The sequence below is a fragment of the Xanthomonas sp. F10 genome (assembly GCF_014206815.1).
In the GTDB taxonomy this organism is placed as follows: domain Bacteria; phylum Pseudomonadota; class Gammaproteobacteria; order Xanthomonadales; family Xanthomonadaceae; genus Xanthomonas_A; species Xanthomonas_A indica.
The window spans coordinates 399,831-493,847 of sequence record NZ_JACHNP010000003.1 but is presented as its reverse complement, the minus strand read 5'-3'; the positions used below and the strand labels follow the sequence as shown (position 1 = coordinate 493,847).

Annotated in this window: 74 protein-coding genes and 2 pseudogenes; 36 read left to right on the top strand and 40 right to left on the bottom strand. The window is 70.3% G+C overall.

Annotated elements, in window-relative coordinates; genetic code table 11:
- The first annotated feature begins 575 nt into the window (after window positions 1-575).
- The gene (locus FHR56_RS18925) at window positions 576-1,754 is read left to right on the top strand and encodes a benzoate/H(+) symporter BenE family transporter (protein WP_160948442.1); all 1,179 of its coding nucleotides are present in this window, start codon (window positions 576-578) and stop codon (window positions 1,752-1,754) included.
- A 21-nt stretch (window positions 1,755-1,775) separates the two neighbouring features.
- Here FHR56_RS18925 and bphP read toward each other — a convergent pair whose 3' ends face one another.
- The 5 genes from bphP to FHR56_RS18900 all read right to left on the bottom strand — a co-directional run bounded on the left by bphP (window position 1,776) and on the right by FHR56_RS18900 (window position 8,983).
- The gene (gene bphP / locus FHR56_RS18920) at window positions 1,776-3,680 is read right to left on the bottom strand and encodes a bacteriophytochrome BphP (RefSeq protein WP_160948441.1); all 1,905 of its coding nucleotides are present in this window, start codon (window positions 3,678-3,680) and stop codon (window positions 1,776-1,778) included.
- Entirely contained in the window at window positions 3,677-4,276 is a 600-nt protein-coding gene (locus FHR56_RS18915; protein WP_160948440.1) for a biliverdin-producing heme oxygenase, read from the bottom strand. The genes bphP and FHR56_RS18915 overlap by 4 nt, the downstream gene beginning before the upstream one ends.
- Window positions 4,277-4,410: 134 nt before the next feature.
- Window positions 4,411-5,661 (bottom strand): TCR/Tet family MFS transporter, encoded by a 1,251-nt coding sequence (locus FHR56_RS18910; RefSeq protein ID WP_160948439.1) that lies wholly within the window; start codon window positions 5,659-5,661, stop codon window positions 4,411-4,413.
- 385 nt (window positions 5,662-6,046) lie between these two features.
- The gene (locus tag FHR56_RS18905) at window positions 6,047-8,323 is read right to left on the bottom strand and encodes a lytic murein transglycosylase (RefSeq protein ID WP_237473373.1); all 2,277 of its coding nucleotides are present in this window, start codon (window positions 8,321-8,323) and stop codon (window positions 6,047-6,049) included.
- A gap of 267 nt (window positions 8,324-8,590) precedes the next feature.
- Window positions 8,591-8,983 (bottom strand): YchJ family metal-binding protein, encoded by a 393-nt coding sequence (locus tag FHR56_RS18900; RefSeq protein WP_160948438.1) that lies wholly within the window; start codon window positions 8,981-8,983, stop codon window positions 8,591-8,593.
- A 96-nt stretch (window positions 8,984-9,079) separates the two neighbouring features.
- On the opposite strand from FHR56_RS18900, the pseudogene FHR56_RS18895 reads away from it, so the two are divergent.
- Window positions 9,080-9,853: pseudogene (locus tag FHR56_RS18895) on the top strand (TSUP family transporter).
- A 102-nt stretch (window positions 9,854-9,955) separates the two neighbouring features.
- Here FHR56_RS18895 and FHR56_RS18890 read toward each other — a convergent pair.
- The 6 genes from FHR56_RS18890 to FHR56_RS18865 form a co-directional block, all read right to left on the bottom strand.
- A complete protein-coding gene (locus tag FHR56_RS18890) occupies window positions 9,956-13,783 on the bottom strand; it encodes an SbcC/MukB-like Walker B domain-containing protein (RefSeq protein ID WP_160948437.1) in 3,828 nt (1,275 codons plus the stop codon).
- Window positions 13,784-13,878: 95 nt separating this feature from the next.
- A complete protein-coding gene (locus FHR56_RS18885; protein WP_160948436.1) occupies window positions 13,879-14,568 on the bottom strand; it encodes a DUF4194 domain-containing protein in 690 nt (229 codons plus the stop codon).
- Window positions 14,555-16,024, bottom strand: coding sequence for a DUF3375 domain-containing protein (locus tag FHR56_RS18880; protein ID WP_160948435.1), 1,470 nt, complete (start codon window positions 16,022-16,024; stop codon window positions 14,555-14,557). Before FHR56_RS18880 ends, FHR56_RS18885 begins: the two co-directional genes overlap by 14 nt.
- A 32-nt stretch (window positions 16,025-16,056) precedes the next feature.
- Entirely contained in the window at window positions 16,057-16,656 is a 600-nt protein-coding gene (gene folE / locus FHR56_RS18875; RefSeq protein WP_160948434.1) for a GTP cyclohydrolase I FolE, read from the bottom strand.
- A gap of 167 nt (window positions 16,657-16,823) precedes the next feature.
- Window positions 16,824-18,173, bottom strand: a complete 1,350-nt coding sequence (locus tag FHR56_RS18870) for an MFS transporter (RefSeq protein ID WP_160948433.1) — start codon at window positions 18,171-18,173, stop codon at window positions 16,824-16,826.
- A gap of 96 nt (window positions 18,174-18,269) precedes the next feature.
- Window positions 18,270-18,815: a YdeI/OmpD-associated family protein gene (locus FHR56_RS18865; protein WP_160948432.1), complete on the bottom strand. Its 546-nt coding sequence runs from the start codon at window positions 18,813-18,815 to the stop codon at window positions 18,270-18,272.
- Window positions 18,816-19,148: 333 nt separating this feature from the next.
- Between FHR56_RS18865 and FHR56_RS18860 the strand changes: the two genes are divergently transcribed.
- The 4 genes from FHR56_RS18860 (at window position 19,149) to FHR56_RS18845 (ending at window position 25,514) form a co-directional block, all read left to right on the top strand.
- Window positions 19,149-21,257: a methyl-accepting chemotaxis protein gene (locus tag FHR56_RS18860; protein WP_160948431.1), complete on the top strand. Its 2,109-nt coding sequence runs from the start codon at window positions 19,149-19,151 to the stop codon at window positions 21,255-21,257.
- Between the two features lie 244 nt (window positions 21,258-21,501).
- A complete protein-coding gene (locus FHR56_RS18855) occupies window positions 21,502-22,407 on the top strand; it encodes a type II toxin-antitoxin system RelE/ParE family toxin (RefSeq protein WP_184502806.1) in 906 nt (301 codons plus the stop codon).
- A gap of 790 nt (window positions 22,408-23,197) precedes the next feature.
- Window positions 23,198-23,653, top strand: coding sequence for a hypothetical protein (locus FHR56_RS18850; protein WP_160948480.1), 456 nt, complete (start codon window positions 23,198-23,200; stop codon window positions 23,651-23,653).
- Between the two features lie 598 nt (window positions 23,654-24,251).
- Window positions 24,252-25,514: a lipase family protein gene (locus tag FHR56_RS18845; RefSeq protein WP_160948481.1), complete on the top strand. Its 1,263-nt coding sequence runs from the start codon at window positions 24,252-24,254 to the stop codon at window positions 25,512-25,514.
- 302 nt (window positions 25,515-25,816) lie between these two features.
- Here FHR56_RS18845 and FHR56_RS18840 read toward each other — a convergent pair whose 3' ends face one another.
- Window positions 25,817-26,464 carry a DUF2306 domain-containing protein gene (locus FHR56_RS18840; protein ID WP_160948489.1) on the bottom strand — a complete coding sequence of 216 codons (648 nt, stop codon included), beginning with the start codon at window positions 26,462-26,464 and terminating at the stop codon, window positions 25,817-25,819.
- Window positions 26,465-26,789: 325 nt separating this feature from the next.
- Here FHR56_RS18840 and FHR56_RS18835 point away from each other — a divergent pair, with 325 nt between their 5' ends.
- Window positions 26,790-27,614: a restriction endonuclease gene (locus FHR56_RS18835; RefSeq protein WP_160948482.1), complete on the top strand. Its 825-nt coding sequence runs from the start codon at window positions 26,790-26,792 to the stop codon at window positions 27,612-27,614.
- A gap of 184 nt (window positions 27,615-27,798) precedes the next feature.
- Window positions 27,799-28,833: a ParA family protein gene (locus FHR56_RS18830; protein WP_160948483.1), complete on the top strand. Its 1,035-nt coding sequence runs from the start codon at window positions 27,799-27,801 to the stop codon at window positions 28,831-28,833.
- A gap of 469 nt (window positions 28,834-29,302) precedes the next feature.
- Here the strand turns inward: FHR56_RS18830 and FHR56_RS18820 are convergent, their stop codons facing one another.
- Complete coding sequence (locus tag FHR56_RS18820; RefSeq protein ID WP_202407098.1) at window positions 29,303-29,863, bottom strand: hypothetical protein; 561 nt, start codon at window positions 29,861-29,863, stop codon at window positions 29,303-29,305.
- A gap of 303 nt (window positions 29,864-30,166) precedes the next feature.
- Window positions 30,167-30,448: pseudogene (locus FHR56_RS18810) on the bottom strand (HigA family addiction module antitoxin); the annotation flags it as partial.
- A gap of 259 nt (window positions 30,449-30,707) precedes the next feature.
- Here FHR56_RS18810 and FHR56_RS18805 point away from each other — a divergent pair.
- Window positions 30,708-31,040, top strand: a complete 333-nt coding sequence (locus FHR56_RS18805; RefSeq protein WP_160948485.1) for a hypothetical protein — start codon at window positions 30,708-30,710, stop codon at window positions 31,038-31,040.
- A gap of 223 nt (window positions 31,041-31,263) precedes the next feature.
- On the opposite strand, the gene FHR56_RS18800 is transcribed toward FHR56_RS18805, so the two are convergent.
- Window positions 31,264-31,830, bottom strand: a complete 567-nt coding sequence (locus tag FHR56_RS18800; RefSeq protein ID WP_184502805.1) for a TetR/AcrR family transcriptional regulator — start codon at window positions 31,828-31,830, stop codon at window positions 31,264-31,266.
- A gap of 87 nt (window positions 31,831-31,917) precedes the next feature.
- On the opposite strand from FHR56_RS18800, the gene FHR56_RS18795 reads away from it, so the two are divergent.
- Window positions 31,918-32,661 (top strand): SDR family oxidoreductase, encoded by a 744-nt coding sequence (locus FHR56_RS18795; RefSeq protein ID WP_160948487.1) that lies wholly within the window; start codon window positions 31,918-31,920, stop codon window positions 32,659-32,661.
- A gap of 192 nt (window positions 32,662-32,853) precedes the next feature.
- Here the strand turns inward: FHR56_RS18795 and recD are convergent, their stop codons facing one another.
- The 4 genes from recD to FHR56_RS18775 all read right to left on the bottom strand — a co-directional run bounded on the left by recD (window position 32,854) and on the right by FHR56_RS18775 (window position 47,803).
- Window positions 32,854-34,857, bottom strand: a complete 2,004-nt coding sequence (gene recD, locus FHR56_RS18790; RefSeq protein WP_160948488.1) for an exodeoxyribonuclease V subunit alpha — start codon at window positions 34,855-34,857, stop codon at window positions 32,854-32,856.
- A gap of 121 nt (window positions 34,858-34,978) precedes the next feature.
- Entirely contained in the window at window positions 34,979-38,830 is a 3,852-nt protein-coding gene (recB, locus tag FHR56_RS18785; protein ID WP_160948492.1) for an exodeoxyribonuclease V subunit beta, read from the bottom strand.
- The gene (gene recC, locus FHR56_RS18780; protein ID WP_160948491.1) at window positions 38,827-42,237 is read right to left on the bottom strand and encodes an exodeoxyribonuclease V subunit gamma; all 3,411 of its coding nucleotides are present in this window, start codon (window positions 42,235-42,237) and stop codon (window positions 38,827-38,829) included. Before recC ends, recB begins: the two co-directional genes overlap by 4 nt.
- Window positions 42,238-42,793: 556 nt before the next feature.
- Window positions 42,794-47,803, bottom strand: coding sequence for a putative Ig domain-containing protein (locus FHR56_RS18775; protein ID WP_221441959.1), 5,010 nt, complete (start codon window positions 47,801-47,803; stop codon window positions 42,794-42,796).
- Between the two features lie 294 nt (window positions 47,804-48,097).
- Between FHR56_RS18775 and FHR56_RS18770 the strand changes: the two genes are divergently transcribed.
- The 4 genes from FHR56_RS18770 (at window position 48,098) to FHR56_RS18755 (ending at window position 50,425) form a co-directional block, all read left to right on the top strand.
- Entirely contained in the window at window positions 48,098-48,643 is a 546-nt protein-coding gene (locus FHR56_RS18770) for a tail fiber protein (protein WP_019797430.1), read from the top strand.
- Window positions 48,644-48,711: 68 nt separating this feature from the next.
- Window positions 48,712-49,239, top strand: coding sequence for a tail fiber protein (locus FHR56_RS18765; protein ID WP_184502804.1), 528 nt, complete (start codon window positions 48,712-48,714; stop codon window positions 49,237-49,239).
- Window positions 49,240-49,298: 59 nt separating this feature from the next.
- Window positions 49,299-49,835 carry a tail fiber protein gene (locus FHR56_RS18760; RefSeq protein ID WP_019797428.1) on the top strand — a complete coding sequence of 179 codons (537 nt, stop codon included), beginning with the start codon at window positions 49,299-49,301 and terminating at the stop codon, window positions 49,833-49,835.
- Window positions 49,836-49,843: 8 nt separating this feature from the next.
- Window positions 49,844-50,425 (top strand): GNAT family N-acetyltransferase, encoded by a 582-nt coding sequence (locus FHR56_RS18755; protein WP_184502803.1) that lies wholly within the window; start codon window positions 49,844-49,846, stop codon window positions 50,423-50,425.
- On the opposite strand, the gene FHR56_RS18750 is transcribed toward FHR56_RS18755, so the two are convergent.
- Window positions 50,407-50,694, bottom strand: coding sequence for a hypothetical protein (locus tag FHR56_RS18750; protein WP_019797426.1), 288 nt, complete (start codon window positions 50,692-50,694; stop codon window positions 50,407-50,409). The two genes, FHR56_RS18755 and FHR56_RS18750, sit on opposite strands and share 19 nt — an antisense overlap.
- A 285-nt stretch (window positions 50,695-50,979) precedes the next feature.
- On the opposite strand from FHR56_RS18750, the gene FHR56_RS18745 reads away from it, so the two are divergent.
- The 7 genes from FHR56_RS18745 (at window position 50,980) to FHR56_RS18715 (ending at window position 55,576) form a co-directional block, all read left to right on the top strand.
- Window positions 50,980-51,771, top strand: a complete 792-nt coding sequence (locus tag FHR56_RS18745; RefSeq protein WP_184502802.1) for an ATP-binding cassette domain-containing protein — start codon at window positions 50,980-50,982, stop codon at window positions 51,769-51,771.
- Window positions 51,771-52,520, top strand: a complete 750-nt coding sequence (locus FHR56_RS18740; protein ID WP_010341089.1) for an MlaE family lipid ABC transporter permease subunit — start codon at window positions 51,771-51,773, stop codon at window positions 52,518-52,520. Before FHR56_RS18745 ends, FHR56_RS18740 begins: the two co-directional genes overlap by 1 nt.
- A 103-nt stretch (window positions 52,521-52,623) precedes the next feature.
- Window positions 52,624-53,163 (top strand): outer membrane lipid asymmetry maintenance protein MlaD, encoded by a 540-nt coding sequence (mlaD, locus tag FHR56_RS18735; RefSeq protein ID WP_019796169.1) that lies wholly within the window; start codon window positions 52,624-52,626, stop codon window positions 53,161-53,163.
- Entirely contained in the window at window positions 53,160-53,828 is a 669-nt protein-coding gene (locus FHR56_RS18730) for an ABC transporter substrate-binding protein (RefSeq protein WP_184502801.1), read from the top strand. The genes mlaD and FHR56_RS18730 overlap by 4 nt, the downstream gene beginning before the upstream one ends.
- Window positions 53,818-54,132 carry an STAS domain-containing protein gene (locus FHR56_RS18725; protein ID WP_184502800.1) on the top strand — a complete coding sequence of 105 codons (315 nt, stop codon included), beginning with the start codon at window positions 53,818-53,820 and terminating at the stop codon, window positions 54,130-54,132. The genes FHR56_RS18730 and FHR56_RS18725 overlap by 11 nt, the downstream gene beginning before the upstream one ends.
- Before the next feature lie 3 nt (window positions 54,133-54,135).
- Entirely contained in the window at window positions 54,136-55,197 is a 1,062-nt protein-coding gene (locus FHR56_RS18720; protein ID WP_184502799.1) for a VacJ family lipoprotein, read from the top strand.
- A gap of 169 nt (window positions 55,198-55,366) precedes the next feature.
- Window positions 55,367-55,576 carry a hypothetical protein gene (locus tag FHR56_RS18715; protein ID WP_184502798.1) on the top strand — a complete coding sequence of 70 codons (210 nt, stop codon included), beginning with the start codon at window positions 55,367-55,369 and terminating at the stop codon, window positions 55,574-55,576.
- Between the two features lie 745 nt (window positions 55,577-56,321).
- On the opposite strand, the gene FHR56_RS18710 is transcribed toward FHR56_RS18715, so the two are convergent.
- Together FHR56_RS18710 and rmuC are read right to left on the bottom strand one after the other, a co-directional pair.
- Complete coding sequence (locus FHR56_RS18710) at window positions 56,322-56,864, bottom strand: glutathione peroxidase (protein WP_184502797.1); 543 nt, start codon at window positions 56,862-56,864, stop codon at window positions 56,322-56,324.
- A gap of 520 nt (window positions 56,865-57,384) precedes the next feature.
- Complete coding sequence (rmuC, locus tag FHR56_RS18705) at window positions 57,385-58,974, bottom strand: DNA recombination protein RmuC (protein WP_184502796.1); 1,590 nt, start codon at window positions 58,972-58,974, stop codon at window positions 57,385-57,387.
- 381 nt (window positions 58,975-59,355) lie between these two features.
- Between rmuC and FHR56_RS18700 the strand changes: the two genes are divergently transcribed.
- From FHR56_RS18700 to FHR56_RS18675, 6 genes are all read left to right on the top strand, one after another.
- Entirely contained in the window at window positions 59,356-59,682 is a 327-nt protein-coding gene (locus FHR56_RS18700) for a hypothetical protein (protein WP_184502795.1), read from the top strand.
- Between the two features lie 126 nt (window positions 59,683-59,808).
- Complete coding sequence (locus FHR56_RS18695; RefSeq protein ID WP_184502794.1) at window positions 59,809-60,537, top strand: MgtC/SapB family protein; 729 nt, start codon at window positions 59,809-59,811, stop codon at window positions 60,535-60,537.
- 38 nt (window positions 60,538-60,575) lie between these two features.
- On the top strand, window positions 60,576-61,646 hold the full coding sequence (locus FHR56_RS18690; RefSeq protein ID WP_184502793.1) for a sensor histidine kinase: 1,071 nt from the start codon (window positions 60,576-60,578) through the stop codon (window positions 61,644-61,646).
- The gene (locus tag FHR56_RS18685) at window positions 61,643-62,263 is read left to right on the top strand and encodes a response regulator (protein ID WP_184502792.1); all 621 of its coding nucleotides are present in this window, start codon (window positions 61,643-61,645) and stop codon (window positions 62,261-62,263) included. Before FHR56_RS18690 ends, FHR56_RS18685 begins: the two co-directional genes overlap by 4 nt.
- 258 nt (window positions 62,264-62,521) lie before the next feature.
- On the top strand, window positions 62,522-63,967 hold the full coding sequence (locus FHR56_RS18680) for an amino acid permease (protein WP_184502791.1): 1,446 nt from the start codon (window positions 62,522-62,524) through the stop codon (window positions 63,965-63,967).
- Window positions 63,964-64,692, top strand: coding sequence for a DUF6882 domain-containing protein (locus FHR56_RS18675; protein ID WP_184502790.1), 729 nt, complete (start codon window positions 63,964-63,966; stop codon window positions 64,690-64,692). Before FHR56_RS18680 ends, FHR56_RS18675 begins: the two co-directional genes overlap by 4 nt.
- 45 nt (window positions 64,693-64,737) lie before the next feature.
- Here the strand turns inward: FHR56_RS18675 and FHR56_RS18670 are convergent, their stop codons facing one another.
- The 5 genes from FHR56_RS18670 to FHR56_RS18650 form a co-directional block, all read right to left on the bottom strand.
- A complete protein-coding gene (locus FHR56_RS18670) occupies window positions 64,738-65,139 on the bottom strand; it encodes a DUF2628 domain-containing protein (RefSeq protein WP_184502789.1) in 402 nt (133 codons plus the stop codon).
- Window positions 65,140-66,122: 983 nt separating this feature from the next.
- Window positions 66,123-67,280, bottom strand: coding sequence for a glycerate kinase (locus tag FHR56_RS18665; protein WP_184502788.1), 1,158 nt, complete (start codon window positions 67,278-67,280; stop codon window positions 66,123-66,125).
- A gap of 122 nt (window positions 67,281-67,402) precedes the next feature.
- The gene (locus FHR56_RS18660; protein ID WP_184502787.1) at window positions 67,403-67,705 is read right to left on the bottom strand and encodes an antibiotic biosynthesis monooxygenase family protein; all 303 of its coding nucleotides are present in this window, start codon (window positions 67,703-67,705) and stop codon (window positions 67,403-67,405) included.
- Between the two features lie 59 nt (window positions 67,706-67,764).
- Complete coding sequence (locus FHR56_RS18655) at window positions 67,765-68,448, bottom strand: YafY family protein (RefSeq protein ID WP_184502786.1); 684 nt, start codon at window positions 68,446-68,448, stop codon at window positions 67,765-67,767.
- A gap of 10 nt (window positions 68,449-68,458) precedes the next feature.
- A complete protein-coding gene (locus FHR56_RS18650) occupies window positions 68,459-69,640 on the bottom strand; it encodes a class I SAM-dependent rRNA methyltransferase (protein ID WP_184502785.1) in 1,182 nt (393 codons plus the stop codon).
- Between the two features lie 258 nt (window positions 69,641-69,898).
- Here FHR56_RS18650 and FHR56_RS18645 point away from each other — a divergent pair, with 258 nt between their 5' ends.
- The 5 genes from FHR56_RS18645 (at window position 69,899) to FHR56_RS18625 (ending at window position 75,105) form a co-directional block, all read left to right on the top strand.
- Complete coding sequence (locus FHR56_RS18645) at window positions 69,899-70,852, top strand: TerC family protein (protein ID WP_184502784.1); 954 nt, start codon at window positions 69,899-69,901, stop codon at window positions 70,850-70,852.
- 102 nt (window positions 70,853-70,954) lie between these two features.
- Window positions 70,955-71,737: a rhomboid family intramembrane serine protease gene (locus tag FHR56_RS18640; protein WP_184502783.1), complete on the top strand. Its 783-nt coding sequence runs from the start codon at window positions 70,955-70,957 to the stop codon at window positions 71,735-71,737.
- Window positions 71,738-71,936: 199 nt separating this feature from the next.
- The gene (locus FHR56_RS18635; protein ID WP_184502782.1) at window positions 71,937-72,761 is read left to right on the top strand and encodes a phosphatase PAP2 family protein; all 825 of its coding nucleotides are present in this window, start codon (window positions 71,937-71,939) and stop codon (window positions 72,759-72,761) included.
- Window positions 72,762-72,868: 107 nt separating this feature from the next.
- The gene (locus tag FHR56_RS18630) at window positions 72,869-73,882 is read left to right on the top strand and encodes a TIGR00266 family protein (protein WP_184502781.1); all 1,014 of its coding nucleotides are present in this window, start codon (window positions 72,869-72,871) and stop codon (window positions 73,880-73,882) included.
- Between the two features lie 194 nt (window positions 73,883-74,076).
- Window positions 74,077-75,105, top strand: a complete 1,029-nt coding sequence (locus tag FHR56_RS18625) for a patatin-like phospholipase family protein (protein WP_184502780.1) — start codon at window positions 74,077-74,079, stop codon at window positions 75,103-75,105.
- Between the two features lie 102 nt (window positions 75,106-75,207).
- Here the strand turns inward: FHR56_RS18625 and FHR56_RS18620 are convergent, their stop codons facing one another.
- Both FHR56_RS18620 and FHR56_RS18615 read right to left on the bottom strand, forming a co-directional pair.
- Entirely contained in the window at window positions 75,208-77,403 is a 2,196-nt protein-coding gene (locus FHR56_RS18620; RefSeq protein WP_184502779.1) for a TonB-dependent siderophore receptor, read from the bottom strand.
- 220 nt (window positions 77,404-77,623) lie between these two features.
- Entirely contained in the window at window positions 77,624-78,103 is a 480-nt protein-coding gene (locus FHR56_RS18615; protein ID WP_184502778.1) for an Lrp/AsnC family transcriptional regulator, read from the bottom strand.
- Window positions 78,104-78,229: 126 nt separating this feature from the next.
- On the opposite strand from FHR56_RS18615, the gene phhA reads away from it, so the two are divergent.
- Window positions 78,230-79,120 (top strand): phenylalanine 4-monooxygenase, encoded by an 891-nt coding sequence (gene phhA / locus FHR56_RS18610; protein ID WP_184502777.1) that lies wholly within the window; start codon window positions 78,230-78,232, stop codon window positions 79,118-79,120.
- A gap of 195 nt (window positions 79,121-79,315) precedes the next feature.
- Here phhA and FHR56_RS18605 read toward each other — a convergent pair whose 3' ends face one another.
- From FHR56_RS18605 to FHR56_RS18560, 10 genes are all read right to left on the bottom strand, one after another.
- Window positions 79,316-80,389: a cupin domain-containing protein gene (locus FHR56_RS18605; protein ID WP_184502776.1), complete on the bottom strand. Its 1,074-nt coding sequence runs from the start codon at window positions 80,387-80,389 to the stop codon at window positions 79,316-79,318.
- 155 nt (window positions 80,390-80,544) lie between these two features.
- Window positions 80,545-81,201 carry an RpiB/LacA/LacB family sugar-phosphate isomerase gene (locus FHR56_RS18600; RefSeq protein WP_184502775.1) on the bottom strand — a complete coding sequence of 219 codons (657 nt, stop codon included), beginning with the start codon at window positions 81,199-81,201 and terminating at the stop codon, window positions 80,545-80,547.
- Window positions 81,202-81,338: 137 nt separating this feature from the next.
- Window positions 81,339-82,094 carry a 2-dehydro-3-deoxy-D-gluconate 5-dehydrogenase KduD gene (gene kduD / locus FHR56_RS18595; RefSeq protein WP_184502774.1) on the bottom strand — a complete coding sequence of 252 codons (756 nt, stop codon included), beginning with the start codon at window positions 82,092-82,094 and terminating at the stop codon, window positions 81,339-81,341.
- A gap of 58 nt (window positions 82,095-82,152) precedes the next feature.
- Window positions 82,153-83,007: a 5-dehydro-4-deoxy-D-glucuronate isomerase gene (gene kduI / locus FHR56_RS18590; RefSeq protein ID WP_184502773.1), complete on the bottom strand. Its 855-nt coding sequence runs from the start codon at window positions 83,005-83,007 to the stop codon at window positions 82,153-82,155.
- A gap of 159 nt (window positions 83,008-83,166) precedes the next feature.
- Window positions 83,167-83,556: a glyoxalase superfamily protein gene (locus FHR56_RS18585; RefSeq protein ID WP_184502772.1), complete on the bottom strand. Its 390-nt coding sequence runs from the start codon at window positions 83,554-83,556 to the stop codon at window positions 83,167-83,169.
- 124 nt (window positions 83,557-83,680) lie between these two features.
- A complete protein-coding gene (locus tag FHR56_RS18580; RefSeq protein WP_010343057.1) occupies window positions 83,681-84,739 on the bottom strand; it encodes a LacI family DNA-binding transcriptional regulator in 1,059 nt (352 codons plus the stop codon).
- Window positions 84,740-84,919: 180 nt separating this feature from the next.
- Window positions 84,920-86,203 carry a TRAP transporter large permease gene (locus FHR56_RS18575; protein WP_184502771.1) on the bottom strand — a complete coding sequence of 428 codons (1,284 nt, stop codon included), beginning with the start codon at window positions 86,201-86,203 and terminating at the stop codon, window positions 84,920-84,922.
- A gap of 2 nt (window positions 86,204-86,205) precedes the next feature.
- Window positions 86,206-86,724 (bottom strand): TRAP transporter small permease, encoded by a 519-nt coding sequence (locus tag FHR56_RS18570; RefSeq protein ID WP_184502770.1) that lies wholly within the window; start codon window positions 86,722-86,724, stop codon window positions 86,206-86,208.
- 10 nt (window positions 86,725-86,734) lie between these two features.
- Window positions 86,735-87,730 carry a TRAP transporter substrate-binding protein gene (locus FHR56_RS18565; protein WP_184502769.1) on the bottom strand — a complete coding sequence of 332 codons (996 nt, stop codon included), beginning with the start codon at window positions 87,728-87,730 and terminating at the stop codon, window positions 86,735-86,737.
- 36 nt (window positions 87,731-87,766) lie between these two features.
- A complete protein-coding gene (locus tag FHR56_RS18560) occupies window positions 87,767-88,591 on the bottom strand; it encodes a 2-keto-4-pentenoate hydratase (RefSeq protein WP_184502768.1) in 825 nt (274 codons plus the stop codon).
- A 417-nt stretch (window positions 88,592-89,008) separates the two neighbouring features.
- Between FHR56_RS18560 and FHR56_RS18555 the strand changes: the two genes are divergently transcribed.
- The 3 genes from FHR56_RS18555 to FHR56_RS18545 all read left to right on the top strand — a co-directional run bounded on the left by FHR56_RS18555 (window position 89,009) and on the right by FHR56_RS18545 (window position 92,379).
- Window positions 89,009-90,022, top strand: a complete 1,014-nt coding sequence (locus tag FHR56_RS18555) for an alpha/beta hydrolase (RefSeq protein ID WP_184502820.1) — start codon at window positions 89,009-89,011, stop codon at window positions 90,020-90,022.
- A 115-nt stretch (window positions 90,023-90,137) separates the two neighbouring features.
- The gene (locus FHR56_RS18550) at window positions 90,138-91,784 is read left to right on the top strand and encodes a carboxylesterase family protein (protein ID WP_184502767.1); all 1,647 of its coding nucleotides are present in this window, start codon (window positions 90,138-90,140) and stop codon (window positions 91,782-91,784) included.
- Window positions 91,785-91,908: 124 nt separating this feature from the next.
- Window positions 91,909-92,379, top strand: coding sequence for an MEKHLA domain-containing protein (locus FHR56_RS18545; protein WP_184502766.1), 471 nt, complete (start codon window positions 91,909-91,911; stop codon window positions 92,377-92,379).
- Between the two features lie 328 nt (window positions 92,380-92,707).
- Here the strand turns inward: FHR56_RS18545 and FHR56_RS18540 are convergent, their stop codons facing one another.
- Window positions 92,708-93,883 (bottom strand): GGDEF domain-containing protein, encoded by a 1,176-nt coding sequence (locus FHR56_RS18540; RefSeq protein WP_184502765.1) that lies wholly within the window; start codon window positions 93,881-93,883, stop codon window positions 92,708-92,710.
- Between the last annotated feature and the right edge of the window lie 134 nt (window positions 93,884-94,017).

Sequence of the window (94,017 nt, the reverse complement as noted above, 5' to 3'; positions counted from 1 at the left end):
CCTGCAGGCGTCCTCACAAGTTACCTGCGCACACTGTCAAAGAACTTCGGGGCCGGCCTCAGCGCCTTTCCCTCTTTTCGCCCCGACGTTTCCGTCCGAGTGAGCCGCCCATTATAGCGGACTTTTTGTTTCCGTCAACACCTCATTTCGAGGTGGTTGACGCTGGTTCGCCTTCAAACCCGAGGGCTTTTCGTCGAACCGAGCCGCCCATCATAGCGGCTTTTTTCTTGCCGTCAACACCTTTTTGATCAGGTGGTTGACGCCGCTTCTTCGTCCAAACCCGAAGGCTTTTCCTCGAAGCGAGCCGGCCATATTAGCCGAATTTTTCACGCTGTCAACACCCGATGTTCGCTAGGTGTTTCCGGCCCCGCCTGCCTCTGTCGCGCCGAAGCTCGGCAGTTGCGTAGCGGGCCGCGCAGTTTAATGGCACGAAAAAAAACGTCAACCGTTTTTTTGCGGTCGCCTTGCAGCACCGTCGCTGCCCCGCGCTCTTCTCTCTATACGTGCGGACGCGGCGCGGCCGACCGCCGGCATTTGGCCGAGAATGCAGCCTGCGCTCCACGACGGGATTCCGCATGACTTCTGCTGCACGCTCACTCTGGCGCGACGCTTCGCTGCCCGCGCTGATCGCCGGCTTCGTCACCGTGCTGGTCGGCTTCACCAGTTCGGCGGCCATCGTGTTCCAGGCCGCGCGCAGCGTCGGCGCCTCGCAGGCGCAGATCGCCTCGTGGATGTGGGCGCTGGGGCTGGGCATGGGCCTGACCTGCATCGGGCTGTCGCTGCGCTACCGGATGCCGGTGGTCACCGCCTGGTCCACGCCCGGTGCCGCCCTGCTGATCGGCAGCGGCGGCGGGCTGCCGCTGTCCGATGCGATCGGCGCCTTCGTGGTGGTGGCGGTGTTGTCCACGCTCGCCGGTATCTCCGGGCTGTTCGAACGTCTGCTGCGGCGCATCCCGTTGTCGCTGGCCTCGGCGATGCTGGCCGGGGTGCTGCTGCGCTTCGGCCTGGACGTGTTCGTGGCGATGCAGCACCAACTCGGCATGGCGCTGGCGATGTTCGCCACCTACTTGCTCGGGCGCCGTGCCTTCCCACGCTATGCGGTGATCGCCACGCTGCTGGTCGGCATCGCAGTGGCCGCAGGCAACGGCGCGCTGCATCTGGAGGCGGCGCAACTGCGCCTGGCGCAGCCGGTGCTGGTGTGGCCGACCCTGTCGTGGCAGGCGCTGTTCGGGATCGCGCTGCCGCTGTTCGTGGTGACGATGACCTCGCAGAACCTGCCAGGCGTGGCGGCGATCCGCGCCTCCGGCTATGCGGTGCCCATCTCCCCGACCATCGGCTGGATCGGCGTGGTCAACACGGTGCTGGCGCCGTTCGGCGCCTACGGGTTGAACCTGGCCGCGATCACGGCGGCGATCTGCATGGGCCGCGAGGCGCAGGAAGATCCGCAGCGGCGCTACATGGCCGCGGTGTTCGCCGGGGTCTTCTATCTGCTGATCGGCGTGTTCGGCGCCACCGTGGCGGCACTATTCGCCGCCTTTCCCAAGGAACTGGTGATGGCGATCGCCGGCATCGCGCTGTTCGGCACCATCGGCAACAGCCTGGCCTCGGCGTTGCGCGAGGAACACGAGCGCGAGCCGGCGCTGATCGCGTTCCTGGTCACCGCCTCGGGCCTGTCGCTGTTCGGCATCGGCGCGGCGCTGTGGGGCCTGCTGGCCGGCGCGGCGACGCTGGCGCTGTGGCGGCGCACGCGCTGAGCGTGCGCCGCGGACGATGGCTCAGCGCGGATCGCGCAGCTGCAGCAACCAGTGGCTGGACACGCCGGAGTGATCGGGCAGCGGTTCGAAGTCGAATTGGCGGTGCACGGCCGTGGTCCCGTCCACGCGCAGCGGCAGGGTGACGTAGGCCGCGCGCCCTTGCCGCAGCAGGGTGTCGATGCGCTGGGTCTCGGCCAGCACGGCATCGCTGGCGTACAGGCGCTCGAGGTCGCAGCCGATCAGCTCGGCGACCTCGCGCTCGTACAGCGCGGCGAAGGCCTCGTTGACGAAGGCCAGGCGGCTGCGCCGCGCGCCTTCGCCGCGCTCGACGATCGCCACCGGCTCGCGCAACCGCGACAGCGAAGCCTCCAGCAGCGCGAAGTCCTGCTGGAAGCGCTTGCGCTCCATCAACTCGATCAGCACCCGCAGGCTGCGCGCCGACTCCAGGCTGATCGGCGACCAGGGCTGCGCGCGGCCGCGCACGGTCTCCTGCCACAGCTCGAAGCTCTTGCGCGGGGACAGCCGCGAACCGGCGATGTCCTGCAGCTTGGCCAACTGCGGATTGCCCGCCCAGTTGACCGTGCGTATCTGTTCGCGGCGGGTCCACAGCAAGGCGCTGCGGGCCTGCGGCATCAGCGGCACGAAGATGAAGCCGGCCGCCAGCGGGGCCAGATCGGCCAGCGCCGGAAAGGTCTGGCCGATCTGGTCCGAGTGCAGCGCGCCGACCGCGTCGTGACGCAGCGCTTCGTGATGGGTGGACTCGATCTGTTCGCGGATCCGCGCCAGATCCGCGGTCGCCGGCAGCATGCCGTGGCGGGTGACATGATCGCCGTGGAACACCGCCACGCCGTCGGCATCGACCACGTCGAGCAGGTCCGAGGCCATTTCGTCGAGCATGGACGCGGTCAGCATGTCGGCGTCGTTGAAGTTGGTGATCAACTTCTCGCGCACGGTCAGCAGCACCGACTCGGTGCGCGCACGCGCCACCGCGGTGATCGCGCCGATGCGCCCGGCCAGTGCGCGGCTCACCGCATCGGCGACATCGCGCATCTCGTGGTTGCAGAAGTACGGGCGGTAGTGGTGGCAGGCGATCAGCCCCCACAGCGCGTCGTTGACCACGATCGAGGCCACCAGGGTGGCGGTGACGCCCATGTTGGCCAGGTACTCCAGGTGCACCGGCGACACGCTGCGCAGGCTGACGTCGCTCAGGTCCACCGGCGCGCGCAGGCGCGGATGCAGCGTGGGATGGATCGGCGACGGCACATAGCCGACGTTGGCGATCTGGCGCACGCGGTTGCGCAGGTACAGCGCGCGGGCCTGCGCCGGAATGTCGGTGGCCGGATAGTGCAGGCCGAGATACGGCTCCAGTTCCGCCGCGCGCGCCTCGGCGACCACGTCGCCGTTCCAGTCGTCGTCGAAGCGGTAGATCATCACCCGGTCGTAGCCGATCAGGCTGCGCAGGCTCTTGGCGGCGCGCTGGCAGGCGTCCTCGATGCTCTGGTCGGTCTCCAGCCGGCGCAGCACCGGCAGCGCTTCGCGCAGGGTGGCGTCGGCCAGCGGCGCGTCGCGCGGCTCCAGTTCCAGCAGCCACTGCTCCGGATACAGATGCCAGGCACCGACCCAGCGCTGCGCCGCGGCGGCGCCCTTGATGCCGACGTCGACATAGGCCAGATCGCTGCGCTCGGCGGCGTCGGGCAGCAACCGCGTGCGCGGATCCTCCAGCGTCAGCAGGGCGCTGTAGGGCTGTCCGAGCAGGTCGTCCAGCGGCCGGCCGAACAGGTCGGCGGCGCTGGCGCTGGCCTGGACGATGCGGCCATCCCGCGGCTCGATCACCAGCAGCACGCCGTGCGGCTGCACCGAGCCGGGGATGTGGATCGGTTCGCGTGCGCATGCGTCCATGTCCAGGGGCACGACGATGTCGCTCATGCGGCGATCTCCAGGGCGAAATGGGTATGGAAGTGCGCGAACATGGCGCGGGCGCCATCGACCGCGGCCTGCTGCAGGGGCACGGTCGGCAAGGCCCGCTCCAGGCGTTGCTGGAAGTGCCGCCAGGCGGCCGGATCGGCATGGCCGAGTTCGAAATAGGACAGCGCCGGCGCGGCCGCGGGCAGGGTCTGCCGCAGTTGCCGGGCGATCACCCGCCCGCCCAGGCGCGAGCCCTCGACCACGTACAGCATGCCCCAGCGCTGGGCCTCGACCGACACCGGCGGCACCGGTTGCAGCGGGGGCGGCGACGCCTGCAGGGCGTGCAGGTCCTGCGCCAGCAGCGGCGCGCGCGGCTGGTACTGCCACTGCGCATCGCCGCAGTCGCGCAGCCAGGCCGCCTCCTGGCGCTCCCAGCCGGCCAGGGCCGCGTGATGGCGGCGCAGCACGTGCGCATAGGCGGACAGCGAGAGGGTGGCACCCAGCAAGGCGCGCATCGCCGGCAGGTCTTCGACGGCCTGGTGCTGCTGCGCGGTGGCGTCGCGCAGCAGGCGCGAGGCGGTCAACGGCAGGGCGGTTCCGTCGGGAGGGGACATCATGCAGGCGACTGGTACAGCAGCCGGCCGGCCGCGACGAAAGAGAGGGCACAGCGTAACAATCGCGGCCGCGTGGTGCCAGGCGAGGCCGCGCGGGCCACGCCGCCCGTGCGCACGCAAACTGAGCCGTTCATGCCTCAGCCGCCGGCCACCGTGGCGGCCGGCACCCGCGCGCGGCGCCAGGCCACGATCCAGCCGCTGCCCAGCAGCAGCGCCGCCAGCAGCCAGGGCACCCCGGGGAAATGCAGCAGCGCGCGCGGGCCGATGAAGGCGGCGAACACCCACGCGTAGAGCAGCGGCCCGATCACCCCGGCCAGGCTGACCAGGCTCATCAGCGCGCCCTGGATGCGGCCCTGCGCATCGGCGCCGACGTGGCGGGTGACGATCGCCTGCGCCGCCGGCCCGGCCACCGCCCACAGTGCGCTGATCGGCACGCCGAGCAGGAACAGCGCGCCGCTGCCGGCCACGCTGTAGATGGCGAAACCGATCACGCCGCAGCCCAGGCCGAACAGCAGCGCGCCGCGCTCGCCGAAGCGGCGCACCACCCGCGCCACCAGTACGGCATTGACCACGATGCTGCACACGCCGACCAGCGCCAGCACCCAGCTGACCTGTTTCGGCCCCCAGCCGAAGCGATAATCGGCGAACAGCACGAAGATGCTCGGGTAGACGTAGTGCGCCAGGTTGGCCAGGAAGATCACCGCGGCCAGCGCGAATACCTGCGGATAGCGACGCAGCAGGCGCAGCGCGCCGAACGGATTGGCATGCGCCCAGTCCACGCGTGCGGTGCGCCGTTCCGGCGCCAGCGATTCGGGCAGCACCCACAGGCCGTAGAGGAAGTTGAGCAGGGCCAGCCCGGCGGCGAACCAGAACGGCGCGCGCAGATGCAGGCTGCCGAGCCAGCCGCCCAGCAGCGGGCCGACCACGAAGCCCACGCCGAACGCCGCGCCGATGATGCCGTAGGCCTGGGCGCGCTTGTCGGCGGGGGTGATGTCGGCGATGTAGGCGTTGGCCGAGGTGAAGCTGGCCGAGAACACGCCGGAGACCATGCGCGCCAGCAGCAGCACCGGCAGGCTCTGCGCCAGCGCCATCACCATGAAGTCCACGCCCAGCCCCAGGCAAGAGGCCAGGATCACCGGGCGACGGCCGTAGCGGTCGGACAGGGCGCCCTGCAGCGGCGAACTGACGAACTGCAGCGCGGCGAACAGGAAGCCGAACCAGCCGACCCACCGGGCCGCGGCGGCGAAATCGCCGCCGGTGAAGTCGCGCACCAGCGTGGGCAGCACCGGGATGATGACGCCGAAGGACAGCACGTCGATCAGCAGGGTGACGAAGATGAAGGCGACCGCGGCACGGCGTGAGCGGATGGCGGGAGTCGGAGCGTGCACAGCAGGCCTCCTGGCGGACGCGGCAGTGTAATCGGCGCCGCTGCGGGTGCGGGAGGCCGAGTGGAGAGCGCCGCCTGCCTGCCACCTCGCGGGGGCTTGGCTGGGTGCGGTCGGCGCGATTTCCAGTCGCGAGCGGCGGAGGTCGTCGCGTCGGGACTGAAGTCCCTCCCACAACAGCGTCGCGGCTGGGCGGATTGGCCCGGAACTGAGGCCCTCTACCCCGAGCGACTCCCCTCTCCCGCCGGGAGAGGGGTCGGGGGTGAGGGTCCGGCGCAGCAGCGGCGCGACGCTTGCTAGCGAGGCGCGCCGGCGCCGCGATCACGGCGGGGCCGTCACCAATGCCGACCGCCCGGCCGCGGCAGGCGGTGCCGCCGTCCGGCCGGGGTCACAACGCCACGACGGAAATCGTCTGCTGCAGCACGTGCTGGGCGCCCGGCGCCAGATCGATCACCTCGGGCCCGGCGTTGGCCGCTTCCAGGCACACGAACTGGCGCCAGTGCGGGCCGACGTCGGCCATCTTCTGCGCGCCGGCCTCGCCCGGGTTCCAGGCCACCAGGGTGCGGCTGCCGGTGGTGGCGATCTCGATGCGGCGCTGCAGGCCCGGGTCCAGCAGGGTGTAGCGGCCGCCGGCGCCGGTGTAGATGCGGTCGCTGCGGCCGGGATCGCGTGGGTCCTGCAGGCTCCAGTCGCCGTCCTGGCGATGCGGCGTGGCGTAGTTCTCGAACTTGTCGAGGTAGTCCAGGCCGTCCAGGCCCTGCACCCGCACCTGGGTGGCGTCGGCGACGCGGAAGTAGTTGTGCAGCGCCTGGGTGAAGCGGGCGGGCGCGGTGCCGACGTTGTCGGTGACCAGGCGCTGCTCCAGGGTGGCGCCGATGCGCAGCTGCATGTGCAGGCGCAGCGGCAGGTCGTCGAAGTCGGGCGGCGCCAGGGTCAGGACCAGGCTGCCGTCAGCCTCGCGCCGCGCGTCCTGCAACTGCCACGGCACGGTGCGCACGAAGCCGTGCGCGGGCACGGCATCGCTCTGGCCCTGGCGGCCGAAGTACGGCCAGCACACCGGGGTGCCGCCGCGGATCGGGGTCGGCGTGGGTTGCGCGCTCGGCGACAGCCACAGCGCGTCGGTGCCGCCCTTGGGCACGAACGACAGCACCTGGCCGCCGAACAGGCTGATCGCGGCGGTGGACTGCGGGGTCTCCACCAGCAGCGAGGGGTAGCCGTGGAAGTCGCCTGTGCTCAGGCCGGGGACGTCGGACATGGGGTGGATGCTCCGTGGCGCGGGGGATTGGGCGAAGGCCGGGTAGGCGGCCGGCAGCCGGAATGCGGTGGGCGGCGTGCCGCCGAACGGCGTCGGTGTCGGTGGAGGTGCCGGTGCGGGTTCCGGTGACGCCGCCGGCGCAGGCGGCGTTGGCGCGGCCGGTGGCGGCACGGGGGCCGCGGGCGCGCCGCCGGCCTCGCGGCGCAGCGCGTCGAGGATGCGTTGCCCGGCACGGCCGTCCGCCGGCTGCAGGCCCAGGCGCTGCTGCTCGGCCTGGATAGCGCGGCGGGTGGCGGTGCCGATGGCGCCGTCGGCCTGGCCGATGGCGTGGCCGCGCGCCAGCAACAAGGTTTGCAGTTCGCGCCGCTCCGGTCGGCCCAGGCCGGGGTCGTCGGTCGGCCAGGCCGCGACCAACCCGGGCTTGCCGCGCAGCCGGTCGGACAGCAGCGCGATCGCCAGCGCATAGCTTTCGGCGGCGTTGTAGGCGTAGATCGCGTCGTAGTTGCGGAACACCAGGAACGCCGGGCCGTGCACGCCGGCCGGGATCAGCACCGCCGCCGGGGTCTGCGCCGCCAGCGCCGGCAACGCGCTGCCATCGGCGGCGGTGAGGCCGCGCGCGCGCCAGTCCGACAGCGGCCGGCGCTGGGTGCGCCCGGCCAGCGCCGGGTCGAAACCGTCCGGCAGCTTCACTTCCAGCCCCCACGGCTGGCCGCTCTGCCAGCCGGCCAGCTTGAGGTAGTTGGCGGTGGAGGCCAGGGCATCGGGAATGCTGGCGACCAGGTCGCGGCGGCCGTCGCCATCGCCGTCCACGGCGACGCGGGCGTAGGTGCTGGGCATGAACTGGGTATGGCCGAAGGCGCCGGCCCAGGACCCGGTCAGGCCCTCGGGGCGCAGGTCGCCGGCCTGCAGCAGCTTCAGCAGCGCGAACAGTTCGCTGCGGAAGAACGGCTGGCGGCGGCCTTCGCAGGACAGGGTCAGCAGCGACACCAGCAGCGGGCGCTTGCCGGAGATGCGCCCGTAGTCGCTCTCCACGCCCCACACCGCGACCACCGTCTCCGGGTCCACGCCGTATTGCTGCGCCACCTGCGCGAGCAGGTCGCGGTGTGCGGCGAGCATGGCGCGGCCGTCGTCGATGCGCTGGCTGTCGACCAGGCCGGCCAGGTAGTCCCAGATCGGCGTGGTGAATTCGGGCTGGGCATCGAGCAGCGGCAGCACGCTCGGATCCGGCTGCAGCCCGGCGGTGAAGCGATCGAAGGACGCCTCGGCGACGCCCGCCTTTGCCGCGGCCGTGCGCAGGCCGGCCACGCAAGTGGCGAACGCCGGATCGGGCGCGGACGGCGCCGCTGCGGGCGGGGTCTGCGCGAGCGCGCAGGGCGCCGCCAGCAGCAGGATCCAGGCCAAACGCATCATCGCAACATCCTCGCCGACGGCAGGGCCGACATCATAAACAACCGCCGCGTGTGCACTCCGCTCACGCGGTGCTGGCGGCACGCGGCCGGCAAGGTGTTCCGAGCGTGGCTTCGCCGGCAGATCGCGCGACATCCCGCCGCGGCCGGGAGACGCGCGGCGTTCGGATGCTGCGGCAGGCTGTTCGGAACGACGAGGAGCAGCGCGCCCGTCCTCGCCAACGAACGGTGGTATGCGGGCCTGCGCACCACCGGCGCGATGGGCGCCGATTCAGTCCAGCGCGTCGAGGTAATACCAGCGCCCGTCCTCGCGCACGAAGCGGCTGTGCTCGGTCATGCGCACGGCGCTGCCGCCGCCGATGCGATAGCGCGCCAGGAACGCGACCTCGGCACTGTCGGCGCCGGTCTGCAGCACCCGCTGTACGGTGAGGCCGAGCCAGACCGTGCGCGGGTCGATCTCCACCTGCGGCGGGCAGGTAGACGGGTGCCAGCTCGCGCGCAGGTAATCGGCGTCGCAGCGCACGTAGGCGCTGTAGCGCGACCGCATCAAGGATTCGGCATCCGGCGCAGGGGCGCCGGCGTGGTACGGCCCGCAGCACTGCGCGTAGTCGCGCGGACGGCCGCAGGGGCAGGGATCGGCAAGGCGCGGGGCGGACGGTGGCATGTGCCGATTGTGCCGGCTGGCGCGCCATCGCGCACGCCGCGCGCGCACCGTTGCCGGTGGCGGCTATGCTTGCGGCCCCTTGCGTGGAGCGCCGGCGTGCTGGAGTCGATCCCCACCGAATTGCCATGGCTGCTGTGCATCGCCTTCGTCGCCGGGCTGGTGGACGCGGCGGTGGGCGGCGGCGGCCTGATCCAGTTGCCCGGGCTGTTCGCGACCTTGCCGCAACAGGCACCGGCAGTAGTGCTGGGCACCAACAAGTTCAGCGCCATGGCCGGCACCGGCACCGCCGCCTGGCGCTACGCGCGCCATGTGCGCCTGCCGTAGCGGCCGGTGCTGTACGCGACCGCGACCGCGTTCGTGTTTTCCTTCCTCGGCGCCACCGCGGTGAGCCTGCTGCCGAAACAGGCGGTGCGCCCGCTGATCCTGGTGCTGCTGATCGCGATGCTGGGCTACACGCTGGTCAAGAAGGACTTCGGCGCGCTGCACCGGCCGCGCCACATCGGCCGCCGCGAACTGGCGATCGCGCTGGCGATCGGCGCGGCGATCGGCTTCTACGACGGCTTCTTCGGCCCGGGCACCGGCAGCTTCCTGATCTTCCTGTTCATCCGCTTCTTCGGCCTGGATTTCCTGCGCGCCTCGGCCGCCTCGAAGGTGGTGAACCTGGCCACCAACCTGGCGGCGCTGTGCTTCTTCGTGCCCAGCGGCAAGATCCTGCTGGCCGCGGCGGTGCCGATGGCCGTGGCCAACGTGGCCGGCGCGGTGACCGGCACGCGGCTGGCGCTGCGCGGCGGCACGCCGCTGATCCGGCAGTTGTTCCTGGTGCTGGTGGTGGTGCTGATCGGCAAGATGGGCTGGGACTTGCTGCACTGAGCGCAGTTCCCGGCGCCGTGGGAGGTCGCCGCATCCCTGCCCTCCCGGCGATGCCGGCGCGCACAGGTGCCCGCGGGCATGCCCCCAAGCCGCCAGCGTCGCTCAGCGACCGCGGCGTTTGGCGGTCGCGGGAGGCGCCTTGGGTGCCGCCGCCTTGGTCGGTTTCGCAGGTTTGCCGCCTGCGGCGGCTTGCGCGGTCTTCGCCGACGCCGACCGCGCGGCCGGCCGGGTCGCCTTGGACGGACGTGCTGCGGCCGCGGCGGACTGGCGTGGCGCCTTCGCCGACGGGGTCTTCTTGGCCGCAGGCGTCGCGGCAGCCGTGCGGACGCGTTTGCCGGGCGCCGCGGGCGACGCCTTGCGCGTGGTCGACTTCGCGCCGTTGCCGCGGCCGCCGCGCGCCTTGCCGGAGGCACGCGCCGGCGCGACACCGGTGTCTGCAACAGCGCCTGCGCCGGGCTCCGCGGTGGTGACCGCCGTGTCCGCGGCCGACGTTGGCAGAGCGGCGCCAGCCTGATCCAGCGCCGCGCCCGATTCCACCGCAGGCGTCACCGCCTCGTTGCGGCTGCGCTCGGGCAGCTTCAACCGATGCGCCTGCTCGTCGTATTCGATCAGCAGCACGCCGGAATTGTGGCGGCCGCTGATCTCGACGAAGCAGGCGCCACCGATGAACGGCTCCAGCGTCATCACCGATTTGAGCGGCGTAGCCACCACCATCTGGAAACCGAAGTTCTCGAAGATGTTCATCGCCAGCGCGGTGAACTCGTTGTCGGCCTTGTCGAAGGCCTCGTCCAGCACCACCGCGGCGTAGCGCGGCAGTTCGCCGTCCTCGCCGCCGAGTTGGTAGCGCAGCGCCGCGGCCAGGCAGGTGGTGGCCAGCTTCTGGCGCTGGCCGCCGGACTTGCCGGCGCCGCTGCGGTAGATCTCCACCTGCGCGCGGCTGTCCGCGTCCAGTTCCACGCCGACGAATTCCACGTGCTGGCGCACGTCCAGCACCTGCTCGCGCCACCGCCGCAGTTCCGGTTCCTGCGCGCCGAGCCGCTGCACCAGCCCGCGCAGGGTGGCGAACTGCGCCTCGGCCAGCGCCCGGTCCTCGGTCTGCTGATGGCCGAGCACGGCGCGCAACTGCTGCTGGAATTCCTGCACCTCGAGCAGGCGCCGGTCGCTGACTTCGATGGTCAGCAGGGTGCCGCGATTGAACGGCACCTGTTCCAGGCTGGCGTTGACCTCGTCCATGCGCTGCTTGATCGCCTTGTGCGCTTCGGCGGTGTAGCGCTGCAGGGCCAGCAGGTTGTTCTTGCTCTGGGTCTGCAGCAGGTCGAAGAAGCGGCCTTCGTGGCGCGGCAGGCCGTCGCTCTCCAGGCGCTGCAGACGCGCCAGGAAGTCGTCGGCGCTGGCCAGGCTGACGGTGAAGTCGCCGCTGTCCTCCGGCCACTGCTGGCAGTAACGACGGAAGCAGTCCAGCACCTGCTGGCTCAGCCGCGCGTCCTGCGCCTGGCTCTGCGCCAGCTGTTCGCCGAGGCCGCGCTCGACGCTGCGCAGATGCGCCTCCAGGTTGTCCAGACTCAGCGGCGGCAGCGCCGCCAGCCGCGCGTCCAGCCCCGCCACCTGCGCCGGGCCGATCACCGCGGTGGCCACGCGCGCGGCGCAGGTCTCGCGCTGCGCTTCCAGGCGCGCGCGCTCGCGGCTCAGCTGCGCGCGCTCCAGGCGCACGTCCTCGTAGGTGCGGCGGGCCTGGTCGCGGCGCGCGCGGACGGTGGCGATCTGCTCGCCCAGCGCACGCAGCGCGGTGTCGCCTTCGCGCAGTTGCAGCAGTTGCTCGGCGATGTCGCTCAGGCGCTGCAGCTTCGGCGCGACGTCGATCTCGTCCCACTCGCGCTCGGCCAGGGTATGCGCGGCCAGTTGCCGGCCCTGGTCCTGCTCGCGCTGCTTGCGCAGGGCGGCGACGTCGGCATCGCAAGCGGCGATGCGCTGCGCCAGCGTCTGCCCCTCGCGCTCGAACACCTTGAGCTTGTCGCGGTTGTCGTAGCCGAGCAGCCAGCGCTTGCGGTCGCCGACGGCGTGGCGGTCGTCCTTCTCGTAGCGGTCGCCCGGGTGCTTGACCTGACCCTCGCGGGTGATCGCACGCTCGGCGTCGCGCAGCTGCGCCACGGTGTCCACGCAGGCGTAGTCGAAGCGCCGCGCCAGCTCCTGGCGCAGCCACGGCGCATAGGCATGATCGCGCAGCTCCAGCTTGCGCAGCAGCGACTTCGCGTCGGGCGCGCGCTGCTGCAGCGGCGCGTTGTGGCGCACGCGGAAATACACCAGGCGGGTGCCGAGCTGGGTCTTGTTGACCCAGTCGGCGACGCTGGCGTAGTGGCGTTCGTCGACCAGCAGCGACTGCGCGAAGCCGTGCAGCACGCGCTCGATCGCGCCGCGCCAGGCCGCCTGGTCGGCCTCCACCTGCACCAGCTCGCCGACGAACGGCAGCGCAGCTTCGGACAGGCCGGTCTCGGCGCACAGCCGCGCGCGCAGCGCCTGCATCGGCGCGGGAATGCTCGAGGGCGCCTTCAGCAGCGCCTCGATCTCGGTGCGGATGACCGCGAAGCGGCGTTCGTCCTCGCGGCGCTCGGCCATGCGCTCGGCGATCGCCTCGTCCAGGCTGCTGGCCTCGCCGGCGACGCCGTCGCGCAGCGCGCGCGCCTGCGCCACCTGCTCGGCGAAACCGCTGGCGCTGCCGGCCAGGCCCATGCCGAGCTGGCGGCAGGCCTGTTCGACCTGGCTGCGGCGGCGCATGCGCTCATCGCGCTCGCGCTCGACGCGGCCGCGTTCGCGCTCCAGTGCCTCGACCTGTTCGCCGCCCTGCGCGCGTTGCTGGGTCTCCAGCTCGGCCAGGGTCTGTTCGTGGTTGTCCAGCGCTTCGCGGCGCTGGCCCTCCTCGCCGGCCAGACCACGGTCCTGGGTGTCCAGTTCCTGCAGGCGTGCATCGAGCAGGGCCAGGCGGCGCTGCTCGCGGTAGCCGTCGATGCCCAGCTGCAGTTCGCGCAGCTCGCCGACGCTGTGGCGCAATGCCAGCAGCTCGGCGTGGTAGTCGCGCGCCGGGGTCAGGGTTTCCACCTGGCGCCGCGCGGTCACCACCGCGTGGTGGGCGCCATCGAGTTCGGCGAAGTCCTCGACAAGGCGGTCGGCCGCCTCGAAGGTGCGCGGCTCGTCGAGCATGAAGCTGCGCAGGAAGGCGTTGAGGTCACCCAGGTTCTTCGCCGACTGGGTCTTGTGCAGCAGCCGCAGCGCCATCTCGTTGCCGATGCCGAGCAGGTGGCGGAAGCGCTCGGCGTAGCCGGCGAAGCTGTCGAAGTGGTGCACGTCCTCGCCCAGGCGCAGCTTGAGCCGGCGCAGGTCCAGGTCGAAGCCGTCCAGTTCGGCGGCCACGTCGAAGCCGCGCGGCACCACCATGTAGTGCTTGCGCACGTCGGCCGCGGCGGTGCCGCTGCCGGCGATCCAGAACAGCCGCACCAGGCTCACCGCCTGGCCCTGCGCGTTGCGGTATTCCAGCGCCAGCGCCGACCAGGTCGCGCCCTTGCGCAGGTACTGGGTGGCGATCTCGCCGGAGGCGCTGTCCTGCTGGTCGGCCCAGGCGCCGCGCACGTAGGACACCAGGCTGCGGTCGCGGCCGCTGCGCTCGGCCTCGCGCGCGGCGGCGTTGAAGTCGACGATGCTCGGCGGCGTCAGCAGCGCCGACATCGCATCGAGCAGGGTCGACTTGCCCGAGCCGGAGCGGCCGACGAACAGGAAGCCCTTCTCGGCGATCGGTACGTCGGTCAGGCCGTTGAAGGTGCCCCAGTTGTGCACCTGCAGGCGGCGCATGCGGTACTGCTGCGCGCGCTGCTCGGCCAGGGTCTCGGCGAACAGGGACGGGGCGACGGGGACGGTGGACGATTCGGACAGGGACGTCATCGGGAACTCATCGGAAAACGGGGATGGCCGCCATGGCGGCCAGCGCACGGGTCGAGCCCGACGCTAGGCGCGGACGACGCGCGGGCGCAGACCGGTCATGGCGCCGGCTCGGCCGCGCCATCGCGCAGGCCGCGGTAGGCCGCCGCCAGCGCCTGCACGTCCTCGGCCGAGAACAGCAGCTTCAGCGCCGGCGAGACTTCGTAGCGGTCCTCGCTGCCGCGCAGCTTGGACAGCAGGTGGTTGTCGCGCATCTTGGCGATCGCCGCCAGCACCCGCCGGGCGAAGCCGGCGCGGTCGGTGGACACGTTCTTCTCGTACACCGACAGCACTTCCAGCAGTTGCGCCTCGTCGACCACCGCGCGCTCGCCACGGGTGTCGGCCTCGGCCAGTTGCTGGCGCAGGAACAGCAGCAGCACCGACTCGATGAAAGTCAGCGGCGCGGTACGCAGCAGCGCCGGGGTCTCCAGCTCGCCGGTGTCGGCCTGGCGCGCGAACGCCACGCCGCCGTCGCGGTCCAGCACCAGTTCCAGGAACAGCTCGCTCAGCACGCGGCGGATCGCCGCCTCGTGGCGCAGCAGCGCCGGCCACAGCGGCCCGTGCCGGTAGGCATCGACGCTGGGGCCGGACAACAGTTGGCACAGCGCACGCCGCGCCTCCAGCGGCAGGCTGCCGCTGTCGCCGGCGAACAGCGCGGTGCCGGCCTCGGCCGCGGCAGCGGTGGCGGCGGCCGCGGCGGCATCGCCGGGATCGGCGTCGTGGCCGTGGAATTCGTCAGACCAGCTCATTGCGTTTTTCCTTGGTGAACCACACCAGCGGGATGCGCGCGCGCCGGACCTGGCCGTCGCCGCCCTCCCATTGCACCGCTTCCCATTCGCCGTCGACGACCACGCCGTGGCGGGTGCCCAGCGCCAGGTAGCCGATCACGCTGCCCAACCCCTGCGCCGCCGGGCGCTGCCGCAACGCCTCGCCGATGCTCAGTTGCAGCTGCCGGCCGAGCAGGTCGTGCAGGTCGTTGCGCAGGCCGCGCAGGTCGATCTCCGACTGCGCCACCAGGTCGCCGACGCTGTCCAGCGAGATCGTCGCCGCCTCGGCCGCCTGCACCCGCCCGTCCACCTGCTGGCTGCGCGGGTCGTGCAGGCGCCACTGCGACAGCGAGCGCAGCCGCGCACTGCTCAGCGGCAGCACGTAGCCGGTGGCGGCGGTGGCGTGCAGGTGGTCGCGCAACTGCAGCGCCTCGCCCTGCGCCTGCTTCAGCAACTGGTTGAGCCGGCGCTGTTCCAGGTAGCCGCGGCTCTGCACGAACCCGCGCAGGCTGCGCGCGAAATGCTGCATCACCTCGTGCACCTGGCCGCCGCGTTCGAGCAGGGTGCCGGTGAGCCCGCGCAGGAAGGCGCGCTCGTGGCGGTCCAGGCGGCGGGCGAAGCCGCGCGCCAGCAGCGCCTCCAGCGCCGCATCCAGCTGCACGCTCTGCTCGGCGTCGTTGAGCAGGCTCCAGAACGCCTGGAAACTGCGCCCGGCCTCGCTCTCGCCGATCACGTCGATGCCGGCGAACAGCTTCTCCAGCACGTCGCCGCGCGCGCCCTCGTCGTCGATGATGCGCTCGCGGAACTCGCGGTTGAGCCGCTCGAAATCGTCGCGGACGCGGCGGAAATCCTCGGTCAGGTCGTCGGACAGGCGGATGATGTCGCGGGTGCGTTCCAGCGCGCGCTTGCCGTCCAGCGCGGCCAGCTTGCCCGCGGCCACGCGCTCGATCTCCGCATCCAGGCGCTCGCGCTCGGCGCGCAGCGCGGCCAGGCGCGCGTCCGGATCGGTCTCGGTCTGCCCGGCCAGTTGCACCAGCTGCTGGATCACCAGCGACAGCCGGCTCTCGGTGGCCACGCTGGCGCTGTCGCGCACGCCGGCGATGAAGCGGATCGCCTGCGCCGCCTGCCGCGACAGTTCGTACTCTTCCTGCGCATCGCCCTCGGGCAGGCGCCGCTCCAGCCAGCCCTGCGCCAGCCAGTGCGCCACGTAGGCCTGCGCGGTGCGCGGCAGTTCGCGCGAGAGCTGGTCGTCCTTCAGCGCATCGAGCTGGCGCTGCAGGCGTTCGTGCAGCACATCGGCCGGCAGCCGCCGCTGGGCGTCGCCCAGCAGGGTCTGCAGCAGGCCGATCAACTCCGGGGCGTGGTCGGCGGCGAGCAGCTTCCACAACGGCTGTTCGCGCAACTGGCGATAGCCGGCGATCCGGACATGCGGCTTCATGCAGGAACCGACCGCCACCGCATCGGCAAGACTCAGCGCGCCCGCTCGATGAAGCGCAGGAACTCGGCGCGGGTACGCGCGTCCTCGCGGAACGTGCCGAGCATCTTCGAGGTGACCATGCTGACGCCGCGCTTGTGGATGCCGCGGGTGGTCATGCACTCGTGCGCGCCTTCCACCACCACGCCCACGCCCAGCGGCTGCAGCACGTCCTGGATGCACTGGGCGATCTGCGCGGTCATCTTCTCCTGCACCTGGAAGCGCCGCGCATAGGCCTCGACCACGCGCGCCAGCTTGCTGATGCCCACCACCTTGCCGCGCGGCAGGTAGCCGACGTGGACCTTGCCGATGATCGGCGCCATGTGGTGTTCGCAGTGGCTTTCGTACTCGATGTCGCGCAGCACGATCAGCTCGTCGTAGCCGGCCACTTCCTCGAAGGTGCGCAGCAGGTACTCGCGCGGGTCGGCGCGGTAGCCGCTGAACCAGTCGCCGTAGGCCTCGGCCACGCGCCGCGGGGTATCCAGCAGGCCCTCGCGGCTGGGGTCCTCGCCGGCCCAGCGCAGCAGGGTGCGCACCGCGTCTTCGGCCTGCGCCTGGGTTACCGGAGGAGTGGAGCTGTTGTCTGGATCGGCCATGGGGGAACGCCCGTGAGGGGGCTGCATGGTACCCGAGTCGCCTGTCAGCCGCCGCATGACAGCGCCCGCGCGGCGGGGCGGCCGGGGCGACATGGGGTCCTTCGTTCAGCGTCCGTCGGCGACGCGCCCGGGCGGCGCCTGCAACGCCCGGGCCGCCACCGCGCCGGTCAGCGCCGGCGCGCCTGCATCTCGCCCTCGTGGTCGAGCCAGTTGGACCCCTTGTTGGTCAGGAAGAACATGTACACCAGCAGCGACACCGCGATCACCGCCGTGGCGTACCAGACGAAGGTGGTGACATGGCCGGTCTTCAGCGAGGCTTGGTACAGCAGCGGCGCGGTGCCCCCGAAGGCCGAATTGGCCAGCGCATAGCCCAGGCCCACGCCCAGCGCGCGGATGTGGGTGGGGAACAGTTCCGCCTTCACCACCGCGTTGATCGAGGTGTAGCCGGTGAGGATGACGAAGCCGGCGGTGAGGATGGCGAAGGCGCTCAGCCAGTCGCTCTGCCTGGGCAGTTCCAGCACCAGGAACCAGGTGTAGAGCACGCCGCCGATGCCGAAGAACACCAGCAGGGTCTTGCGCCCGATGATGTCCGACAGCCAGCCGCCCACCGGCTGCATCAGCATCAGCACGATCAGCGCGACCAGGTTGATGATGGTGCCGGCCATCACGTCGTCGCCGGCGAAGGCGGTCTGGATCATCTTCGGCCCGGTCACCGAGTAGGTGTAGAAGGCCACGGTGCCGCCAGCGGTGATCAGGAAGCACAGCAGCAGCGGGCGCCACTGGTGCACGAACAGCTCGCGCAGCGAGCCGGAGGACGTGTCCTTGCCCTGCTTGGCCGCGGCGATGGACTCGGAGGTCAGCGACTCGTCCATCGTGCGCCGCAGCCAGAACACCACCAGCGCGCCGACACCGCCCAGGCCGAAAGCCACGCGCCAGCCCCATTCGGAAATCTGCCCCTTGTCGAAGAAGTGCAGCATCCCGAACAGCACCGCCTGCGCCAGCACGTGGCCGCCGACCAGGGTGACGTAGTGGAAGGAGGACAGGAAGCCGCGCCGCCCCGGGATCGCCGCCTCGGACATGTAGGTGGCGCTGGTGCCGTACTCGCCGCCGGTGGCGAAGCCCTGCAGCAAGCGCGCCAGCAGCAGCACCACCGCCGCGGCGCCGCCGATGCTGGCCACGGTGGGCGTCACCGCGATCAGGAACGAACAGGCCGCCATCACCGACACCGACACCGTCAGCGCCAGGCGGCGGCCGTAACGGTCGGCGAAGCGGCCGAAGTACCAGGCGCCGATCGGGCGCATCAGGAAGGTCACCGCGAAGATCGCCCACACGTACAACGTGGCGTTCTTGTCCTCCTTGGAGAAGAACTGCGACTCGAAGTAGGTGGCGAACACCGAGTAGACGTAGACGTCGTACCACTCCACCAGGTTGCCGGCCGAGCCCTTGAGCGTATTCGACACCGAGCGGCGCAGGCTGCCCGGTGCGGCGGCGGAGGACGGAGCGGTGGATGCACTCATGCGGTGGGCCTCATGGATGGACGTCACGGAGTATAGGCAGGCGCTTGCGAGGATCCTGTCGCGACGGCGGCCACGCCGGGCGTGCGCGCCATGCCTTCATTGCGCCTGCGGCGCGGCGAAGGCCTTGCTGTACATGCCCGACCGATCGAAGCAGCAGACCCGCCGCTTGCCCGCGGCGAGCATGTCGCAGGTACTGGCGATGCGCTTGGCCCGCGTCGGCGCCTGCTTGCCCGCGCCGATCCAGAAGATCCAGTCGCGCCGCGCCACCGCGGTCAGCGTGTCCCAGGCCGCGCGCGCCGACGGATGCGCGGCCAGCGCGCGCGCCAGGTCCTCCGGCACGGCCGGTTCCGGTTCCACCGCCACCGGCGCGATCGCCAGCGTCACCGTGGCGCCGGGGTCCACGCCCGCAGCCGCGCGCAAGGCCGGCTCCACGCGCAACCAATGGCCGCCGTGGCCGTCCGGCTGCAGCGTGGCCTGGAACGGATGCCCGGCGAACAGGCCCTCCACGCTGCTCAGGCCGCGCGTCGGCAGGGCGGCGCTGGCCGCCGCGGGCAACAGCAGGAAACACCAGGGCGCGTCCGGCGGCGCCGCCGGACGCAGCAAGGTCGCCTGGAAGCGGATCGGGTGGGCGGCACCGGTCATGCGCGGACCATAGCACCGGGCAGAGGCCGGGCCATGCTGCACTGCGCGCGGCGGTGTCGCGGCGCGATCCGGGCCCTGCCGATCGCCGCCACACCGCACCCTGCCTGACGTGGGCACGGCCAACGCCGCGGCAGGCACGTACCGCGTCACGTTCCCGGCACCGCGCCGCCGGCGCCATGGCCCCATCCCTTCAGATCGCCTCGGCATCGCCGCTATCCATGCGCCGGCCCAGGGACCTGCGCCATGCGCGCGTCACGCGGGCGCAGGCAACCTGCCTGCCCGTCCGCCGTCACCCACCGTCGATCCCTCTTCCTCCCCCACTCCCCCGATCCCATGCACGTCTTCTCGCATCTGCGCATCGGCCAGCGCCTCGCGCTCGGCTTCCTTACCCTCATCGTGCTGATGGTCCTGCTCACCGTGGTCGGCATCCAGCGCGTGCACAGCATCGACCGGTGGCTGACCGCGATCAACGAGGTCAACAGCGTCAAGCAGCGCTACGCGATCAACTTCCGCGGCAGCGTGCACGACCGCGCCATCGCCCTGCGCGACGTGGTGCTGCTGGACGATGCGGCCAGCCGCCAGGCGACCGAGCAGACCATCGACAAGCTGGCCGGCGACTACGCGCGCGCCGCGCAGCCGCTCGACGCCCTGCTCGCCGCCGCCAGCGATGCCCAGGAGAACGCCATCCTGCGGCGCATCCAGGGCATCGAAGCGCGCACCATGCCGCTGATCGCACAGGTGCGGCAGCTGCGCGACGCCGGCGACACCGTGCAGGCGCAGGCGCTGCTGCTGCAGCAGGCGCGCCCGGCCTTCGTCGACTGGCTGGCCAGCATCAACGCCTTCATCGACCTGCAGGAAGCCAAGAACCGCCAGGCCGCCAAGGAGGCGATGAGCACCGCGCGCAGCTTCGCCCTGCTGATGATCGGCTGCACCGTGCTGGCGCTGCTGCTGGGCACGCTGATCGCGCTGTTGCTCACCCGCCGCGTGGTGCGTCCGCTGCGGCAGGCGCTGGGCCTGGCCGAGCGCATCGGTGCCGGCGACCTGAGCAGCCCGGACATCGCCACCACCCACGACGAGGCCGGGCAGTTGCTGCGCGCCATGCAGCAGATGCAGCGGCGCCTGCACGAGGTGATTTCCGCGCAGCGCGAGATGGCCGCGCGCCACGACGCCGGCGCCATCAGCTACCGCATGGACGCGCAGCGCTTCCCCGGCGAGTACGGGCGCATGGTCGCCGACACCAATGCGCTGGTCGATGCGCATGTGCAGACCCAGCTGCGCATCACCGAGGTGATGGGCCGCTACGCCATCGGCGACCTCAGCCAGGACATCGCCCACTACCCCGGCGAGAAAGCCGCGATCACCGCGGCGATGCAGCAGGTCAAGCAGAACCTGCACGCCATCAACGTGCAGATCCAGACCCTGGCCGAAGCCGCCTGCGCCGGCAACTTCGCCCACCGCGGCCAGCCCGAGCAGTTCGAGCACGCCTTCCGCACCATGGTCGAGAACCTCGACACCATGATGGCCACCGCCGACGCCAACCTGGGCAAGTTCTCGGCGCTGCTGCGCTGCATCGCCGACGGCGACCTCACCGTGCGCATGCGCGGCAACTTCCACGGCGTGTTCGCGGCCATGCGCGACGACGCCAACAGCACCGTGCACCGCCTCACCGACATCGTCGCGCACATCCAGCGCACCACCAACAGCATCGGCTTCGCCGCCGAGGACATCGCCAGCGGCAACCAGGAGCTGGCCAAGCGCAGCGAGCAGCAGGCGGCCAGCCTGGAAGAGACCGCCGCCTCGATGGAGGAGCTGACCTCCACCGTGAAACAGAACGCCGAGCACGCGCAGCGCGCCAACCAGCTGGCGCTGGGCGCGGCCGGCGTGGCCAGCGAAGGCCGCGACGTGGTCGGCCAAGTGGTGGAGACCATGACCGGCATACAAGCGGCCTCCAAGCGCATCGCCGACATCATCGCGGTGATCGACGGCATCGCCTTCCAGACCAACATCCTCGCCCTCAACGCCGCGGTGGAAGCCGCGCGCGCCGGCGAGCAGGGCAAGGGCTTCGCGGTGGTGGCCGCGGAAGTCGGCACGCTCGCGCACCGCTCGGCCGGCGCCGCCAAGGAAATCAAGACCCTGATCGACGACTCGGTGCAGCGCGTCGCCCACGGCGCCACGCTGGTGCACCAGGCCGGCGCCACCATGGACCAGGTGGTGGCCAGCGTGCAGCACGTCACCGACCTCATGGGGCAGATCTCCGCCGCCTCGCACGAGCAGGCCAACGGCATCGCGCAGGTCAACCAGACCATCGCGCGCATGGACGAGACCACCCAGCAGAACGTGGCGCTGGTGGAAGAGGCCAGCACCGCGGCGCGTTCGCTGGAGGAGCAGTCGGCGCAGCTGACCCAGGCGGTGGAAGTGTTCAAGGTGGGCGCTTACGTCTGATCCTGGGGACGGTGCCACGCCGCGCGTGGCACTGGGCGCGCCCCTGCCGGCAGCGGATGACGCACGGCACCTGCCGAACGCTCGCCGGCCGCGCGGCGGGTGAACGCCAGGTGTCGGCCGATGCCGGCCATTGCAGCGGCTGCCATGGCCGGCGCGGGCGCAGGCGGTACGATGGCGGCCTCCCACGTTTGCCCCCTCCCCGGAACCGCATGAAGGCTGGCTCCCCCGACGCCGCCGCGACGGCATGAGCCGCGCGCCCAACCGCGCGCCCGCCGCGGCCGAGACCCGCAGCGAACGCTGGCAGCGCTGGATCGCCTGGCTGCTCAGCGCGCTGCTGCACGTGCTGATGGCGCTCGCCCTGCTGTATGCGGCCAAGCCCACCATGTCCACGCCGCAGGGCGCGGCCGGCGGCAGCCGCATCCGCGTGGACTTCCTCGGCGAAAGCGACAAGCCGGTGAAGCCGCTGCCGCCCAAGCCCAGTCCACCGCCGGCGTCCGCCGCGCCCAAGCGCAGCCACGCCACCACCACCGTGCAATCCACCCTGGTCGCGCAGTCCGACGACCCGGTGCCGCCGCCCGATCGTGCCGACACGCCGAAAGCGGCCGACACCCCGCGGCCGGCCCCGGTGCGGCAGCCACGGCCCGCGCCGCCGGCCCCCACCCCGCCCGCGGACGCCCCGGCACCGAGCCCGGCGCAGGCCGCCGACAGCAGTCCGCCGCCGCCGACCGAGCGACGCCCGGAGACTTGGACCGGGCGCCCACCCGGCGCGCTCGACACCGACACCGCGCCCGACAACAGCGGCCTGGCCGCCGGGCCCGGCAGCCGCGGCAACCGCCACGACATGGACGCGGCCCAACCGAGCCTGGAGGTCGGCGGCTACCTGGTCTATTACGACCTGGGCAGCGAGAGCCAACTGCGCACCTGGCAGCAGCAGGGCATGAAAGAGATGTTCATCCTGCTGCCCGGCACCGAGTACCGCATGGTCTGCCCGCTGGAGATCGCCCTGACCCGCGGCTCCGGCAAGTGCCGCGCACTGCCGCCGGACTCGCCCGAACTCAAGAGCATCGGCGACGCCCGCCAGGTCATCACCATGCTGCAGGTCTACCACCAGGGCGAACTGGTGTGGCGCGGGCCGGGGCCGTATCGCTGAGCAGGCGTGCGCGGGCTGTCGGTGCGTCCACCGCACTGCAGTCGGGACTGAAGTTCCTCCCACAAGGAGCGACAATCTATCAGCACTGCCCGCAGCACTCCCACAGCAGCAAGCGCTCCGCCTCCGTAGGAGCGGCTTCAGCCGCGACAAGCGAAGCCATCGGCGCAGTCGACCTCACTGCAGTCGGGACTGAAGTCCCTCCCACAAGGAGCGACCATCTGTCAGCACTGCCCGCAGCACTCTCACAGCAGACAAGCGTTCCACCTACGTACAAGCACTCCACCTCCGTAGGAGCGGCTTCAGCCGCGACCAGCGAAGCCACCGCCGCAGCCGACCTCAGTGCAGTCGGGACTGCAGTCCCTCCCGCAACAGCATTCACCAGCGGTCAGCGCTGTCGGCAACACTTGCACAGGAGACAAGGATTGCGTCCTTGTGGGAGCGGCTTCAGCCGCGACGAGCGGAGCCATCGGCGCCCTGCGATCGCATTGCAGTCGGGACTGAGGCCCTCCCACGAAGCAATGGCCGTCATGCTGCCAGCACCGGCACTTGCACAAGACACCACGCGACTCGCCAACGGTAGGAGCGGCTTCAACCGCGGCCCAGACGACGCTGAGCCAAGGCAACACCGAACCCCACGCCCGAAGCGACCACCGCCCCGCACCCTCACGCCCGCTTTGCATTCGCCGCAGGCCGCATTGCTAGAGTCGGCCCGCGCCGCCGCGGCCGCCTGTCCCCCGCTTTGCAGGCACCGCCAGGCCCGGCGTCTTTCCTCCATTGAAGGAGTCTCGACATGCCCTGGAAATTCCCCCTTGCACCGCTCGCCCTCGCCGCCGTCGCCCTGCCCGCGCTGGCCCAGTCCGATCGGCAGGTGGCCGAGGACATGCTGACCCGCTCGGCCAACGTCTGCCCCGGCCACAGCACCGAGCGCACGGCGCCGACGGTGAAGGCCGTGCCGGTCGGCGCACTGCGGGTGATGCTCGACCGCGGCCTGGTGCTGTGCCCGGACCGGCGCCTGGACGCCGACGCGCCGGCCGTGTTCTACGGCAGGCTCGGCGTGTTCGCCTGGAACCCCGAGGTCGCCGCCGGCTCCAGCGTGATCGTCAAACAGATCGACGCGATGACCCGTAAGGACGAGTACCCGTCCGACACCCTGGTGTGGGACGCCAAGGGCACGCCGCTGAAGCAGCGCACGGTGCCGGCGTTCGAACCCAAGCCCGGTGCCACCGTGCTGTACCAGGTGCGCTGACCCTGTTCCGCTGGCCCACGCACGGGCCGGCAACGTCGATCGTCGCCGGCGCGATCCCCCGGGATCCGCCGGCTTTTTTTGCGCCGCGTTGCGGGGTTATGCGACGGCGCGTGGTGACGAACCAGACACGCCATGACGTGCACGCCATCGACGGTGTCCTATCCCTGTCCGACTGGCACTCACTCCACCTACGACAGCGGACAGCGATCGACAAGTCACACACGATTATCTCTCGCCGTGCCTGATTATCTTAAAATCAAAATTATTAACTTCTGAAAAGTCTTCTTCAGAAACGTAGACAAATGCCAGCGCCGCGTACATGGCCGGGCGAAACAGCCGAATTCGGCCGGATTCTCGCGAAATCATGCGGATGTTTCACCCTTTCCTCCACACCACTGTGGCGCAGCGCACGCTACGGCAGCGATGAAGCGCGGGATTTTCCAGCGCGATGTGTCGCGCAATGCCGTCGCATGCAACGCGAATCAATACCGCAGATAAACATTATCTCCCCGTGTCGCGAAAATAATGCAGACGACATAGTAGCGTCTGCGCCCTCCCCAACCCCCCGGGCGACCGGGATCAACACGAGGATGCTTCCATGGCCACACAGCGGAATCGGCTGGCGCTGCACGCACTGTCCCTCATTGGCGTCGTAGGCGCATTGCTCCCCCTGGCCGCATCGGCGGCACCGGCGCGCGGCACCGTGCTCAAGAGCAACGTCCTGACCAGCTACACCCGCCAGGCGATCGGCGCGCTGCTGGCCAACGCGCAGTCCACCGACCAGGCCAAGTGCGACGTGCGCGTGGCCGAGTTCACCTATGCCACCATCGGCGTCGAGGGCGAACCCACCACCGCCTCGGCGGCGCTACTGGTGCCGGGCGGCAGCCAGTGCCCCGGTCCATTCCCGCTGGTGAGCTACAGCCAGGGCACCGAGTCGCAGCGCCGCGCCGAGCAGGCCAAGGAAATCCGCGACGACAAGGGCGACGACACCATGGTCACCCACCTCGCCACCCAGGGCTACGTGGTGGTGAGCAGCGACTACCTCGGCATCGGCCAGTCCACCTATGCCTTCCACCCCTACCTGCACGCCGGGTCCGAGGCCAGTTCCACCATCGATGCGATGCGCGCCGCGCGCCAGGTGCTGCAGCGGCTCAACACCCCGCTGTCGGGCAAGGTCATGCTGACCGGCTTCTCGCAGGGCGGGCATGCCGCCATGGCCACCCAACGCGAGATCGAAGCGCACCTGTCCAACGAGTTCAACCTGGTCGCCAGCGCGCCGATCTCCGGCCCGTATGCGCTCAGCCAGACCTTCCGCGATAGCTGGAGCGGCCGCAATGCGGTGGGCGAGAACACCTTCGGCATCGTCCTTGCCAGCTACGCCATCGTCGGCATGCAGCACACCTACAAGAACATCTACCTCGACCCGTCGCAGGTGTTCCAGGATCCGTGGGCCAAGCAGGTCGAGAAGCTGTTCCCCGGCAACCAGAGCCTGACCGACCTGGTGCTCGGCGACACCCTGCCGGGCGTGGACAAGATCCGCCAATACTTCCAGCCCGGCTTCTACAAGGACTTCGCCAGCAACGCCAACGACCCGTTCCTGCGTGACCTGGAGCGCAACGACCTGCTCGACTGGGCGCCGCGCACCCCGACCCTGCTGTGCGGCTCGGACAACGACGCCACCGTGCCGCTGAAGAACGCCACCACCGCCGTCGCCGCGTTCAAGGCGCGCGGCAGCAACCAGGCGTCCGTGCTCGACCTGGGCACCGGCAAGCCCAGCGACAACAGCGCAGTCGAGCACCTGCTGACCGAAGACGCCTGCGCCATCGCCGTGCGCCAGCAACTGTTCGACAAGCTCCGCTGAGGTCGCGGTGGACGACAGCGCAGGCGCACTCCCTCCCCCGGCGCCTGCGATCGTCCGTCCCGCAGGCTGCCACGCCTGGGCGCAGGCGTGGCAGCGTTTTCTGTGTGGTGCGAGCGGCGCACGTGCCGGCGTCCCGCGGCGAGGTTGGCGGCGGCGATGACGGCGGGTTTGTGCTTCGCCACGCCAAACAGAGACGCCGACGCTTGGGCCACAACCGACTCGGACATCCGCATGACCGCAGATCGGCGAGGCGAGGCCGGCGCCCGAGTCGCAAGCCGGCGCATCGTCCCCCACGCCCGTCATCACCCCGTGCCGAGACCGGCGCCACGCAGCAACATCGACACCTGCTTGCGCCGGTCCCGCGCATCGGCGATCGCCTGGCCTACGCCATACACCGACAACGGCACCACCCAGCTCGCCCACAGCAGCAGCGCGATCAGGCCCGGCGACGGCGTCAGGCCCAGGCCGATCGCCGACGGCAACGACACCCGGATCACCACCGGCGCCAGCGTCGCCAGATAGGCCCGCACCATCCAGCGCTGGTGCCGCAGCATCTGTCCGCGCCAGATCGCCACCAGCCCGACCGACCCGGTGACCAGCCACGCCAACGCCGTGGCCGCGAACGCCCCCCGGATCGACGGTGGCGCCGGCGAGGTCGCGATCAGGCCAGCCGCCCCGATCATCGCCACCATCATCCCCGCGAAATACGCCCGCCCGACCCAACGATGCAACCGCGGCCAGCGCCGCCACCGCTGCGTCGCGAACTGCAGCGCCCCCAGCAACAGGCCGACCGCCCCGCCACCGAGATGGCACCACAGCCAACCGCGACGGGCCAGAAACATCGCATAGGCCGGCGACTGCAGCGACGCGTACTTCAGATAGACGGAATGCACGAACTCCGCGGCGAACAGGGCCAGGGCGAGCCAGAGCAGCCACCAGGCCAGGCGCATGGCCGGGGCGGTACGCAATGGCGCAATTTGATGGCTCGCCGGCTCGATGCTCATCTACTGCCCCGCGCTGCGGCGGACCCTCGGCAGCGAGACGCTAGCACGCAAGGCTTGGCTGCATGGAGAGCGGCGACGAGCGGTCGGCGGGCATGTAAACAAGGACTGCGGCACGCCCTACGTGGCGGATCAGCGCCGGCGACCCGGGACCGGACACGAAACCGTCCCTCCTGCCGATTAGCAGAGTGCGTCTCGATTTGTAGACGACACAGTTCGCAATACAGACATCGCCCGCGCACAGGATTATGGTCGATCCAGGGACGGGGGTCGCATGGGACGCAGACGGGGAAAGACAGGATTCGACACACTGGCTGCGCTGCCGTGGCCGGTGGGAGTCATGGCCGGCATCGCCGGCTTCATCGCCGTGCGCGACGGCATCCCCTGGTGGTTCTCCCGCCACGAAGGCGCGCTGTCGCAGGCTATCGCCCAGCAGTCGGAAGGTGCATTCGCTCCCCTGGCATGGATCCTTTTGCTGCTCTGCTGGCTGGCAGCGCTCGCCTCGTTCCTCAAGGCGCGGCATCGCCGCCGCCTGCTGGATACCCGCACCACTCTCGAAAGCCTGGCCGCCGGCGGCTGGCGCCAGTTCGAACGCCTGGTCGGCGAAGCCTTCCGTCGCCAGGGCTACGCGGTGGAAGAAACCGGCCTCGGCGGCGCCGACGGCGGCATCGACCTGATCCTGCGCAAGCACGGCCGCCGCACGCTGGTCCAATGCAAACAGTGGAAACGGCAGCAGGTCGGCGTCAGCGTCGTGCGCGAGATGTTTGGATTGATGGCGCATCACCAAGCCGATGCGGTGGAGATCGTTTGTGTGGGTGGATACACGGCCGAAGCGGCCCGGTTCGCGCTTGGTAAACCGATCGAACTGATTGGCGGAGAGAGATTGCTGGAGATGATTCAGACGGCACAACGTGGCAGTACTCTTGGGGTATCTCCCCAGTCCCGCGTCGAGCCAGCGTTCATCTCGGCGATCGATACCGCCTCTCAATCACCCACTTGCCGACGGTGCGGAAGCGTACTCATGCAGCGGACCAACAGACGCACGGGCGAGGCATTTCTTGGCTGCAGTCAATTTCCCCGTTGTCGAGGAAGCGGGTAAGTGAACCCTAGACCGTTACTTTGATAGTGACATCGCTGTGTGCTTTATTCGCCTCCCGGAATACTTAGAGGTAAGAACAAATTAAAGAGCGGCGCATCAATATTTCGACTATCTCATATGAAGTGCTCAGCAAAAAATAAGTCGCCCACCACTAATTTATGCATTATTAGAAAGGAAGCAAGCAATGTCGACGTATGCTTTTTGGAATAACAAGGGTGGTGTTGGAAAAAGCTTTCTATGTTTTATCGCCGCCTGTGAATATTCCTATAAAAATCCAGATTCTGATGTCTACGTCATAGATCTGTGCCCGCAGGCAAATGTTTCCGAAATGATCCTAGGTGGTCAGGACAGGGGCGGTCTTGCACTTAGAGAGCAACTAGGAAATCCAGGCTTTAGAAAAAGCGTTGGCGGCTATATCGAACAGCGACTCAATTCGCCTTTTCAGCCGTCCAAAGATGCTTACAAGTATGTTGTCAACGCGCATGATCACAACAGCAAGGTCCCAAAGAACCTTGGCCTTATCTGCGGAGATAATCTTGTTGAAGTTCTGGGAGAGGCTGTTCGACAAACCTCACAACTATCTGTGCCGTTTGACGCATGGAAAAAGGTTATCCTGTGGATTGAAGACCTAAAAAATGAGATTGAAGAAAATTCGCTAGGCGACACTGCTTTCTTTATAGACTGCAACCCTAGTTTCGCTGTATATACACAACTCGCAATTGCAGCATCAGACTACTTGGTAGTCCCATTTACAGCAGATGAGAGTTCAAGACGTGGAATGGAAAATATAATCGCACTTCTTTATGGACAGGGCGATGATTATCTCGCAAATTTTTCCAGGCTGAGCTTTTTCAAGAAAGCTAAGGAAGAAGGCATTGGGCTACCAAAACTACACACATTTATTTCAAACAAAAGTATTCTTTTTGATGGAAAGCCAAGCAAGGCGTCCAAGGCCGCCACAAGTTCGATTATAAAAACGGTCGAGGGTGTCCGAAGCAAACATCGATCAATCTTCGCGTATCCAGGCATTGCAGCCCGCGAGCGCTTCATCGATTTTCCTGACTATCATGCAGCTGCGATTGTATCGTCGCTAACAGGCACGCCAATGCATAAGCTAAAGGCAGGCCCCAAGCTAATAAATGGTCATCGCATCCAAATTAACCCAAGCCCGCTGCAGAAATATAATTCAGCTTTAAGCAAACTAGTGGAGGAGTTGTAATGGCATCTCCTTCTAAAATCATGTATGACTCGCAGAGACGAAAAGCAGATTTAATAGTATCCCATGCGAGCAAAATTCGCTCAGCTGCACTTCGTGAAGACAAAGCTGCACTTCTACATGCTGCTTTGGCAGCACACGTGGCGGCGTGGGATGCTTATGTTAAGGCAGTTGTTGCTCACAAATATTCTGTGGTCAGTGATCCTACTGCATTGGGATATTCAGTTCTGCGAGCCATCGCCGAAGAAAGAATGAAGGCATCGGCAAAGAAGCTAAATACTCCAAACTCCGAAAACACCAGAACTTTTATGATGGAATCATCTCAGTTCGATCCTTGGCCAAGCTGGACTAATGTCACATTCGGAAAGGATATTATTACCTCGTCCCTAAATGTTAGGGAGCGCATAAATGAGATATTTCACGTACGCCATAGTTTTTCTCATGGGTTTCCGATGCCGGCGTATACATGGAATCAAGACTCAAGTGGAGCAACCGCACTAAATTCAACGTCGCTAAGGTCAGTTTCATCTTTCTTTGAAAGCATTGTTTCAAAAACTGATGTTGCATATTCCATACACATAGCGACAACCTTCGCTATATCTCGGCCGTGGTAAGAGACGGGAAACGCACTGAAACCGGGGTCGAAGATCAGTATCCGCATCCTCACCCGCGACTCCACAGCCCGGCGAGATCGAACGAAAGCTGTCGGTGGTGGCGTGGAGAGCAGATACACGGTGGCGGATGCCTCCACCGCCGTGTACATCGTCAGGTAGTCGCCGTGCAGGTAGATGCGCAACGCATCTGGGGCTCCCGCCGGCAATGCGGCCAGTTGCGCCAGCGCCTCGGCCGATTGAGGCGGAGTGTCCAGGTAGGACCGGCCGATGCGCGGGAAACGCTGCAGGTTCGGGATCACGGTCGCCCGCAATTCGGCGAGCAGGTCATCGAAGGCCGCAGCGGCATCGGCGTCCAGCAGAAACGTTTCGGTCGCGTCGGGGCTCGCGAGGAAGCTCTCCGTCAGTTCGACGCGATGCAACGGTCAACCCCGCTTCTTGGCCGCGCGCTTGCCTGGGCTTACTCCGTCGGGTGTCTTGATCGCCGCGCGCCGCCGCTGCAGTTGGCCGATGGCGGCATCGGCATCTACCGTGCGGCCGGCGGCGATGTCGGCCAAGCCGCGCTTCGCATCGTCGAGCAACAGCAGGTGGATCCGCTCGCGCTCGAGCCGGTGGCAGTAGTCCAGCCGGTCGGCGCCGGTCTTCGCTTGGTCGGCCAGTTCAGAAAGATTGGCGCGTGCCAGGGTTGAAGGCTGCACGTTGGTGACGGAAGAGCCCGTGGTTACCAACCGCTTAATCCGCGCCGGCAAATCACCAAGCAAGCGATGAGCCTCTTCCAATTCGTAGTCCGACTGCAGGCTCAGCCAGAAGCGTTCGGTCGTGCCCAGCGCCGCGGCTAGTCGCACTGCTGTGTCAGCGGTGATTCCGCGCTTGCCCAGCACGATTTCGTTGATGCGCCGCGGCGGTACGCCGGTGGCGCGGGCGAGCGTGTTCTGACTGATGCCCAGCGGGACTAGGAACTCGTCGCGCAGCACGTCGCCAGGATGGATGTTGGGCAATGAGGCCATAGGCGGATGCCTGAATCAGTAGTAGTCGACGATGGCGACCTCATGCAGCGACCATAACGGTACCCGTCATATGACGCAATCCGTTATGGCGCTATGCAAAAGCATCCCTATGCTCAAGTGTCGGACAGCACCCTGATAACGCGACACGGCGGCGGATTCGGGCAAGCCGGCGCCCGGCGTGGCCTCCTCCCCATTCTTGACCTCCCATACATCCAACCCATCGCATCCTCGCCCCGATTCCAACACCGGAGGCGGGGACATGACGAAGTGGATGGGGGCGGCGCTGGCCGCGGCGATACTGGTGAGCGGCTGCGCCCGGGTGGAGGGCGAGAAGTTCGTCGGCCACTGGGTCAACGTGGAGTCGAAGGACGACACGATGGACATCGAGCGCAACGGGGAGTCGTTCATGGTGCGCAACACCACGCCGCGCTTCTTCAGCCGCAAGCCCAAGACCGAGAGCTACCCGGCCATCTACAAGGACGGCGTGCTGCAGGTGAGCAACGACGGCGAGACGGTGAACTTCGCCATCGACGAGGCCGACGGGCACCTCAATACCGGCAGCGACGAGTACCAGCGCGTCCCGGCCAAGTAAGTGCGTCGCTGGCGTGCGTCGTCTCGGATGACGCTACGCCCAGCCTGACATCCACACTGCGTGTCGCGCCAGCGCGGCGCGCAGCATCGTCTTGCTTACACTCGGGCAGTGTCTGACGCGCACAAGTGCGCATCTCTGAGATTCTTGCCGGCTTGCGGATAGACCTCATGCATCGCACCGGCAGCATCGCTGAAGCCCTGCCCGCGCGCCGCGGAGCCACCGGCTAGGCGCGCGGCGCGGGCGCGGCGATCCCGTCGACGAATAACCCGATCAGGTGCGCAATCCGCGTTTTCGGCGAGCCGAGCTGCTCGGTGGCCAGCGAGGTCGCGGTGGCGACGACGACCAGATCGTCGAAGGAGACGTCGCGGCGGACGACGCCGCTCTTCTGCGCGCACCGCAACAGCTGCTGTCCTTCCTTGCTGACGGCCTCGCAGCCCGGCGTGCCGCTCTGCAGCACCGCGCCGAGCGAGGCGGCCAGGCCGCGATAAACGCTGGTGTGCAGCGCCAGTTCCTCGAGATACGCGCGTAGTGCGGCCAACGCGTCGAGCGTGCTGGCGCGCGCGTGGCTGGCCGCGGCCAGCGACAGGAAGCGCCCGCTGTAGGCCGCGGCGAACAAGGACTCGCGCGTGGGGAAGCGCCGATAGAGCGTGCCGATGCCCACGCCGGCGCGCTTGGCGACGTCTTCCATCGACGCTTCGGCGCCGCGCTCCAGGAACACCTCCTCGGCCGCAGCGAGCAGACGCTCGCGGTTTCGCTGGGCATCGGCGCGCAGGGGGGTGTCGGCGGTCAAAGGGGGGCTTTCCGATATGGCTTGTGGAAACGGAGGCTACCTCCGTATAGTAAGTGGAGCAATCCTCCACTTATCAAGGGAAGCGAGATGGACAAGCGATTCGAGGGCAAGGTGGTCGCGATCACCGGTGGCACCGACGGCATCGGCCTGGTGACGGCGAAGGCGTTTGCGCGGGAAGGCGCGCAGGTCTACATCACGGGGCGGCGGCAGGACCGGCTGGACGCCGCGGTGGCGGAGATCGGTGGCGGCGCGGTGGGCGTGCAGGGCGATGTCGGCGTTCCCGAGGACATGGATCGGCTCTATGCGCGCATCCAGCAGAACCATGGCCGGCTGGACGTCGTCTTCGCCAACGCGGGCGTTTCCGAGTCGGCGGCGCTGGGCGAGATCGACGTCGCGCATCTGGAGCGCCTGCTGGCGACCAACATCAAGGGCACGGTCTTCACCGTGCAGAAGGCGCTACCGCTGATGACCACCGGCGGTGCGGTGATCCTGGCCGGCTCGGTGGCCGGCAGCAAGGGGATCGGCGCGCTCTCGGTGTACAGCGCGACGAAGGCGGCGATCCGCTCCTTCGCGCGCACCTGGACCACCGACCTGAAGCACCTGGGCATCCGGGTGAACGTGGTGTCGCCCGGCATGGTCCACACGCCGGCCATGCAGACCTATCTGGAAGCGAATGCGGATGCCGAGGCGGCGTTCAAGCAGATGATCCCGTTCGGGCGGCTGGGCGACGCGGAAGAGATCGCGGAGGCGGTGCTGTTCCTGGCCTCGGACGCGTCCGGCTTTATCGCCGGGCACGAGCTGTTCGTCGATGGCGGGGTCATGGCCATCTAGGGCTGCGTGCAAGGGTGTGGCGGTCAGCCAGAACGAGCGGCTCCGCATCGCTCGCCTGTGCGCTTCGGTGAAGGCTCCTGCTTGGCACGGCGCACAGGCCCCACCGCACGCGCCTTCCTTGCGGAGAAGCGGACGTTTTCCATGACGTCTGCTGCAGGGGAACGGGCGCGCGATGCAACGCGCCCGCGGACATCAGAACAACGAGCCCTGGCTGGGGACCGGCTCATCCTTCGCTGGCGGCGTTGGCGGTGGTGGCCGTGGCGGTAGTGGCGGATCGCCACTCGGCTCCGCCCCACCCAATCGCCACGCCAGCCCCGAGATCCGCGCCGCGTGCCGGGCCAGCGCGGCGCGCAGCACCGCTTCGCTGGCGGCGATGTGCAGCGCGCGGCGGGCGCGGGTGATGCCGGTGTAGACCAGTTCGCGGCTGAGCACGCGGGCGTCGCGCGCCGGCAATTGCAGCCACACCTCCTCGAACTCGCTGCCCTGGGCCTTGTGCACGGTCATGGCGAAGGCGCTCTCGTGCGCGGGTAGCGCGGCCGGATGGAAGCCGCGGACCTGGCCGTCGCCGGCGCCGTCGAACCAGGCGACCAGGGTGCCCCGCGCGTCGCGCAGGCAAATGCCGACGTCGCCGTTGAACAGGCCGTGGCGGTAACTGTTTTCGGTGATCAGCAGCAGGCGGCCGTGGAACCAGGGCGCGGCGGCGCCGAGGCGGCGTGCGCCGCTGGCGGTCTCGGCCAGCAATTGTTCGATGCGGGCGTTGAGCCCGCGCGCGCCCTGCGGGCCGGCACGCACGGCGGTGAGCAGGCGCAGGCGCGCGGCGGCGCGCAGGGCCTCGGCCGGATCGTCGGCGTCGCCGAGGGCGCGCCAGTGCGCGAGCAGGGCGTCGCCGCCGGCGGCGAGCGCGTCGTCGACGCCGTCGTGGAAGTGCACGCCGGCGAGTTGGCCGTCGCGCAGCAGGCGCAGGGCGCCGTCGGCATCGCCGCTGCGGACCGCGTCGGCCAGCGGCGCCAGGGTGAAGTCCTGGGCCTGGCGGTAGCCGCGCAGCAGGTGCACGCGGTGCCCGACCAGGCCGCCATCGTCGCGGGCGACCGCGCTGTGGCCGAGCAACGGCTGCAGCGCCTGGGCGTCGTCGGCCTGCAGTGCGTCGCCGGGGCCGGCGGCCTGCAGGATCGCGGCAAGCACGTCGCCGGCTTCCACCGAGGGCAACTGGTCGGCGTCGCCGAGCAGGATCAGCTGCGCGCCGTCGGCCACGGCGTCGACCAGCTTGCACATCAGCGGCAGATCGACCATGGAGGCTTCGTCGATCACGATCAGGTCGAACGGCAGCGGGTTGTCGGCGTCGTGGCGGAAGCGCGGCAGGTCGGGGATGACGCCGAGCAGGCGATGCAGGGTGCTGGCGCCGGCCGGCAGCGCCTCGGCCAGGGCCGGATCGACGCCGTCGGCAAGCGCGCGCGCCACCGCGGCGCGCAGGCTCTCGGCCATGCGCTCGGCGGCGCGGCCGGTGGGCGCGGCCAGGGCGATGCGCGGCGGCGGCAGGCCGGCGGCGCGGGCCTGGGCCAGGCGCAGCAGCAGCAGGCGGGCGATGGTGGTGGTCTTGCCGGTGCCGGGGCCGCCGGTGACCAGCAGCAATGCGCGGCGCAGGGCGAGCGCGGCGGCTTGGGCTTGGCGGTCTGATGGATCGTTGGCGGTCGGACCCTCACCCGCCCTTCGGGCACCCTCTCCCGGGGGGAGAGGGAAGAGCTGGGCGAACAACGGTGCGAGGGCGGCGAGGTCGCTGTGCGGCAGCGGCTGCGCGGCGAGGCGGCGCAGGCCCAGGGCCAGGCGTCGCTCGTACTCGCGGTAGCGGCGCAGGTACAGCAGGCCGTGTTCGAGTACGAGTGGGCAGTCGGGGCTGGCGGGGTCTTCGGCAGCGGGTTGTGCGACCCAGCGCGAGGCGGCCAGGGCACGGGTCCAGTGGTCCGCGGTGGGCAGCGCGGGCGGAGCGGCATCGCGGCTGTCGAGCAGGAGGCTGGCGCGCGCCGGGTCGAGGCCGGCGTGGCCGCTGGCCACCGCCAGCGAGGCCAGGGCGGCGCCGGCCAGGACCAGGTCGGGCGTGTCCGGGTCGAGCCGGGCCAGGCTGTGGGCGAAGGCATGGTCCAGCGTGCGCAGGGTGCCGGTGCGGTAGAGGATGGCCAGGAGGTTGGTGGGTTGGCTCACGGGGTGGGGACTCCGTGGGCGGACGCACCCTCACCCCAACCCCTCTTCCGGGGGGAGAGGGGCTTGAGCGTGCGCGGGGTGCCGGCGCGGCGGAGGGAGGCCGGGAGGTGGGTGGGGTGGCTCACGGGGTGGCTCCGTGAACGGACGTACCCTCACCCCAACCCCTCTCTCCCACGGGGACTTCCTGCGGTCGCCGCGGGGAGAGGGGCTCAGGCGGGGCGCCGGCGAACAGGGCGTCGACGCCTTCGATCAGGTGCGGGTCGAAGCGCCAGGCGTACACGCCCGGCGATGGGGCGCGCGAGGCGTCGAGGCCGCGGCAGAACAGGTAGCGCACGCCACCGAAGTCGCGGACGTAGTCGTAGCCCTCGCCCAGGCGGAAGCGCAGCCAGCGGTGCAGCGCCACGGTGTAGATCAGCGCCTGCAGGGTGTATTCGCTGTGCGCCATCGCCCGCGCCAAGGCGTCGGGGTCGTAGGCCGGCAGGCGGTTGGACTTGTAGTCGAGCACGTACCAGCGGCCGTCGTGGTGGTAGGTGAGGTCGATCAGGCCGGTCATCAGCCCCTCCAGGCGCTGCCGCGCGCCGAACGCCTGGCGCTCGCCGGCCACGCCGAAGCGGTGCAGCAGCGCCAGCAGTGCGTCGACCCGGGTCGGGCGCATGGCGAAGTGGAACTCCATTTCGTTGCGCCGCTGCTCCTCCGGCACCGCAGCCAGGCAGGTGCCTTCGGGCAGCGCCACGGTGAGGGTGTTGCCGACCAGGGCGGTGAGCATGGCGGTGCCGTCTTCCAGTTCGTCCTCGGCATAGCCGCCGCGCTGCAACGCTTCGACGATGGCGGTGACCTGCCCGGCCGGCGCCGGCTGGCCCGGCCGCCAGTCGCGCCAGGCGGCGAAGTCGCAGCGCTCGAACACGTCGTGCATGGCCACGCCGAAGCGGTTGCCGACGAAGCGGCGGTCGACCATGTCCACCTCCACCGCGGCGCTGACCGGCTCGCTGGCGGCGGGCTCGTCGCTGCCGCCGCTGCTGGGCACGGTGGCGCTGGCCATCGGGTCGCTGCCGGCGTCCGCATTGGCCAGCTGGGTGAAGCTGTACACCCACCACTCCGGCAGCACCCGCCGCTGCGGCACGCGCGCCGGCGGTACCGGCGGCGCCGGCTCGGGCGGCAGCCGCGGCAACTGCGCCGGCGGCGGGGTGCTGTCGAGGGCGATGGCGCCTGGCGCGGCGGCGGCTTGCAGGGCGTCGAGGTCGCGCAGCATCGGCGCCAGCGCGGTGCGCTCGTGCTGCGGGAAGGCGCCGGTGGCGATCCACAGCGCGTGTTCGGCGCGGGTCAGGCCGACGTAGAGCAGGCGCGCGTCCTCGGCGCGCTGTTCCTGTTTCCACGCAGCTTCGGCCGTCTCCCAGGCCGGATCGGATGCGCCGCCGCTGCGGCCGGTGTTCCACTGCAACTGGCGCCCGCCCTGCGGTGCCGGCACCACGCAGTGCCGCCCGGGGCTGCGCTCGCTGCGGCCGATGCCGGCGTACGGCAGGAACACCAGCGGATACTCCAGGCCCTTGCTCTTGTGCAGGGTGACGATCTGCACGCGGCGCGCATCCGACTCCAGGCGCAGCTGCTGCGCCTCGTCGCTGTCGTCGGCATTGGCGATGCGCCGCGCCAGCCAGTCGACCAGGCCGTGCGGGCCGAGCGCGCGGGTGTCGGCTTCCTGCAGCAGTTCGGCCAGCTGCAGGTAGTTGGTGAGGCGGCGCTCGCCGTCGACCAGGGCCAGCAGGCGCTGCCCGTGCGCGGCGCCGAGGTCGCCGATCAGCGCCAGCGGACCGCCGCGCTGCCAGCGCTCGCGCCAGTCCAGCGCCTGTTGCTGCCAGCGGCGATGACGCTCGCCGTCGTGGTCGAGTGCGGCGATGGCCGCGGCGTCCTCGCCGATCAGCACGGTGGCCAGTGCGGCGCGCAGGCGGCCGTCGTCGCCGGGGTCGAGCAGCGCCTGCAGCAGGGCCAGCAGTTCCAGCGCCTCGTCGGTGGCGAACAGGCTGCGGCGGCCGGCGGCGACCGCGGGAATGCCGGCCGCGGCCAGCGCCTGCTGGATGCGCGTGGCCTCGCCGTGGCTGCGCACCAGCACGGCGATGTCGCCGGCCTGCAGCGGACGGCCGAGCAAGCTGGCGGTGCCGTCGCGGGCATCGGCCAGCCAGCCGCGGATCGCCGCGACGCAGGCGGCGGTGCACAGCTCGCGGGCGCGACCGGCACTCCAGGGCTTGGGTTTTCCGGGCGCCTTGGCGGTGGCCGGCGGCGGCGGCGGTTCCGGCGCGCGCCACACGGTCAGCGCCGGGGCCGGTGCGCCATTGCGCTGCAGGTCGGCATCGACGCGCTTGCTGCCCGGCTGCACCGGGTGGAAGGCGATGCCGTCGGTGAGGAAGGCGTCGGCGTAGCCGGCCTGCGCGTACAGCGCGTCGATCGCCGCCAGCAGCGCGGGGCGCGAGCGGAAGTTGTGCGCCAGCGGCGGCGCACGTTCGGCGCCCGCGGCGGCCGCCAGGTAGGTGCGCACGTCGCCGCCGCGGAAGCCGTAGATGGCCTGCTTGGGGTCGCCGATCAGGGCGAGCAGCGGCGGCGGGTCGTCCGCTGTGGACAGCGAGGGCGCGATCGCCGCATCGCCCTGCGCCACGGCGGAGCTAATCGTCTCCGGCGCGAACACCTTGCGGAAGATCGTCCACTGGCGATCGTCGGTGTCCTGGAACTCGTCGACCAAGGCCACCGCGTACTGCGCGCGCAGCCGCTGCGCCAGGGCGGCGCCGTGCGGGCCTTCCAGCGCGCGCGCCACGCCTTCGACCAGGTCGTCGTAGGTCTGCACGCGGCGCTGGCGCTTGAGATAGGCCAGCCGCTCCGCCGCGTCGGCGCGCAGCGCATGCAACAGGCAGATGCGGCGTTGCGTGCGCCACTGCGCCAGTTGCGCCAATGCGGCCAGGTAGCCGTCGATGGCGTGGCTCAGCGGCGAGGCCGGGGTGCGCTCGGTGTGCTTCTTGTTGGTGCCGGCGGCCAGTTCGGCGGCGGTGAGCTTGACCAGCTTCGGGTGCGGCGGCGCGTCCGCCGCCGGCGCCGCGGCGAAGGCATCCAGCCAGTGCCACAGCGCGGTCAGCCAGTCGGGCTTGTAGCTGACCTTGCTCAGCACGCCGGCCTCCATCGCCGCGGCGATCGCCTCGAAACAGGCGGTGCCGTGGGTGCGGAACGCTTCGGCCAGCGCCACCCCGGCGCGCTGCGCGGCCTGCTGCAGCACGTCGCCGTCTTCGGCGGCGAAGACCGGCGCGGCCGGCAGCAGGGTCGGATGCCGCACCAGTTCGCGCAGATCGATGGCCATGCCGTCCGGCCCACCCGGCCACAGCGCCACCAGGTCCTCGGCCATCGCCGGATCGGCGGCGCGTTGCCGCCACAGGTCGGCGGCGACGTCGCGCAACAGTTCGCGGTCGTCGGTGAGCAGCTGCGGCGCGGCGAAGGCCTGGCCGCTTTCCAGCGCATGCTCGCGCAGCACGCGCGCGCAGAAGCCGTGGATGGTGAAGATGGCGGCGAGGTCGATGTCCTCGGCGGCCTGCTGCAGGCGGCGGCGCAGGGCGGTCGGGGTTTCGCTGCCGGTGGCCAGGTGCGCGGTCAGGATGGCGCGGGTGAGGGCGACGTCGGGGGCATCGAGTTGTGGCTGCGACGTGGTGTCCGCGTTCTCTGTCGCGGCTAAAGCCGCTCCTACGAGGTCCGGGGCAGAGTCCGGCACCAGGCTGGCCGCCAGCGCCAGGCGCTCGCGGATGCGGCGGCGCAGTTCCTGGGTGGCGGCCTCGGTGAAGGTAACGGCGAGGAGTTGGCCCAGGCGCAGGCCGCGTTCGACCACCAGGCGGGTGAACAGGGTGGCCAGGGTGAAGGTCTTGCCGGTGCCGGCGCTGGCCTCGATCAGGCGCACGCCGTGCAGCGGCAACTGCAGGTAGGGGTCGCGGTCGGGTGCGGCGCTCACTCGGCGTCCTCCTGGGTGCCGCGCCAGCGCTGCCAGCTGTCGCTCAGTCGGTCGGGATCGAGCGCGGGGCCGGCGTCGCCCTGCTCGAGCAGGCCGAACACGCGCTGGCTGGTGGCGGCGAAGTCGGCGAAGCGCTGCGCATCGGCGAACGGGTCGCGGCCGCGGCCGACCAGGCGCAGTTCCGGGCTGTCGGCCTCGCTCCAGCCGAAGCTGGCCTGCCATTGCGCGGCGGCGTCCTTGATCGCCTTGTCGAGATCGCCGGCGCGCGCGGCCTGGTAGTACTTCCAGCTGCTGTACGGCGCGAACGCCAGCGGCGCCTGCCGACCATGCCGGTACAGCTGCAGCAGCTCGCCCAGTGCCTGCTGCGCCTGGACGGCGGGCAGCGGTTCGCGGTCCATCGGATGCGGGCCGAGGCTGTCGTCATGGTCGAAGAACCGCACGTAGGGGGCGCGTTCGCCGGCCGCGCGCAGCAGCAGCCATTCCAGACCGTGGCGGATCACGCTGCGCCCGCTCAAGGCGCCCACCTGCACCCGCGCCACGCCGGGCGCGTACCAACCCGGCAGGCGGCCATGCAGTGCGGTGCCGTCGAGGTCCACCTGCAGCCGCGGCGCCAGCGGCGGGTCGTCGTCGCCGCCACGCCACTGCCGGAACGCCTCGGCGTACGGGCGCAGTTGGCGCACGCGCTCGTCGAGCTGGCGCCGGCCCAATGGCCCGGACGGCAGCAGCGCGCGGGCACGCAGGCGTTCGTACAGCGCCTCGGTGTCCTCGCGCAGCACCGCTTCGAACACCTGCTGCTGCAGGCCGTACTGATCGAGTCCGCGGCTGGGCGCCAGCAGCGGTTCCAGGTCGCTGTCGGCCTGCGCCGGATCGGGCAGGCGCAGGCCCAGGCGCTGGCGCAGGAACTGCCCGGCCGGATCGACCAGCAGCCGCCGCAGGTCGTCGATGGACAGTTGCGCCGGCAGCGCGTTGTCGGCCGCGGCCGGCAGCGCGTCGATCCATGGCACCAGCGGCTGGCGCTGGCCGACCAGGCTGTCCACCGCCGGCCGCCACTGCCGGCGGTAGCTGAAACGGCGCGGGTCGGCATCCTCGGCACCGGTGGCGCCGAACGCGGCGGCGGCGAACGGCTGCAACGGATGCCGCACCACCATGGCCGCGGCCGCGGCCGGGTCGGCGTGGTACTGGGCGGCGCAGGCCAGCAGTTCGCCGACCAGCGGCGAGGGTTCGCGCACGCTGCCGTCGCGCGCGTCGGCGCCCAGGTAGCTCAGGTAGAACACTTCCTGCGCCGAGGCGAACAGCTGCAGGAACAGGAAGCGGTCGTCCTCGCGCGTCGAGCGGTCGCCGTGGCGGCGGCGCGTGGTGCCCAGTTCGGCGGTGAGGCGGTTGAGCCCGGCGGCCGGATCACGGCGCGGGAAATCGCCATCGTTCATGCCCAGCAGGCAGATCACCCGGAACGGCAGCAGCCGCATCGGCACCATGCGGCCGAAGCTGATGCCGCCGGTGAGCAGCGGCGCGCGCGTGTCCGATTCGCCCAGCACCGCGGCGAAGTGCGCGCGCACCACCTCGGCCGGTACCGCCTCGGCATAGTCGGCGCGGGCGGCGTCGCGCGCGAACTGGTCGATCAGCGCGCGCAGGCGCTCCAGCGCGCGCTGCTGGCGCGGTGCCGACGGACTCTGCGGCAGCAGCGCCTCGAGCAGGCCCAGCAGCACTTCGCGCCACTGCGCCGGCGGCATCGGCTCGGCCAGCGCGGCCTGGTGGCGATCGAGCACGCGCAGCAGGCGCAGCAACGTGTCCAGCGCCGCCAGCGCGCTGCCTTCCAGCTGCGGCCACGGCGCCACGCCGTCGATGTCGTCCTCGGCGCCGCTGGCGTGGCCGAGCAGCAGCCGGTCCAGGGCGAAGCGCCAGGTGTAGGCGTCGTCGGCCGGCGCCTGGTGGCGCTGCCGGTGCGCCGCGTCCAGGCCCCAGCGCGCGCCGGCGGCATGCAGCCAGGCGCGCAGGCGTTCCAGCCCGGCCTCGTCCAGGCCGGCGGCCTCGGCGATCGGCGCGCTGGCGAACAGGTCCAGGATCTCGTGCAGGCCGAAGCGCGCGATCGGCAGGCCGAGCAGCGCCAGGAACACCTCGGCCAGCGGCTCGCTGGCCAGCGGGCTGGCGTCGGCCAGCGCGTACGGCAAGGCGTCGTCGCCGGCATGGCCGCCGAACACCGCGTCCAGGTACGGCACGTAGGGATCGATGTCCGGCGACAGCACCGCAATCTCGCGCGGCTGCAGCGGCGGCTCGAAGCGCGGGTCGTCCAGCAGCGCGCGCAGTTGGTCGTGCAGCACCTGCAGCTCGCGCAGGCGGGTGTGGCAGGCGTGCACCTGCAGGCTCGGATCGTGCGGATCCACCGCGGCCAGCGGCGCAGGCTGCGCCGGCGCGCGGCGATGGAACAGGTCGCTCTGCATGCGCCGCAGCAGGGTGTCGCCGAGGCCGCCATCGGCCAGCGCGCGCCGGCCCGACTCGAGCGGATCGGCGTAGACCGCGATCTCGGCCAGCGGATGCACCACCTCGTAGTCGCCGATCAGTGCCATGAAGTCGCGCCCGGCCGCGCCCCAGGCCTGCAGCAGCGGGTTCTCCTGCACGTGCTCGGCGAACAGGTCCACCGCCCCGCCCTCGCGGCGGCGCTGCCACAGCGTCTGCAGATCGCCCCAGTAACCCTGCGCCGGGGTCGGCAGGTAGAAGTGCAGCGTGCCGGCGCGCGCCTGCGTGGCCAGCACGCGCAGCACATCCGGGGAAATGTTGAGCACGGCGAAGGCGAACAGGCGCCGCGGCAGGCCTTGCGGCAATGGGCCATCCGGGCGCGCGTAGCGGTCCAGGTACTGGCCGATGCGGCGTGCGCGGTAGGCGCGGCCGCTGGCGATGCGCCGCCACAGCCGCGCCTGCGGATCGTCCGGGTCGGCGCCGCCTTCCCAGCGCAGCAGCCAGTCGCGGCGCCAGGCCTGGTACTTCTCGAACACGTTGCTCAGTTCGCCGGCCAGGCTCCACGGCTTGAGCGCATCGCCATCGGCCAGATAGCCGGCCAGCGACGCCAGCGCCGCGTCGCTGCCCAGGTCGCCCTGCAGCGCCGCGTACAGGCGCCAGTGCATGGTCGCCATGTCCAGGTCGTCGGCCGCCGCGCCGAGATTGCGCTCCAGCGCGCGCGCGACGAACTCGCCGGGAGTGAGGAATTCCAGGTTCGCCGCCACCCCGTGCACCGCAGCCAGGGTCGACTGCAGCCAGCGCCGCATCGCCACCTGCGGGATCAGCACCACCTCCGGCGCCAGCAAGGGCTGCTCCGGCGGCGGCCGGCGCAGTTCTTCGGCGAGCAGGGCGGCCAGGGTATCCAGCGCGTTGGACGGATACAGCCGGAAATCGGGCGCGGATGGGGCAGGCATGTGCCGGGCATTGTGCCGGATGCGGGCATGCGGCGCTTTCGGGCCCAGCCTCGTGTACCCAAACATCGCGAGTCGCTTCGCGCCGGACCCTCACCCCAACCCCTCTCCCGGGGGGAGAGAGGCTAGCCCGTCCCTTCTCCCACCGGGAGAAGGTGGCCCGCAGGGCCGGATGAGGGTGCGGGCGCAGCCTCGCGTGCCCAAACATCGCGAGACGCTTCGCGCCGGACCCTCACCCCAACCCCTCTCCCGGCGGGAGAGGGGCTAGCTGCTCCCTTCTCCCGCCGGGAGAAGGTGGCCCGCAGGGCCGGATGAGGCCGCGGGCGCAGCCTCGTGTACCCAAACATCGCGAGACGCTATCGCGCCGCACCCTCACCCCAACCCCTCTCCCGGGGGGGGGGGGGGAGAGGGGCTAGTTGCTCCCTTCTCCCGCCGGGAGAAGGTGGCCCGCAGGGCCGGATGAGGGTGCGGGCGCAGCCTCGCGTGCCCAAACATCGCGGGTCGCTTCGCGCCGGACCCTCACCCCAACCCCTCTCCCGGCGGGAGAGAGGCGACGGCATCAGTACTTCTTCTCGACGTTGAACATCCAGGTCTGGTCGCTGCCGCTGTCGCCGTCGGTCACGCCGCGGTATTCCACGCGCGTGGACAGGCCCTGATCGGTGCTGAACACCACGCCCACGCCCAGCATCAGCCGGTTGCGGTCGTACACGCTCTGCCCGGTGCGGTACAGGGTGCCGCCGACAATGTCGGCATAGCCCAGCGTGGCGTCGCCACGGCCCTGGAAGTCGTGCTGGTACTCGAGCCGGAACTGCGGGGTCAACCGCCCCCAGGTCATCTGCCGGCGCCATTCCAGGCGCAGGCCGAGGTTGCCGGTGGTGGTGGCCACGTCCATGTCCTCGTAGCGCAGCGCGTACGGCGCCATCGTCGCTTCGCTGTAGGCATCGAGCGTGGCGCGCGCGGCATCCACCCGCGCATACGGGGTGATCTGCCAATCGCCGCGCTGCAGGTCGGCACCGGCCGACAGCGACGCGATCCACTGGTGGCCGCTGCGGTCGCCTTCGGCCAGTGCACCGTTGTCGGTGACGTAGCGACGCAGGTCGTAGGACAGCAGCTGGTAGCCGACCAGGGTGTCGAAGAACAGGGTCTGGCCCGGGTGATAGCTGGCATACAGCGCCAGCGTGTACGCGGTGGACGTGCTGCGGCTGCCGTCATGGCCGACATCGCTGTCGTCGCGGCCCCAGCCCACGCCCGCACCCAGCGCGAAGGACGGGGACACGCGGTAGTCGGCGCCTACGCTCAGGCCATCGGTCTGGAAATCCACGCCGGCACGCTGCGACTGCTGGTCCAGGCTGCCGGAGCGGATCGCGCCGCCCACCCACAGGCCGAGGTCGCCCGCCGCCGTGCCGGTCTCGCGCGGCGCTGCCGAGGTGTCGGCGCCGCCGTCCATGGCGTTGTCGCGCAGGTCGCGGTTCGCCGGGTCGCACGCTTGCGCGTCGAGGTTGCGGTCGCTCTGCAGCGTGCGGTCGCGCTGGCGGCAGTGCGAGGTGGCCTGGAAGCTCACGCCGTTGTCGAAGCCACGCGCACCACGGTGGGTCGCCTCCAGGCGGCGCTGGAAGTTGTCGATCTGCGCCTTGGCGAAGCGCCGGGTCGACTCGGCCTGCGCGTCGATCAGGCCACGCACCTGCGCATCCTGGGTCGGATCCGGGCGCGGCGCGATCATGAACACGATGTCCGCCTCGGCCGAGGTCGCGTACGCGTTGGACAGGGTGAAACGCACCGTGGCGTTGCCGGAGAAGGCCGGGTTCGGCACGAAGGTGAGCATGAAGCCCGGGCCCTCGTCCGCCGCCGCGGTCGGCACGCCGGCGGCCTTGGCGGCGGCCCGGGTGATCGTCGCGGTACCGGCATTGGCCGGCAGCACCGCGACCACGGCAGCGGCCACGAACGGGCCGCCGGTGGCGTTGCGGGTGACGTCCAGGGTCTGCGCCTGCCCGGTCACCGCCGGCACCATCGCCGACGCCGCGATGGGGCGGGCGTTGACGGTGATGGTGACGATGGCCGGCGCCGAACTGCCGCCCGCACCGACGGCGATGTAGTGCACGCTGTCCACGCCCACGTAGCCGGGCGCCGGCGTGTACACCAGGCGCATGCCATCCACCGTGGCGGTGCCGTGGCTGGGAGCGGTGGCCACGGCGATGCTGTCGATGCTGCCGGTGTCGTTGCCGGTCACCTCCAGGGTCAGCGCGGTCTCCACCAGGGTGGCGCCGGTGTCGTTCGCCGCCACCGGCGCCGGCATCGCCGAGGCGATGGTGAGGGTGTAGGCCTGCGTGGCCGAGAAGCCGTTGGCGTCGCTCACCTTGATGCTGAAGGCGAAACTGCCGGCGGCGCTCGGCGTGCCGGACAGCACGCCCGCCGCGGTCAGGCTCAAGCCGGTCGGCAACGCGCCAGTGACCACGCTGTAGCTGTACGGCGCGGTGCCGCCGCTGGTTGTGAGGGTCTGGTTGTACGCCGTGCCCGCGGTGCCGGCAGGCAAGGTCGGCTGACCCGGGGCCAGGGTCGGCGCGGCGATGCTCAGCGTGTAGCTGCGGCTGGCCTGGCCGGGGACGCCGGCGGTGCTGTCGGTGACGGTCGCGGTGAAGACGAAGCTGCCCGCCTGGGTCGGGGTGCCGGAGAGCACGCCGGCGGCGCTCAGGCTCAGGCCGGCCGGCAGGGCGCCGGTGGCGATGCTGTAGCTGTACGGCGCGGTGCCGCCCGTGGCGCTGAGCGCCTGGCTGTAGGCCGTGCCCGCGGTGCCGGCCGGCAGCGACGGGGGCACCAGGGTCAACGTCGGCGACGCGACCGTCAGCGTGAACGCCTGCGCCGCAGTGAAGGCGTTGGCGTCGGTGACGCGCACGGTGAACGCGAAATTGCCGGCCGTGGTCGGCGTGCCGGACAGCACACCGCCGGCGCTCAGGCTCATCCCGCTCGGCAGGGCACCGGCAGTGAGCGCATAGCTGTACGGCGCCGTGCCGCCGCTGGTGCTCAACGCCTGGCTGTAGCTGGCAGCGATCGCCGCCGCCGGCAAGGTCGGCGGGGTGATGACCAGGGTCGGCGAGGCGATGGCCAGGGTATAGGCATGCGAGCCGCCGAAGCCGCCGGCGTCGGTGACGCCGATGACGAAGGTGAAGCTGCCGGCCACGGTCGGGGTGCCGGAGAGGACACCGGCGCCGCTCAGGCTCAGGCCCGCAGGCAGGGCGCCGGAGCTGAGCGCATAACTGTAGGGCGCCGTGCCGCCGCTGGTGCTCAGCGTCTGGCTGTAGGCGGTGCCGGCGGTCCCGGGCGGCAGCGTGGACGGCGCGACGGTCAGGGTCGGCGAGACGATGGCCAGCGTGTAGCTGCGCGCGGCCTGTCCCGCGGTGCCGGAGGTGCTGTCGGTCGCGGTCAGGGTGAAGCTGAAGTTGCCGGCCACGGTCGGCGTACCGCTCAGCGCGCCGCTGGCACCGTTGACGGTGACGCCCGCCGGCAACGCGCCGGCGCTCACCGTGTAGGCATACGGCGCGATGCCGCCGCTGGCCGGGGTGACCGCCGCGCTGTAGGCCTGGCCGGCGGTGCCGTTGGGCAGGGTCGTCGCCGGCAGGGTCAGTGTCGGCGCCGCCACGGTCAGCGTGTAGGCACGGCTGCCGCTGGTGGGCGTGCCGCTATCGGTCGCGGACAGGGTGAAGTTGAAGCTGCCGCTGGCGGTGGGCGTGCCGGACAGTACGCCGGCGCTGCTCAGGGTCAAGCCGGCCGGTAGTGCGCCGGCGGTGAGCGAGAAGGTGTACGGCGCGGTGCCGCCGCTGGCGAGCACGGTCTGGCTGTAGGCACTACCGGCGGTCGCCGCCGGCAGCGAGGCCGGCGCGATGGTCACCGTCGCATCGTCGTTGAGGATCGTGCCGGTCGCGGTGGCACGCGCGATGGAGGCGTTGCTGGCGCCGGACAGGTTCAGGGTGAAGGTTTCGTCCGGCTCGACGGTGGTGTCGCCGTTGATGGTCACCGCCACGTTCTGCACGGTGGTACCGGGCGAGAAGGTCAGCGTGCCGGAGCGGGCGACATAGTCGCTGCCCGCGTTGGCGCTGCCGTCGGCGGTCGCGTAATTGACCGTGACGGTCTGGCCGCTGGCGGCGCTGAGGCTGACGGGGAACGTGGCCGTGGTGGTGCCGCTGTTGCCTTCGGTGACGCTGACGTCGCCGACCGACAACGCCGGCGCCGCGTCGTCGTTGACGATCGTCCCCTGGCCCTGACCATCGGCCACGGTGGCGCCGCTGACATTTGTGACGTTGACGAAGAAGGTCTCGTCGGGTTCGTTGAGCGTGTCGCCGACCACCTGCACGGTGAAGGTGGCGCTGCTGCTGCCGGCCGCAATGGTCAGCCCGTTCACGCTGGAGGCGATGTAGTCGGTACCCGCGGTCGCGGTGCCGTTGGCGGTGGCGATGTCGAAGCTGACCCCGCCGCTGCCGGCCGGCTGGCTGAGCGAGACGGTGAAGGTGAACGCGGTATTGCCGGCATTGCCCTCGTTCTGCGACACGTCGTTGATCGACAGCGCCGGCTGGTCGTCGTTGAGGATGGTGCCGGTGGCACTGGACGGCGAGCCCACGGTGTAGCCGCTGCCCGCGTTGAGGCTGATCACCACGGTCTCGTCCGGCTCCACCGTGGTATCGGGAGTGGGATCGATGGTGATGGTACCGCTGGTCTGGCCGGCCGCAATCACCAGCGGCGAGTTGACCGCGGCGTAGTCGGTGCCCGAGGTGGCTGTGCCGCCCACGTTGAAACCGATCGACAGCGCCGACGGCGACGCCTGGCTCAGGGTGACGGTGTAGACGAGATTGGCGCTGCCATCCTCGGCCACGCTGGCCGGCGACACCGCAATGCTCGCCGAGGGATAGTCGTCGTTGACGATGGTGGCGGTGGCGCTGGACGGGTTGCCGATCGAGTAGCCGCTACCGCTGGCTACCTGGAAGATCACCGTCTCGTCGGCTTCCACCGTGCTATCGGCGACCGGGGTGATGCTGAAACTGGCGGAGCTGGCGTTGGCCGGCACCACCACGCTGGTGACCGCGCCGGTGTAGTCGGTTCCGCTGGTGGCCGTGCCGCTGCGGGTCAGGTTCACCGTGGTCGCCGAACTATTGGTCGAGCTCAGCGTCACCGTGTAGACGAAGGCCGCGCCGCTGTCCTCGTTGGCGCTGGACGGCGAGACCGCGATGCTGGCGGTGCGCGAGGGGTTGACGGTGATGTTGAAGACAACCTGGTTGTTGTCCTCGTCCAGCAGGTAGAACGAGTCCGAGGTCGCGCCGTCGCCGTTGTTGGTGTAGGTCACTCGCTCGGTGCCGGCCGCGTCGAGCTGGCCGGTGAGGACGTAGTTACCGTGCGACGGCTGCGCGCCGTCGCTCATGCCGGTATTGGAGGGCCCGTCGCAACTGCTGACGTCGAACGTCACCGAGCCACCCGAGTTCACGGTCGCGGTCTGAGGCGTCGTGCAGTAGGGTCCGGCCGCCAGGCAGACCTGCGACATCGCCAGCAACAGCAGCGCCATCAGCCAACGCAACGTCAGCCGCATACCGCTCCACGCGGTGCAATTCGTAGACATATTCGATTCCCCTAAAACGCGCCACCCCAATGGGCGCTGGCAGCCATCCTGGTGCCTCGGACTCCGCAGAACATTGGCCCCCCAAGCATCGGCCATGCGCGTCGCGCGGCCATTGGAACAGCAAGTCGGCGGCGACGTAAAGCAACAAATGCGTCATGTCTGTCTGGTTCAGCGAAATCGTCGCTTGCATGTCGCCGAAGTCGTGATTAAGTAGATGCGCACCAGACACGAGGTCTGTGCCATCAACTCCGGGGGGAGATCCGCATGAGCGAGTTCTTCATCGGTCAGATCATGCTGACCGGTTTCGCGTTTGCGCCGAAGTATTTTGCGCAGTGCAACGGGCAATTGCTGCCGATCAATCAGAACCAGGCGCTGTTCAGCCTGCTCAGCACCCGCTTCGGCGGCGATGGCAAGACCACGTTCGGCTTGCCCGACATGCGCGGGCGCACGCCGATGGGCTATGGGCCATCGGCCGATCCGGCATGGCAACCGCCTGCCCTACCGATGGGCCAGGCCGCCGGCGCGGAGACAGTGACCCTGGTGGGCGACAACCTGCCCGCGCATACCCACCTGCTGGATTGCAGCAGCGTCAACGGCGACAACCGCACGCCGACCGGCCGCCTGTTCGCGAACAACAACATGTCCACCGGGACCCCGCATGCGTTGTATGCGGCGCCCGGCGCGACGATACCGCTGTCGCAGTCCACCATCGCCAACAGCGGCGGCAGCCAGCCGCATCCGAACGTGCAGCCGTACACCACGATCAATTTCTGCATCGCGCTGTCCGGCATCTTCCCCTCGCGCAGCTAGGCGCATCCGCATTCGGGCGCGCAGCGCGCATCCGTGCGCGTGGCGCCTCATCGACCAGGAAGCATCTCATGGGCACCCCTTTCATCGGCGAAATCCGCATGTTCGGCTTCGGCCGCACACCCCAGGGCTGGCAGGCGTGCGACGGCTCGCTGCTGCAGATCTCCGAGTACGAACCGTTGTACGTCCTGCTTGGCACCGTCTACGGCGGCAATGGCACCACCACCTTCGCGGTGCCGGATCTGCGCGGTCGCCTGCCGATCCATCAGGGCCAGGGGCCGGGGCTCAGCAACTACGTGCTCGCCCAAAAGGCCGGCACCGAGACGGTGACGTTGACCGACCTGCAGATGCCGGCACATACGCACACCGCGCAGGCCACCACCGAGGCGGCGACCGCCACCGCGCCCGCCGGTCTGCTCCCAGCCGCCGTGAGTGGCGCCTTGTTCTATGCCAGCGACACCAGCGGTACCACCACGCTGGCGATGTCCACGCAAAGCACCTCGTTCGCCGGCGGCAACCAGCCGCACGACAACACCATGCCGACACTGACGGTGCAGTACTGCATCGCCACCACCGGCATCTTCCCGCAACAGGCCTGATCCCTGCGCCGCGCCGGCATGGCTGCGGCACGCATCCGCTGCATCGGAGGAATCCGCTCATGACCGAACCCTATCTCGGCGAAATCCAGCTGTTCGGCTTCGACTACAACCCGTATGGCTGGGCGCTGTGCAACGGCGCCGTCCTGCCGATCACGCAGAACAGCGCGCTGTATTCGCTGCTCGGCGTGGCCTACGGTGGCAATGGCAGCAGCACGTTCCAGTTGCCGAACTTCACCGCGCGCGCCGGCTGCCAGCAAGGCCCGGGACCTGGGCTGACTGCGCACACGCTGGGCAGCAACTTCGGATCGGCGGGCGTCAGCCTGCAAAGCACGCAGATCCCGATGCACCAGCACGGCGTCAATGCGTTCTCGCAACCGGATCCGGCCAAGAAGACCGGCACCCCTGCCAGCGGTGCCGCCCTGTCGTCACTGAACAGCACCAGCGAACGTCCGTTCCTGGCCGTCGCGCCGAACACGCAGTTCTCCCCGACCATGGTGATGCCCACCGGCAAGGGGCTGGCGCACGAGAACCGGCAGCCGTATCTGGCGGTGAACTTCTGTATCGCGCTCAGCGGGGACTACCCCGTCTTCAGTTGAGCGGCCACATGGCCAGTGCTGCGCCTGTGCCGGCGTTTCCCGCCAGGCACGAGGCCATCGAGGCGCCAGCCGCGCTGCGGACGCGTGGCGTGGTGCTGCGCGCCGCGCACGCGGGCGACATGCCCTGGCTGCGCGACCTGTACGCCAGCACGCGCCACGACGAGCTGGCCGCGGTGCCATGGCCGGAACCGGCCAAGCGCGCCTTTCTCGACCAGCAGTTCGCCTTGCAGCACGCGCACTATCTGCAGCATTTCCCGTCCGCCGACTTCCTGATCGTGGAAGACCCGCGCGGGCGGCTGGGTCGGCTGTACCTGGACCGCAGCGCGGATCCGCACGTGCTGGTCGATATCAGCCTGCTGCCGGACTGCCGCGGACAAGGCATCGGTAGCGCGCTGATCGCGCACGCGCAAACGTTCGCGAGTGCGGACGGGCGTGCGCTGACGTTGCATGTCCTGCATGCCAACCCCCAGGCGCAGCGGCTTTACGCGCGGCTCGGCTTCGTCGCCGGCGAAGCCGGCCAGACCCATCTGGCCATGCGCTGGGACGGCCCCGGCGCGGGGCCGGGCACGGGTCAGTTGAACACCGCCTGATACAGGAAGCCGTCGCGTTCGCGCGCGACCGGCACCAGGAAGATGCCGATCTCGCCCAGGCGCGGATGACGCATCTGGTAGGTCTGCTGCGGAAACAGGAACGCCGAGCCGTTGCGGAACAGCAGCGAGAACGGGGCGCGCCGCGCCGCGGGAGACGTCGGCAACGGCCGTGCCTCCACCAGCACGAACGCGACCTCGCCCTCGTTCAACTGCGCCGCGAACGTCTCGTTCACGCTTCCGGCGAAGTGTTCCAAGCTCAACAGCTCCATCCTTGACTCCAGGTGTGGTTCGGCACGGGCGCCTGCCGGCATCGTCGCGTGGCGCAGCCAAGGGCACAAGCACGTCCCGGCATTTGTCCACACGGCGTGCGGCGACGGCGCGCCCGACGCGATCGCGGGCCGGGCAGAGACGCTGCGGCATGACACGCTGTTGCATGAACAGGGCGAAGCCGGCGCGCACACCGGCCCTTGCGGTGCCACAATACTGCACGGGCCAGTTCGGTTAAGTTCAGCCGAACGGATCGATCCTATGTTGTATTTTCGTTAAAGGTCGCGATGGCGTCTTCCGAACCCAATCTGGTGCAGTTGTCGGGCGTACGTATCGACCGCGGCGGCCGCGCGATCCTGCGCGACGTCTCGCTGCGCGTGCCGCGCGGCAGCATCACCGCCGTGCTCGGGCCGTCCGGCAGCGGCAAGTCCACGCTGCTGGCGGCGCTGACCGGCGAACTGGTGCCGGCCGCGGGCACGCTCGAGGTGTTCGGCCAGCCGCTGCCGCGCGGCAGCCGCGCGCTGCGCGAGACCCGCAAGAGCATCGGCGTGCTGCTGCAGGGCAATGGCCTGCTCACCGACCTGAGCGTGGCCGAGAACGTGGCGCTGCCGTTGCGCGCCCACACCCGCCTGCCGGAGCCGGTGCTGCAGCGGCTGGTGGCGCTGAAGCTGCACGCGGTGGGCCTGCTGGCCGCCGCCGATGCCTGGCCGCGCGAGCTGTCCGGCGGCATGGCGCGGCGCGTGGCGCTGGCACGCGCGCTGGCCCTGGATCCGCCGCTGATGATCTACGACGAACCCCTGACCGGCCTGGACCCGATCGCCTCCGGCGTGATCATGAGCCTGATCCAGCGCCTCAACCACACCCTGGGCCTGACCAGCATCATCGTCAGCCACCACGTCCACGAGACCCTGCCGATCTGCGACCAGGCCGTGGCCATCGCCAACGGCGGCGTGGTCTTCGCCGGCACCCCGCAGGAATTGCAGGCCAGCAGCGATCCGCTGCTGCAGCAGTTCCTGCACGGCCGCCCCGACGGCCCGATCCCGTTCGATGCGCCGCAGCGCGCGCGGAGCGCCGCCTGATGGCCATCGTTGCCCCGATCCGTTCCCTGGGCCGCGCCGGGCTGTTCTTCCTGACCGTGCTGCGCGGCTCGCTGCCGACCCGCGACCTGCTGGCCGAGCTGATCCGCGAGATCTACAAGGTCGGCGCGCGCTCGCTGCCGATCATCGCCGTGGGCGGCGCCTTCGTCGGGCTGGTGCTGACCCTGCAGGGCTACCGCACGCTGCAGACCTACGGCGCCTCCGATGCGCTGTCGACCCTGCTCGGCCTGTCGCTGTACCGCGAACTGGCGCCGGTGCTGACCGCGCTGCTGTTCATCGGCCGCGCCGGCAGTTCCATCGCCGCCGAACTGGGCCTGATGCGCGCCACCGACCAGATCAAGGCGCTGGAGCTGATGGCGATCGACCCGGTGGCCAAGGCGGTGGCGCCGCGCTTCTGGGCGGCGGTGCTGACCGTGCCGCTGCTGACCGGCATCTTCTGCTCGCTGGCGATCAGCGCCAGCTATTTCGAGGCGGTGGGCGCTCTCGGCCTGGACCGCGGCACGTTCTGGTCGGCGCTGTCGAGCAGCGTGGATTTCTGGGACGACTTCGGCGTGGCGATGCTGAAGTCGGCAGTGTTCGGCGGCACCGCGGCGCTGGTGGCGGCCTATGTCGGCTTCCACGCCGAGCCGACCATCGAGGGCACCTCGGTGGCCACCACCCGCGCCGTGGTCAACGCCTCGCTGCTGGTGTTGATGTTCAATTTCGTCATGTCGGCGCTGCTGTTCCGCTGAGCGGCGCCAACGCGTAGCCAGCCGGCGACGGCAGGCTCCGCGGCAACATCCCGGTCGCGGCACTGGCGCCGCGGCCACGCTGAATCAACAAGGTAGACACGTTATGGCTCTCCGTGGTCCCCGTCTCGAGTTCGCCGTCGGCGCCTTCCTGCTGCTGGGCCTGGCCTCGCTGCTGGTGCTGGCGCTGGCTTCCACCAACCGCCAGTGGGGCTTCGGCGGCCACCGCTACGACCTGATCGCGCGCTTCTCGCAGATCGGCCAGCTGCGTGCGCAGGCGCCAGTGAAGATCGGCGGCGTCATCATCGGCCAGGTCGCCAAGATCGACCTGGACCCGACCAAGTTCGACTCGGTCGTCACCCTGTCCATCGACGACAAGTACAAGGATCTGCCGGCCGACACCTCGGCGGCGATCCTGACCAGCGGCCTGCTGGGCGAGAGCTATGTCGGCCTGCAGCCCGGCGGCGACCCGGACACGCTCAAGCCCGGCCAGGAAATCGCCTTCACCCAGCCGGCGGTGGACCTGATCCAGCTGGTCGGCAAGTACATGTTCGGCGGCGGCAGCGCCGGCGGCGACAAGAACGCAACGCCCGCTGCCGCACCCTCGGCCGACCCCACCACGCCCGCAACGGAACCCAAGCCATGACGATCAAACTGCTTTCCGCCGCTCTCGCCGCCGCGCTGGCCGTGGCCGCGCCCTCCGCCGCCCTGGCCCAGGCCGCCGCGCCGGCTGCCTCCGCCGCCCAGGCCGGTTCGGCCAGCAAGGTGGTGCTGGAGAACAGCACGCGCATCCTGACCACGCTGGAACAGCGCCGCAACGAGTTCAAGAGCAACCCCACCGCGCTGCGCCAGTTCATCGACAGCGAGATGAACAAGTCCTTCGACCGCGACTACGCCGCCCGCCTGGTGCTGGGCGTGCACGGCCGCGGCGCCTCCGACGCCGACGTCAAGCTGTTCGGCGACGCGATGGCCGACAACCTGATGCAGCGCTACGGCACCTCGCTGCTGACCTTCGAAGGCAAGCCGCAGGTGCGGGTGAAGTCGGAAACCCCGCTGCCAGGCGGCCGCGGCGTCAAGGTCTCGACCGAGCTGCTGCGCAGCGGCGGCGACCCGGTGCCGGTGGACTACCTGCTGCGCAACACCGGCGCGGGCTGGAAGATCTTCGACGTGATGGTCGAGGGCGTGTCCTACGTGCAGACCTTCCGCAACCAGTTCGACACCCCGCTGCGCAACAAGTCGATCGCCGAGGTCGCGTCCGAGCTGCGCAACGGCACGCTGCAGGCGGCACCGGCGAGCAACAGTGGCAAGTGATGCGCAACTGCGCCGCGACGGCGACACGCTCGCGCTGAGCGGCGTGCTCGACCGTGCCGCGGCCACCGCGCTGTGGCCGGCGGCGCTGCGCGCGCTGCCGGGCGCACGCGCGCTGGACCTGCAGGCGGTGTCGCGTGTGGACAGCGCCGGCCTGGCGCTGCTCGCCGAACTCGCCGCGCGCCTGCGCGCCCAGGGCCAGGCCGAGGTCGCCATCCATGGCGCCCCGGCCGGCCTGACCGACTTGAGCGCCGCCTACCGGCTGGCCTCGACCCTGGACTTCCACTCTCCCCCTGCGGCGAGCTGACACATGAACGTGCTGCGTATCCTCACCTCCCTGACCCTGGCCGCCGCCCTGGGCGCCTGCGCCGGCGCGCCCAAGCGCACGCCGCCGCCTCCGCCGGCGGCCCCGCCCGCGCCCGCCATGTCCATGCAGGACCAGACCGGCAGCGGCGCCGCCGCACCGGCTCCCGCACCGGCCCCCGTGGACACGGCGGCCGCGACGGCCGATGCCGCCCAGGCGGCCGCGACGGCGCCGGCCCCGACGACCGCGCAGGACCCGACCGCGTCCGCCGATGCGGACTACGCCGCGATCTACGGCAGCGACCCGTACAACCCGGTCGCCGATCCGACCCTGCCGGCAGGCGTGCAGGCACCGCAGAGCTACGACCCGTGGGAGAAGTACAACCGCAAGGTGCATGCCTTCAACAACGTGGTCGACCGCGCGGTGGCGCGGCCGCTGGCCCGCGCCTACGTCAACGTGGTGCCGCGGCCGGTGCGGCTGGGCGTGACCAACTTCTTCGACAACCTCAGTTCGCCGCTGACCATGGTCAACCAGTTGCTGCAGGGCCGTCCGCTGCAGGCGGGGCAGACCCTGAGCCGGTTCCTGATCAACAGCACGCTCGGCATCGGCGGCATCTTCGACCCGGCCACCGACGCCAACCTGCCGCGACGCAGCGAGGACTTCGGCCAGACCCTGGGCGTGTGGGGCTGGCGCCGCTCGCGCTATCTGGAACTGCCGTTATTCGGCCCGCGCACGGTACGCGATGCGTTCGGCCTGGTCGGCGACGCGCCGCTGTCGCCGCTGCAGCAGATCGAGGAGGACCGGGTGCGCATCGGCCTGCAGGGTCTGCAGTTGGTGGACACGCGGGCGCAGTTGCTGTCGCTGGACAGCCTGCGCGACCAGGCGCCGGACGAGTACCAGCTGACCCGCGATGCCTGGCTGCAGCGCCGCAACTATCAGATCGAGAGCGACATGCGCGGGCACAAGCGCCAGGACGACGATCTGCCGGCCTATCTGCGCGAGGAAGAAACCAATCCGACGGTGCCGGTGGACGCGATGCCGGTCCCGGAGTGGCGCGGCGGTCGCTGAGTTAGGCGCACGATCCACCTACGAAAAGCCCGGCCTCGGCCGGGTTTTTTGTGTCTGAAGCTTTGCTGCCATCGTTTGTTGACGCAGCGCGATGTGCTGGAATTAGCGCGCGGTTTGCAGTGGATGAGCGAGTGTCGCGGCGGACTACAGAGTGCAGCCGGCTTTGCTGTTGCTGTTGCTCCTGCTGTTGCTCCTGCTGTTGCTCCTGCTGTTGCTGTTGCTGTTGCTGTTGCTGTTGATTTATCGGGGTCCCCTCGGCGCGGCAGCCACGGCGGGCGAATACCCGAAGGGCGACGCGCAGGATGCGCGTCGTTTTTCGCCGGCACATGGATGTGCCGTCGAAAAATGCCCGTCGTGGCTGCGAACCCGGAGCGCGTAGCGCGGAGGGCGCGCTGCGGGGTGTGCTTGACCAGCCTTCGGCTGTGGTAAAGCGCTTCTTTTGGTTACTTTTCTTTGCACAAGCAAAGAAAAGTAACTCGTCGCCAGGCGAAAGCTTTGCTCTTGCATCTGCTGCTACGGCGGTGGCCGCTGAATCGTAGGAGCGGCTTCAGCCGCGACAGGCATCACCGATCATGTGTGTCGCGGCTGAAGCCGCTCCTACCGTTCTTCTTTTCGTCCGACACTGAAATCTCAAGCGAAAGCAAAAGGCTTTCGCCCTAACGGGCGAGTTACTTTTCTTTGCTCGCGCAAAGAAAAGTAACCAAAAGAAAGCGCGCCCTGCCTACGCGCCCTCCGCGCTGCGCGCTCCGGGTCCGCGTCCAGCCCGGGGATCCGCGGAAGGGGCATCCTGCCCCTGCCGCGGACGGCGTACATCCATGTACGCCGCCCTTCGGGTTTTTCCCCGCGCTGGCCGCCGCTTCGGAAGGGAACCCGGTAAATCAAAAGCCCGAGCAACAGCCAAAGCCAAGCAACAGCCAAAGCAACGGCAACGGCAACGGCACGGCACGGCACGGCACGGCAACCACGTCGATGCTGCACGCCTTGCGTAGGAGCGGCTTCAGCCGCGACATGCGACGCCCAAGCACGTCGCAACCTCCCCGGCTCGGTCACCGACTACCTAGACGCCACAACAGCACCTTCCGCTCACCCAGGCACCGTCTAACTGCATCGATTACCGCAGACCGTTAGCCCAACGCCGCGTCGATCGCCGCGCGCAGGCGCGGATCCTCCGCGGTGACGTCCGGGGCGAAACGCACGTGGACCTTGCCGTCGCGGCCGACCAGGAACTTCTCGAAATTCCACAGCACCCCCGGCGCCGGATTCGGCTCGATGCCGTAGCCGGCCAGCTTCTCGCGCATCGGGCCCTCGCCCTCGGTCTGCGGCTGCGCGGCGATCAGCGCGCGGTACAGCGGATGCGTGGCCTCTCCGGTGACCGCGATCTTGGAGAACATCGGGAAGGTCACGTCGTAGGTGAGCTGGCAGAACTGCTGGATCTCCGCCTCGCTGCCCGGCTCCTGGCCCTTGAAATCGTTGGCCGGGAAACCGAGCACTTCCAGGCCGGCCGCCTGCTTCTCGCGGTACAGCGCTTCCAGGCCTGCGTACTGCGCGGTGAGGCCGCACTTGGAGGCAACGTTGACGATCAGCAAGACCTTGCCCTCGAACGCGGCGAGGGTGGTCGGCTCGCCGTCGATGCGGGTCAGCGGAATGGCGGTCAGCGACTCGGACATGGGGCATTACCTCGGTCGAAAGGAAGCGCCAGCATAGTCGCTGCCGGCACAGCATGCGCAGTACCGTGACCGCGTGACTCAGCGCACCGACAGCTCGCCCGTGTCGGCACGTGACACCCGCTTTTGCTGCGGATCATGCGCTCCCGTAGGAGCGGCTTCAGCCGCGACAGCCGCGCCCACAAAACCTGCTCGCGACTGCCACAGGAGGAACAAGAGCCGCCGCTACACATGTGCCGCTCGTCGCGATCAGAAGCGCGCGTAGCGGCCAGCTGGCGAGCAGGCGAGCGGCCTGGAGACGACAACCTATCCGCGATGTCGAATTGCATCGACACTGCAGGCAAGACAACGACACCTGCGTGCTGCGCGATCGGCACAGCGCGCGCATACGAAGCGGCCCCGCTGGCCCATCCAGGTCGCAACGTTGCATCCGACATGGCGCCTGTCCGTCGTACGCCATTCCGCGCCGACGCAACCGCCACACCGTCTCCAATCCCGGCTCCCGCCGCTCAGCGCGCGGCTCTCACTGCCCGTCGTCGCCCGCGGGCTCGTCGGCCTCCGCCTCGTCCAGCGGCAGCGACAGTTCCAGCAGCGGCGCGGCCTGCGCATCGGCCAGGGTCTCGACCCCGCGCAGGCGGCGTTCGATGGTGCGGGTCTTGCGGCTGGCCTCGCCCAGGCTCTTGCCGACGGTGCTGATCTGCTTCTCGGCCTTTTCCAGGATGCCGGCGAACTTGCCGAACTCGCTCTTCACCGCCGCCAGCACGCCCCACACCTCGCTGGAGCGCTTCTCGATGGCGAGGGTGCGAAAGCCCATCTGCAGGCTGTTGAGCAGGGCGGTGATGGTGGTCGGCCCGGCGACGACGATGCGGTGCTCGCGCTGCAGCAGGTCGGCCAGGCCGGGGCGACGCAGGGTCTCGGCGTACAGGCCCTCGGTGGGCAGGAACATCACCGCGAAGTCGGTGGTGTGCGGCGGGGCGATGTACTTGTCGCAGATCGACTTGGCCTGGACCCGGATCGCGCGCTCCAGCTGCGCCCCCGTTGCCTGCACCAGCTCCGGGTCGCCCTGCTCCTGCGCGTCGAGCAGGCGCTCGTAGTCCTCGCGCGGGAACTTGGCGTCGATCGGCAGCCACACCGGCGTGTCCTCGTGGCCGCGGCCGGGCAGACGCACGGCGAAATCGACCATCTCGTTGCGCTCCGGGCGCACCCGCACACCGCGCGCGTACTGCTCCTGGGTCAGGGTTTGCTCGAGGATGTTCTCCAGCTGCACCTCGCCCCAGCCGCCGCGGTTCTTGACGTTGCTCAACACGCGCTTGAGGTCGCCGACGCCGGTGGCCAGCTGCTGCATCTCGCCCAGGCCGCGCTGGACCTGCTCGAGCCGTTCGGAGACCAGCTTGAACGAGGCGTCCAGGCGCGTGTTGAGGGTGGTCTGCAGCTTTTCGTCGACGGTGCCGCGCATCTGCTCGAGCTTGGCCGCGTTGTCGGCCTGCAGTTCCTTCAGCCGCTCCTCCAGGGTGCTGCGCATCTCGCCCATCCGCTGCTCGTTGCGCTGGACCAGGTCACCCAGGCGCTGGCCGAGCGTGTCGGCGAAGCGCTGCTGCGCGTCCGCGCCTTCCTGGCGGCCCTTGCGCGCGTCCTCGAGCAGCGCCTCGCGCAGCGCACCCAGTTGCGCGTCGATGCGCGCGACCAGCTCGGCCTGCTGCTGGCCGAACTGCGCCATGCGCGCGTCCTGCTGCTGGCCGAAGGCATCGAGCTGGCCGCGGATCTCGACCAGGCGCTGGCTCAGCAACTCGGCCATGCGCTGCTGCGCGGCGCCGGCCTCGACCCGGCCACGCCGCGCGTCCTCGGTCAGCGCTTCGCGCAGCAGGTCCAGGCGCTGGTCGGTACGGGTGGACAGGTCGGCCAGGTGGCGGGCGAAGCCTTCGCTGCGCGCGTCCTGCTGGCGGGCCAGACTGTCGAGCTGCTCGCGCAGTTCGCCGCGGCCGCTGCGCTGCTCCTCGCGCAGGGCCGCCTCCAGCGCGGTGTGGTTGCCCCGCCGCAGCAACACGGCCAGCAACAGGGCGATGACGGCGCACAACAGGCCGGCGAGGATCAGGAAATGGACATCGTTCTGCATGCGGTCAGTGTAGCCGGCCGCGTCTCAATCGCTGCGCCACGCGCCGGCAGGCGGAGGAGAGCGGATATACCTTGGTATCGCCGCCATGGCCTCATGCAGGCTGGTACGGGCATGGGCCGCGTGCCAAGCTTTGCGCCATCCGCTGCTGGCCCGGCCAGCGGGCGGCGCCGCGGCAGCACGCCGCGCCCGGCCATCGCGCATCGCGCGATCCGTTCCCCTGACCCCGGAGGCGCGCATGGACCCCGATCCGCATCGACGCGGCGTCAGCGCCGCATTCTCTCCCCATTCTCCCCGCCTGGTCGCTGCCCGGCGCTGAGCCGGAAGACGCCCGCCGCCCACGCCGCGACGTCCTTGCCGGCCACGCGCCGCAAGGAGGTCGTCATGTTCGTGTTCTCGCTGTTTTCCCGCCATCTCCGTCTGCAGCGCTGCCTGCAGCGCGCGCTGCGTGCCGCGGTCGCCATGCGCCGCACCGAAGCGCTGCGCCATCTGCTCGCCGCCCACGGCGCCCGCGCCTTCGCCTTGGCGCTGTCCGCGCAATCGCCGCGGGTGATGGCCGATGCGCTGTCGCTGTTGCCCGTCGCCGACCGCATCCGGGTCCGCGCGCGGCTGCCGCATGCGGCGCAGCGGCGCCTGCACGCCGCCGGGGTGAGTGCCCCGGCGGCGCACTGGCTGCATGCCGCCCTGGCCTGGTGGCCCGGGGTACGCTGACACCCGCGCGCCTGCCGCCACGGTGTCGACTGCCATCTCGCCCCGGCATCATGCGCCCCTGCATCCGCTCATTCCCTTTCCCGGAGCCGCCATGATCGCTCCCCTCGCCCACCGGAACGCGCCCTGATGGAAGCCCTGCGCCTGTTCAATCTCGGCTCGCTGCTCGACACCCTGGTGAGCCTTACCGCCGCCTTCGTGCTCGGCGCGATCATCGGCTTCGAGCGCCAGGTGCGCCAGCGCACCGCCGGGCTGCGCACCAACACCCTGGTCGCGGTCGGCGCGGCGATCTTCGTCTCGCTCGGCGACCGCCTGTTCGAGATCCACGGCGGCACCCAGGGCGCGGTGCAGGTGGTGGCCTACGTGGTCTCCGGGATCGGCTTCCTCGGCGCCGGCGCGATCATGAAGGAAGGCGCCAACGTCACCGGGCTCAACACCGCGGCCACGCTGTGGGGATCGGGTGCGGTCGGCGCCTGCGCCGGTGCCGGACTGGTCGCCGAGGCGGTGCTGGCGGCCATGTTCGTGCTGCTCAGCAATACCCTGCTGCGGCCGATGGTGAACCGCATCAACCGGCATCCGCTGAAGGAATCCTCGCTGGAAGCGACCTACATGTTCTATGCGATCTGCGCGCGCGAGGTGCATGGCGAGGTGCGCGAGCGGCTGATCGAGCTGCTGGAGGAGGCGCACTACCCGGCGCGCGAAGTCGAGCAGCATCCGTTCGGGCAGCAGGACGTGGAGATCGCCGCCACCCTGTACGCCACCGCGGTGCGCGCCGAGGAACTAGATGCGGTGGTGCAGCGCCTGGAGGGCGAACCGGGTGTACAACAGGCGTTCTGGAACGCCGGCGCCGAAGCCTGAGCCACCATGCCCAACCTCGTCCCTCCCATGTCACGTCGATGATCGCCTGGTTCAAGCCGCTGCCGCCGCACCGCCGCCTGCTCGGCCTGGCCGCGCTGGGCCTGGCGCTGGGCGCGATCTTCCTCGCCGACACGGTCACCGACTACGCGGTGGCGGCAGCGCTGTTCTACACCGTGGCGATCCTCGGCGCGGTGCGGCTGCTGGCGCCGGCCGGGCTGGGCGTGCTGGCCGGGCTGTGCGTGGTGCTGATCGTGCTCAGCTTCCATCTCACCCATACCGGTGCCTACCGGGTCGGCGTGATCAACTCGGCGATCAGCATCGTGGTGGTGGCGGTGACCGCCTCCATTGCGGTGCGCATGGAGCGCGCCAAGGCCGCCGCGCACGCCGCGCAGGCGCAGTTGCTGCGGCTGGCGCGGGTGCGCAGCCTCGGCAGCCTGACCGCCTCGATCGCGCACGAGGTCAACCAGCCGCTGGCGGCCATCGTCACCAGCGGCAACGCCTGCCAGCGCTGGCTCGACCAGCAACCGCCGAACCTGGACAAGGCGCGCGCGGCGCTGGCGCGCATCCTCGCCGACGCCGAGCGTGCCGGCGAGGTGATCGCGCGGGTGCGCAGCCTGACCCGCGGCGAGGCGCCGCAGCAGCGCGCTTTCGATCTCAATGCCGCGGTGGCCGAGGTGCTGGCGCTGTCGCAGGGCGAACTGGAGCGCAGCGCGGTCAGCGTGCACACCGAACTGTCGGCGCTGCTGCCGCCGGTATCGGCCGACCCGGTGCAGATCCAGCAGGTGATCGGCAATCTGCTGCTCAACGCGATCGAGGCGATGGCGGCCACGCCGCCGGCGCAACGCGCGCTGCGCATCGCCACCGTGCGCGAGGACGCGCGCTCGGTGCGGCTGAGCGTGGCCGACAGCGGCGAAGGCCTGTCCGCGCAGGCGCAGGCGCACCTGTTCGATGCGTTCTGGACCACCAAACAGGGCGGCATCGGCATCGGCCTGAGCATCAGCCGCAGCATCGTCGAGGCAGGCGGCGGCCGCATCTGGGCCGAACCCGGGCGGCCGCGCGGCGCGGTGTTCTGCGTCTGCCTGCCCATCGCCAGCGGAGCCCGCCCATGACCGCCGACGCGAGCGCACGCCCGGTGGTGTACCTGATCGACGACGACGCCTCGATCCGCGCCGCGCTGGAAGACCTGTTCGCCTCGGTGGACCTGCAGGTACATGCCTTCGCCTCCACCCGCGACTTCCTGGCGCATCCGCGCACCGACGCGCCGAGCTGCCTGGTGCTGGACATCCGCATGCCCGGGCAGAGCGGCATGGACTTCCACCGCAACATGCACGAGGCCGGGCTGGCGCTGCCGACCATCTTCATCACCGGCCACGGCGACATCCCGATGAGCGTGGAGGCGATGAAGAACGGCGCCATCGAGTTCCTGACCAAGCCGTTCCGCGACCAGGACCTGCTCGACGCGATCGGCCAGGGCATCGCCCGCGACCGCGCGCGCCGCGCCGCCGATGCGGCCCAGGCCGAATTGCAGGCGCGCTGGGCGCGGCTCAGCGCCGGCGAACGCGAGGTGGTGGAGTTGGTGGTGCAGGGCCTGCTGAACAAGCAGGTGGCGGCACGACTGCAGCTCAGCGAGATCACGGTGAAGGTGCGCCGCGGCAACGCGATGCGCAAACTGGAGGTCGGCTCGCTGGCCGAGCTGGTGCGGCTGGCGGAGCGGCTGGGGCGGTAGCCGGTCGCGAGAACGCAAGTTGCCGCGTGCGGCGGAACACGTTCTGGCACACCGCTATTCGGTAGGAGCGGCTTCGGCCACGACAAGCGTCATCGGGAACGCCCGTCGCGGCTGAAGCCGCTCCTACGAGAGAGCGGTCTCGGCGCGATACTGCCGAACGCGCATTCGCATCGACCCGCGCAGGCGCCGCGGGCATAGCTTTGCTGCACTGCGTTCGGCGACACTGCCGGGCTTGTCACTCCCGCACCCGAGGCCCAAATGTCGTTCCTGTTCCGGCGCAAGTCGCTCGACCTGGTCACCGTCCACGAGGCCGGCCGCCGGCTGGTGCCCTCGCTGAGTTGGCCGCATCTGGTAGCGCTGGGCATCGGCGCGATCGTCGGCACCGGCATCTACACCTTGATCGGAGTCGGCGCACAGTTGGCCGGGCCGGCGGTGCTGGTGTCGTTCGCGGTGGCCGGGGCGATCTGCGCCTGCGCCGCGCTGGCCTACGCGGAGATGGCGACGATGATGCCGGCCGCCGGCAGCGCCTATACCTACAGCTACGTCGCGCTCGGCGAGGCGATCGCCTGGGTGGTGGGCTGGAGCCTGATCCTGGAGTACTCGCTGGTGGTCAGCACGGTGGCGGTGGGCTGGTCCGGCTACTTCGTCGGCTTCCTGCACTGGGCCAGTGCGCAGACCGGGTTCGACATGAGCCTGCCGGCAGCGCTGACCGCCGGACCGCACGCCGGTGGCATCGTCAACCTGCCGGCGGTGCTGATCACCTTCGCCGTGGCCGGCCTGCTGATGGCCGGCACCAAGGAGAGCGCCACGCTCAACGCGGTGCTGGTGGTGCTGAAGCTGATCGCCCTGGGCATCTTCGTGGCGGTGGCGCTGCCGGCGTTCCAGAGCGCCAACCTGCACCCGTTCATGCCCTACGGCTTCCCCAAGACGGTCGGCGCCGACGGCGTGGCGCACGGGGTGATGGCCGCGGCGGCGATCATCTTCTTCGCCTTCTACGGCTTCGATGCGATTTCCACCGCCGCCGAGGAGACCAAGAACCCCAAGCGCGACCTGGCGATCGGCATCGTCGGCTCGATGATCGGCTGCACCCTGATCTACATCCTGGTGGCGCTGGCCGCGGTCGGCGCGATGCGCTACGACGTGTTCGGCGCCAGCGCCGAGCCGCTGGCGCTGATCCTGCGCGAACTCGGCCACGGCAAGGCGGCGGCGGCGATCGGCGTGGTCGCGGTGATCGCGCTGCCGACCGTGCTGCTGGCGTTCCTGTACGGGCAGAGCCGGATCTTCTTCGTGATGTCGCGCGATGGCCTGCTGCCGCGCGGGCTGTCCAAGGTCAACGCACGCACCGGCACGCCGGTGGCCACCACCCTGTTCACCGCGGTGCTGGTGGCGGCGCTGGCCGGCGTGGCGCGGCTGGACGAGATCGCTGCGCTGGCCAATGCCGGCACCCTGGCCGCCTTCATCGCGGTGGCCGCGTGCATGCTGGTCCTGCGCCGCCGCGAACCCGGCCGCACCCGCACCTTCCGCACGCCGCTGGCCTGGCTGGTCGGGCCGCTGGCGATCGGCGGCTGCCTGTACCTGTTCTGGAGCCTGCCGCATACCACGCAACTCTGGTTCGCGCTGTGGAACGTGCTGGGCGTGGTCGCCTACCTGCTGTACGGCCGCCGCAACAGCCTGCTGCAGCGCGCGCCGCAGACGCCGCGATGAGCCCGGAGTTCCAGGCGGCGCTGGCACGGCACATCGGCAGCGCCTATGCGCGCCAGCTGGCCCTGGCCGATGTGCTGGCCGAGCGTGGCTGGCAGGTGGACCTGGGCGAAGGCCGGGTGCGTTTCGGCGAGGATCTGTCGTTTCCGATGCAGCTGCTGGGCACTGCCGCCGAGGCCAGCGCCAGCTGGCTGTGGGCCTGGGCCAACACCGCCAGCAACCTGCCGTCGGCCTTGCTGACCGAAGCGCAAGCGCTGCGCCTGCACGGCGAGCGCGAAGGCATTGAAGAACTCGCCGCGCCGTCCTCGGCGCTGGGCGAGGACGGCGGCCACCACATCGCCCTGCTCGCCGGCGCGCTGCGTGGGCGCTGCTACTACCGCGCGCCGTACGACGGCGGCGCGCTGTTCTTCCTGCTCGACGACGTGCCGGCCGCGGTGTTCGCGCCGTGCGACGACGCCCGCGTGCTGCGCCTGCTCGGGGAACTGCCGATGCAGTTCGCGCTCGACCACCGTGCCATGAGCGAAGGCTTCCTGGCGGACCAGGGCTATGCGCTGCAGCGCGACGCCGCGCAGACCGTGGCGACGCGGGGCAACGCCCGCATCGTCCTGGAGTTCGATGCACAGGACCAGCTGGTCCGCGCGCAAGGCCAACTGGCCTCGGCACCGGCCGCCACGGCGGTCACGCCAACGCCGGCACCGGCCTGGCAGTTCTGGAAATGCAAGCGCTGAACACGGCGGCGGCGCGTCGCATCCGCGCGCCGCCGTACCGCGCCATTACCACCAACGCACGCCTTCAAACGGGTTCCAGCTGACGCTGCCCTTGCGCAGGTGCAGGTAGTAGGCGTAGTTGGCGGCCATGCCGACCAGCAGCGAGTAGGCGATGCCCAGGCAGCGGCCGACCACCTCGGGCAGGAACGCCGCGACGATGCCCACCGCCAGCGAGATGCCGATCAGGCCCAGCGCCTTGCGCCACATGCCGAGGATGAAGAAGTAGATGAAGCCGAAGAACAGGGCGAAGAAGTTCATGTTGATCTTCAACCGTTCCATGAACGGCAGCGCCTTGAATGCTGCCTTGTACTCGGGCGTGGAGGGCGCGCCGTGACGGTCGAAGAAGTCGAAGCGGAACTGCCACTTGGGGCTGAGCGGGGCGCGTTGCGGAAGATTGGGGGTTTCCATGCGGGAGCATCCGTGTTGTAAACGTTTTCAGTTTAACTGAATGGGGCGGTGCGCGCCAAATAGGGACGGCTGAAGCACCAGGATGGTGCGGGGAGCGGGATTTGGGATTGGGGAGTCGGGATTGGCAACGGTGGGGATGGCGCTGACAACACGCCTGGCCCCGGGCGGACTTCCCTCCCGCAGTGCGGCAGCCGTCGGCCATCGCGTCGGGACTGAAGTCCCTCCCACAAGGCTGGCCTGCGCGCGGCGCGTCCGCTGACGGATGCCATCTGTAGGAGCGGCTTCAGCCGCGACGCGAGGGGCGATGCCCTCGCAGGGCTCTGCGGCAACCACAGGTCATCGGGTCGGGACTGAAGTCCCTCCCACAAGGCTTTGCCTGGCCCGTGGCGCGTCCGCTGGCGGGTGCCCATCTGTGGGAGCGGCTTCAGCCGCGACGCGCGGGGCAGCGGCCTCGCGGGCCTGCGGCAACCACGCGTCATCGCGTCGGGACTGAAGGCCCTCCCACAAGGCTGGCCTGCGCGCGGCGCGTCCGCTGACGGATGCCAGCTGTAGGAGCGGCTTCAGCCGCGACGCGAGGGGCGATGCCCTCGCAGGGCTCTGCGGCAACCACAGGCCATCGGGTCGGGACTGAAGTCCCTCCCACAAGGCTTTGCCTGGCCCGTGGCGCGTCCGCTGGCGGGTGCCCACCTGTGGGAGCGGCTTCAGCCGCGACGCGCGGAGTGACGGCCTCGCAGGGTCCTGCGGTAACCACCGGTCATCGGGTCGGGACTGAAGTCCCTCCCATAAGGCTTGCCTGCGCGTGGCGCATCCGCTGACGGGTGCCAGCTGTAGGAGCGGCTTCAGCCGCGACGCGCGGGGCAACGGCCTCGCGGAGCGCTGCGGTCACCACCGATGATCGGGTCGGGACTGAAGTCCTCCCCACAGGGGCTTACCAACGCCGCGGATGGCAGCGTGCCGCCACGCCGAGCCAACGGCGGAGGCCGCTATTGCGCCCGGGAGCCGCCCAGGCGCTGGCCCAGCGCGATCGCCGCGGCCACGTTGCGGGCCGCCTGGCGCAGGGCGTCCGCGGCGTCGGCCAGCGCGGCCTCGCGGGTGGACACCCGCTGCACCGCGCCGAACAGCGCGTCGATTCCCTGTGCCTGCAGGTCTGCCGCGCCCTCGCCCAGGCCACCGGCGATGGCCAGCACCGGCACGCCATGGCGCCGGGCGATGCGGGCGATCCCGACCGGCACCTTTCCCTGCGCGCTCTGCCCGTCCAGGCGGCCCTCGCCGGTGACCAACAAATCGGCGCCGGCCAGGTGCGCTTCCAGCCCCAACGCCTGCGCGACGATCTCCACGCCCGGCCGCAGGCGCGCGCCGAGGAAGGCCACCAGGGCCGCGCCGATGCCGCCGCCGGCGCCGGCGCCGGGCAGCTGCGCCACCGCCACGCCCAGGGTGCGTTCGATCGCCTCGGCATAACGCTGCAACCCGGCATCGAGCTGGACGACCATCGCCAGCGTGGCGCCCTTCTGCGGCCCGAACACCGCCGAGGCGCCGGTCGGCCCGGTCAGCGGGTTGTCGACATCGCAGGCGACCTCGATCGTGCAGTCGCGCAGCCGTGGGTCCAGTCCGTCCAGTGCGATGCGCGCCAGCGCGCCCAGCGCGGCGCCGCCGGCAGCCAGGTCGCGGCCGTCCGCGTCCAGCAGGCGCACGCCCAGCGCCTGCGCCATGCCGGCGCCGCCATCGTTGCTGGCGCTGCCGCCGATGCCGATCAGCAGCCGGCGCGCGCCGGCGTCCAGGGCGGCCAGGATCAGTTCGCCGACGCCGCGGGTGCCGGTCAGGCGTGGATCGCGCCGCGGCGGCGGCACCAGCATGAGCCCGCTGGCCGCGGCCATCTCGATCAGGGCGGTGCCGCCGTCCTCGCTGAGGCCGAATTCCGCTGTCACAGGCGCGCCCAGCGGGCCGGTCACGGTGCAGGCGACCCGGCGCCCACCACCGCCGGCGACCAACGCGTCCACCGTGCCCTCGCCGCCGTCGGCGAACGGCAGCAACACATACTGCGCGTCCGGGAACACGCTGCGGAAGCCCGCCGCGATCTGCGCGGCCGCCTGCGCCGCGGACAGGCTTTCCTTGAACGCGTCCGGGGCGATGACGATCTTCATGCGGGGGACGCGGCGGGCGACCGCGTCTCGGCGTGGGGCGAGGCGGGCCGCTTCATGCGCGCGTTCGAAAGCAACATGGGGTGATCATAGTCGCGGCCGGCGTGACGACGTACTTCGCCGTCTCAGGCTGGCGCCAAGTGCCGCATCACCTGCAGCTCGGCGATGGCCGCGGCATAGGGCGCGAAGCGGGCATCGCCGTTGGCGAAGGCATCGGCCGCCGCCTGTGCGCTGGCCAGGTCGCGCCAGTGCGCGATGTCGACGAACTGGTCGTCGCCGTCCAGCGGCGCATACGCGCGGTAATCGAGCAGGCCGGGAAAATCGGCAAGCGCCGCGCGCAGTTGTTGGCGCAGCGCCGGCATGCGCTCGCGGGCGTCGGGCTTGACGGTGAACACGGCGAGTTCGAGGACGCAATTGGAGTGGGACATGCAAGCATTCCGCAGTGAAGGAGCCGGCAGTCTGCGGACACCCTGCTGACACCGGGGTGTCAGTGCCCGCGCTGCGCCCAGGCCGCGCGTTGGTGCTGGAGATACGCGTCCAGCGCCACGTGTGCCGGCACCGGCAACGGCGTCGCGCAGGGCTGTACCGCCTCGATCCGATCCAGGCGGAAATCGCGATACGCGGCGCGCAGCCCGCACCAGCTGCCCAGCGTCCAGTGCTGCCCCCAGTGGAACAGGCCCAGCGGCATCACCGCGCGCTCGCTGGTCTCGCCCTGCAGGCTGCGATAACGCAGCCGAACGCTCCGGCGCTGCGCGGTGGCGGCGTGCAGCGCCTGCCAGCATGGCAACGCCACCGGCGCGGCGCGCAGTGCGCGTGCCACCCGCGGCACCGCCGCCGGCATCGGCAAGGCCGCCTGCAGCTTGTGCAGCAGGCTCCGCGCCGCCGGCTGCAGGTGGCCGCCACCGCTGCAGGCGAGCATCTCCACCGCCAGTTGCAAGGCCTCGACTTCCTCGCCCGACAGCGCCAGCGGCGGCAGGGCGAACGCCGGGTCCAGCCGATAGCCGATGCCGGCCTCGCCGTAGACCGGAATGCCGCCGAGCGAGAGATCGTCGAGGTAGCGGTAGATGCTGCGGACCGACAGGCCCAACTCGGTGGCAAGCACGGCGGCCGTCACCGGCTGGCGCACCCGGATAAGGTTGACCAGCTGGAACAGCCGCTCGGCCTTGCGCATGCGTGGCGCGCTAGTCCACCACGCGGCAGAACACCGCCTTGAGGTAGCGCGATTCCTGCACGTGGGCCATGAACGGGTGGTCGGCGCCGGCGCCGGCCACCTTCAGGATCTGGATGGTGCGGCCGGAGAAGTAGGCGGCGCGGCGCAGCATGTCCAGGAACTCGTGCTCGGCGACCAGGCCGGTGCAGGAGAAGGTGGCGAACAGGCCGCCCGGGGCGACCACGCCCAGCGCCAGCTTGTTCATGTCCAGGTACTTCTTCAGCGCCGGGATCACCTGGTCGCGGTCGCGGGTCATCTTGGCCGGGTCCAGGATCACCACGTCGTACTGGTCGCCGCGGGCAGCGGCATCGCGCAGGTACGGGAAGATGTCGGCCTGCACGAACCTGGGCCGCACATCGTTGAGGCGGGCGTTGCCCTTGGCGATCTCGATCACGTCCTCGTCGATGTCCACGCCGACCACCTCGGTGGCGCCGCGGACCTTGGCGTAGACCGCGAAGCCGCCGGTGTTGCAGCACAGGTCGAGCACGCGCTTGCCTTCCACCTGCTGGCTCAGCCATTGGCGGTTCTCGCGCTGGTCGGCGAAGAAGCCGGTCTTGTGCGCGCCGGCCGGGTCGGCGCGGAAGCGCACGCCGTACTCGCTGATGATCGCCGGCTCCGGGCGCTCGCCGCTGCTGGACACCGGCCGGTAGTCGAAGCTCTCCTGCTTCTGCACGTGTTCCTCGGCGAAGCTGTAGAAGCGCGCGCCCGGGAATTGCGCGCGCAGCGCGGCGTAGATCCACTCGCGGTGGCGGAACATGCCGGCGCTGAAGAACTCCACCACCAGCAGGTCGCCATAGCGGTCCACCACCAGGCCGGACAGGCCGTCGCCCTCGGCATGCACCACGCGCCAGGCGTCGCTGACCGCATCCAGCTTGAGCACGTCACGGCGCAGCGACACTGCCTCGGCGATCTTGCGCGCGAACCAGTGCTCGTCGACGGCGATGTCGGGGTTGGTCTCGAGGATGCGCACGGCGATGCGCGAGTGGCCGTTGTAGAAGCCGCGGCCGACCCACGCGCCGTCCACCCCGACCACGTCCACCAGCGCACCCGGCTTGGGCTTGGCGGCGGGTTTTTCGACCAGTTTCTGGAAGATCCAAGGATGGCTGGAGCGCCAGGCGTTCTTGAGGCGGACAACGGGCAGGGGACTATTCATGAACGCCATTGTAGCCGCCCCGATTGACGGCACCGCCGGCAGCCGCAAGAATGCGCGCAGAAGGGGAGTAGCTCCCGACGTTGTCGCCGTCAATTCGAGCCCGCGGGCTCCGGTGCAACGGCAGCCGGTCCATCGGCTGCGAGCGAGACCTTCGCCGCAGTGGCGAAGGCACCCTCTGGACGACATCCGTCGTCTCCGTCCTGAACGCCTCCGCCGCCGCGGCCCCGAGGTTCCCTGTTCACTGACGGAAAATTCCCAATGGAAACGATAGGCAACGTGTGGTTGTGGAGCGGTTTCGCGATCGTGGTGGTCGTGGCGCTGCTGGCGGACCTGGTGCTGATGCGCCACGGCGGTCCGCACAAGGTCACCTTCAAGGAAGCGCTGTGGTGGAGCATCGGCTGGATCGCGCTGGCGCTGGCGTTCAACGCCGGCCTGTGGTGGTACCTGCGCGAGACCATCGACGTGGCCACCGGCAACCGCCTGGGCCTGGAGTTCTTGACCGGCTACCTGGTCGAAAAGTCGCTGGCGGTCGACAACATCTTCGTGTTCCTGATGATCATGAGCTACTTCGCGGTGCCGGAGGAGCAGCGCCAGCGCGTGCTGGTGATCGGCGTGCTCGGCGCGATCGTGCTGCGCGCGGTGATGATCTTCGCCGGCTCGGTGCTGCTGACCAAGTTCCACTGGCTGCTGTACGTGTTCGGCGCGTTCCTGCTGCTGACCGGCATCAAGATGTGGTTCTCGGCGGGCAAGGAGCCCGACCTGGAAGCCAACCCGGTGCTGCGCTTCATGCGCAAGCATCTGCGCCTGACCCCGCAGTACCACGGCAACGCGCTGAGCGTGACCCAGGAGGGCAGGCGCTGGTTCACCCCGCTGTTCGCGGTGCTGATGCTGATCGCGATCACCGACGTGATCTTCGCGGTGGACAGCATCCCGGCGATCTTCGCGATCACCACCGACCCGTTCATCGTGCTGACCTCCAACGTGTTCGCGGTGCTGGGCCTGCGCGCGATGTTCTTCCTGCTGGCGGGCATGGCCGACCGCTTCCACCTGCTGCCCTATGGCCTGGCGATCGTGCTGGTGTTCATCGGCACCAAGATGCTGATCATCGACCTGTACAAGATCCCGGTGCTGGTGTCGCTGCTGGCGGTGGCGGTGGTGATCGGCGCCACCGTGGTGCTGAGCCTGCTGCGCCCGGCCAAGCCGGCGCACTGACCCGGCGCCTGCGCCGCGGCCGCGGATTGTCCCGCGGCCGCGGCCAGTCCCTCCCATCGGCGGCGCCTTGCCTTGGTGGCGGGGCGCCGCCATCCAGGGAGCATGGACACCTCCTCGCTCCCCTCGCCCACGCCCGAGCCCGATGCGCAGGGCCGCTTCGACCGCGCGCGGATCCTGCGTGCCTTCAATGCCAGCCTGGCCTTCGTGGCGCTGCTGGTGGCGGTGTTCGCCAGCCAGGGCCTGTTCGACTGGCGGCCCTGGGCAGTGGCGCCGCACACGGCTGCCGGCCTGCTCGGCGTGCTCACCGCGCCGCTGCTGCACGGCTCGCCGGAGCACCTGGGGGCCAACGCCGGCGCCCTGCTGATTCTGGGCACCCTGGCCGGCAGCGTGTATCCGCGCGCCACCCTGGCCGGGCTGCCGTTGCTGTGGCTGGGCTCGGGCCTGGGCGCTTGGTGGCTGGGCGATCCCGGCAGCCATCACCTGGGCGCCAGCGGCGTCGCCCACGGCCTGCTGTTCCTGGTATTCGTGCTGGCCTTGCTGCGCCGCGACCGCGCCGCGATCGCCGCCAGCATGATCGCCTTCCTGTTCTACGGCGGCATGCTGGTGACGGTGCTGCCGCACCAGGACGGGGTGTCCTGGCAGTCGCACCTGGGCGGCGCCGTGGGCGGCGTGGTCGCGGCGCTGCTGCTGCGCCATCGCGATCCGCTGCCGCCGCGCAAGCGCTACAGCTGGGAGGACGAGGAGGACACCGACGATCTGCTCGCCGCCGACGACGAACTGGAACCGCCACCGCCGAGTCAGGTGCCGGTGCTGTGGCAGCCGCCGCAGGCGCCGCGCGGGGTGGTGCTGCGCTTCCCGCCGCGCGAGGAGCGTGACGGCGGCTGAGGTGGGCAAGGCCATGCCGGCCATCCGCCCGTCGGCATCCGTAGGAGCGGCTTCAGCCGCGACGCCTTTTACCGGGAACGCCCGTCGCCGCCGAAGCCGCTCCTACAGCAGCCGGGCTGCCCGCGGCAGGTCGCCACGGGCGACCTGTCCCTGCGCCGCGCCGTACACTGACCGATCCGCCGTCGCTGTCCGAGTTCGCATGTCCGTGTTGCCCACCTGCCGTTTCCGCACCGCCGCCGCCGTGCTGGCGCTTGCCCTGGCCGCCTGCAGCGGCCCGGCGGTGCGCGCACCGGCGCCGGCCAAGGCCGTGGGCTATCTGCCGGCCACAGCGGTGCCGGACAGTCTGCAGTTGCTGCCGGCGCCCCCGGCGGCCGGCTCGCCGGGCGAGGCCTTGGACCTGGCGGTCAACCGCGAGGCGCTGGCCCTGCGCGGCAGCGCGCGCTGGCAGCAGGCCGCGCGCGATGCCGATCTGAGCTTCCCCAACGGCGCCGGCCAGTTCGCCTGCGCGCTGGGCGTGGCGATCGACGCGCAGCACACCCCGCACCTGTACGCCCTGCTGGAGCGCAGCCGCATCGACGCCAGCGCCGCCACCAAGGCGGCCAAGCGCCAGTACCAGCGCGCGCGGCCGTTCCTGCGCAACCAGCAGGCGGTGTGTACCCCGGGCGATCTCGACGACCTGCGCCAGAGCGGCTCGTATCCGTCGGGGCATAGCGCCATCGGCTGGGCCTGGGCGCTGACCCTGAGCGAGATCGCGCCCGAGCGCGCCGATGCGCTGATCGCGCGCGGCCGCAACTACGCCGAGAGCCGGCTGGTGTGCAACGTGCACTGGCAGAGCGACGTGCTCGCCGGCCGCTTCCTGGGCGCGGCCACGGTGGCGCGGCTGCACGACGACCCGGCCTTCCGCGCCGACCTGGCCGCGGCCCGCGGCGAGATCGCCGCCGCGCGCGCGGCCGGGCGCATGCCCGCCGGCGACTGCGCCGCCGAAGCCGGCGTCCTGCAGGTCCGCCCGGCCAGCGCGCTGTAGGGACGGCGTGCGGAACGCTGCACGGGTCACCCTGCCTTTGGGCAGATGCGAACGGTCCCCGACGGCAGGCTAGACTCGCCGCGACTTCCCGCCAAGGACCTGCACCCATGACCCAGTGGTACTTCCTGACCGGCAGCGAACAGACCCGCTCCGGCCCGTTCGACGATGCCGATGCGGTCGCCTTCGCCCGCAACAACCCCACGGCCCTGGCCTGGAGCCAGGGCCAGAGCGGCTGGCTGCCGGTGGCGCAGATTCCCGCCCTGCAGGGCGGCGCGTCGTTCCTCCCGCCGGGCCTGCCGCCGCCGCCCGCAGCGGGCGGCCGCGCCGACGAGATCGACTACCGCATCGTCGGCCATGAAATGCAGTTCGTGGAGATCGAGCTGGACCCGGGCGAGAGCGCGGTGGCCGAGGCCGGCGCGCTGATGTTCAAGGACGCGGCGGTGCGGATGGACACCGTGTTCGGCGACGGCTCCGGCGGCAACCAGAGCGGCCTGATGGGCAAGCTGCTGTCGGCCGGCAAGCGCCTGGTCACCGGCGAGAGCCTGTTCACCACGGTGTTCACCCACCAGGGCCAGGGCAAGGCCAAGGTCGCCTTCGCCGCGCCCTACCCCGGCACGGTGCTGGCGATGAAGCTGGACCAGCACGGCGGCCGCCTGATCTGCCAGAAGGACAGCTTCCTGGCCGGCGCGCGCGGGGTGTCGCTGGGCATCCACTTCCAGCGCAAGATCATGACCGGCCTGTTCGGCGGCGAAGGCTTCATCATGCAGAAGCTCGAGGGCGACGGTTGGGTGTTCGTGCACGCCGGCGGCTGCGTGGTCGAGCGCGAACTGGCCGCCGGCGAGCGCCTGGACGTGGACACCGGCTGCGTGGTCGCGTTCCACGCCTCGGTGGACATGGACGTGCGCCCGGTCAGCGGCATCAAGAGCATGTTCTTCGGCGGCGAAGGCATGTTCCTGGCCACCCTCACCGGCCCCGGCAAAGTCTGGCTGCAGTCGCTGCCGTTCTCGCGCCTGGCCGGGCGCATGCTCGCCGCCGCGCCGCAGGGCGGCGGGCAGAACCGCGGCGAAGGCTCGGTGCTGGGCGGCTTCGGCCGGATCCTGGACGGCGACAACAACTTCTGAAGCAGCCCACTCAGTCCCTCTCCCCCGGGAGAGGGCTTGGGGTGAGGGTCCGGGCGCGCAGCGCCTCGCAGACCCAAGCCTCGCGCTTCCACTGAAGCGCCCGGACCACCCTCAGCATGACCTCCGGTCGTGGGCGGTGCAGGAGGATGCGGCTATGCTCGCGCCGGCTCCTTCCTCCTTTGCCCGACGCTTCCATGACCGTGTTCCGTTCCCCGCGCCTGCTGCTGTCCCTGTCCCTGTTCGGCCTGCTTGCCGCCTGCGGCGGCGAGCCCAAGCCGGCGCCGCCGGCGCCGGTAGTGAACGGACCGGCCCCGACGCCGGCGGCCAAGCCGCTGCGCATCGGCATCGCCCTGGGCGGCGGCGCAGCCAAGGGCTTCGCCCACATCGGCGTGATCAAGATGCTGCAGGCCAACGGCCTGGAGCCGACGGTGGTGTCCGGCACCAGCGCCGGCAGCGTGGTCGGCGCGCTGTACGCCAGCGGCATGGACGCGTTCCAGATGCAGCAGGCGGCGGTGGCGCTGGACGAGAGCAGCATCCGCGACATGCGCCTGTTCTCCGGCGGCCTGGTGCAGGGCCAGGCGCTGCAGGACTATGTCAACGCCCAACTCAAGGGCAAGCCGATCGAGAAGCTGGCCAGGCCGTTCGCCGCAGTCGCCACCCGGTTGGAAGACGGCGAGCGCACCGTGTTCGTGCGCGGCAACGCCGGCCAGGCGGTGCGCGCGTCCAGCAGCATCCCCGGCGTGTTCGAGCCGGTCGCCATCGGCAAGTTCCATTACGTGGACGGCGGCGTGGTCAGCCCGGTGCCGGTGGACGCCGCACGCCAGCTCGGCGCCGATTTCGTCATCGCCGTGGACATCTCCAGCAAGGCCAGCGGCAAGAACCCGGGCAGCATGCTCGGCACCGTCAACCAGTCGATCGCGATCATGGGCCAGCGCCTGGGCCAGCAGGAACTGGGCCGCGCCGACATCGTGATCCGGCCCAAGGTCAACGACATCGGCGCAGCCGACTTCGCCCAGCGCAACGCCGCGATCCTGGAAGGCGAGAAGGCCGCGCTGGCGGCGATGCCGCAGATCAAGGCCAAGCTGGCGCAACTGCAGCAGCAGCGTGCGGCGGCCGCAGCCGCGGCGGCAAAGGCCGCGCAACCGGCGCCGCCGCCGTGCGAACCGCCGTCGCGGCTGGGCCGCCTGCTGCGCCGTGACGATCCCTGCAAGCCGAAGGACTGAGGCGTGCCTCCCCTCTCCCACCGGGAGAGGGGCCGGGGGTGAGGGTCCGACCGCCAGCGCCAGTTCCTACCCGGCGCAGTCCCACCGGTACCCCACCGCGCCTCAGTACCGCCAGCGCAGCGTGAAACTCACGAAGCGCGGTTCGCCGTAGTTCTGGTAGTCCAGGTTGGCCCAGTACTTCTTGTTCAGCGCATTGGTCACCGCCAGGGTCGCGGTCCACTGCGTGCTGAGCTGGTAGTTGGCGTTGAAATGCACCAGCGCGTACGGGTCCTGCACCACGGTGACCGGGCGCGTGGCGGCGCTGCCGTCGCCGACCGGGCGCTGGATGTTGTAGCCGCGCACCGCGCTCTGCCAGCTCACGCCGCCGCCCAGGCTCAGGCGCTGCCAGGCGCCGGGCAGGCGCACCTGGGTGGACAGCTGCAGATAGTCCTCCGGCAGGTTGGCGTAGATCGCGTCGGTGGGCGCGCGGGTGACCTTGGCGTGGGTGTAGCCGGCGTTGAGCGTCCAGCCCGGACGCAGTTCGCCGTTGTATTCCACTTCCCAGCCGCGGCTCTTGGTGCCGTCGACGCCGATGTAGGCCGAGCTGCCGTCGGGCAGCGAGGCTTCCGGCTGGGTCATGTCGCGCACCGCGTAGTTGTCCTGCTTGGCCTCGAACACCGCCGCGCTGAGCAGCCCGCGGCCGTCGGCCAGCTGCGCCTTGACGCCCGCCTCCAGGTTGGAACCCTGCACCGGCGCCAGCAGGTTGTTGTCCTTGTCCTTGTAGTTCTGCGGATTGAAGATCTCGGTGTAGCTGGCGTAGGTGGAGACGGCCGGGGTGATGTCGTAGACCAGGCCGACATAGGGGGTGACCTCGTCGCTGACCCGGTAGCGGCCGCTGGTGCCGGTGTAGCTGCCGTCGGCGGCGAAGGCCTGGGTGCGGGTCTGCCAGGAACTCAGGCGCGCGCCGGCGATCAGCGACAGCGGTTCGGCCAGGCGCAGCCGGGTGGAGGCGTACACGCCGCGCTGGGTGGTGCGCGCCTCGCGCCGCGCGCCGGTACGGGCGGCGGTGATCTGGCCCACGTCGCCATGCCAGTCGTAGACGTTGGGGATGTAGTAGCAACGCTCGCGGCCGCAGGTGGTCCAGTCACCCGGATAGCGCAGCGCCAGGGTCGGCGTGGTCGACTGCAGGTCCTGCCAGCTGCCGCCCAGGACCAGGTCGTGGTCGCGGCCGAACAGCGGGAAGCTGCCGGACAGGTACACGTCCAGGCCGTCGCGGGTGTCGGTGGTCTGCCCGGCGGCGGCGCGCAGGTAGATGCCGCTGCCGTCGCGCTTGGGATAGCCGCTCCCGTAGACGCGCAGGTTCTCGACCTCGCCCTCGGTGCGCGCCAGGTTGACCTTCAGCAGCCAGTTCTCGCCGAAGCGCTGTTCCAGGTTCGCGAAGGTGGTGTGGGTGTTGCGCTGCCAGCGCGCCCACTTCGGCGCCAGGTTGGTGGAGCTGGGCAGGTCGGCGAAGCCGCCGTCGGCGAAGAAGTACGGCACCGTGCCCCAGGTCGAGCCGACCGGATCGTTGTCCTGGCGCTGGTAGCCGACGGTGACCGTGGTGGAGTTGGTCAGGTCGCCTTCCAGCACCGCCATGCCCGACATCTTCTGCTCGGTGTAGTGGTCGTAGTAGTAGCCGCGATCCTGCCAGGCGGCGACGAAGCGGCTGCGGAAGCGGCCGTCGGCAGTCAGCGGCGCGGTGACGTCGGCCTGGGTGCGGCGGAAATCCCACGTGCCGAGCGAGGCCGCGAAGGACGCATCGAAGGTCTTGCCGGGGCGCTTGCGCAGCAGGTTGACCGTGGCCGAGGGAATGCCGGCGCCGCTGAGCAGGCCGTTGGCGCCGCGGATCACCTCGACGCGGTCGTAGAAGACCATGTCGTATTCCTGATTGGTGGAGCCGCTGTAGGTGGGCAGGCCGTCGACCTGGAAGTCGGTGATCTGGAAGCCGCGCGCGAAGTACAGCGGACGCTGGGTGTCGAAGAAGGACACGTTGACGCCGGTGACGTTGCGCATGACGTCGTTGATGCTGAACAGCGATTCCTCTTCCAGCCGCTGCTGGCCCAGCACGCTCACCGATTGCGGCGTCTCCTGCAGCGTCAGCGGCAGACGGGTGGTGGTGGACGGCTGCGCGCGGCTCGGGCTGCCACTGACTTCCACCTTGTCCAGCGTGGTCGGCTGCACGTCGGCCGCGGCTTCGGCGGCGAGCAACGGCGCCGGCGCGCCGGAGAGCGCGGACAGCAGGGCGAGGTAGAGCAGACGGTGGGAAACGGAAGAACGCATGGAATGATCTCGCGGGGGTGGTGCGCGGCAGCGACGCGGTGGAGGAAAGCGACAGGCGCAGCCAGCCTCCACGGCCGGGATCCGGCGCGGCTCGCCCATCGGGCTGGCGGAGAGGCTGTGGCCGTGGATGGCCGTCGCAGAACGCAAATGTAAATCGTTAGCAACAACTTAACAAGGGTTGCCATGCGCTGACACGCGGCGGCACGCCAACGTCGGGCCACTAGCCGCGCGGCAGCGGCAGGCCGGCGAAGTCCTTGACCGTGCGCAGCACGAAGCTGGAATTGACGTCGGCGACGCCGGCGGCGTTGAGCAACTTGTCCAGCAGGAATGCGGAGAAGTGCGCCAGATCGCGGACGTAGACGTGCAGCAAGTAGTCCATGTCGCCGGTCAGCGCATGGCAGGCGACCACCTCGTCCCAGCCCTGCACGCTGTCGGCGAAATGGGCGATGCCGCTCTGGCCGTGCTTCTCCAGCTGCACGCGGACGAAGGCCTGCAGGCCCAGGCCGATCGCCGCCGGCACCAGCCGCGCGGCGTAGCCGGCGACCACGCCCTCGGCCTCCAGCCGCTGTACACGGCGCAGGCAGGCCGAGGGCGACAGGTTCACCTGCGCGGCCAGCTCGGCATTGCTGGCGCGGCCCTGCCGCTGCAGCAGGGCGAGCAGGCGCAGGTCGGTGCGGTCGAAGGTCGGCGATCCGGTCATTTATTGCTCTGCAACATGGGGTCTACGCAACAATCTTGCGCGCGGCGCCAGGATCCGTGCAACTTCGCAAGCCCATTGCGTGGCGGCGCGCCTACCATCGTGGCATCCCGTTCCGGAGCGTCGACCATGGACACCGCACCGCGCCGCGTCGAACACCAGCAGACCGACAAGGGCTACGTGCCGGTCTACACCACCGCCGTCGTGACCCAGCCTTGGGACAGCTACAGCGCCGACGACCACGCCACCTGGGGCACGTTGTACACGCGCCAGCGCGCGTTGCTGGTCGGCCGCGCCTGCGACGAGTTTCTGGAGGCGCAGGACGCGATGGGCATGGGTTCGCAGGCGATTCCGCGCTTCGACGAACTCAACGCCGTGCTGCAGGCGACCACCGGCTGGACCCTGGTCGGCGTCGAAGGGCTGCTGCCGGAGCTGGACTTCTTCGACCACCTGGCCAACCGCCGCTTCCCGGTGACCTGGTGGATCCGCCGTCCCGAGCAGATCGACTACATCGCCGAGCCGGACCTGTTCCACGACCTGTTCGGCCACGTGCCGCTGCTGATGAACCCGCTGTTCGCCGACTACATGCAGGCCTACGGCCGCGGCGGAGTGAAGGCGCATGCGATCGGCCCGGACGCGCTGCAGAACCTGACCCGGCTGTACTGGTACACGGTGGAATTCGGCCTGATCGACACCCCGGACGGCCTGCGCATCTACGGCGCCGGCATCGTCTCGTCCAAGGGCGAATCGCTGTACTCGCTGGAGTCGAACGCGCCCAACCGGATCGGCTTCGACCTGCAGCGGATCATGCGCACCCGCTACCGCATCGACACCTACCAGAAGACCTACTTCGTCATCGACAGCTTCGAACAGCTGATGCAGGCGACCTCGCCGGACTTCACCCCGCTCTATGCGGCACTGGCCGACCAGGCACACCTGCCCGCCGGCCAGGTGCAGGCGCAGGACCGCGTGTTCCATGTCGGCAGCGGCGAAGGCTGGGCGGACGGCGGCGACGTGTGAGGGTCACCAAGGCGCGATCAGCGACAGGCCGCTGCTGCAGGCGTACGCTCTCGGTGCGCATGACGCAGCACGCCCCTCTCCCATCGGGAGAGGGGTTGGGGTGAGGGTAAGGGCGCGCAGCGCGCACAGAATTGGCTAAGGCGGGTTGCCCTCCCAGGGATGCGCCGATCCGCGCAGTGGCGTAAGCCAGCGACCTTAACGTGGATACACCAATAGCAGCACCAGCGGCTCTTCGCCCACCTGCTGCAACGCGTGCCTGCTGCCGGGGCGGGTCAGCAAGGCGTAGCCGGCGCGCACGTCGTACTGGGTTCCGTCCAGCACGTAGCTGCCGTGTCCGCTGACGACGTAGTAGATCTCGTCCTTGTGCTGCGGATGCAGGCCGATACCGGCGCCCTTGTGCAGCACGCGCTTGCGCAGCACGAAGGGCAGATCCTGCACGTCGGCGAAGAATGGGTACGCCGTGGTCGGCCCTGCGCCGCCGTGCGGGCCGGGCTGGTCGCGGGCCAGCGCGTCTTCGTGCAGTACCTGCGATTGCGCCGAGGCGTGGGTGGGGCGCAACACGTCGCAATCCAGATCGCGTACCAGCGCCGGGCGCAGTGCGGGCATCGCCTGCACCACATCGCGCAGCGCCAGGCAGGCCAGGGCGTTGGCGCCAGCGATGTTGAAACGGCTGTCGGCGGCAGCGTCCTGTTCGGGCACGAACAGGTACGGGCGCGCGCCCCGCTCGCCCAGCTCACGCAGCCAGGCACGGCTGCTGGCGTCGAGGTCGATCAGCGCGACCTGCTGCGTGCTCGCCAGCCTTTGCAGTGTCTGGATGCCCGGCGCAGCTGTGTCCAGCGGCGCACCCTCCTTGAATACCGGGCGCGCCAACGGCGTGACCAATACGGGCGTGGCGCCCTTGGCGCGTGCCTGCATCAGCGCGCGGGCAACCGTTTGCTGCAGGTCGTCATCGCGGCTGGAGTCTTGGCGTTTGACGTCATCGTGGCCGAACTGGATCAGCACCACGTCGCCACGACGCAGTTCGGTGATCGCGTCGAGCGGACCTTCGGCAGTGAAGCGGCGCGCGCTGCGCTCATCCCTGGCGTGATTGCGTACCTGCCACGCGTGCGGATCCAGGTAGCTCTGCAAGACCTGACCCCAGCCGGCCTGCGGCGTGCGCTCGGGGCCGACCTCGGCCGCAACGGCATCGCCGACGATGAACATGCGCTGCGGTTCGGCGCGGGTGACACTCGCGGAGAGCAACAGCAATGCGGACAGGAGCAGGCGCATGGGCACTCCGCTGCGATGGGGCTGCTTGGCACCCGATCGGCCGGCGTCATCAGGCCGGACTGACAGGAAGCAGCGCGGTAGGCGTTGACCGATCCTTCGGCCCTCACCCCCAACCCCTCTCCGCGGGAGAGGGGCTCGAGCATCGCACGGTGCGATCAGGCCGCAGCGGCCTCGGCCTTGCCCAGTACGCCGGCGACGAAGGCGCGCAGCTCGGCATCCTGGGCATTGTCGAAGAAGCACTGCTGGAAGCGCGGGCCGCCCACGGCCTGCTTGACCAGTTCCGGGTCCAGCGCGCGCAGGCCGTCCAGGTAGGACTTGGCCAGGGCCTGCTTGACCTGGGTCAGGATGCCGGCGTTGGCCTGCTGCGATTCGCGGCGCTCGGCGGGGTAGCCCATGCCGCGCTCGCCGCTGAAGGCCTTCTCGAAGATATAGCGCACGTTGATCTCCGCGCCCCAGCCGTAGCCCTTGGCGAAGGCCAGCGCCAGCGCGTTGCCGTTGTTGACCTGGGCGAACAGGTAGGCGTCGGTCGGCTCGATGCAGTAGCCGCAGAACACGCCCGGGTGGGCGTTGAGCGACATCATCGCGCCCTGGCCGGTACCGCAGCCGGCGACCACGAAGTCCACCGCGCCGGCATTGAGCAGCAGGCCGGCGCAGATGCCCAGGTGGATGTAGGTCAGGCGGTGGTCGGCGTCGCCGTCCATGCCGACGTTGAACACGCTGTGCCCCTGCGCGGCGGCGACGTCGTTGAGCTGCTGCAGGATCACCGGGTTCTTGGCGGCCTGGCTGAACTCGTTCATTAGGGCGATTTTCATGGGGGGTCCTTTGGTGGGGAGTGGTGATGGGGACAGGTTGGGCTGATTGGGTCGGCGGCTGCCGTACCCTCATCCGCCCTGACGGGCACCTTCCCCCAAAAAGGGGGCCGAGGTCCCGAGGGGAGAAGGAAGGGCGGTTAGCGGGCGAGCCAGCCGCCGTCGACCGGGATCACGGTGCCGTTGACGTAGTCCGAGGCGCTGCTGGCCAGGAACACCGCGGTGCCGCCCAGGTCTTCCGGCACGCCCCAGCGGCCGGCCGGGATGCGCTCAAGGATCGCCTGGTTGCGCGCGGCGTCGGCACGCAGTTGCGCGGTGTTGTCGGTGGCCATGTAGCCGGGGGCGATGGCGTTGATGTTGACGCCCTTGGCGCCCCACTCGTTGGCCAGCAGGCGGGTGATGCCGGCGATGCCGGACTTGCTGGCGGTGTACGAGGGCACGCGGATGCCGCCCTGGAACGACAGCATCGAGGCGATGTTGATGATCTTGCCGCTGCCCTGGGCGATGAAGTGGCGGCCGGCGGCCTGGCACATGAAGAACGCGGACTTGATGTTGACGTTCATGACGTCGTCCCAGTCCTGCTCGCTGAAGTCCACCGCGTCGGCACGGCGGATCAGCCCGGCGTTGTTGACCAGGATGTCGAGGCGGCCGAGGCCGGCCAGGGTCTCGTCGAGGATGCGCTGCACCGGCTCGATGCTGATCAGGTTGGCTTCGATGGCGATGAAGCGGCGGCCCAGCGCGGTGACCTTGGCCTCGGTCTCGGTCGGCGCCTGGATGCCGGCGGCGGCGATGTCGGCGCCGGCCTGCGCAAGGGCCAGGGCGATCCCTTGGCCGAGGCCGGTGTTGGCGCCGGTGACCAGGGCGACCTTGCCTTCGAGACTGAACGGGTGGGTCATTGCGGGGCTCCTAGAGGGGATGACGGTGGAGACGGTGGCGGCGCACGCGGGCGGCGGCCTACTTGAGCTGGCAGATGTCCAGCACGTGCATGTCGGTGTAGTCGAGGTTCTCGCCGCCCATCGCCCAGATGAAGGCGTAGTTGGCGGTGCCGGCGCCCATGTGGATCGACCACGGCGGCGACACCACTGCCTCGTTGTTCTGCACCACGATGTGGCGCTGCGCGTCCGGCTCGCCCATGAAGTGGTAGACGCGGTCGTTGGCGCCGAGGTCGAAGTAGAAATAGACCTCGCTGCGGCGGTCGTGCAGGTGCGGCGGCATGGTGTTCCAGACGCTGCCCGGCTTGAGCACGGTCAGGCCCAGCAGCAGCTGCGAGGACTGGCAGGTGGCCGGCACGATGTACTGGTAGATGGTGCGTTCGTTGCTGGTCTCCAGTGCGCCGCGGTCCAGCGCCACCGCCTCGGCGATCGACAGCCGCTTGGTGGCGAAGCGCGCATGCGCCGGGGTGGAAGCCAGGTAGAACTGCGCCGGCACGGCCGCGTCGTCGGAGGCGAACACCACCTCAGCGCTACCCATCGCCACGTACAGGCCGTCCTTCGGGCCCAGCGGATACGCGGTGCCGTCGACGGTGACGGTGCCGCTGCCGGCACCGACGTTGATCACGCCCAGCTCGCGCCGCTCCAGGAACGGGTGGCCGGCCGCCGAGGCGGGCTCGGTCTGCGCCGGCAGGCTCACCGGGCCGGTCACCGGCGCGGCACCGCCGAGCACAAAGCGCTCGTAGTGGGTGTACTTCAGGGTCACCGCGTCGTCCACGAACAGGCCGTCGAGCAGGTACAGGTCGCGCAACTGGTCGTTGCTGGCGCCCTTGATCGCGTCGGGATGGGTGGCGTAGTGGGTCTTGCAGTACAGGGACATGGGCTTCTCCAGTGCAGGCGACGGCATGCGGCAGCCCGCCACGGAGGACAGTCTAGCGGCTCTGGTAAACCGGTGTCATTGCGCAGTGCACGAAGTGCCGGGATTGGGGACTCGGGATTCGGGATGGAAGGCACTGCGCCGCGGGTGCGGCGCAGCGGCTCAGCGCGGCAGGGGCTGGCCGACGTCGATGCGGTTGCCGTCGGGGTCGGCGAAGACGAAGCAGCGTAGGCCGAAGTCGGCGTCGCGGATCGCCTTGATGATGCGCACGCCCTGCGCCTGCAGGCGGTCGTGCAGCGCCGCCGCGTCGTCGACCAGCAGGTGGGCGACGTTGCTGGTGCTGCCGCGGTAGCCGGCGCGCAAAGTCAGGTGCAGTTCGGCGTCGTCCTTCTTCAGGATCACGAAGCCGACCGGGCTGCCGTTCTGGAACACGCTGCGGAAGCCCAGGCAGTCGGTGTAGAAGGCGACGGCGCGGGCAATCTCGGCGACGGGCACGGTCGGCGCCAGGCGGCCGAAACGGACCGCGGCGGCGGCAGGAACAGGGGACGACATGGCGAAGGCTCCTCGCAGCAAGGCCGCGTGGGTCCGCCCGGGCGGTGCCGGAACGGAGCGGGCCTTGGATGGGCGGAGCGGTGTCCGCACGGTCGGCCGGCAGTCTACACCGGCCGTGCCGCGCTCAGTCTTCCGGCGGCTGGCAGGAGTCGCGCACGATCAGGTGAGGGCGCACGCTGGCCACCGCCAGCGACGGCGTGCCCTCGGGCTGGATCAGCATCGCCGCGGCGGTGCGGCCGGTGTCGCGGGTATGGCGGCGCACCGAGGTCAGCGACGGCCACAGCCGCGAGGCCAGCGGGCTGTCGTCGTAGCCGATGATCGACAGCTGGCGCGGGATGTTGATGTTGGCGCGCAGGGCGACCTTGTACACGCCGGCGGCCATCTCGTCGTTGCCGGTGAAGATCGCGCTGGGCCGCTGCTTGCCCAGCAGCAGCTTCTCCGCCGCGGCCACGCCCGATTCGAAGGTGTAGCCGGCCTCGACGATGCGCGCCGGCGGCAGTTCGATGCCGCGCCGGGTCAGCGCGTCGATGAAGCCGGCGGTGCGCTCGTGCGCGGAGCGGTAGGCGCTGGGGCCGGTGATCAGGGCGATGTCGCGGTGGCCCAGCGACAGCAGGTAGTCGGCGGCCTCGGCGGCGCCGTCGCGGTCGTGGGTGACCACCATCTGCGAGGTGTCGTCCAGCGGCAGCGAGGCGATGCGGGTGTAGCGCACGCCGATGCCGGCGAGCATGTCGGCCAGCGCCTGGTCCTCCGAGGCGCGCGGCACCAGGATCACCCCGTGCAGCTTCTGCTGCTGCACGAAGCGGCGCACGCCCTCGATGTAGCCGGGGCTGCGGCTGTCGCAGGGATGCACCACCAGCTCGAAGCTGGAGCCGCGCAGCGCATCCAGCGCGCCGTACTGCATGTCCACGATGTACTGCGCGGTGGGATTGTCGTAGACCATGCCGATCAGGAACGAGCGGCGGAACGCCAGCCCGCGCGCCAGCGGGTCCGGCGCGTAGCCGACCTCGCGCATCAGCGCCTCGACCTTCTCGCGGGTGTCTTTGCGCACCAGCGGCGAGTTGTTGATGATCCGCGACACGGTCTTCTTCGACACCCCGGACAGGCGCGCGATGTCGTTGATCGTCGCGGCCTTGCCGTGAGCGGAAGCGGGAGCATCGGCGGGGCGGGGCTTGTTCGGCGCCATGGACGGAAAACCGGGCGAAAGAGAGGGGATTCTACTGGGTGTCATGTTCGCACCAGCGTACGGTCACGCAACCGCTGTAGACGCAGCGCCCGGCGCGGGGCCGCGGCGGCGCCGACGCCGGCAGCGGCGCTCGGCGCGAACGGCTCGCGATTGCCGCCTGGCGCACGCCACCGGGCCGACTCAGGCGCGCAGCGCGCGCGGCAGCCACAGCGACAGCTCCGGGAAGAACGCCACGATCAGCAGCACGCACAGCGCCGCCAGCCAGAACGGCCAGATGGTGCGCATGCTCTGGGCCACGGTGATCTGCCCGATCGAGGTGCCGATGAACAGCACCGAGCCCACCGGCGGGGTGATCAGGCCGATACCGCCGGCCAGCACCATCACCAGGCCGAAATGGATCGGATCGATGCCGTAGGCCTTGGCCACCGGCAGGAAGATCGGCGTGCAGATCAGGATCTTCGGCGCCAGGTCCATGAACATGCCCAACAGCAGCAGCATCACCACGATCATCAGCAGCACGGTGTGCTGGCTGTGGGCGATGGACTGCAGGAAGTGCACCGCCGCCGCCGGCACCTGCAGGTAGGCCAGCAGCCAGCCGAATACCGCCGCGGTGGCGATCACGAACAGGATCACCCCGGTGGTGCGCGCGGCATGCGTCACCGCGGCGAAGAACTCGGCCCAGCGCAGTTGCCGGTACAGCAGCGCGGTGACCAGCAGCGCGTATACCACCGCGATCGCCGCGCTCTCCACCGCGGTGAAGATGCCGGCGCGGATGCCGACGAAGATCAGCGCGACCAGGCCCAGGCCCGGCAGCGCGCCGACCAGGCGCAGCGCCACCGCGCGCCAGCCCGGGAACGCCTCGGTGCCGTAGCCGCGCGCGCGCGCCACCGCATAGCCGGTGAGCATCATCGCCGCGGTCATCAGCAGCGCCGGGACGATGCCGGCCGCGAACAGGTCGGCGATCGACAGCCCGCCGCCGGCCGCGGCCGAGAACAGGATCAGGTTGTGCGAGGGCGGCACCAGCAGCGCCACCAGCGCCGCGGTCATGCTCACGTTGACCGCGTAGTCGCGGTCGTAGCCGCGGTTGATCATCTGCGGAATCATGGTGCCGCCGACCGCCGAGACGTCGGCGATGGCCGAGCCGGACACGCCGCCGAAGAACAGCGAGGACAGCACGCTGACCTGGCCCAGGCCGCCACGCATGCGCCCGACCAGCGAGGACGCCAGCGCGATCAGGCGGTCGGAGATGCCGCCACGCAGCATCAGTTCGCCGGCGAAGATGAACAACGGGATCGCGATCAGCGACGCCGAGCCGCTGCCGGCGGAGATCTGCTGCACCAGCACCACCGCCGGCAGGTCCAGGTACAGCAGCGTGGCCAGCGCCGCCGCGCCCAGCGCATACGCCACCGGCACGCCGATCAGCAGCAGCACCACGAACAATCCCAGCAGGATGGCGATGGCCATGCTCAGTTCCTCCCCATGGTGGTGCCCGGGCGCAGCACCCGCCAGGCCTGGTACAGCGCGAACACGCTCATCAGCGCGCCGCCGATCGACAGCGGCAGGTAGTTGATGCTCTGCGGCATTCGGGCGCCGGCCATCTTGATGTCCAGCCCGTCCAGCAGCAGCACCGCGCCCCACCAGGCGATCACCGCGCCGATCGCCGCCACCAGCAGCGGGCGCAGCAGGTCGATGCAACGGCGCAGGTTGGCGTGCAGCGTTTCGGCCAGCAGGAAGAAGCCGAAATGGCGGCGGGTGTGCACGCCGGCGGCCGCGCCCAGGCTCATCGCCGTGCTCAGCAGCAGCAGCGTCACCGGCTCGGTCCAGCTCGGCGAGTCGTTGAGCACGTAGCGGGTGAACACCTGCCAGCCCTGCACCACCACCAGCCCGAGCAGGGCGGCGGCGGCGGTGCCGATGGCGAAGGTGGCGATCCGGTCCAGCACGCGCTGCAGCGGCGGCACCGGGAGGGCGGGGTCGTGGTCGGTCATCGGTATGGGCTCAGGCGAAATCGCGGATGCGGCGGTAGAGGGCTTCGATCTCCGGCTGCTGCCGGTACTCGGCCAGCAGCGGCGCGGCGGCCTTGCGGAAGGCCGGCATGTCGACCTCGTTGAAGGCCACGCCGTAGTCGATGACCTGCTGCCGCGCCTGCGCCTCGGAGGCGTCCCACAGCCGGCGCATCACCGTCACCGATTGCCGCGCGGTGTCCAGCACCAGCGCGCGCTCGTCCGGCGCCAGCGCCTGAAAGCTGCGCCGTGACATCACCAGTACGTCCGGCGCGTAGGAGTGATCGCTCTGCGACCAGTAGTGCGCGGCCTCGAAGTGGCGGCTGGACTGGAAGCTGCGCATGTTGTTCTCGGCACCGTCGATCATGTGCGTTTCCATCGCCGAGAAGGTCTCGCCCAGCGACATCGGCGTCGGGTTGGCGCCGAGCATGCGCATCAGCTTGAGGAAGATGTCCGAGTTCGCCACGCGCAGCTTGAGCCCGTGCAGGTCCTTGGGCTGCCGCAGCGGATGCTTGGTGTTGTAGAAGCAGCGCGCGCCGGAGTCGTAGATCGCCAGCCCGACCAGGTCGCGCTGTTCGAAGCTGCGCAGGATGCTGTCGCCGACGTGGCCGTCGATCGCGCGGCGCAGGTGCGCCACCGAGTCGAACACGTACGGCAGGCACAGCGCCTGGGTCAGCGGGAAAGTGTTGTTCAACGCGCCGGAGTAGACGCGGGTGATGTCGATGGCGCCGAAGCGCGCCATGTCGATCGCCTCCGCCTCGCGGCCGAGCTGGCCGGAGTGGTACTGGCGCAGGCGCAGGCGGCCGCCGGTCTGCTGCTCCAGGGTCTGTCCGAACCAGCGCACCGCCTCCACGGTGGGGTAGTCGGCCACGTGCACGTCGGTGGCGGTGAGCAGGCGGGTATCGCCGCGCTGCGCCAGCGCGCCCAGCGGCACGCTGGCCGCGGCCGCGGCGGTGATGCCTGCACCGAGGAATCGTCTACGAGTGATCATGCTGCGCCCTCCCGCGCGTCGTGGTCATCGCGCAGCCTAGGCCGCGACCGCCCTGCAATGAAGTTCGCCGTAGCCATCGAAGCGGATCGTCGCCTGCTGGCCGATGGCGATGTCGTGGATGCCGGTGGCATTGCCGGTGGCGATCAGCTCGCCGCGGCACAGCGGCCGCCCGCGCCTGGCCGAGCGCGCCAGCGCGAACGCGAACGCCGCGCGCAGCCCGCCCGGCAGCAGCATGGCGCCGCCGGTGCCCACGCATTGCCCTTCGATCCAGGTCTCGGCACGCAGCGCGGTTTCGTCCAGCGCGGTCCAGTTGGGGACCTGCGGGCCCAGCAGCAGGCCGTTGTTGTTGCCGAAATCGGAGATCACCACGCGCGGGCCCAGCTGGTTGATCGTGGCCAGCGGGCTGCTCGCCACCTCGACCCCGACGAACAGCGTCGCCGGCACCTGGGCGGCCTGCTGCGCGGTCCAGTGCACCTGGTCGGCGGGCACGTCCGCGTCCAGGCGCAGCACGTACTCGGCCTCGACCGCGCCGAAACCGCCATCGAACACCGGGATGTCGGTTGTTCCACCGGTAGCATTCCATAGCGCAGCAGCGAAGATCGGGCCCAGCAGGCGCTCGTCCCCGGAGTGGTCGCGGCGCTCGGGCGCGATGTAGCCGACCTTCCAGCCGACCACGCGGTCCGGCCATTGCGCGATCGCCAGGTCCTGCACGCGGTAGGCGGTCTCCAGGTCGTCCGGGATGACGCCAGGGAAATCGCGCAACGCGCGGCCCTGGCGGCGGGCCTGGACGAAGCGGGCCGCGATATCGGCCAACGCGGGCGGTGGCGTCTGCGACGGGCCGGAAGGAAGGCTCAAGGGCATCTCCGCAAGAATGGGGGGTCGGGAATTGCTGCGCCGCGCATCGACAGCGCGTTGCGCCGTTGTATATGGTAAACCGGTGTCATTGGCAATGTGCGGTGCGGCAAAGGCCGCCTTTGGGCGGCGGGATTCGGGATTCGGGATTCGGGATTCGGGCAACGGCAACGGCAACGGCAACGGCAACAGCAACAGCCACAGCCACAGCAACAGCAACAGCAACAGCAACACAGCGTCATGCGTTGGCGCAGGCCGCGCGCACACTGGAAGCCACGCGCTCTCGGCGGCCATCCGCGCCGCGCGGCTTCCTCCACCCACGACGAGATCTCGATGATGTCGGCCCACCTCCTCCCTACCCGCCTACGTCCCACCGAACCACTGTCCCCGCGCTGCGGCAAGCGCCGCTTCCGTCCCTGCATCGCCGTGCTGGCGGCGTTGGGCCTGCTGCTGGGCGCTCTCGGCGTGGCCGCGGCGGCCGAGCGGCCGGCCAGCGAGAGCGCTGCCGAGCTGGCGGCGCGGCTGCCGCTGTGGCCCGGTCCGGCACCGGGGTCGGCGGCCGGCCCCGAGCAACCGCAGCTGGTCGAGCGCAGCGACGACCCTGCCCTGCCCGACCGCGCGCTCAGCGGCCGTTACCAGCCCTACCTGGTGGTGTACCGGCCGAAGCACCCGAACGGCAGCGCGCTGCTGGTGGCGCCCGGCGGCGGTTACGCGCGCATCGTGCTGGACAAGGAAGGGACCGCCCTGGTGCCGATCTTCGCCGAACAAGCCGGCATCACCCTGTTCGTGCTGCGCTACCGGCTGCCCAATGCGGCCGTCGACGCTGCCGCGGCGCGCGACCAGCCGCTGGCCGACGCGCAGCGCGCGCTGCGCCTGATCCGCGCGCATGCCGCTGACTACGGAGTGGACCCGCACCGCATCGGCGCGATCGGCTTCTCCGCCGGCGGCCACGTCGCCGCCAGCCTCGGCACCCGCTACGACGACCCGGTGTATCCGGCCCGCGATGCGATCGACCGGGTCAGCGCGCGACCGGATTTCCTGCTGCTGCTGTACCCGGTCATCGACATGGGCAGCGGCACCGCGGCGCACACCGGCTCGCGGCTGCGGCTGCTCGGCCGCCACCCGGATGCGGCGACCATGGCCGCCTACTCGCTACAGAACCGCGTGCACGCCGGTATGCCGCCGACGTTCCTGGTCCAGGCGCAGGACGACCCGGTGGTGTCGGTGGAGAACAGCCTGCTGTTCTACCAGGCGCTGCGCCAGGCGGGGATGCCGGCCGAGCTGCACCTGTTCGCGCACGGCGGCCATGGCTTCGGTGTCCGCGGCATCGCCGGCCTGCCGCTGGCGGCGTGGCCGCAACTGGCGTTGAGCTGGATGCGTAACGTGCAGGACGATCCGCGCGCCCGCGCGCCGATCCCGCCGCCGGCGGGGGGGAAGTGAGCCACACGGCCTGCGCGCCACTGCATGCCCCGCCAAGTGATCGCGTCGCCGGTGGCCGCCGCGCCGCCACGCCGCGAGCGCGTCCCCCATCGCCTCGTCAGGAGTCCATCCACGCATGACCGTCCGTCCCCGCCCGCCCGGCGCGCACACCGCCGTCTCCGCCGCTCCCGACAACCACGGCCGGCGCCGCTTCCTGCGCGACGGCGCACTCGGCGCGCTGGCCTTGAGCGGCGCGCTGCCCGGTGTCGCGACCGCGGCGGCGACGCCAGCGGCGCCGCTGGCGCGCACCCGCAGCGGCCGCATCCGTGGCGTGCGCGACCAGGACGTGTACGTATTCAAGGGCATTCCCTACGGCGCCGACACCGCGCCGCGGCGCTTCCAGCCGGCGCTGCAGGAACGGCCCTGGCACGGCGTACGCGACTGCAGCGCCTATGGCGCCTCGGCGCCGCAGCGGGGGTCCGAGCCGGTCAGCGAGGACTGCCTGTTCCTCAACGTGTGGACCCCCGGCCTGCGCGATGGCGCGCGCCGCCCGATCCTGGTCTACATCCACGGCGGCGCCTACAACAACGGCTCCGGCAGCGACCCGCTGTACGACGGCGTGCGCCTGTGCCAGCGCGGCGACGTGGTAGTGGTCAGCGTCAATCATCGCCTCAACGCCTTCGGCTATCTGTACCTGGCACCGTTCGGGGGCGAGGCCTATGCCGCCTCCGGCAACGTCGGCCAGCTCGATCTGGTGCAGGCGCTGCAGTGGGTGCGCGCGCACGCGGCCGAGTTCGGCGGCGATGCCGGCAACGTCACCGTGTTCGGCCAGTCCGGCGGCGGCGCCAAGATCGCCACGCTGATGGCGATGCCGGCCGCGCAGGGCCTGTTCCACCGCGCCTGGACCATGAGCGGGCAGCAGGTCACCGCCGCCGGGCCGCGTGCCGCCGGCCAGCGCGCGCAGTTGCTGCTGCAGGCCCTGCAGCTGGCGCCATCGCAATTGGACGCGCTGCGCACGCTGCCGCTGCAGCGCGTGCTCGAGGCCACGCGCACGCCCGATCCCTCGCGCGCCGAACGCACCGCGCTGTACCTGGGCCCAGTGCTGGATGCGCAGGTACTGCACCGGCATCCGTTCTGGCCGGACGCGCCGCCGCAATCGGCGCGCATCCCGATGGTGATCGGCAACACCCGCGACGAGACGCGTGCCTTCCTCGGCCACGATCCGGCCAACTTCGCGCTGAGCTGGGACGCCTTGCCGGACAGGCTGGCGCAGGAGCAGTACGTGGACCTGGCGCCGCAGGTGGTGATCGCCGAGTACCGGCGGCTGTATCCGCATTACACGCCGAGCGAGGTGTTCTTCGCCGCCACCACCGCCGGCCGCTCCTGGCGTGGCGCGGTGGAAGAAGCCGAGGCGCGCGCGCGGCAGGGCGCGCCGACCTGGGTCTACCAACTCGACTGGGGCTCGCCGCTGGACGGCGGCAAGTTCGGCGCCTTCCACACCCTGGACATCCCGCTGGTGTTCGACAACATCCACCAGCCCGGATCGCGCACCGGCGACGGCGCCGACGCGCAGCGCATGGCCGATGCGATGAGCAACGCGCTGCTCGCCTTCGCCCGCCACGGCGATCCCAACCACGCCGGCCTGCCGCGCTGGGAGCCGTATTCGTTGGCCCAGCGCGAGACCCTGCTGTTCGACACCGACAGCCGCCTGGCGCACGACCCGCGCGGCGGCGAACGCCGGCTCTACGCGCAGGTGCCGTTCGTACAGCGCGGGACGTTCTGAGCGCCTGCGCCGCGTGGCCGCGCCGTCACCGGCGTGGCACAGGCGCAGACTAGGGCCGGGGTCACGTCGGCGAACGTGCGCATCCGCGACAATCCGGGCTCCCGCAGGCTGCCAGACCGCCACCATGCCGCCTTCCGCACCGCAGACGACCCTGCTCGCGCGCATCGACGACTGCTACCGCGCACTCAGCGGTCACGACCTGTATTGCCCCGACGCCATCGCCGACCGCTACCACTGGCTGCATGCGCAGGCGCCGTACGCCATCCTGGCGCATGACGCCAGCGCCGACCCGGTGTTCTTCTACGCCAATCGCTGCGCCTTGCGCTGCTTCAAGTACAGCGAGGACGAGATGCTCGCACTCCCCTCGCGGCTGAGTGCAGCCCCGGCCAACCGCGCCGAACGGCAGCGGCTGCTCGATGCGGTCGCCCAGCGCGGCATTGCCGATGGCTACAGCGGGCAGCGGGTGGACAAGCAGGGCAACCGCTTCGTGATCCACGATGGCGAAGTCTGGCAGTTGGGCTTCGGCAGCAGCGCCGGGTGGGGCCAGGCCGCGCTGTTCTGGCCCAGCCCTCGGCATACGGTGGTGCTGGCGTAGCGGCAGGCGACGTGCCTCGTGGGAACGACTTCAGCGGCGACGCGCATTGCCGGTCACGCCTGTCGCGGCTGTAGCCGCTCCTACAACCGTGGAGCGTGCATCGAGGCGTCGGCCGGGCCGTGGTGAAAGGGACTTGCATTGCGGCGCGCGGCGCACCACGCACACGGATCCGCTACTGCCTGGCGCGGCGGAACGCATGGCGTTGCGCGCGGGGTAGTGAGCCTGCGCCGCACCAAGCAGCCAAGTACATCCGCCCCTGCCCGCGACGCGCGCAGGGCATCGTCGCCGCCCGCCATGGCCGTACCGGTACATGGCGGTTGCCGCATGCCTACCAGCCGGTGTCCTCGGCCAGCACCACTCGGTTGCCGACGGCACGCGCTGAGTCCAGCAACGCCTCGGCGCGCTGCATCAGCGCGGCCGGGGTGTCCTCGGGCGTGGCCAGCAGCGCGCCGACGCTGACTGTCAGCGCCGGCGCGTCCGCCGTGTCCTGCGCGATCGCCATCACCTCGACCATGTCGCGCAGCGCCGGGGCCACCTGCCGCAGGTGCGCGCCGCTGGCGTCGTACAGCACCAGCGCGAAGCGGTCGGCGCGAATGCGCATGGCCACGTCCAGCGGTCGCAGCAGGCACTGCATGGCCTCGGCCACCTCCAGCACTGCACGGTCGCCGGCACCGGCGCCGGCGCGCTGCACCAGCGCGGCGAAGCCGTCCAGTTCGACCAGGATCAGCGCCAGCCCGCGCTGCAGGCGCCGGCGCTCGGCCAGTGCCACCGCCAGGTGTTCGTCGAAGCGGCGGCGATCGCCCAGCCCGGTGAGCGCGTCGCGCAGGGCCTCGTCGTCGCGCACCCGGCGCTGCAGGAAGCCTTCGCGGCGCGAGTGTTCGCGCAGATAGCCGCCGACCGCACCGACCGGCACGGCCGTCCACAGCAGCCATTGCAGGCGCAGATAAGCATCGCGTGCCGCGCCGTCCAGCAACAGGTGGCCGGCGGCGGCGCTGATCGCGCACAACAGCAGCGCCACCGCCACGCTCTGCCACAGCGCCAGGCCCAGCGGAAAGAAGCCCGCCACCAGTACCAGGGTCATCACCGCGGCCGCGTAGCGCAGTTCCTGCGGCGGATAGCCGACGCTCGACAGCACCAGCCCGGTGCCGCCGACCAGCAACAGCAACGCGGCGCGGCCGGGACCGTGCGTGTCGGCGCGGTGGATCGCCGCCGCCACCCACAGCAGCGCCAGCAGGGTCGCCGCGCGCACCGCGATCGCATAGCCGAGCAGACCGCCGCCGCGCCAGCCGAAATGCACCGCATCCCAAGCCAGCAGCAGCAGCGCGATCAATACGCCCAGCGAGGCCGCCACGCGCTGCGCGAAGCCCAGCGTGGCGGCGGTGTAGTGGCGGTACGCCCGTTCCAGCGGAGGATCGAAACGCAGCGCGGCGAATCCCTTGCGCAGTTGCGCCGCGTAGGCCTCGCCCGGCGGCGTGTCGTGTGGCTCCTGGTAACGCTCGTGCATGCAGTCCCCTGTCGACGGCAGCGCGGCGCGAAGTGCGGAGCAGGTCACATCAAACGTGCAACCCGACTCCATTTCGCGCGGACGCTGCGGTGCCCACGTCGAGACCATGAAAAAGCACCGGCGCGCGATTGTCC

Bases quoted from the DNA above. Each gene is read 5' to 3' on its own strand.
- FHR56_RS18925 (WP_160948442.1), top strand. From the start codon at position 576: ATGACTTCTGCTGCACGCTCACTCTGGCGCGACGCTTCGCTGCCCGCG.
- bphP (WP_160948441.1), bottom strand. From the start codon at position 3,680: ATGAGCGACATCGTCGTGCCCCTGGACATGGACGCATGCGCACGCGAA.
- FHR56_RS18915 (WP_160948440.1), bottom strand. From the start codon at position 4,276: ATGATGTCCCCTCCCGACGGAACCGCCCTGCCGTTGACCGCCTCGCGC.
- FHR56_RS18905 (WP_237473373.1), bottom strand. From the start codon at position 8,323: ATGATGCGTTTGGCCTGGATCCTGCTGCTGGCGGCGCCCTGCGCGCTC.
- FHR56_RS18900 (WP_160948438.1), bottom strand. From the start codon at position 8,983: ATGCCACCGTCCGCCCCGCGCCTTGCCGATCCCTGCCCCTGCGGCCGT.
- FHR56_RS18890 (WP_160948437.1), bottom strand. From the start codon at position 13,783: ATGACGTCCCTGTCCGAATCGTCCACCGTCCCCGTCGCCCCGTCCCTG.
- FHR56_RS18885 (WP_160948436.1), bottom strand. From the start codon at position 14,568: ATGAGCTGGTCTGACGAATTCCACGGCCACGACGCCGATCCCGGCGAT.
- FHR56_RS18880 (WP_160948435.1), bottom strand. From the start codon at position 16,024: ATGAAGCCGCATGTCCGGATCGCCGGCTATCGCCAGTTGCGCGAACAG.
- folE (WP_160948434.1), bottom strand. From the start codon at position 16,656: ATGGCCGATCCAGACAACAGCTCCACTCCTCCGGTAACCCAGGCGCAG.
- FHR56_RS18870 (WP_160948433.1), bottom strand. From the start codon at position 18,173: ATGAGTGCATCCACCGCTCCGTCCTCCGCCGCCGCACCGGGCAGCCTG.
- FHR56_RS18865 (WP_160948432.1), bottom strand. From the start codon at position 18,815: ATGACCGGTGCCGCCCACCCGATCCGCTTCCAGGCGACCTTGCTGCGT.
- FHR56_RS18860 (WP_160948431.1), top strand. From the start codon at position 19,149: ATGCACGTCTTCTCGCATCTGCGCATCGGCCAGCGCCTCGCGCTCGGC.
- FHR56_RS18855 (WP_184502806.1), top strand. From the start codon at position 21,502: ATGAGCCGCGCGCCCAACCGCGCGCCCGCCGCGGCCGAGACCCGCAGC.
- FHR56_RS18850 (WP_160948480.1), top strand. From the start codon at position 23,198: ATGCCCTGGAAATTCCCCCTTGCACCGCTCGCCCTCGCCGCCGTCGCC.
- FHR56_RS18845 (WP_160948481.1), top strand. From the start codon at position 24,252: ATGGCCACACAGCGGAATCGGCTGGCGCTGCACGCACTGTCCCTCATT.
- FHR56_RS18840 (WP_160948489.1), bottom strand. From the start codon at position 26,464: ATGCGCCTGGCCTGGTGGCTGCTCTGGCTCGCCCTGGCCCTGTTCGCC.
- FHR56_RS18835 (WP_160948482.1), top strand. From the start codon at position 26,790: ATGGGACGCAGACGGGGAAAGACAGGATTCGACACACTGGCTGCGCTG.
- FHR56_RS18830 (WP_160948483.1), top strand. From the start codon at position 27,799: ATGTCGACGTATGCTTTTTGGAATAACAAGGGTGGTGTTGGAAAAAGC.
- FHR56_RS18805 (WP_160948485.1), top strand. From the start codon at position 30,708: ATGACGAAGTGGATGGGGGCGGCGCTGGCCGCGGCGATACTGGTGAGC.
- FHR56_RS18795 (WP_160948487.1), top strand. From the start codon at position 31,918: ATGGACAAGCGATTCGAGGGCAAGGTGGTCGCGATCACCGGTGGCACC.
- recC (WP_160948491.1), bottom strand. From the start codon at position 42,237: ATGCCTGCCCCATCCGCGCCCGATTTCCGGCTGTATCCGTCCAACGCG.
- FHR56_RS18775 (WP_221441959.1), bottom strand. From the start codon at position 47,803: ATGCGGCTGACGTTGCGTTGGCTGATGGCGCTGCTGTTGCTGGCGATG.
- FHR56_RS18770 (WP_019797430.1), top strand. From the start codon at position 48,098: ATGAGCGAGTTCTTCATCGGTCAGATCATGCTGACCGGTTTCGCGTTT.
- FHR56_RS18765 (WP_184502804.1), top strand. From the start codon at position 48,712: ATGGGCACCCCTTTCATCGGCGAAATCCGCATGTTCGGCTTCGGCCGC.
- FHR56_RS18760 (WP_019797428.1), top strand. From the start codon at position 49,299: ATGACCGAACCCTATCTCGGCGAAATCCAGCTGTTCGGCTTCGACTAC.
- FHR56_RS18755 (WP_184502803.1), top strand. From the start codon at position 49,844: ATGGCCAGTGCTGCGCCTGTGCCGGCGTTTCCCGCCAGGCACGAGGCC.
- FHR56_RS18750 (WP_019797426.1), bottom strand. From the start codon at position 50,694: ATGGAGCTGTTGAGCTTGGAACACTTCGCCGGAAGCGTGAACGAGACG.
- FHR56_RS18745 (WP_184502802.1), top strand. From the start codon at position 50,980: ATGGCGTCTTCCGAACCCAATCTGGTGCAGTTGTCGGGCGTACGTATC.
- FHR56_RS18740 (WP_010341089.1), top strand. From the start codon at position 51,771: ATGGCCATCGTTGCCCCGATCCGTTCCCTGGGCCGCGCCGGGCTGTTC.
- mlaD (WP_019796169.1), top strand. From the start codon at position 52,624: ATGGCTCTCCGTGGTCCCCGTCTCGAGTTCGCCGTCGGCGCCTTCCTG.
- FHR56_RS18730 (WP_184502801.1), top strand. From the start codon at position 53,160: ATGACGATCAAACTGCTTTCCGCCGCTCTCGCCGCCGCGCTGGCCGTG.
- FHR56_RS18720 (WP_184502799.1), top strand. From the start codon at position 54,136: ATGAACGTGCTGCGTATCCTCACCTCCCTGACCCTGGCCGCCGCCCTG.
- FHR56_RS18710 (WP_184502797.1), bottom strand. From the start codon at position 56,864: ATGTCCGAGTCGCTGACCGCCATTCCGCTGACCCGCATCGACGGCGAG.
- rmuC (WP_184502796.1), bottom strand. From the start codon at position 58,974: ATGCAGAACGATGTCCATTTCCTGATCCTCGCCGGCCTGTTGTGCGCC.
- FHR56_RS18700 (WP_184502795.1), top strand. From the start codon at position 59,356: ATGTTCGTGTTCTCGCTGTTTTCCCGCCATCTCCGTCTGCAGCGCTGC.
- FHR56_RS18695 (WP_184502794.1), top strand. From the start codon at position 59,809: ATGGAAGCCCTGCGCCTGTTCAATCTCGGCTCGCTGCTCGACACCCTG.
- FHR56_RS18690 (WP_184502793.1), top strand. From the start codon at position 60,576: ATGATCGCCTGGTTCAAGCCGCTGCCGCCGCACCGCCGCCTGCTCGGC.
- FHR56_RS18685 (WP_184502792.1), top strand. From the start codon at position 61,643: ATGACCGCCGACGCGAGCGCACGCCCGGTGGTGTACCTGATCGACGAC.
- FHR56_RS18680 (WP_184502791.1), top strand. From the start codon at position 62,522: ATGTCGTTCCTGTTCCGGCGCAAGTCGCTCGACCTGGTCACCGTCCAC.
- FHR56_RS18675 (WP_184502790.1), top strand. From the start codon at position 63,964: ATGAGCCCGGAGTTCCAGGCGGCGCTGGCACGGCACATCGGCAGCGCC.
- FHR56_RS18670 (WP_184502789.1), bottom strand. From the start codon at position 65,139: ATGGAAACCCCCAATCTTCCGCAACGCGCCCCGCTCAGCCCCAAGTGG.
- FHR56_RS18665 (WP_184502788.1), bottom strand. From the start codon at position 67,280: ATGAAGATCGTCATCGCCCCGGACGCGTTCAAGGAAAGCCTGTCCGCG.
- FHR56_RS18660 (WP_184502787.1), bottom strand. From the start codon at position 67,705: ATGTCCCACTCCAATTGCGTCCTCGAACTCGCCGTGTTCACCGTCAAG.
- FHR56_RS18655 (WP_184502786.1), bottom strand. From the start codon at position 68,448: ATGCGCAAGGCCGAGCGGCTGTTCCAGCTGGTCAACCTTATCCGGGTG.
- FHR56_RS18650 (WP_184502785.1), bottom strand. From the start codon at position 69,640: ATGAATAGTCCCCTGCCCGTTGTCCGCCTCAAGAACGCCTGGCGCTCC.
- FHR56_RS18645 (WP_184502784.1), top strand. From the start codon at position 69,899: ATGGAAACGATAGGCAACGTGTGGTTGTGGAGCGGTTTCGCGATCGTG.
- FHR56_RS18640 (WP_184502783.1), top strand. From the start codon at position 70,955: ATGGACACCTCCTCGCTCCCCTCGCCCACGCCCGAGCCCGATGCGCAG.
- FHR56_RS18635 (WP_184502782.1), top strand. From the start codon at position 71,937: ATGTCCGTGTTGCCCACCTGCCGTTTCCGCACCGCCGCCGCCGTGCTG.
- FHR56_RS18630 (WP_184502781.1), top strand. From the start codon at position 72,869: ATGACCCAGTGGTACTTCCTGACCGGCAGCGAACAGACCCGCTCCGGC.
- FHR56_RS18625 (WP_184502780.1), top strand. From the start codon at position 74,077: ATGACCGTGTTCCGTTCCCCGCGCCTGCTGCTGTCCCTGTCCCTGTTC.
- FHR56_RS18620 (WP_184502779.1), bottom strand. From the start codon at position 77,403: ATGCGTTCTTCCGTTTCCCACCGTCTGCTCTACCTCGCCCTGCTGTCC.
- FHR56_RS18615 (WP_184502778.1), bottom strand. From the start codon at position 78,103: ATGACCGGATCGCCGACCTTCGACCGCACCGACCTGCGCCTGCTCGCC.
- phhA (WP_184502777.1), top strand. From the start codon at position 78,230: ATGGACACCGCACCGCGCCGCGTCGAACACCAGCAGACCGACAAGGGC.
- FHR56_RS18605 (WP_184502776.1), bottom strand. From the start codon at position 80,389: ATGCGCCTGCTCCTGTCCGCATTGCTGTTGCTCTCCGCGAGTGTCACC.
- FHR56_RS18600 (WP_184502775.1), bottom strand. From the start codon at position 81,201: ATGAAAATCGCCCTAATGAACGAGTTCAGCCAGGCCGCCAAGAACCCG.
- kduD (WP_184502774.1), bottom strand. From the start codon at position 82,094: ATGACCCACCCGTTCAGTCTCGAAGGCAAGGTCGCCCTGGTCACCGGC.
- kduI (WP_184502773.1), bottom strand. From the start codon at position 83,007: ATGTCCCTGTACTGCAAGACCCACTACGCCACCCATCCCGACGCGATC.
- FHR56_RS18585 (WP_184502772.1), bottom strand. From the start codon at position 83,556: ATGTCGTCCCCTGTTCCTGCCGCCGCCGCGGTCCGTTTCGGCCGCCTG.
- FHR56_RS18580 (WP_010343057.1), bottom strand. From the start codon at position 84,739: ATGGCGCCGAACAAGCCCCGCCCCGCCGATGCTCCCGCTTCCGCTCAC.
- FHR56_RS18575 (WP_184502771.1), bottom strand. From the start codon at position 86,203: ATGGCCATCGCCATCCTGCTGGGATTGTTCGTGGTGCTGCTGCTGATC.
- FHR56_RS18570 (WP_184502770.1), bottom strand. From the start codon at position 86,724: ATGACCGACCACGACCCCGCCCTCCCGGTGCCGCCGCTGCAGCGCGTG.
- FHR56_RS18565 (WP_184502769.1), bottom strand. From the start codon at position 87,730: ATGATCACTCGTAGACGATTCCTCGGTGCAGGCATCACCGCCGCGGCC.
- FHR56_RS18560 (WP_184502768.1), bottom strand. From the start codon at position 88,591: ATGCCCTTGAGCCTTCCTTCCGGCCCGTCGCAGACGCCACCGCCCGCG.
- FHR56_RS18550 (WP_184502767.1), top strand. From the start codon at position 90,138: ATGACCGTCCGTCCCCGCCCGCCCGGCGCGCACACCGCCGTCTCCGCC.
- FHR56_RS18545 (WP_184502766.1), top strand. From the start codon at position 91,909: ATGCCGCCTTCCGCACCGCAGACGACCCTGCTCGCGCGCATCGACGAC.
- FHR56_RS18540 (WP_184502765.1), bottom strand. From the start codon at position 93,883: ATGCACGAGCGTTACCAGGAGCCACACGACACGCCGCCGGGCGAGGCC.